This window comes from Streptomyces sp. NPDC002698 (assembly GCF_042888945.1).
Taxonomy (GTDB): domain Bacteria; phylum Actinomycetota; class Actinomycetes; order Streptomycetales; family Streptomycetaceae; genus Streptomyces.
The window spans coordinates 56,394-171,042 of record NZ_JBIAQM010000014.1; the positions used below are offsets into that span (position 1 = coordinate 56,394).

Consider the following 114,649-nt stretch of genomic DNA (forward strand, 5'->3'; position numbering starts at 1 on the left):
GTCGTTGGTGATCTGGATGGACTTCCAGGCCGGGTCGAGGACGTCGGCCGGCAGCGCCTTGCCGGAGTCGGCCTCGAGCTGCTTGTTCGCCGAGGCCTTCGCCTCGTCCGGGTTGGCGTTGATCCACTTGTTGGTCTCGACGGAGCCCTTGAGGACCGCCTCGACGACCTTCGGGTGCTCCTTGAGGAACTTCTGCGACACGATGATGTTCGTGATCACGAACTTCTTGTCGGGCCACAGGTCCGACTCGTCGAGCAGCACCTTGCCGCCCTCGGCGACCAGCTTGGACGCGGTCGGCTCCGGCACCCAGGCGCCGTCGATGGAGCCGGACTTGTAGGCGTCCGGGGTGATCTTGTTGTCGGTGCGGACGACCGAGACGTCACCCTTGCCGCTCTGCGCGTCGACCTTCCAGCCCTGCTCCGCGGCCCAGTTGAGGAACGCGACGTCCTGCGTGTTGCCGAGCTGCGGCGTCGCGATCTTCTTGCCCTTGACGTCCTTCAGGGACTTGACCTTCTCGGGGTTCACCACGAGCTTGACACCGCCCGAGGCCGAACCGCCGATGATCCTGAGGTTCTTGCCCTCGGACTTGGTGAAGCCGTTGATGGACGGCGACGGGCCGATCCAGCCGATGTCGATGGAGCCCGAGTTGAGCGCCTCGATCTCGGAGGGCCCGGCGTTGAAGATCTGGTACTTCGCCTGGGTGGCGCCGAGCTCCTTCTGGAAGATGCCCTTCTGGTTGCCGACCAGCGCGGTGGCGTGCGTCAGGTTGCCGAAGTAGCCGATCTTCACGGAGTCGAGTCCGTCGATCTTCTTCGAACCGGCGGCGACCTTCGCCTTGGTGTCGTCCTTCGCGTCCGAGCCGTAGCTGCAGGCGGCGAGCGTGAGCAGGGGGAGAGCGGTGGCGAGGGCTATGCCGCGGGTCAGCAGCTTGGAACGCGTGGAACGGATGGCAGGCACGGGAGGTTTTCCTCTCGGTGGCCCGGCGGTCACGTCTTCAATCGTGGCCGGGAAGGTCGGCAGGTCTTCGTCGCATCCGGGACGTCGGGTGGGGGGACGGGGCGCGCAGGCAGTGCGCGTACGTCATCGCGCACATCGCGCCACTCCGCCCTGCCCGCTGCCGAGGGCGCCGCTGCCGACGCGGCCGCCCTCCTTCGCGAACGTGGAGTAGATGTCGACGGGGTTCATGTCAGAAGTCCCAGCCGTCGTCGTCGGACTCGTCCTTGACCGGCTGCGGAGCCGCGAAGGACTCGCCGACCATGCCCGCGGTGAGGGTGGTGCCGTCGGCGGGGTCGATGAGGATGAAGGCGCCGGTGCGGCGGGAGTCGGCGTAGGAGTCCAGCGGGAGGGGTTCGGCGGTGCGGATCTTGACGCGGCCGATGTCGTTGGCGGCCAGTCGGCCCGGGTGCGGGTGCAGCGAGAGGTCGTCCAGGGTGAGGCGGGAGGGGATGTCCTTGACGATGGCCTTGACGGTGCGGGTGCCGTGCTTGAGCAGCACCCGGTGGCCGACGGTGAGCGGTTCGTCGGCGACGTGGCAGACGGTCGCCTCGACGTCCTGGGTGGTCGGCGGCGCGTCCTTGCTGGGCACCAGCAGGTCACCGCGGGAGACGTCGATGTCGTCGGCCAGCAGCACGGTCACCGACTGGGTGGTCCAGGCCGCGTCGACCGGCTTGCCGAGCAGGTCGATGCCGGAGATGGTGGTGGTGCGTCCGGAGGGCAGGACGGTCACCCGCTCGCCGACGCGGAAGGTTCCGGCGGCGATCTGCCCGGCGTAGCCGCGGTAGTCGGGGTGCTCGGCGCTCTGCGGGCGGATCACGTACTGCACCGGCAGCCGGGCGTGGCAGTGTGCCAGGTCGTGGCTGACCGGGACGCTCTCCAGGTGTTCCAGGACGGTGGGGCCGCCGTACCAGTCCATGTTGGCCGAGGGTTCCACCACGTTGTCGCCGGCGAGTGCGGAGATCGGGATCGCGGTGATCTCGGGGACGCCCAGCTCGGAGGCGTAGGCGGTGAACTCCTCGGCGATCGCGGCGAAGACGGACTCCTCGTACGCGACGAGGTCCATCTTGTTGACGGCGAGGACCACGTGCGGGACGCGCAGCAGGGCGGCGACGGCGGCGTGCCGGCGGGTCTGCTCGATGACGCCGTTGCGGGCGTCGACCAGGACGACGGCCAGGTCGGCGGTGGAGGCGCCGGTGACCATGTTGCGGGTGTACTGCACGTGGCCGGGGGTGTCGGCCAGGATGAAGCGGCGCCGGGCGGTGGCGAAGTAGCGGTAGGCGACGTCGATGGTGATGCCCTGCTCGCGTTCGGCGCGCAGGCCGTCGGTGAGCAGGGCCAGGTCGGGGGTGTCCTGGCCGCGGTTGCGGGAGGCGTGCTCGACCGCCTCCAGCTGGTCGGTGAGGATCGACTTGGAGTCGTGCAGCAGGCGTCCCACCAGGGTGGACTTGCCGTCGTCGACGGAGCCGGCGGTCGCGAAGCGCAGCAGGGTGGTGGCCGTCAGCTGTTCGGCCGACAAAGGCTCGGCGGGTTCGGTGGTGCTGGTCATGTCTAGAAGTACCCCTCGCGCTTGCGGTCTTCCATCGCGGCCTCGGACATCTTGTCGTCGGCGCGGGTCGCGCCCCGCTCGGTGAGCCGGGACGCGGCGATCTCGGTGATCACCTGCTCCAGCGTGGTCGCCTCGGAGTCGACGGCGCCGGTGCAGGACATGTCACCCACCGTGCGGTAGCGGACGAGGCGCTTCTCGACCGTCTCGCCGTCCTTCGGGCCGCCCCACTCGCCGGCGGTCAGCCACATGCCCGAGCGCTGGAAGACCTCGCGCTCGTGCGCGAAGTAGATGTCGGGCAGTTCGATGCCCTCGCGGGCGATGTACTGCCACACGTCCAGCTCGGTCCAGTTCGACAGCGGGAACACCCGCACGTGCTCGCCGGGCGCGTGGCGGCCGTTGTACAGGTTCCACAGCTCCGGGCGCTGGCGGCGCGGGTCCCACTGCGAGAACTCGTCCCGCAGCGAGAACACCCGCTCCTTGGCCCGGGCCTTCTCCTCGTCCCGCCGGCCCCCGCCGAACACCGCGTCGAACCGCTCCGAGGAGATCTTCTCCGTCAGCGGCAGCGTCTGCAGCGGGTTGCGCGTCCCGTCCGGACGCTCGCGCAGTACACCGCGGTCGATGTAGTCCTGCACCGAGGCCACGTGCAGCCGCAGCCCGTGCCGCTCCACCGTCCGGTCCCGGTAGTCGAGGACCTCGGGGAAGTTGTGCCCGGTGTCCACGTGCAGCAGCGTGAAGGGCACCGCCGCCGGAGCGAACGCCTTCAGCGCCAGATGCAGCATCACGATCGAGTCCTTGCCACCGGAGAACAGGATCACCGGCCGCTCGAACTCCCCCGCCACCTCACGGAAGATGTGCACGGCCTCCGACTCCAACGCGTCCAGGTGCGACAGCGCGTACGGGCTGCTCTCGGTCTCCTCGGAGACGCTGGCGACGGTCGTCATGCGAGACCCTTCTCGGTGAGCAGCGCGTGCAGCGCGGCGGCGGACTCCTGCACGGTCTGGGTGTGCGACTCGATGCGCAGGTCGGGCGACTTCGGCGCCTCGTAGGGGTCGTCGACCCCGGTGAGCCCCGTCAGTTCCCCCGCGGCCTGCTTGGCGTACAGACCCTTCACATCCCGTACGGAGCACACCTCGACCGGAGTCGCCACGTGCACCTCCAGGTACGTCGTCCCGTTCTCCTGATGACGCCCGCGCACCGCCTCACGGCTGTCGGCGTAGGGCGCGATGACGGGGACGAGCGCCGTGACGCCGTTGCGGGCGAGCAGTTCGGCGAGGAAGCCGATGCGCTGCACGTTGGTGTGCCGGTCCGCGCGGCTGAAGCCGAGGCCCGCCGAGATGAACTCGCGGATCTCGTCGCCGTCGAGCACCTCGACGCGGCGGCCCTCCTCGCGCAGCCGGCCGGCCAGCTCGTAGGCGATGGTGGTCTTGCCGGCACTCGGCAGACCCGTGAGCCAGACGGTGGCTCCGCTCGTCACTTCCCGCTCCTGAGAAATCGTGGGACCCGCGCCGGGCGCGGTGTTCGTCGTGGTCGTCGTCATCCGTGCAGCCCGCACTCGGTCTTCGCGCGGCCCGCCCAGCGGCCGGCGCGCGCGTCCTCGCCCTCCAGCACCCGGCGGGTGCACGGCGCGCAGCCGACGGAGGCGTAGCCGTCCATCAGCAACGGGTTGGTCAGGACGCCGTGTTCGGCGACGTACGCGTCCACGTCGTCCTGCGTCCAGCGGGCGATCGGCGAGACCTTCACCTTGCGGCGCTTCTCGTCCCAGCCGACGACCGGGGTGTTCGCCCGGGTCGGGGACTCGTCACGGCGCAGCCCGGTCGCCCAGGCGCGGTAGCCGGTCAGGCCCTCCTCCAGCGGCTGGACCTTGCGGAGCTTGCAGCACAGGTCCGGGTCGCGGTCGTGGAGCCGCGGTCCGTGCTCGGCGTCCTGCTCGGCGACACTCCGACGCGGGGTCAGGGTGATGACGTTGACGTCCATCACGGCCTCGACCGCGTCCCGGGTGCCGATCGTCTCCGGGAAGTGATAGCCCGTGTCGAGGAACACCACGTCCACACCCGGCCGGGCGCGCGACGCGAGATGGGCGACCACCGCGTCCTCCATCGAGGAGGTCACACAGAACCCGTCGCCGAACGTGTCCGCGGCCCAGCGCAGGATCTCCAGGGCGGACGCGTCCTCCAGGTCGCGCCCGGCCTGCTCGGCCAGGACCTTCAAGTCGTCGTCCGTGCGATCTTGCTGAATGGCCGTCATATCTCCGCCCCTCCACGCTCTTCCCGCTGGACGCCCCGGGACAGCAGTCCCAGGAACTTCAGCTGGAAGGCTCGGTTGCACGCCGCGCATTCCCACGCGCCGTGGCCCTCTTCGCTGGGTCGCAGGTCTTCGTCTCCGCAGTAGGGGCAGTAGAAAGGTGCCGCGCGCTCGCTCACGACAGCGCCTCCTCGGAGGCGCGCGCGGCCCAGGCGGCGAAGCGCTCGTCGTCCTCGCGCTCCGCCTGGAAACGCTTCAGGACACGCTCGATGTAGTCGGGCAGCTCGTCCGAAGTGACCTTCAGGCCGCGGACCTTGCGGCCGAATCCGGCCTCCAGGCCGAGCGCGCCGCCCAGGTGCACCTGGTAACCCTCGACCTGCTCACCGTTCTCGGCGAGGACCAGCTGGCCCTTGAGACCGATGTCCGCGACCTGGATGCGGGCGCAGGCGTTGGGGCAGCCGTTGATGTTGATGGTGATGGGCTCGTCGAACTCGGGGATGCGGCGCTCGAGTTCGTCGATCAGGGAGGCGCCGCGCGCCTTGGTCTCGACGATCGCGAGCTTGCAGTACTCGATGCCGGTGCAGGCCATCGTGCCGCGCCGGAAGGTGGAGGGGCGGGCGGTCAGGTCGAGAGCCTCCAGGCCCTCGACCAGCGAGTCGATCTGCGCCTCCTCCACGTCGAGCACGATCATCTTCTGCTCGACGGTGGTGCGCAGCCGGCCCGAGCCGTGCGCCTCGGCCAGCTCGGCGATCTTCGTCAGGGTGGCGCCGTCGACGCGGCCGACGCGCGGGGCGAAGCCGACGTAGTACCGGCCGTCCTGCTGCCGGTGCACTCCGACGTGGTCGCGCCAGCGGGCGACGGGCTGGTCGGGGGCGGGGCCGTCGACCAGCTTGCGCTTCAGGTACTCGTCCTCCAGGACCTGGCGGAACTTCTCCACGCCCCAGTCGGCGACCAGGAACTTCAGGCGGGCGCGGTTGCGCAGTCGCCGGTATCCGTAGTCACGGAAGATCGACAGGACGCCGATGTGGACGTCCGCCACCTCGTCGAGCGGCACCCAGGCGCCCAGGCGCTGTCCGATCTTCGGGTTGGTGGAGAGGCCGCCGCCGACCCAGAGGTCGAAGCCGGGGCCGTGCTCCGGGTGGTTCACGCCGACGAAGGCGACGTCGTTGATCTCGTGCGCCACGTCGAGCAGCGGCGAGCCGGAGATCGCGGTCTTGAACTTGCGGGGCAGGTTGGAGAAGTCCTTGTTGCCGATGACCCGGCGGTGGATCTCCTCGATGGCCGGGGTGCCGTCGATGATCTCGTCCTCGGCGATGCCGGCGACGGGCGAGCCGAGGATGACGCGGGGCGTGTCACCGCAGGCCTCGGTCGTGGACAGGCCGACGGCCTCCAGGCGGTCCCAGATCTCCGGGACGTCCTCGATGCGGATCCAGTGGTACTGGACGTTCTGACGGTCGGTGAGGTCGGCGGTGCCGCGCGCGAACTCCTGCGAGATCTCGCCGATGACACGGAGCTGCTCGGTGGTCAGCCGACCACCGTCGATCCGTACCCGCAGCATGAAGAACTTGTCGTCCAGCTCCTCCGGCTCCAGGATCGCGGTCTTGCCGCCGTCGATCCCGGGCTTGCGCTGGGTGTACAGACCCCACCAACGCATCCGGCCGCGCAGGTCGTTGGGGTCGATCGAGTCGAATCCCCGCTTCGAGTAGATCGTCTCAATGCGTGTCCGCACATTGAGACCGTCGTCGTCCTTCTTGAACTGCTCGTTGCCGTTGAGCGGGGTGAAGTGACCTACGGCCCACTGGCCCTCGCCGCGGTGACGGCTCACCTTGCGGCGGGGCGCGACGACGGGATCCTGAGGGGTGGCGGCCATGGCTGTTACGTCCTTCGAGACTGCGGGGCAGGTCTGACTGCGGCTCTGACCTGCGCATACGGGTGCATACGGAAGAATGGGCGCAGCACTGCGCAAGGGTCGCAAAAAAAGAGGGGGCTCGGCGCTGCTGGTCTGATCAGCTCGCCGGACAGATGGCGCTGGACATGCGGCCGAGGTCGACGTGCCGCCGACTCACCAAGGCAATTCCAGTTCCAGACATGACGGAAGCGTGTCACGGGGATCTCGGGGCAGTCCACCGTCGTCCATCATGTGGACATCCATGTCCCGAGCCTTGAGACGTGGGTGTTGTCGATCACATGACCGGCCCTCCCGCGGTGCCGCGGGGAGGGCCGGGAGCCGTGGTCACCACGGTACAAAGCGGGTCAGACGGTGTGCGCGCCCGGCCAGGGCCCCGGTGTGGCGGCCTCTTCCTCCTGCTCGACCTTGGTGTCGAAGAGCCGGAAGCCGCGGCGCTGGTAGTTGTCCATCGCGTGCTCGCCGTCCTTGCTGCACGTGTGCAGCCAGACGCGCTTCGTACCGGCCCGCCCCGGCCAGCGTTCGGCCAGGTCCCAGGCGCGCGCGGTCCCGAAAGAGAGGAGGTGGCCCCCGATCCGGCGGCCGCGGAACGCGGGGAGGAGTCCGAAGTAGGCGATCTCCACGACCCCGTCGTCCTGGGCGTCGAGTTCGACGTAGCCCGCGGGGGTCCCCCGGTCGTAGGCGACCCAGGTCTCCGTGCCCGGCCGGTCGAGGACCTCCTGCCACCGCGCGTACGTCCACGCGAGCCGGTCCGTCCAGAGGATGTCCCCGCCGACCGAGGCGTACAGGAAGCGGCTGAACTCGGGCGAGGGGACCTCGGCGCGGACGATCCGCAGGTCCCCGTCGGGCGCGCTCGCGGGGAGCAGGTCGGCCGGGGCCGTCTGCTCCAGGGACCAGGTGGTCACATTGATGCTGCTCATGACCGCCAGGGAATCACGCGACCGGGCGCCTCTCCAAAGCCGTCCACGGACCGGCGTCCCCGGGCGCGGGCCCCGCTATTCGAGCGAGCCGTCGACCGACGACAGCGGCACCGCGTAGAGCACCCTGTGGCCCGCCGTGCCGGTGAGACTCCACAGCTCGCCGGTCTGCTGCCAGTAGGAGAGCGACCCGGTGCCGAGGTCCCAGCAGGCGTGCGACTGGTCGGCGGTGCACGTGGCCGCCTCGGCGCCGTCCGCGCTCTGACGCCACAGGGACCCGTGCCCGGAGCGGCTGTCGGACGGCCGCCCGATGTACCACTTGGCCTCGCGGTCGCCCGCGGACCGGTGCGAGAGGGCGCCGGAGATCCCGGATCCCTTGGTCGTGTGGGCCTCGACCGCGTTCACATGGCCCTGGGCGTCGGCGAGCAGTCCGGTGCGGTACGCGGCGGTGCTGAACGCGTACCGCCACAGACGGGTGCGCTCCGGACGGTCGTCCGCGGCCTCCGTGGCGACCAGGCTGTCGGGTGCGGTCGTGCGGTCCAGGGAGAGCGAGCCGATACAGGGGACCGCGTGGTCACGGTCGCGGGTGCACGAGCCGCCCTCCAGGTCGTACGAGCCGATGGCGGGGAGCACGTACCGGTAGCCGGCGGCCGAGTAGCCGTGGCCCACCCGGCCCACGGCGCCGCTGTCCACGTCGGTCCGCAGCAGCCGGTGCAGGTCGAAGACGAGCAGGCCGTCGCCGTGGGCCGCGGTGACGATCAGCTTGTCCTGGTACCAGACCATGCCGCCGAGGCCGGTGCGCACCGCCGTGAAGTCCTTGCCGCCGGCCCGTGGGGCGACCAGCAGGACCCAGCGGTAGCGGAGGGCGTCCGGATCCGTCGCGTCGACGACGGCGATCCGGGCCAGTCCCTCGTCCCGGTCCGGCGCGGCCGCCCGGCCGTCGCGGTGTGTCCAGCCGGCGAGGATCACCCGGTGCGTGCCCCAGGCGCCGTCGTCGTCGGCGTCACCGGACGTCGTCACGGAACGCGGCCGCCACCCCGGTGTCCGCGCGTCGTCGTCGCCCCAGCAGTAGGCGCGGGTGGCCGTGGGCTCGACGGGGAGCGCGGCCCGCTCGTCCGCCGTGCAGTCGGTGGTGTTCCGCATCGAGCGGTCGGCGTCGCGCAGGACCCCGTCGACGCCCACGTTGCCGCCCATGTTCCCGCTGAGCGTGTCGAGCGCGTCCCGGGAGGCGAGGTTCTCGTGCAGGCGCAGCTGCGAGGAGGCGCCGGTGCGGAGCGGGGTGAGGCCGCCCGGACTGTTGGCGCCGGTGGCCTGCGAGGTGCTGATCAGGGTGGCGGCCGCGGTGAGGGCGAGCGCGGTTCCGGTCAGCGTGGCGCGCAGCGCCTGTCCTCTTCGTCGACGACGGTGTCTGCCGCGCTGCTTCATGCGTCCTCCCGGATAGGCCAACTGCCTCCCCCGCCGTGGGCGTTGACGGAGAGACGGGTGGGGTGGCCTGTGGAGTGGATGCTACGGCAGAGACCCCCCGGCCAGGTCGAAGACCGCGGAAGACGCCCACGAAATACGCCCGCTTCACCCCTCCTCGCCTTCACGAGGGGTCCGGTCCGGCCGTCGCCCGTGCTCCGAGCACCGCGGGCGCGGTCGAGTGCGGCAGCAGGTCCCGGGGGTCGTCCGGCAGCAGGACCTCGACCTCCACCTCCTCACGGAAGCGGTACGGACGGTGGTCGAGGAGCCCGATGAGCCGGCGGCGTACGCGGGAGAGTTCGGCCCGGACCGTGACCGTGCGGGTGGGGTCGCCGAAGAGGTCGACCGCGAGCTGCGCGGCGCTGCGTCCCTGCCGGTGCACGGCGAGGACGTAGAGCAGCTCGGCGTGGCGCGGGCTCAGGTCCTGGTCCCAACTGCCCGCCGTGCCCGAGACGGTGATGTGCGGGCGCCGGGGTTCGCCGAGGTCGAGGACCACCCGCCCGGCGCTTCCCAGGTCGCCGGCGCCGGTGACGCGCAGCAGCCAGCCGCCGGGCATCGGCTCGGCGGCACACGTGCCGAGGGAGGGCAGCCAGACGTGGCCCGCGCCGAAGGAGTCGGGCAGCGGGACCCGGTCCACGGGCGGCATTCCGGTGACGGCGGCGAGCCAGCCGTGGGAGTCCACCACGAGCGCCGGACCGTCCAGCCGGCACAGCAGGGGCGCGGCCACCGCGCGCAGCCGCTCGATGGCCGTCAGATGCGCGGTGCGCAGTTCGCTTTCGGCCAGTCTGGACACCGTGTCGACCAGAGCGAGGGTGGCGGGATGGAAAGTGCTGTCCGGGCCGCTCACGTCGATGATCCCGAGCAGCCGTCCGTCGCGCGGGTCGTGGACGGGCGCGGCGGCGCACGTCCAGTCGTGCAGGGTGCGCACGAAGTGCTCGGCGGAGTGCACCTGGACGGGGGTGTCCGCCGACAGGGCGGTTCCGATGGCGTTGGTGCCGGTGGTGTCCTCGCTCCAGGCGGCGCCTTCCTCCAGGCAGATGGTGTCGGCCCGGCGCAGCACGCCCGCGTTCCCCTCGCGCCACAGCACCCGGCCCTCGGGGTCGGTGACCACCATGATCTGCTGGGAGGCGTCGGCGACCGTCCCGAGACCGCCGTGAAGGATCGGCATCACATCGGCGAGCGCGGTGGAGGTCCGCCGGTGTTCGAGTTCGTCGGAATGGAGAAGGGTGCTGTCCGTTCCTTGTTCGGGATTGATGCCGAAACGTTTCGCTCTTTGCCAGGACCGGCCGATCACCGGACGCGGGGCGAACACGCCCTGCTCGCCCTTGACCGACGCGGCCCACGTCTGCCGGCGGTGCTCCGCGGCGTCGGACGGTGCGAACCGGGCTGGGTTGAACGATGTGGTCTTCACAGGGCACTCCCGAAACCAGGACCTCGTACGGGCCGCGTCGCCGCCGTCATCCCACATCGTGCCTGCTCTCGGCCGCGTTCGCCGGGCCTTCGCGCAAGGTGCACAAAGGAATGCAACGGTCTGCAACTCTCGCCAACGGTCACAAGGTTCCTCGAAACTGACAGTGATGCCGCCCGTGCGGTGTCCGAGCTCCTGAACGGGGCGAGCGGCGGGGGTGGTGCCGTGTCGGCGCAGCACCACCCCCGCGTCAGCGCTCTCCTCAGGCCGCCGGCCGGGCCCGCTCCACCACCGTGGCCAGATCCAGACTGTGCGGCAGCGTGCCGAACCCCGTGCCCCAGTCACCGCCCAGCCGCGAGGCGCAGAACGCGTCGGCGACCTCCGGGGGCGCGTACCGGACGAGCAGCGACCCCTGGAGCACCAGTGCGATCCGCTCGACCAGCCGGCGGGCACGGGCCTCGATGCCGTCCAGGTCGGCGAGTTCCGTCAGCAGGTTCTTGATGGCCCCGTCCAGCCGGTGGTCGGCGCCGCGGGCCCGGCCCACCTCCCGCAGATACGCGTCCAGAGCCCCCGGCTCCCGCCGCAGGGCGCGCAGGACGTCCAGCGCCTGCACATTGCCCGCGCCCTCCCAGACGGAGTTGAGCGGCGACTCCCGCAACAGCCGCGGCATTCCGGACTCCTCGACGTACCCGTTCCCGCCCAGGCACTCCAGCGCCTCCACCGCGACCGGCGTACACCGTTTGGTCACCCAGTACTTGGCGGCGGGCACCGCGAGCCGCAGGAACGCCCGCTCCTGCTCGCTCCCGTCGTCGTACGCCGCCGCGAGCCGCATCGCCAGAGTCGTCGCCGCCTCCGACTCCAGCGCCAGATCGGCGAGGACGTTGCGCATCAGCGGTTTGTCGACGAGCCGGCCGCCGAACGCCTCGCGGTACGTGCAGTGATGGATCGCCTGCGCGACCGCCTGCCGCATCAGCGAGGCCGAGCCGAGCACGCAGTCCACCCGGGTCGCCGCGACCATCCCGATGATGGTGCGGACCCCGCGCCCCTCCTCGCCCACCCGGCGCGCCCACGTCCCGTCGAACTCGACCTCGCTCGACGCGTTGGACCGGTTGCCGAGCTTGTCCTTGAGCCGCTGGATACGGAAGACGTTCCGGGTGCCGTCCTCCAGGACGCGCGGCACCAGGAAGCAGGTCAGCCCGCCCGGAGCCTGCGCCAGCACCAGGAAGCCGTCCGACATCGGCGCCGAGCAGAACCACTTGTGCCCGGTCAGCGCGTACGTCCCGTCCTCGGCGAGCGGCCGCGCCTCGGTCGTGTTGGCGCGTACGTCGCTGCCGCCCTGCTTCTCGGTCATGCCCATGCCGAAGAGCACGCCGGCCTTCTGAGCGGCGGGCCGCAGCTCCTGGTCGTAGACGGTGGCCGTCAGCCGTGGCTCCCACTCGGCGGCGAGCGCCGGGTCGGTGCGCAGCGCGGGCACCGCCGCGTGGGTCATCGACAGCGGACAGCCGTTGCCCGCCTCGGCCTGCGTCCAGACCACGAAGGCCGCCGCGCGCCTGACGTGTCCGCCGGGGCGGGTCCAGGCCGACGTCAGCCCCGCCGACACGCCCTTGCCGAGGAGGCGGTGCCAGGACGGGTGGAAGTCGACCTCGTCGATCCGGTTGCCGTAGCGGTCGTGGGTGCGCAGCCTCGGCGGATTCTCGTTGGCCAGCGCACCCCACTCCTGGACCTGGGCGGAACCCGTCGTCCGGCCGAGTGCCGACAGTTCCTCGCGCGCCCCCTCGAGGAGCTCCGGGTCGAGGTGCCGGACGACCGCCTCGCCGAGGGCCCGGTCGGCGGCGAATACGTCATATCCCACCAGGGGCGGAGCCTGGTTGGTCACGGTGTGGGTGCTGGCTGCCATACCGCTACCGTAAGGACGTGCACCAGGCAAAAGAAACCTCCGAACGGCCACGCTCCGGCCGCTTTCACCGCGCTCGCGCGCTCTATCGGAACGTCTCCAAGCGCAGGACCGCCTGGCTGCTGATCAAGGACACCGTCAACTCGTGCGTGGAGTACCGGATCCTGGGGCTGGCGGCCGAGGCCGCCTTCTTCACGCTCCTGTCCGTGCCGCCGCTGCTGCTGAGCATGATCGGGCTGCTCGGGTACGTGGACGCCTGGACCGGCGCCGACACCATCGCCAGCCTGGAGTCCAACATCCTGGACGCGTCCCGCACGGTGCTGACGCAGAAGGGCGTGCACCAGATCGCGGAGCCGATCCTGCACGACGTGATGAAGGGCGGCCGGCCCGACATCATCTCCCTCGGCTTCCTGTTCGCCCTGTGGTCGGGCTCGCGCGCGGTCAACGTCTTCGTCGACACCATCACCGTGATGTACGGGCTCGACGGCACCCGGGGCATCGTCAAGACCCGGGTGATGTCCTTCCTGCTGTTCATCGTGGCCCTGCTGATCGGCTCCGTCCTGCTCCCGCTGATGGTGGCGGGCCCGGACGCCGTGGTGAACGTCGTGCCGTGGTCGACGACCGTCGTCCAGGTCCTGTACTGGCCGGTCGTCATCGTCCTGTCGGTCGCCTTCCTGACGACCCTCTACCACGTGTCCGTCCCCGTCCGGTCCCCCTGGGTCGAGGACGTGCCGGGCGCCCTGGTCGCCCTCGCCATGTGGGTCCTGGGCAGCTTCCTGCTGCGCATCTACCTGACCAACACCATCGAGGGCCCCACCATCTACGGCTCGCTCGCCGCCCCGGTGGCCGTCCTGCTGTGGATCGGCGTCGCCGCCTTCGCCGTCCTGGTCGGCGCGGCCGTCAACGCCGCCATCGACCGGGTCTGGCCGGCCGCCGCCACCGCCGCGGCCCGCGCCGCCAACGAACGGCTGCGCGAGGCCCAGGCCGCCGAGTACGTCGCCCGCGTCGCCGCGCACCGCTCGTACGACGCCGACCCGGACGACCCCGACATGCCCTCCGAGTTCCCGGAACGCTGGTCGCGCTTCCTGCCCCCGGAGGACGTGACGTCCCGCCTGCGCACCCACGCCAAGAACACCCACCACACCCACCGCGCCCCGAAGAACGGCACGGAGCACCCTCCGGGGGAGTGAGCCCCGGCGGGGACCGTCAGGCCTTCCACACCCCGTCCGCCGCGGCCTCCCGCGCGAAGTCGGTGAAGTCCCGCGGCGCACGGCCGAGGATCTTCCCGACGCCGTCCGAGAGGTGGGAGTTGCGGCCGTCGAGGAGGCTCTCGAAGAGCTCGACGAGGAACCCGGCCTCCTCGGCCGGCACTCCGAAACCGGTCAGCGTGTCGCCGTACCGCCGCGCCGTCACGGGTGTGTACGTCAGCTCCTCGCCCGTGGCCCGCGAGATCTCCGCGACCGCCTCCCGGAAGGTCAGCAGCCGGGGCCCCGTGATCTCGAGCTCCTGGCCGGTGTACCGGTCGCCCCCGGTCAGCGCGGCCACCACGACGTCGGCGATGTCCCGGACGTCGATGAACGGCTCCCGCACCTCGCCCGCCGGGAAGACCAGCTCCCCATGGCGCAGCCCCTCGACCAGCGGGCCCTCGCTGAAGTTCTGCGAGAACCACGACGCTCGTACGATCGTCCAGTCCGCGCCGGACGTCCTGAGCGCCTCCTCGGTCGGCGCGGCCCGGTCCTCGCCCCGCGACGACAGGAGCACCAGCCGCCGCACGCCGAGCCCCACCGCCTCCCGGGCCAGGGCCCCGACCGCCTTCGTGGCCGCCGGCGAGCCGACGTCCGTGGGATGCGCCAGGTAGGCCGCGTCGGCGCCGCTCAGCGCCCCGGCCCACGTCGAGGCGTCCTCCCAGTCGAAGCCCGTGGCGCGCGAGGCGGCCCGGACCGTCAGGCCCGCCGCCCGCGCGGCCCGCGCCACCCGGCTCCCGGTCCGCCCCGTGGCCCCTGTCACCAGCACCGTCATGTCCCGCGTGTTCTCTGTCATGCGCCCCAGTCAACTGCCGTCCCCGGCGCGGAACCATCGGCGAACGGCTCATTCCCATAAGCGGTCGTCCACGGTCGTCCACGGCTGTCGGAGCCGCCGTCTACGCTGGCCGCATGGACGCTCCGCCACGTTCGGACATGCTCATGCGGGGGGACCCGCTCGCCGGTCTGCTGGAGGGTCCCCGCGCGCGGGGCGCCTTCATGATCCGCGCGTGCTTCGACCCGCCGTGGTGCGTACGCGTCGAGGACCGCGCCCCGCTGTCGATCATGCTGGTGGTCCGCGGCGACGCCTGGGTCGTACCGGACGAGGGCGAGGCATTGCGGCTGCGGGCCGGTGACCTCGCCATCGCGCGCGGCCCCGACCCGTACCGCTGCGCCGACGAGCCCGGCACCCCGCCCCAGGCCGTGATCCTGCCGGGCGGCGAGTGCTCCTACCCGGACGGACGCTCGCTGAAGGGCCACTGGGACCTCGGCGTCCGGAGCTGGGGCGACCGGCTCGACGGCTCCACGGTGCTGCTGATCGGGACGTACATGATGCGGGGCGAGGTCAACCGCCGGCTGCTCGACGCCCTGCCGCCGCTGCTCGCGCTCCCCTCCGACGTGTGGGAATGTCCGCTGACGCCGATCCTCGCCGCCGAGATGGTGCGCGACGAACCCGGCCAGGAGGTCGTCCTCGACCGGCTCCTCGACCTGCTGATGATCACCGCCCTGCGGGCCTGGTTCTCCCGCCCCGAGGCCGCCGCGCCCGCCTGGTACCAGGCCCTCGCGGACCCGGTCGTGGGCCGTGCGCTCCGGCTCCTCCAGGACGACCCCGCCCGGCCCTGGACGGTCGCCGCGCTCGCCGCCGAGACCGGCGTCTCCCGTGCCGCGCTGGCCAGACGCTTCGGCGAACTCGTCGGGGAACCCCCGATGACGTACCTGACCGGCTGGCGTCTCGCCGCCGCCGCCGACCGGCTCCGCGAGAGCGACGACACCCTGGAGACGATCGCCCGCCACGTCGGCTACGGCAGCGCCTTCGCGCTCTCCAGCGCTTTCAAGCGGGTCTACGGCGTCAGCCCGCAGGAGCACCGGGCCCGCCCGGCGTAGCCTGGCGGACATGTACGCGGAACGGGCGTCCCGGCTGTCGGGCGCGGTGCTCTGGAGCCGCCTCCTGAACGGTCCCGCGCCCGACGGCGGGGCCGAGGCGGCGCCCGCGCGCCTGACGCCGGGCACGGAGGCGGGGGCCGCCCGCCTCGGCGAGCCGGCGTTCGCGCGGGGTGCGCAGGCGGGGCGCGCGGGCCCGGCGGAGCGTGCGTCCGCGCCCGGCGCGGAGGCGATGGCCGCGTTCGTCCGCGGGACCGAGGGCGAGGGCCCGGCCCGGGACGATCCCGCGGCCGCCCGGCACGCTTCCGTCACCGCCCGGGACGCCGTGCTCCCCGACGGCTGCATGGACCTGCTGTGGACCCGGGGGCGGTTGCTCGTCGCCGGTCCCGACACACGGCCCCACATCCCGGACGGCGTGCCCGGCGGCTGGGCGGGCGTCCGCTTCTACCCCGGCACGGCACCCGCCTACCTGGGCGTGCCCGCCGACGAACTCCGGGACCGGCGCGTGGAGCTGACCGAACTGTGGCCCGCCGCCGAGGTGCGCCGCCTCACCGCGCGGATCGACGCGGCGGCCGACCCCGTGCAGGCGCTCGAAGAGCTCGCGCTGCACCGGGCGGCCGAGGCCGGGCCCCCCGATCCGCTGCTCAGGGAAGTGGTGGCCGCCCTGGACGCGGGACGCCCGGTCGCCGAGACGGCCGACCGACTGGGCCTGGGGGCGCGGCGGTTGCACCGCCGCTCGCTCGCCGCCTTCGGGTACGGACCCAAGACCCTGGCCCGGGTCCTGCGACTTCAGCGGGCCCTCGCCCTCGCCCGTGACGGCGTGCCCTTCGCGGAGACCGCGCTGCGCGCCGGGTTCGCCGACCAGGCTCATCTGGCGCGAGACGTACGGGAGTTGGCGGGAGCGCCGCTCGGCGAGCTGGTCGGTCACCGGTGACCGGGGCTGGTCAGACAAGCCCTGGCCCGGCTACTGCGCGGGCGGCGGCCCTCCCGGCAGCCGGGCGAACAGGTCGACGCCGTTGCCGTCCGGGTCGTGCACGACGGCGTACCGCATGCCCCAGAAGGCGTCCCACGGCTTGAGTTCGCCGTGGTGGCCCGCGCCGACAAGGCCCTCGTACACGGAGTCGACCTCGGCGGGGTCCTCGCAGCGGAAGGCGAGCGACACCCTGCCGCCGCCGCTCGGAGGCCGCCACCCGGCGTGGAACGACCTGATGGTGTCCTCCGTGTCCAGCGCGAGGCGCAGCCCGCCGGGCAGCTCGGCCTCGACGTGCGGCTCGTTCTCCGAGCCCGCGGGGAACACGAGCCCGAGACGGCTGTAGAAGGCGAGGGAGGCGGCCATGTCGGAGACGGCCAGCCCGATCACATCGAATCGTGGAGTCATACGGCCACCGTAGGAGGATCCCCGGCGGCCGGTCTTGAACGAAACGGACAGCGCCCGGCGAACGCGCGCCCTTAGGCTCCGGGCATGGTCTTCCGCGTTCTCGTGTACACCCGTACGACCGGCTACCGGCACGACTCGATCCCGGCCGCCGTGGGCGCCGTGCGGGCCCTCGGCCACGCGCACGGCTTCGAGGCCGACGCCACCGAGGACCCCGAGGTCTTCGAGGCCCCCCTCGACCCGTACGCGGCCGTCGTCTTCCTGTCGACGAGCGGCGAGGTGCTGACGCCGCGGGGCCGTGACCGGCTGGCGGCCCACGTCGAGGGCGGTGGCGGCTTCGTCGGGGTGCACGCCGCCGCCTGCACCGAGTACGGCTGGCCCCACTACGGAGAACTGCTCGGCGCCCGCTTCGCGAGGCACCCGGACCTCCAGCCGGGCAGGGTCGTCGTCGAGGACCACGGACATCCCGCGACCCGGCTCCTGCCACCGGTCTGGGATGTCACGGATGAATGGTACGACTTTCGGACCAACCCGCGCGAAGCGGACGGCGTGCGCGTGCTCGCCTCCGCCGACGAAGCGTCCTACGAGGGCGGGGGAATGGGCGGCGACCACCCCCTGGTGTGGTGCCGGGAACAGGGCGCGGGCCGGGTGTTCTACACCGCGCTCGGCCACGCCGCGGAGGCGTACCGGGATCCGGACTTCCTCGGACACCTGCTCGGCGGCATCCTCTGGGCGGCACGCCGGCCCGCCGCGGCCGCTTCGGACCAGGGGGCCTGAAACCCGGCGCCGGACCCCGCCGCGGGGCCGCTCGCGGGCCGGCGGACCGACCCGCTTCGTACCGCGGTACCGGCCGGACAGGCGGCCTCCGCAGGAATACCGGGACGCGATGTGGTGCTCTGATCTCTACAGCGCGCGACGGTGAGGAGCTGGTCCCGGATGGCGGCGGACTCGGTTGATCCGGTGGCGGAGACGAAGGACCCGGTGGTCTCCACCCCTTTTGGCGCGGTGCGCGGCCGCTACGAGAAGGGGATCGCGGTCTTCCGGGGCATCCCCTACGCGGCCCCGCCCTTCGGCGCCCGCCGCTTTCGCCCGCCCGAGCCGCCCGAGCCCTGGGACGGGGTCCGGGACGCCGGCGCCTTCGGACCGACCCCGCCGAAGCCGCCGTACTCCGAAGCGTTCGCCCGGCTCCTCGCCGACCCCGTCGTCCCCGGCGACGACTGCCTCAATCTCAACGTGTGGACTCCGGCGCCGGACCCCGCCGCCCGCCTCCCCGTCATGGTGTGGATCCACGGCGGCGCGCTGACCCGCGGGTCCTCGGCCATACCGGTGTACGACGGGCACGCCTTCGCCCGCGACGGCGTGGTCCTCGTGTCCGTCAACTACCGCTTGGGCGTGGAGGGCTTCGGCCTCTTCCCGGACGCGCCCGCGAACCCCGGGCTGCGTGACCAGCTCGCCGCGCTGGAATGGGTGCGGGAGTCGGTCGCCCGGTTCGGCGGAGACCCCGGCCGGGTGACCGTCTTCGGCGAGTCCGCCGGGGCCATCAGCATCGGCGCGCTGCTCGCGAGCCCGCGCGCCCGGGGCCTGTTCCACCGGGCGGTCCTCCAGAGCGGTCCCCCCGAGGCGAGCGAACGCGACAAGGTGCGCCGCATGGTGCGCAGGATGGCCACGAGGCTGAAGGTCCCCGCGACGGCGGAGGCGTTCGCCGCCGTCGACCGCGACCTGCTCCTGCGCACCCAGGCCGACGTGGGCAGGCTCAGCAGCCCGGTGCTCGGCGGACCCGCCTTCGGCATCGTCGTGGACGGCGACCTCGTGCCCCGGGACCCGCTTCAGGCCCTCGTCGAGGGCGCCGCCGCGGACGTCGGCCTCCTGCTCGGGTGGACCCGTGACGAGTACCGGCTGTGGCTCGTGCCCGGCGGGCTCGTGGAGCGTGTCGACCGGCTCGGCCCGGTCGCCCTGGCCGGTGCGATGGCCCGCTGCCGCTGCGGCCACGAGGTGCCCCGCGGCTACCGCGCCCTCCGCCCCGAGGCGGGCACCGCCGATCTCGTCGGCCAGATGATCACCGACCATCTCCTGCGGGTACCGCTGCACCGCCTCGCCGACGCGCGGAGCGGCACGCCGACCGCGTCCCTCGACGCGGACGTCCCCGGCGGCCGGGCCCCGGCGCACGTCTACGAGTTCGCCTGGCCGTCCAACGTGCCCGGCCTCGGTGCCTGTCACGCCCTGGAACTGGGCTTCGTCTTCGACACCGCCGGCGTACCGGAGGCGGCGAAACTCGCGGGTGAGGGTGCTCCGCAGGAGCTGGCGGACGCCATGCACGGCGCGTGGGTGCGGTTCGCGGCCGACGGCGACCCGGGGTGGGCCGCCTGGGACCCCTCGCATCCGGTCCGGGTCTTCGGCGCCGGTGACCCGCACACCGCGCACGGCCCGCGCGACCGCGAACTCGCCCTGTGGGAGGCCGAGTCGGCCAGAGCCGCGGCCGGGCCCGCGAGCGGCCCCACCCGCAGGCAGACCGGCAGATCCACGGTCGGGGCCGTCGGCGCGTCCCTGCTCGGAACCGCCGGACAGCCCACCGTCGGCGCGGACCCCGGTCCCGCCGCCCGTACCGTCGCCGGGGCCGGCGACGGACTCCCGGGCGGTCCCGCCGCCGGGACCGCCGACGGGCCCTCGGGCAGTCCCGCCGCCAGGACCGCCGACAAGATCGCCGACAAGAGCGCGGACAGCCCGCCCGGGGTGGTGGACGGGGCGTCCGCGTCCGCCGCTCCCGGCATCGACGAGCCCGTGCGCATGACGACACCGCTGTCGGCCGTACGGCGCTTCCGCCGCTCGGGCGGCCCGGGACGGCGCTGACCCCGGCCGGTACGGGTACGCCGGGGCGGCTCCGAGCCGGGCCGCCCGAGCGGCCCGCGGCCCGAAGCCGTTCCGGGGCGGCGCCCGGGCGGCGCCCGGGCTCAGGCGGCTCGCAGCGCCGACGCGATCCCCGTGATCGCTTCCGGACCCACCCGGCAGCAGCCGCCGATCAGCCGGGCCCCGGCCCGCTCCCACCCGCCGACCTGGGCGGCCGTGAACGTGGAGCTCCCGGTCCAGGCGCGGGCCGCCGCGTCCCAGGTCTCGCCGCTGTTCGGGTAGACCACGACCGGCTTTCCGGTCACGCGCGCGGCCGTGGCGACGGCCGCGTCGACGTCCGCGGGAGCACAGCAGTTGACCCCGACCGCGATGACCTCGTCCGCCTCGGCGGCCAGGGCGAAGGCCTCCTCCAGCGGCTGTCCGGCCCGGGTACGGTCACCGGCCACGCTGTACGACAGCCACGCCGGCACGCCGAGCCCGCGCACCGCCCGGAGCAGCGCCCGCGCCTCGTCCGTGTCCGGGACCGTCTCCAGCGCCAGCACGTCGGGCCCGGCGGCGGCGAGCACCTCCAGGCGCGGCAGGTGGAACCGCTCCAGTTCCGCGACGCTCAGCCCGTACCGCCCCCGGTACTCCGAACCGTCCGCGAGCATCGCCCCGTACGGACCGACCGACGCGGCGACCCACAGGGGCCGCGCGACGCCCTTCGCGTGCGCGAGCCGAGCGGCCTCGCGCGCCGACTCGACGCTCAGGCCGAGCAGTTCGGCACCCCGCTCGCGCGGGACGCCACGCCGGGCGAAGCCCTCGAACGTCGCCTGGTAGCTGGAGGTGATCGCCACGTCCGCGCCCGCCTCGTAGTAGGCGAGGTGCGCCTCGACGACCGCCTCGGGCCGGTCCGCGAGCAGCCGCGCCGACCACAGGGCGTCGCCGAGATCGTGTCCGGCCGCTTCGAGCTGGTTGGACATGCCTCCGTCGAGCACGACCGTGCCCGAGGAGAGCGCGTCGGCGAAGGCGGGGGTGGAGTCGCTGTTCATGTCACGACGCTAGTCGATGCGACGGGAAGCCGTTCAGGTCCAGGCGTGCGCCCGAGCGTGCCGTCTGGCCGCGGGGCGCCGGTCCGGCCGGCCCAGGAGCCCCGGCTCTGAGGACCGGCCCCGTCCGTCCCGTTGACCTCTTCGCAGTACGCGCTTACTTTCTCCGACGGCGATGTTCGTCATCGCAGATGATGTTCGGCATACCGGACGGACGGTCACCGCATGAGCCGCATGAGCCGCACCACGCCCGCCCCATGCTCCAGGCCCGCCCCACACTCCACATCCGCCCGACGCGCGACCCGCGCCGATCGGCACCCGCCGAGACGCCTGTACGCCCTCCTCGCCGCCCTCTGCCTCGCCCTCGCCGGGGGACTCCTCGCCGCCGCTCCCGCCCTGGCGGCCGTCCAGACCATCACCAACGGCACGCAGTTCACCGACACTTCGGGTGCCCCGGTGCACGCGCACGGCGGCGGGGTCCTCAAAGTGGGCGGCTACTACTACTGGTTCGGCGAGAACCGCAACGCCGACAACACCTTCCGGTACGTCGACGCCTACCGCTCCACCGACCTGAAGAACTGGGAGTTCCGCAACCATGTCCTGACCCGGTCCAGCGCCGCCGAACTGGGCACGGCCTACATCGAGCGGCCCAAGGTCGTGTACAACGCGTCCAACGGCACGTTCGTCATGTGGATGCACAAGGAGAACGGCGTCGACTACAGCGAGGCGCGTGCCGCCGTCGCCGTCTCGGACACCGTGGACGGCGCCTACGCCTATCGGGGCAGCTTCCAGCCGCTCGGCCAGTACATGTCCCGTGACATCACGACCTTCGTCGACACCGACGGAACCGGCTACATGGTCTCCGCCGCCCGCGAGAACTACGACCTCCAGATCTACCGGCTCACCGCCGACTACACCGGCATCGCGGCCCTGGTCGCCGACCCCTGGCACGGCGGACACCGTGAGGCGCCCGCGCTGTTCAAGCGGGGCGGGGTCTACTTCATGCTGACCTCGGCCGCCACCGGCTGGAGTCCCAACCAGCAGCAGTACGCCACCGCCACCTCGCTCGCCGGTCCCTGGAGCGCGATGACGAACGTCGGCGACTCCACGGCGTACGGCTCGCAGACCGCGTACGTCCTTCCCGTCCAGGGGACTTCGGGTACCTCCTACCTCTACATGGGCGACCGCTGGGGCAACGCGTTCGGCGGCACCGTCGACGACTCCCGGTACGTCTGGCTGCCGCTCGCCTTCCCGACGGCCACCACGATGTCCCTGTCCTGGTCGCCGGAGATCGGCGTCGACGCGGCCACCGGGACGATCAGCACGACGGGCGCCGCCTACGAGACCCTGACGGCCCGTCACTCCGGCAAGTGCGCGGACGTCCCGAACCAGTCGCTGTGGCAGGGGACCGCGCTCGCCCAGTACACCTGCAACGGCGGAGGGAACCAGAAGTTCTGGTTCAAGCCCCTGGGCAGCGGCTACTACGAGCTGATGGGCCGGGGCAGTTCCCTGTGCCTGACCGAGAACGGCACCGGCGTCAGCCAGGAGGACTGCTCCGGCACCACCGCCCAGCAGTGGTCGGTGACGGCATCGGGCGGCTATGTGCTCCTCAGGGCCAGGGCGTCCGGCGAGTGCCTGGACGTGTCCGGCGCCTCCACCGCCAACTCCGCCCCGCTCATCACGTACACCTGCAACGGGGGGACCAACCAGCAGTGGACGCGCGGGACTTGAGTCCATGACCGCGTAACGGTCAGGACCCGGCCCCCGGCTGGTCCCCCAGGGGTACTTCGGCCAGCGCCATTCGGGGGTCGGATTCCTGCGCCTGGGCGTGGGCGGCGCTGCGCCGGTCCAGCAGCACGGACACTTCCTTGCCGGTGCCGAGGTCCTTGGCCGTGACATGAGCGACGTTGCTGGTGTCGATGTCGAAGGTCACCTCGATCTGCGGGACACCGCGCGGGGCCTTCCGCAGCGGCAGTTCGAGCACGCCGAGCTTCGTGTTGTAGTCGGCGGTCTCCCTGCCGCCCTGGTAGACGTTGATCTGGGCGTGGGACTGCCCGTCCTCGACGGTGGTGAAGAGGTCGCTGCGTTTCGTCGGGATCGTGGTGTCCCCATGGACGAGCTCGGTCATGACGCCGCCCTTCGTCTCGACGCCGAGCGGCAGCGAGGTCACGTCCAGGAGCAGTGCGTCGCGCAACTGGCCCGTCAGCACGGCGCTCTGCAGGGTGGCGCCGATGACCACCCCCTCGGGAATGATGGCCCGGACCGGTTCCCGGCCGCCCGTAAGCTCCTTGACGAGCGTGGTGATCGCCGGCATCCGGCTGGCTCCGCCCACCAGGATGAAGTGGTCGATGTCTTCGATCCCGTCGATCCCGAGGGCGGACTTCATCGACTGGCGCATCGCCTGGTGCATCGGTTGGGCGCAGCGCTCCAGCAGATCCTTCGTCAGCCCCTCCAGTTGTGCGCGCGTCAGCGTGACGTCCAGGTGTACCGGCCCGGACGGGGAGGTCGCGAGGTACGGCAGGGTGATGGTGGTGGCCGTGGCCTGGGACAGCTCGATCTTCGCGGCTTCCGCGGCCTCGGCCACCCGCTGGAGCGCGGCCCGGTCGGTGAGCCGGACGCCCTGGCGGAGGGCGAGGTCACGCACGAGATGATCGACGATACGACGGTCCCAGTCACTTCCTCCCAAGCCGCTGTCGCCGCTGGTGGCGAGGGTCTCGACCACTGGGGCGGTGATTCCCAGCAGGGACACGTCCAAGGTGCCCCCGCCCAGATCGAACACCATGAAGTTCTCTTCGTCCCGGCCGAAACCGTACGAGAGCGCCGCGGCCGTCGGCTCGTTCAGCATCCTGACCGCTTCGATGCCCGCGAGGGCCGCCGCGTCCGCCAGGGCCGCGCGCTGCACGTAGGTGAAGTGGGCGGGCACGGTGAGGATCGCCCGGGTCACCGTCTCGCCCAGATGGGCTTCCGCGCTCGCCCGCAGGTCGGCGAGGATCCAGGAGGCGACCTCCTCGGCGGAGAAGCGGCGGACCCCGTGCCGGTAGGTCCACCCTGTGCCCAGTTCCAGTTTGACCCGGTGGATGCCGCCGCCGGGAACGCGGGAGGCCCGCTCCTTGGCGGCCTTCCCCACCAGCAGCGTCCCGTCCTCGGCGAACGCCACGACGCTCGGAGTGGTGACCTCTCCGTGGCGGTTCGGGATGACCCGCACCTCACCGTCCAGGAACACGGCCACCGCGGAGTTGGTCGTCCCGAAATCGATGCCGAGGATCTTCGACCCGTCCGCGATCGGCCGGGTGACCCGGGAGGCGGAGTCCGGTGTCCCCGAAGGCAGCTCGCCCAGACCACGGCTGTGCCAGAGTCTCTCGGCCTGGGCGCCGACCTGCGGGTCACGGTCGTGCACCAGCGTGGTCAGGGCTTCCAGCGCGGCCTCGCGGACCGGGCCCCGCCAGCTGCCGAGCAGCCGTTCCACCTCGTGCAGGGCGCCCAGCCGCTGCCAGGTGGCCCCGGTGAGGATCGCGGCGCGGAGCGTGTCGGGAAGCGCCGGGCCCTCGGGCGCGGTCGGGTAGAGGCTGCCGGGGCTGCGCGTCAGATAGAGGGTGCCCTCGGAGTTGTTGACGCTCCGGGTCGGCGTCTGGCTGGGAATCCGGCTGCGCACGCGGTCGTGCACGAAGGCGTACAGCTCCTCGACCGACACGTATCCGTCCCCGTCCAGGTCGGCCGTGCCGTCCCGCAGTCCTTCGACCACGGCGGCGGTGAAGATGGACGGTTCGGCCCGCTCCCTGCTGCTCCTCTCGCTCTCGTGGCTGTACTGCAGGGCGGTCGAGGAGGTGATCACGACCCGGCCCGGCCCGGAGAAGGGCTCGTTCACATCGACCGTCGGCGCGGCTCCGCGGGTCCTCAGCCCTTTGGTGAACGCCCCGCTGAAGCAGCAGTCCAGCAGGACGACGGCCCGTCGGCAGAGACTCTCCTCCAGCTGGTCCGCGACGAATTGGGAGGGGACCGCGGTCGCGTCCAGCAAGTCCCAGTCGGTGTCCGAGGCGACGAAGTGCAGCCGGCCCCGGGAGTCCTTCCGGCCGTGGCAGGAGAGGTGGAGCAGGAGCAGGTCCTGGCTCTGCGCGAGGGCGAAGAAGGACTGGATCGCCTTGCGGATCTCCAGCGCCGTGCCGTTCTCGACGACGGTGACCTCGAACTCGCCGATGGCCGGGTCGCCGAGCACGGCGGCGAGGTGCTCGGCGTCCGCGGCGGCACCCGGCAGCTCGGTGAAACGTCCGTCCGCGTAGTGCTGGTTGACGACGAGGAGTGCGGCTTTACGCATCGGGCGTATCGGTCTCTCGGGGAGCGTGCCGGGCCACGAACAGCTCGACGGCGCGCCGCTGATCCGCGCGGGACACCGACGTCAGACGCAGTTCGTCACCGTCGATCGTCAGGTCGATCGAGCCCGAGTTGCGGCGCGCGAGCCAGTCCTGGGCCAGTGCGACGAGCGCCCGCAGCGTCGCCGCGCTCGTCGCGCTGACGAGGAGCGTCGTCCAGACCACCGTGTCCCCGGCCCGGGTGCCGTCGGGAGCCGGACCGTCCGTGGCGTGCCGCACGGAGGCCAGGTCCAGCAGGGACAGTTCCTCGGCCAGGAGGAGCACGGCGTCGGCCGCGCCCTCGGGGTCCGCCTCGTCGGTGAACTCCAGCGTGGCGTCGCATCGCGGACTGCTCAAGGTGTCCTCCCCGTCGGCCACCCGGGCCCCCACCCGGGAGAGGCCAGTGTGACACCTCGGAGTCGCTCTTCGGCGGCTCTGGGGGAAATGTGAGTACTCACCCGACCCGGTGTGTAGGGTGCCGTCCCGCGCCTCCGGGAAGGGGTCTGCGTTCCCGGCGTCAGGCCAGCAGATCCAGCGCGTCGATCGACGTCCCGGCGCTGAGGTACGACGTCGTCCCCGATCCGCTCACCACGTCGATCTTCAGCACGTTGTACTGGCTGGTGTCGCCGAGCCAGGCGCCGGCCGGCACGCTGTAGGTGAACGTGGTGTTGTTGCCGCGGTACGAACCGACCGTCAGCGAACGGGTGCTCGGCTGGGCGGGCGGCGAAGGGATCGACGACACCCAGCTGTTGACAGTGACCTGTGGCCGGCCGTTCGCGTAGGCGGTGGTCACCCCGATCCGCAGGGTGTGCGCGGCGGCGGCCTGAGCGGCCGTCAGCTTGAAGTAGACGAGCAGACCGCTGTTGACGCCCTTCCAGATGTACGCCGGGAAGGACGCGGTCTCGCTGCCGCTGCCGATGACCACGTTGCCGGTCCACGCGGCGGCCCGGACGTCGGAGGGATGCGCGTACGTCATCAGCTCGGCGTTCTTGAACCCGGCGGGCGTGCCGTCCCAGGTGCCGATCCGCCAGATCGCCGTCGCGTTGGCCGGGTCGTTCGAGGACGCGACGGCGATGGTGTTCAGGGTGGTCGTGCCACCGGCCGTGACCGTCACCGAGGTGGTGTGGACGGCGAGTTCGCCCTTGAAGGCCGTGAGCGTGTACGTACCCGGCAGAACGCCCCCGATCGAGAAGTAGCCGTCCGAGGATCGCGCCGAACCCCAGTACTGGGCGGCCGGGTTGGCGAGCCCGACGGTGTACGCGTACGCGGTGTCGCGGCCCGAGATGCCGACGCCGGCGACCTTGCCCCGGCCGCTCGCCGCGACGTACCCGGAGATGCCGAGCGAGTCCGCCCACGCGGTGGTCAGCGTGCCCGGGTACAGCGCGGAGGAGGGGGCGCCGCCGTCCGTGAAGGCGATGACGTACGGGCCCTGGAGCCCGAAGCGTTCGGCCTCGGTCTGGTTCTCGCCGTAGTACAGGATCTCGTACAGGCCGCCGCCGTCCGTGCTCTGGTGGCGCAGCAGGGAACGGTAGAACGGGCCGCCCGAGGCCTTCTCGTGGTTGGAGCGGACGACGTACAGCCCGACGCTTCCGGTGGTCCAGCCGATCGCGGAGTAGTCGATGACACGGCGCTTCGCGTAGTGCTTCGAGCGGGTCTGCCCGTCCGGCTTCACGAACACGTCCGCGGCCTCGATGACGGTCGGCGCGTAAGTGGAGGAATCGGGCTCGTCGTTGAGGAACAGACCGGCCTTGACCCGCACGATGTAGCGCGTCGCGCTGACGGAGGTGTCGGCCTTGTTCGTCCACAGGTAGATGTTGTTCTCACCGCTGCGGGCCGCGTAGTAGTGCTTGAGCGTGCCGTAGGCCACGGAGATCAGGATCGTCGTGCCGGACTGTCTGATCGTCACGGTGGAGCCGCCGAGGCCGGATTCGACGTGCGAGTTCTTGCCGCCGTAGCCCTGGTACTCGGTGCCCCGGTAGACCAGCGAGGTCAGGTCTCCGTTCGTCCTGCTCACCTTGAACACGAGGTTCGCGCCGGTGTCGACGACGTAGTTCGAGCCGTCGTCGCTCCAGCCGAAGGAGGCTGCGGACGCGGCGGTGGCGAGCGGCCCGGAGAGGGCCGCGGTGCCGGCGGCGGCAGCGCCGCCGAGCACGAAGGCGCGGCGGCGGACAGGCCTGTTCAGGGATCCGGACATGGGGGTGCCTCCTTCGGGAGCGGGGAGGTGCGGGTGTTTCGCAGAGTGACAGTTGAAGCGTCATCGCGAAAGAGCTTTCGTCGAGGGGAAGTTGGCAGTCGTATGAAATTCGGCCGCACTCTAGAAAGCGCTTGCCCGTGAGCGGTACCGTCCTGCCGCACCGTCCTGTCGCTTTCTTGCTTTCTCGCCTTGTCGCTCCGCGTTCCATCGCCCGTCGCCCTGCTGTCCCGCTGTTCCGCTGTCCCGATGTCCTGCCGGAGGAGCCGCCCATGAGACGCCTCACCATCGCCGTGCCGCTGCTGGCGCTGGCCGCCGCCGGTGCCCTGTCGGCCGGTCCGGCCCGGGCCCAGGCGGGGCGCCCCGGCCCGGGCACGGAGAACTGCACGGCGACCGCCTGCCACTTCGACGTCCCGCCCGGCACGTACGACGTCAGCGTGCTGCTCGGCGGACCCGCCGCGGCCAGTACGTCCATCGGCGGCGAGACCCGCCGCTCCCTGCTCCCCGAGACCACCACCGAGGCGGGCCGGCCGGTGACGCGCGCCTTCACCGTCGACGTCCGCACCCCCGAGGGCGAGCCGACCGGCCCCGCGGGCACCCCCGGCCTGGACCTGGTCATCGGCGGTTCGGCGCCCGCGCTCTCCGGCATCCGGGTGACCCCCGCCCTCCCCGGCGGACACGGTCCCGGCCGGCGGGAGGACGGTCGCACGCGCACCCGGCAGATCTTCCTGGTCGGCGACTCGACCGTCTGCGACCAGCCCGGCGACCCGTACTCCGGCTGGGGCCAGCAACTGCCGCAGTACTTCAGGAAGGGCCTCTCGGTCGCCAACCACGCCGATTCCGGGGAGAGTACGGTCACCTACCTCGCCGACCCGGCGCTCTTCCCGACGGTCCGGACGCTGATCCGCGAACGCGACCTGGTGCTCATCCAGCTCGCCCACAACGACAAGACGACCGACGAGGCGACCTACCGCGCGAACCTCGAGACGCTGGTCGCGGGGGTCCGCGCGCGGGGCGGCGACCCCGTCCTCGTCACACCGGTCGTCCGCCGCTGGTTCAACGCGGACGGCACCCTGGACAACGGCACCGCGCTGCTGGTGAACGGCCTGGGCGTGGACCACCCGGCCGTCGTGCGCTCGGTCGCCGCCGCCGAGAACGTGCCGCTCGTCGACCTCACGGCGAAGACCAAGGCCCTCGTCGAGTCGCTGGGCGTCGAGGGCTCCAAGGCGATCTACCTCTACGACGAGAAGCGGGACAACACCCACACCTCGGTGCACGGCGCCACGGTGTACGCGGCCCTGGTCCGCGACGAACTCCTCGCCCTGCGTCTGGTGCCGAGGGCCCTGGTGAGGGTGGGATGAGCCCCTGGGGCGTCCCGACCGGAACCGGGGCGCCCCAGGTATCCACCCCGGCCACCCGCCGGACACCCGGCGCGCGAGACGCCCGGCCCGGCCCGGACAGGGAGCCCCTGAGATGCCCGTCGAACCCGCCGAGGACCGCTCCCTCAGCCCGTACACCGGCCGCACCCGCGCCCATTGGGAGGCGACCGCCGATGCCCTGCTCGCCGCGGTCGCCCCGTACGCCACCGACGACCAGGCCCTCTACCACTTCCCCCGGGACCGCACGAGCAGCGCGGGCAGACTCTCCGACGGCCTGGAGGGCTACGCCCGTACGCTGCTGCTGGCGGGCTTCCGCCGTGACGAGAAGGTCCTGGAGCGGTACGCGCGGGGACTGGCCGCCGGAACGGCGGGCGTCTGGCCCCGGGTGGAGGACCGCAGCCAGCCACTCGTCGAGGCCGCCTCGATCGCGCTCGCGCTGCGGCTGACCCGGCCCCTGCTGTGGGACCGGCTGGACGACGGCGTGCGGCAACGGGCCGCCACATGGCTCGGTGACGCGCTGACGGCCGAACCCTGGTCCTGCAACTGGGAGTTGTTCCCGGTGACGGTCGGCGGTTTCCTCCAGGAGGTCGGCTACGAGCCCGAGGCGTCGCGCGCCGCGATCGACCGCGGCCTGGAGCGCATCGAGCAGTGGTATCTCGGGGACGGGTGGTACACCGACGGCCACGGGCGCAAGTTCGACCACTACAACGGCTGGGCGATGCACCTCTATCCGGTGCTGCACGCCTGGCTGGCGGACGACGCCCGGCTGCTCGACCTGTACGCCGGCCGCCTGGAGGCCCATCTCGGCTACTACGCCCGCCTGTTCGGCGGTGACGGCGCGCCGATGCTCCAAGGCCGCTCGCTCACCTACCGCTTCGCGGCCACCGCCCCCCTGTGGCTCGGCGCGCTCACCGGCCGCACGCCCCTGTCCCCGGGCGAGACCCGGCGCCTCGCCTCCGGCGCCCTCGGCTACTTCCTCGACCGGGGCGCGGTGGACGGCGCCGGACTGCTCACCCTCGGCTGGCACGGGCCCGACGAGGCGATCCTCCAGCACTACTCCGGCCCCGCCTCGCCGTACTGGGCGAGCAAGGCCTTCGTCGCCCTGCTGCTGCCCCCGGAGCACGAGGTCTGGACGGCCACGGAGGAACCGGGCCCGGCGGAACGCGCCGACGCCGTCACCCCGGTCGGACCGCCCAACTGGCTGCTCCAGTCGACACGTTCGGACGGACTGGTCCGCCTCCACAACCACGGCAGCGAGGACGTCCGCTACGACCCCTACTACACGCGGCTCGCCTACTCGACGGTGACGGCGCCCTCACCGTCGTACGACAACAGCGTGATCGTCGGTGCCGGCGCGGGCCGGACGCGGATCGTGCCGCTCGGCGTCGGTGAGGGCTGGGCGGCGTCCCGGCACACCGTCTCGGAGGGCGTCGAGGCCTGCTGCCTCGTGGTCGCGCGGGGGGCCGTGGAGGTCCGGGCCCACCTGGTGTCGGGCGCGGACCCCGGGACGGCGGTACGGATCACGGGCTGGGCCGCGCGGGACGGCGCGCGTTCCGAACTCCTGCCCGTGCACGGCCTGTCGGGAGCGGGGGAGGGCGTCACCGGGGACGGCCCGTCCCTCTTCGTCGCGCTCGTCCGCCTCACGGCCGACCGGGACCCGCTCCCGCTCACGGACCTGGTGTCCGTGCGGGTGACGACGCCCGAGGACACGGGGTCCGGAGCGTACGACGTGACGGTGATCTGGGCCGCGGGAGGAACGGCGTGCTTCCGGTTCGACGGCAGCGGCGGAATCGTCCCCCTGAACGGCGGCGACGGCACCGGCATTCCCTAGAGTTCGGAGTGAGGCGGAAACGGATCCGCCGGTGCAGGGGGGTGTGTCATGGGTGGTCCGGACGAGGGCCGGGGCGGCGGAGCGGACAGCGGCCCGGTGAACGCGGAGCAGATGATCGCGGAGGCGCGGAAGGCGTTCTTCGTGATGTTCGGTCTCCTGGCGATCGTCTGGCTGGTGCAACTGGCCAACTACGCCGACGATTACGCGTTCTCGCGGGACTACGGTCTGGTGTCGGGCGACATCGGCACACTGCCCGACATACTCAGCGCGCCCTTCCTGCACTGGAGCTGGGCGCACATCGAGAGCAACTCCGGCCCGCTGTTCGTCTTCGGATTCCTGGCCGCCTACCGCGGTGTGGTCCGCTTTCTCGGACTGAGCCTGCTGGTGGCGACGACCAGCGGGCTCGTGGTGTGGTTCTTCGAACGAGGCCATGTGGAGACGGTGGGCGCGAGCGGCCTGATCTTCGGCTACTTCGGTTACGTCGTGGTCCGCGGGATCTTCGACCGGCACCTGATCGACACCCTGATCGGTGTCGTCATGGCGGCGTCCTTCGCCTACATGCTCACCGTCGCGGTACCCGGGACACCCGGGGTGAGCTGGCTCGGCCACCTCGGCGGTCTGATCGGCGGCCTGGCCGGCGCCTGGCTCTTCCGCGACCGTCGCCCCCGCCCCCTGCCGCCCACCCGCTCCGACGGCGGAGGATCTCCCGCCCGCCGCGCCCCGAACCCGGACCCCGCCAACCCGCGCGCGGACCTGCACAAGGAACTGGGCGATCTGGGGCTGCTCTAGGACCTGCCCGACGCGGGGACCCGGCGCGCCACGCCGTGAGCGCCGAGGGGGTCAGCCGTGCTGCCCGTCCTCGGCGCGCGGCCAGTTCTCCAGGGTCACGTGCAGTGCGTCCAGCGCGTGTCTCCAGGACGTCTCCACGGAGCGCGGGGCGCCGAATCCGCCGATGGCCTCAAGAGCGCAGTAACCGTGGAACGTGCTGCGCAACAGCCGCACGGCGTCGGTCAGATCGGGCTCGGACAGACCGTAGGCGCGGAGCATTCCATAGGTGACCTCGGCGGTGACCTCCGCCGTGCGGCGGTACTCCGGCCGCTCCGCGACCAGGGCCGGGCCGGGCTGCGTGTGGGTGGCCCGGTAGCGGCCGGGCCGCTCCAGCGCGTAGGCGCGATAGGCGTCGGCGAAGGCGACGAGGGCGTCCTTTCCGGCCCGTCCGGCCACCGCGGTGGCGATCCTGTCGATCATCTCGCCGGACGCGAGCAGCGCCATGCGCTCGCGCAGCTCCCGGACGTTCCTCACATGCGCGTACATGCTCGCGTCCTTCACCCCGAACCGCCGGGCCAGCGCGGCCACCGTGACGTTCTCGAAGCCGATCTCGTCCGCGAGATCGGCCGCCGCCAGCACGACCCGCTCGGTCGTGAGTCCGGCACGAGCCATGAGGACCACCTTTCAGCCACGGAACTTTTCCTGGGAAACCCAGGCAGAAGCCTAGTCCCGCATGGTCGCCGACTCCGCGGAATTCGTGACGCAACGGACAGGGTGTGGAGCAACAGGCCTATAGATAAAGCCAGTTGACCGTTCCAGGTCGCCCCACGAACACGAGGGGGCCGCCCGCCGTTCATGCTCCGCCCCGAACCTCCTCATGACGCGTCCGCAGGGGCGGGGCGGGATTCAGGAGGCGGTCATGGGCCACACGCACGGACACGAGCACGGGCATCACCATCACCACCCGCACGGCCACGAGGGCACGGGCACCACGCTGCCCGCCGCCTTCGACACCGCCGTGCCCGACGAGGCCCTCACCCCCGAGCAGCGGTCGCGCCGCTCCCTGCTGCGCCGCGCGGGACTGCTCGGCGCCGGCCTCGCCGCCGCCGGCGTCCTCGCGCAGGGGGCCGCCACCCCCGCGTACGCCTCCACGGGCGGCCGGAGAAAGAACGGCTTCCTGTGGCTCGCCGGAGACCACCACATCCACACCCAGTACAGCAGCGACGGCAAGTACCGCGTCCGTGACCAGGTCCGGCAGGGCGCCGCGCACGGCCTGGACTGGATGGTCATCACCGACCACGGCAGCGAGACCCACGCCAGGATCGGTGTGGACAAGGTCAACCCGGACATCCGGGCGGCCCGGGAGGCCTACGGGGACACCCTCGTCTTCCAGGGCCTCGAATGGAACATCCCGGCCGCCGAGCACGGCACCGTCTTCGTCCACCCCGGCCGCAACGAGGTCGCGGTCCTCAAGCAGTTCGAGACCGACTACGACGGCAGCGTCAAGGGCGCCTCCGACTCGACGCCCGCCAACGAGGCGCTCGCCATCGCGGGCCTCAACTTCCTCGCGCAGCAGGTCGAACGGCGCAAGGTGAAGGACGCCCTGATGCTCGCCAACCACCCGGCGCGGCGCGGTGTCGACTCGCCGCACGAGATCCGCGGCTGGCGCGACGCCACCGCCCCGGGCCGCCAGATCGCCGTCGGCTTCGAAGGCGCCCCGGGCCACCAGGCCGCCGGTCTCGCCACGCCGCTCGGCATGGGCCGGGCCCGTGGCATCTACGACAACAGCCCGAGCGCCGCCTCCTTCGCCGGCTACCCGCTGGAGAGCTACCGCACCTGGGGCGGCTTCGACTGGATGACGGCCACCGTCGGCGGTCTGTGGGACAGCCTCCTCGCCGAGGGCAAGCCCTGGTGGATCACCGCCAACTCCGACTCCCACCAGGTCTACACGGACACCGCCGTACGCGGCGGACCGGACAGCGACTTCACCGCCAACGGCAGGCACACCGACCCGGTCTACGGCGGAAAGATCGACACCACCCAGGGCGACTACTGGCCCGGCCAGTACAGCCGTACGCACGTGGGCTCCGACGGTTTCTCCTACGCGGCCGTGATGGACGGCATCCGCGCCGGCCGGGTCTGGGTCGACCACGGGCAGCTCATCAGCGGTCTCGACGCGCGGGTCTCCGGCGGCGGACGCTGGGCCACCCTCGGCGGCGCCCTGCACGTGCGCAAGGGCACCCGGGTCACGCTGACCGTGGACATCGGACTGGCCGGCGGCCCCAACTGGGCGGGCTTCGTGCCCAAGCTGGCTCGCGTCGACGTCGTCCAGGGCGATGTCACGGGCGCGGCCTCCGACCGGGACACGCTCACCGCCCCCACCGCGCGGGTCGCCAAGTCCTACGAGGTGAACAAGTCGGCCGGCACGGTCCGGCTCACCTACGACCTCGGCGCCGTCGACCGCCCGGTGTACGTCCGGCTGCGCGGCACCGACGGCAACCGCTCCGCCGTCGGTCTGCGGGGCGCCTCGGTCGACCCGGCGGGCCCGGCCGTGGACGTCCTCGGTGACGCCGACCCGTGGAAGGACCTGTGGTTCTACTCCAACCCGGTGTGGGTCCTCCCGTCGTGAGCGAGCCGTACGTCGTCGGAGTCGACACCGGTCATACGGGTGCCCTGCGGGAGGCCGACCATCTGCTGCGCTCGCTCGCCGCGGAACTCGGCCTGCCCGCGGACGCGCTGGGCTGCACGCACCACGTACGGGACGGGCGGCGGCCGCACACGGCGCTGTCCTTCGCCGTGCCGTCGGAGCGGGCCGCCCGTGCGGCCTGGCGGTGGCTCACGGAGAACGGCTCCGGCGGGCCCGGCACCCTCCTGGGTGCCGCCTTCGGCGGAGACCGGCACGGGGCCGAGGAACTCGCGGCCGGAGCCGCCCACGCGGCCGCCGAACACAGGGCGCGCACGGGCGGCCGTGCCGTCCTGTACCCGGGAGTCGACGCCCTGACCGGTGCCCTGACCGTCACACGGCTGCTGGAGGTCTCCGCGGTGGACCAGGTCGCCGTGCTCGGCTCGCCCGAAGGGGCCGCCATGGAGGCGCGGCTGGTCACCCGCGACCACGTCCGCCCCGAGTGGCGCGAGGGCCGGCTCGTCCTCGTGGCGATGCCGGCCGCCGGCGGCACCCTGGTGCCCTTCGAGGTCCCGGACCCGACACCCTGCTGCGCCGACCACTGACGGGTGCGGCCGGACGGCTGGGGAGAGCCGTCCGGCCACGCCCGGCCCGCGGGCCTCAGCCCCGGATCACGGAGAACACGAACGAGAACTCCGCCGGGGCGGCCCACAGCTGGTACTGCGGAAGGGCACCGGGACCGCACGACTGGGAACCGATGCCCTGCTGGCCGTGATCGAGGTTGACCCAGACCGTGCCACCGGGGCGCAGATCCGTCAGATGGCCGGCCGCGTCCAGTTCCTCGGTCGTCCAGCGGCGCGCGGTGAACCAGAAGGCCGGGTCGCCCTCGATCCGCAGTCCGCCGATCTCGGCCCGGCGGACGTCCGGACGGGCGCCGTTCTCCTGCGGGCGCACGTAGGGCGTCTGCATCGCGTCGACCGTCGACTCCCAACGCCCGTTCATCGAGGCCGTCCTGGTGTCCGGGTATCCCTCTCCGGGGCCACCGCCGAGCCAGGTCACCCGGTCCGCGGAGCCCGGGAGACCGAGCCGGACGCCGAGTCGGGGCAGCGGCAGTTCCCACCGGCCCTCCGGCGCCACGGACACGGTCAGCCGCAGCCGTGTGCCGTCGGAGGTCCAGCGGTACACCGTGCGCAGGCCCACGTCCCGGGCCGCGGGCGCCACCCGGGTGCGTACGGTCAGGGAGTCGTCGCCCGCCTCCACCGTGTCCAGGCGGTGCCGCATCCGGTGCAGGCCCAGCGCGCGCCAGAGCGGGCCGTGCCGGGCGTCCGGCTGCCAGTGCGCGCCGTTGTCGTTGTCGGTGGGGGCGCGCCACACGTCGAGCCGGGGGCCGGTGACCTCGATCCCGCCGAGGGCCAGCAGCGCCCCGGTGCGGCTGTCGAAGCTGCCCGGTCCGAGGACGGTCACCCGTTCGCCGCGGACCGGAACCGCGGACGGCGCGACGGCCGGCGACGTGGGCTCCGCCACGGGCAGTTGGGCCCAGGCGACGACATGGCCGCGCGGTCCCCACGCCGTCTCCCCGGCCAGTACGGCCCGGACCGTCCACTGTGCCCCGGCGCCGCGCGGATCCACGGGCGGTGCCGGGAGTTTGACGTCGGCCGACCGGCCCGGTGCCAGCGCGGGCACCGTGAGCGGGCCCGACTCGACGGTCTCGCCGTCGACCTGGTACGACCACTCGAAGGCCAGGCCGGAGAGGTCCGCGAAGTCGTACCCGTTGGTGACGCGCACGGTGCCGTCCCAGCCCGCGACGGCTTCCCGGCGCTCACCGGGCGGGGAGAAGGAGTCCCCGCCGTCGATGCGGACGGGCTCGATCACCTTCTTGTACTCGACGAGCCCGGGGGACGGTGTCCGGTCCGGGAAGACGAGTCCGTCGCACACGAAGTTCCCGTCGTGCAGCTCCTCGCCGAAGTCCCCTCCGTAGGCGAACCCGTGACGCCCGTCCCGGATGCCGTGGTCGATCCACTCCCAGACGAAGCCGCCCTGAAGACGCTCGTACGAGGTGAACAGGCGCTGGTAGTCGGCGATGCCGCCGGGGCCGTTGCCCATCGCGTGTCCGTACTCGCAGAGGACGAAGGGAAGCTGACGCCGTTTCAGTCCGCCGTCGTCCTGGTGCCGGCCGATCCGTTCGACCTCGGCGTGATCGGCGTACATGCGTGAGTAGACGTCCGTGTCACGGCAGTCGTGGTCGCCCTCGTAGTGGATGAGCCGTGAACCGTCGCGGCCGCGGATCCACTCGGCCATCGCGGTGAGGCCGCGCCCGGTACCGGCCTCGTTGCCGAGGGACCAGAGGACGACCGACGGATGGTTCTTGTCGCGTTCGACCATGCGTGCGGCCCGGTCGAGCAGCGCGGGTGTCCAGCGGGGGTCGTCGACGGGGTTGTCGCGCCAGGCCTGTTCGGTGAAACCGTGGGTCTCCAGGTCGCACTCGTCGATGACCCACAGGCCGTAGGTGTCGCACAGGTCGAGGAAGGCGGGGTGCGGCGGGTAGTGCGAGGTGCGCACGGCGTTGATGTTGTGCCGTTTCATCAGCAGCACGTCGGCGAGCATGGTCTCCGGGTCGAGGGCGCGGCCCTTCTCCGGATGCCATTCGTGCCGGTTGACGCCCTTGAACAGCACGGCCGTGCCGTTCACCTTGATCAGACCGTCCGCGAGTTCGACCGTGCGGAAGCCGACGCGCAGCGGGACGCGCTCGCCCTCGGTGACCAGTTCGCCGTCGTACAGCCGGGGTGTCTCGGCGGTCCAGGGCAGCACCGGGACGGTGACCGGTGTCCCGGTCGCGACATCGACGTCCAGGGCGGGCACGAGGACCCGGCCGTCGACGTCGGAGTCGACGCGCAGGGTCCCCAGGCCCTGGTGGTGGTCGTAGGAGGCGTGCACGAAGAAGTCGAGCACGCCGCCCGGCGGGCGGTGCAGCAGCGTGACATCGCGGAAGACGCCCGGCAGCCACCACTGGTCCTGGTCCTCCAGGTAGGAGCCCGCCGACCACTGGTGCACCCGGACCGCGAGCACGTTGCCGCCCGGCTTCAGCAGATGGCCCACGGCGAACTCGTGCGGCAGCCGCGAGCCCTTGAACACGCCGAGGTCCGTGCCGTTCAGCCAGACCCGGGCACAGGACTCGACCCCGTCGAAGCGCAGGACCGTACCGCCGTCCGCGGGCCAGTCCGAGGGCAGGTCGAAGCGGCGCAGGTGGTCGCCGGTCGGGTTCTCGGTCGGTACCCGCGGCGGGTCGACGGGGAACGGGTAGAGGTGGTTGGTGTAGATCGGCGATCCGTGACCTTGCAGCACCCAGTGGCCGGGGACCTCCACCCGGGCCCAGCCCGCGGGCTCGTACCCCTCGGCCGCGAACGAGTCGTCCTCGGCGTCGACGGTGGGCGAGAGGCGGAAGTCCCAGTCCCCGTTCAGGGAGAGGGAGCGGGCGTCCGAGGCCGCGTACCAGGCGCGGGGCGGAAGGACGCCGTCGCCGGGGGAGACGTCCTCGACGTGATCGGTGGGTGACGGGGGAGAGGCGGGTGCTCCTTCGGCGGTGCGGAAAGACATGCGTCTCCTAGCTCAGCCCTTGATGCCGGTCTGCGCGATTCCCTGGACCAGCCAGCGCTGGAGGAAGAGGAACACGAACACCAGGGGCAGGATGGAAATGGCCGTGGCCATGAAGATCAGATGGAAGTTGACGGTCTGGTTCGTCATGTACGAGGACAGCGCGACCTGGACGGTCCAGGCGTCGGGGTCCTGGCCGATGACCAGCGGCCACAGGAAGGCGTTCCAGCCGCTGATGAACGTGATGGTCGCGATCGCGGCGAAGAAGTTGAGGGAGTTGGGCACGACGACGCGCCAGTACGCGCCCCAGTAGCCGAGTCCGTCCATGCGCGCCGCCTCCTCCAGCTCCTTCGGGAACCCCAAGAAGTACTGCCGGAAGAGGAAGCACGTGAAACCGCTGAAAAGCCCCGGAATGATGAGGCCGCGAAGACTGTCCACCCAGCCGAGCGACGACACGAGCACGAAGCTCGGCACGAAGGTCACGGCGGAGGGCACCATCAGGGTGACCAGCACCGCGTAGAAGACCTTGTCGGCGTGCCGGTACGGGATCCGCGCGAGGCCGTAGCCGGCGAGCGAGCAGACCAGCAGGGTGCCGAGGGTGTGCAGCACTCCGACGACGGCGGAGTTCCACAGGGAGCGGGCGAAGGGGACGGTGGGGTCGTCGAACAGCTCGCCGATGTTGCCCCATTCGAGGTCAGTGGGGAAGAACTGCCAGTTCTCGCCGGTGATGGCGGCGTCGGTGGACAGGGCGTTGCGCACGAGCAGATAGAAGGGGACCAGGAAGAGCAGGCCGGCGACCCCGGTGGCGATGTACAGGCCGGTGCTGCCGAGGGCCCCGCCCCGGCCGGTCCGCCGGCGCCTCCCGGGCGCTGCGGCCTGGGTTCCGCGGTTCGGTGTGACGGCGGTCATTCGGCCCTCTCCCCGCGTCCGAATCCCATGAACGTGCCCTGGAGCAGGGTCACCACGCAGATCAGCAGGGTGAGGATGACCGCGCCCGCGCTGCCCGCTCCGTAGTCCTGCGCCTGGCCCAGCGCCGTGTAGTACAGCTCGACGAGCGGCGGCCGGCCCCAGGTGGTCTTCGACAGCAGGTTGAAGAACTCGTCGAAGGCCTGGTAGGCGGCCACGAGGAGCAGCAGGATCACGGCCGTCGAGGTGGCCCGCAGCTGCGGCAGGGTGATGTGGCGGAAGGTCTGCCAGCCGGGACCGGCACCGTCGATCGCGGCGGCCTCGTAGAGCTCCGGCGGGATGTTCTGCAGGGCGGCCAGGAAGAGGATCATGTAGAAGCCGGCCTGGAGCCAGAGCCGCGCGCTCACGATGACCAGCCAGTACCAGGGCGGATCGGGGTCGGCCAGCCAGGCGATGTTCTCGACCCCGAACCAGCCGAGCACGGTGTTCATCAGACCGAAGCGGACCCCGCTGAAGATGGACATCTTCCAGATCAGCGAGGCGGCGACGTAGCTGCACGCGGTCGGCAGGAAGAACACCGACCGGAAGAACGCCCGCATGAACCGCAGCCGGTTCACCATCAGCGCCAGGGTCAGGGAGAGCGCCCAGGTCAGCGGCACGATGAAGGCGGCGAAGACGGTGAACGTCACCAGCGAGCCGGTGAAGTCGCCGTTCTCCAGCATCTGCCGGTAGTTGTCGAAGCCGACGAACGTGTCGGGGGTGACGGTGAAGCGTGCCTCGAAGAAGCTCAGCCACAGGCTCCAGCCGATCGGCACGTACACGAAGACGATCAGGCCGATGAGGAAGGGGCCGGTGAAGAGCCAGAAGTTGACGGTGCCGCCGTCCCGCCGGAACCGCCGGGGCCGGGCCGCTGTGGCGCCAGCCGGGGCGGAGCGCGGGACTTCGTGCGACGTGGTGGTCGACATGTCGGGGTCCGTCCGCCGGTCTATCCGAAGAGCTTCTTCAGCTCGCGGTCGACGGTCACGTCCGCCTTGTCGAGCGCGGCCTCCGGATCGCCGTCCTTGCGGACAGAGTCGGCGAAGACGTCCTCAAGCGCGGTGATCATGGACTGGGTCCAGCCGATGTTGTCGAAGTGCCCGTACCGGCCGAAGAGTTCGACTCCCTCGGCGGGCAGGCCGGACTTGAGCTTGGTGGCGGAGGCGGCGAGCGAGGAACGCGGCGGGATGTGGAAGCCGTACGACAGCGACCAGTCCTCCTGGTACTTCTTCTGGTCGATCCAGAGCCACTTCACGTACTCCTTGGCCAGGTCGACGTGTCCGCTCTTGGCGTTGACGAACATCGACCAGCCGCCGTTGTAGACGGACGGCTTGCCCGCGTCGGTGACCTTCGGGAAGGGGAAGACCCCGATGTCGTCGCCGAGCGCCTTCTGTATCTGCGGCATCGCCCACATCCCGCAGAACTGCATCGCGCACAGGCCCTGGTTGATCGCCGACGGGTCCCAGTAGTCGGCGGGGGCGTCGAGGAGCAGGTGGCCGCTGGTGAAGAGCTTCCGCATCGCCGTCAGTCCCTCCTTGACCCCCTCGGTGTGGTAGGCGATCTGGTTCTTGTCGTCGAGGGTGTCGGCGCCCGCGGACCAGATCATCGGGTTGATGACCGCGTGCAGGTCGTTGCCGATGAACAGGCCCTTGACCTTGCCGGTCGTCAACTTCGCTGCCGCTTCGATGAGTTCGTCGAGCGTGGTGGGTACCTTGACGCCGGCCTTCTCCAGCAGGGAGGGCCGGTAGAAGAAGAACTGGGGGTCGTCGATCATGCGGACGCCGTAGATCTTCCCGTCGACCGTGTGCGAGGCGATGTCGGCCGGGTTGAAGTCGTCCTTGACCGGACCCACGATGTCGCTCAGGTCCGCCACCTGGCCGCTCTTGACCAGTTGGATCTGCGGGTGGAACTCGAAGACGTCGGGCGCGTTCTCGGTGAGCAGCGAGGCGAACAGCTTGCTCTCGAAGTCGCTGCCCGTGATCCACTGCGTGGTCACCTGCGCCTTGTCGTAGGCCTTCGCGTACTTCTTGACGGCCTGCTCGGTGCCCGCCTCCCCGTAGGCATGGAAGTACTGGACCAGCTCCTGCGAACCCCCGCCCCCGGAACGCCCGTTGTTGCCGCCGCAGGCGGCCAGCGGCCCGAGGGCGGCGAGGCCGGCGGCGGCCCGCAGTACGGATCGACGGTCCCAGTTGCTGCTCAATGCCGACATGGTGACGTCCTTGTCTTGTGGGCGGTTTGAGTGCGCTGTGCGTGCCGGCCGCGGGCGACCGCGGCTCGAACGGGCCGTGCGGTGCGGGACGTTAACCTTCCGCTAAGGCTTCGGCAAGGGGTTGGACGAAGTCGGCGTGAAGCGTTGCCGGAGGTTCGGGATACCGGACGCCACGGGTCCTGTGACACCGGGGCGGCGGATCGTGACCGGTCAACTCGCCGCGATATCGCGGTACTTGGATCAGGTCGTACCGTTGGGGGCGCCTCCGGCGCTCACGCCGGAGGCGCTGTACGGCTCCTGGCGGGGGCGGTCCGCCTGGCCGGCCGCTGGCCGACCGACTGGAGCGCGCCTTCGAGGGCGAACGTGGCGGCGCCCAGGCAGACCGGGTCCGTCGGGATGGGGGAGAGGACGATCTCCGTGGCCGCGAGCGGACGCCGCAGCGCGTGCCGGGCGACGGCCTCGCGCACGTCGCGCAGCAGCGGTTCCCCGAGCGCGGCCGCGACCCAACTGCTCAGCACGACCACTTCGGGGTTGAGCAGATTGACCAGGTCGGAGATCCCGGCGCCGAGATAACGGGCGGTGGCGCGCACGACCTCGAGGGCGACCGGGTCCTGCGCGGCGACACCCGACGCGAGGGCGTCGATCGTGGCGGTCTGGTCCTCCGGGTGCAGCAGGGCGCTCCCGGGGCTCAGCTCCCGCAGGTTCAGCATGATCCCGGGAGCCCCGACGTACGTCTCCACGCAGCCGTGGTTGCCGCAGTGGCACGGCCGGCCGTCCAGCACGAGGGTGGTGTGGCCCCACTCGCCGGCGCTGTTGCTGACCCCCCGGTGCAGCCCGCCGCCGAGCGCGAGACCGGCGCCCACGCCCGTACCCAGATTGACCACGACGGCGTCACCGCGTCCACGGGCCGCGCCGAACCACAGCTCGGCGACGGCACACGCGCGCAGCGGGTTGTCGAGGTACAGCGGATAGGCGATGTGCTCCGCGAGCAGTTCGAGCAACGGCACGTCGTGCCAGTCCCAGTTGGGCGCGTACTCCGCGATCCCGGTGTCGCGGTCGACCTGCCCCGGGACGCTGACGCCCACGCCCAGGACCCGGGCACCCTCCACCCCGGCCTGCGCGACCACCGAGCCGACGGCGGCCGCGACATGCCCGACGACCTGCTCCGGGCGGCTCTCGCCGGGGCGCATGTCCTCGTCGGCGCGGGCCAGCACGTTCAGGGCCAGGTCGAACAGCTCGACACGGACGTACGTCTCCGCGATGTCGACACCGATGAGGGCGCCCCCGGCCGCGTTGACCGCCACCAGCCCCCGGGGACGGCCGCCCGCCGAGTCCTCGAACCCGACCTCGGTCAGCATCCCGAGGTCGAGCAGCTCACCGACGAGCGTGGCGACCGTGGCCAGACTGAGCCCGGTCGCCGCCGCCAGCTCCTGCCGCGAGGTCGGGGATTCGGCGATGATCTGGCGCAGCACCTCGTACCGGTTCGCGGTGCGGATGTCGCGTGATGTGCCGCGCTTCATGGGGCTCCCCTCGCTCCCGCGCACCGGTTGCCCGGCCCCGGCGCCGCGCCAGGCTACGGCCCGTCGGGGACTTTCGACAAGGGGTTAGGAAATGGGGTGGAGGAAGGGGGAGGAAGGTCAGACGGCCGGGTGGAGGAAGTCCCGCACGAAGGCGTTGGTGAACGTGCCCGCCGGGTCGAGCTCGCCGGCCAGCGCCCTGAACCCGTCCAGCCGCGGCGACCGTTCGCGCAGCACCGCCGACGGCACCGTGAAGACCTTGCCCCAGTGCGGCCGCGGCCCGAACGGCTCCAGCGCCCGCTCGACCAGGCGTACCACCGGCAGGACGGCCGCGGTGTCCTCGATCCAGGTGAAGTGCACCGCCACGGTGTCCCGGCCGTAGGCCGGACTCAGCCACTGGTCGTCGGCGGCCACGGTCCGCACCTCGCAGATCTGGAGCAAGGGCGCGATCGTCCCGCGGATCGCGTCCAGCGCGTGCAGCGCCGCCGTCGCGTCCGAGCGGGCCAGCAGATACTCCGACTGGAGCTCGGCCCCGCTGCTCGGGGTGAACTCGGCCCGGAAGTGCGGCAGCCGCTCGTGCCAGGGCCCCGGGACCCCCAGCTGCTCGGTGCAGTTGCGGGCGGGCATGCCCGGCACCGGATGCATGGCCTCGGTCGCCGGAGCCGCCCACGGGAAGTCCGGCGACGGCCGGTCCGTGCGCCGTTTGAGCCACACCTGCCGGAAACCGGGGCGGCCCCAGTCGGTGAACAGGCTCACGCTGTAGGCGGAGGCCGCGACCGCCTCGAAGTCCAGTCCTTCCAGCGGCAGTTCGGTGAACACGTGCTGGCTCACCTCGAAGTCCGGTTCCAGGTCGAGGGTGAGCGCGGTGACCACACCGAGCGCGCCCAGCGAGGTGACGGCGCCGCCGAACCGCTCCTCGCCACGGCCGATCACCAGGGAGGAGCCGTCCGCCGTGATCAGCTCGACCTCGCGTACGGCGGCGGCGAGCGATCCGTTCGTGACCCCGGACCCGTGGGTGCCGGTGGCGACGGATCCCGCCACCGAGATGTGCGGCAGCGAGGCCATGTTGTGCAGCGCGAGTCCGTGCTCGTGCACCCGGCGGGCGAGTTCGGCGTACCGGACACCGCCGGAGACCCGTACCGTACGGGCCGTCGTGTCGACGTCCACCGTGGGCGGCAGCGCGGTCAGCGACAGGAGGACACCGCCGGCGCCCGGCTCGGCGATCTCGTTGAACGAGTGCCCGCTGCCCAGCACCCGGACGCGGGAGCTGTCCGCGACCAGCGCGCGCAGCGCGTCGAGCGAGGGGGGCCGGTGCAGCTCCTCGGCCGCGTACGTGATGTTGCCGGCCCAGTTGGTCAGGGTCATCCCTGTCGTCCCTCCCCAGGAAGTCGCTGTACGTGGCCCGTGCATGGGTCACCCGGCGAAACGTACCCCGCCGGTCCGCCCGGCCGTCACACCGGTCCGTTGACCCGCCCGCGTGGCGCGATCTACGGTAGAGAGCGCTTGCTGTCCTCGGCGTCGCCGAACCGGAAGGCCACCTCCTTGCCCGAACGTCCAGTGGAGTCGCCCTCCGCGCGTCCCGTGGCGATGTTCGCCATGACCCCCGAGAACGTGCCGCGGATCTTCCCTCCGGACACCCTCGCCCGGCTGCGCGAGCGGGTGGACGTCGATCCCTCGCTCGTGGCGGGCGACTTCACCGATCCGCGCGTACGGGCCCGGCTCGCGGACACCGAGATCCTGATCACCGGCTGGGGGTGCCCCGTGCTCGACGCGGACACGCTCGACGCGGCCCCGAAGCTCAGGGCCGTACTGCACGCGGCCGGTTCCGTGAAGAGCTTCGCGACACCGGAGGTGTGGGAGCGCGGCATCGTCGTCTCCTCGGCCGCCGCCGCGAACGCGCTGCCCGTCGCCGAGTACACGCTCGCCATGATCCTGCTCACGGGCAAGGACGTCTTCGCCCACCGGGAACGCCTGCGCGCCGAACGCGCCTTCCCCTACGGCGGGATCCTCCCCGGCATCGGAAACTTCGGCCGCCGCGTCGGCATCGTGGGCGCCTCCCGCATCGGCAGACGCCTCATCGAACTGCTCCGCCCCTTCGACCTGTCGGTGAGCCTCGCCGACCCTTACGTCGACGAGGCCGGGGCGGCCGCGCTCGGTGTCCCCCTGCTGCCGCTCGACGAACTGCTCGCCGGCAGCGACATCGTCACGGTCCACGCCCCGCAGACCCCGGAGACACGGCATCTGATCGGCCGCCGCGAACTCGCCCTGATGCCCGCCGGGTCGGTTCTCGTCAACACCGCGCGCGGCTCCCTGGTCGACCACGACGCCCTGATCGAGGCGCTGCGCGCCGAGCACGTCAGCGCGATCCTCGACGTCACGGATCCCGAGCCGCTGCCCGCCGACTCCCCGCTGCACGACCTCCCGAACGCGTTCATCACGCCCCACCTGGCCGGTTCGCAGGGCAACGAGGTCGCCCGCCTCGGCCTGACCGTGCTGGAGGAGGCCGCACGCCTGCTGTCCGGGAAGGCGCCGGAATTCCGGGTCGACCGGGAGGATCTGGACCGGACCGCCTGACGGCGGCCTTCCCCTGCCGTCGGGGCCCGGCTGCCGGCGGGTGGCCGGGCCTCGGCGGGCGGGTCGGACGGTCAGCGGGCGGGGCCGGCCAGGAAGGTCTCCGCCGCCGCCACGAACCGCTGCGGATCGTCGAGCCACGGGAAGTGTCCGGCGCCGGCCTGGACGACCAGCTCGGCGTGCGGGAACAGGGCGGCGACCTCGGCCATCGCGGGCGCCGGGGAGTTCAGGTCGACCTCCCCGGCGAGCACCAGCACCGGGGACGGCAGGCGGGCGAGTGCCGCCCGGGTGGCGTCCGGGGTGAAGGCGCCGTCGGAATAGCGGGCCGCGGCCTCGTGGTTCCTGTGCTCGTCCTCCGCGTCCCGGTGCGCCCGCGCGGCCGCGTCCCAACGGCCGTACCAGAAGGGGGCGATGGCGCGGAACGTGTCGGCGTCCCCGTGTCCGGCGACGATCCTCTCCAGCGCCGCGAACGCCTCGGGGAACCACGGCTCGTCCCGGCGCAGCAGCGCCGTCGCCCGTCGGACCTCGGGAGTGATCTCGACCCCGACGGCGTGGACGCTCGGGGTGATCAGCGCGAGGCGCGCTACGCGCTCCGGGTGGCGCTGTGCGTAGAGCACCGCCAGATTCGTCCCGCCGGAGTGCGCGAGCAGGTCCATCCGGTCGAGGCCGAGATGCCCGCGCAGGGCCTCGACGTCGTCGACCAGCCGGTCGCAGCGGTACGACGAGGGGTCCGCCGGGATCGCCGACCCGCCGGTCCCGCGCGGATCCATCATGATCAGCCGCCGGTGCGCGGACAGTCCGCCCAGGTTCCCGAGATACGCGCAGTCCTGCATCGGTCCGCCGGGCAGACACACCAGCGGCGGGCCGTCCCCAAGGGTCTCGAAGGCCAGCTCGGTCCCGTCGTACGTGGTGAAGGAAGGCATGGCGAGGACTCTCGCAGCGGCGCCCGGACGGAGCAAACGAGATCCGGCGCCGTCGCGGCCCGGGGCGGCGCGGGGGACCCGGCACGGCCGATGTCCGGGCGGGGGCATACCGTGAGGAGTCGAACACGACAGACGAAGCAGGTCGGGAGCGAGGAGAACGGGATGGGCAGCCGCACCGCGCTGGTCGAGGATCTGATGGAGCGGTTCCCGCACGTACCGCGGGAAGCCGTCATCAAGGAGGACCTGCTCCGCGGGGGCGTGGCCTTCGACGCGTCCGCCCTCAGCGACAACGAGGGCGGCGAGGTCAAGCCGAAGTCGTACTTCATCTTCTCCTTCGACCACGGCACCCTGCCCGAGCTCGGCGAGGCCGCGCTCAGGCGCCCGCCCGAGGAGATCATCCTCACCGGCGGCCCGTACGGCCTGCGGCGCACCGTGGTGTCCGTGCGCGTCAATCCCGCCTCGCCGTACCGCGTCGCCGCCGACGACGAGGGCGTCCTCGGGCTGTACCTGGACGGGAAGCGGATCTCCGACGTCGGGGTGCCGCCGATGCCCGAGTACTACCGGCACACCCTCTCCAACGGGAAGTCCGTGATGGAGGTGGCCCCGACGATCCAGTGGGGCTACCTGATCTACCTCACCGTCTTCCGGGTCTGCCAGTACTTCGGCGCCAAGGAGGAGTGCCAGTACTGCGACATCAACCACAACTGGCGCCAGCACAAGGCCGCCGGCCGTCCGTACACCGGGGTGAAGGACGTCGAGGAGGTCCTCGAAGCGCTGGAGATCATCGACCGTTACGACACCGCCAAGGCGTCGACGGCCTACACCCTCACCGGCGGCGCGATCACCAAGACGGTCGCCGGGCGCGACGAGGCCGACTTCTACGGGCACTACGCCAAGGCCATCGAGGAACGGTTCCCCGGACGGTGGATCGGCAAGGTGGTGGCCCAGGCCCTGCCGCGCGACGACGTGCAGCGGTTCAAGGACTACGGCGTGCAGATCTACCACCCCAACTACGAGGTGTGGGACCGCCGCCTGTTCGAGCTGTACTGCCCCGGCAAGGAGCGCTACGTCGGCCGGGACGAGTGGCACAGGCGCATCCTCGACTCCGCCGAGGTCTTCGGCGCGCGCAACGTGATCCCGAACTTCGTCGCGGGCGTGGAGATGGCCGAGCCGTTCGGCTTCACGACCGTCGACGAGGCCATCGCCTCGACGACCGAGGGCCTGCGCTTCTTCATGTCGCACGGCATCACGCCCCGCTTCACCACCTGGTGCCCGGAGCCGACCACGCCGCTGGGCAAGGCCAACCCGCAGGGCGCGCCGCTGGAGTACCACATCCGTCTGCTGGAGGCCTACCGCGCCACGATGGACGACTTCGGGCTGCAGTCGCCGCCCGGATACGGCGAGCCCGGTCCCGGCCGCGCGGTCTTCTCCGTCAGCTCCTTCATGGACAGCCTGCCCGCCCAGGAGCCGGCCGCCCGGGCGTGACCCGCGCCCCGAGCGCAGCCTGGGCGTGACCTGCGCCCGTACGCGCAGCCCGGGCGTCACCACGCCCCCGAACACGGCCCGCACGGTCCGTACCCGCCCGGCCCGGACGTCGTCCCGACGTCCGGGCCGCCGCACGCCCGGTGCGGGGGAGCGGTGGGTCAGGGGACCGCGCGGCGGTCGAGTCGGGGGCGGTGAAGTGGGGCGGTGAAGTGAGGCGGTGGAGTGGGGCGGTGGAGTGGCGGGTCCTGTGAAAGTTGAAGTGTTCGGTCCCGCCAGGTCCCCGTTCCGTACGACACTCGGGGCGACCGGAGCCCCAGGGTCCCTCTGTGATCGCGCGACCGCACGATGTGACTACGTCGCTTGTCAGTTGTGTCGAACCCGTGAAAGGCTCTGGCCCGTTGTCGAAACGGCCACCAACTCCCCCTGAAAACAGGCGAGTTGGGCGTTGTGTGCCGTTGCACTCAAAAGCAGTGGACGCAGGAGCCCCCATGCCAGACCTGCCTACCCCCCAGGACGCCGCCGAGGCCGCGCTGTTCTCGGAGTGCTGGGACGCGGTCCTGTCGTACGCCGATCTGTGCACGTCCGGCTCCGCCGCGGCCGGCCAGTTGGCCACCGAGGCGTTCACCCATGGCATCCATGAGGCGCGTTCGGCCACGGCCCGCACGAAGACCACCGGTCGCAGAAACCCCGGGCTGCCCCGGATTCCCCTGCTGCTGAACGCGGTTCGGACCACCGCCGCCGCCTGGGAGGCGCACGGCCAGGGACACCGGCTGGACCCGGACCTCAGGCTGTGGCTCAACTCCGAGAAGGCAGCCCGCTACACCGGGCCTCCGCTGCACCGCCCGATCGCCCTGCGCGGCCTGAAAGACCTTCAGGAACCCGACGCGGCCCTGCTGTGGCTGGTCGAGGTGGAGGCCCTCCCGCTGCCCGCGGTGGCCCGGCGGCTCGGTCTCGACCCGGTGGCGGCCGCCGAGGAACTCGGCCAGGTGCGGGCGCTGTTCAGGGACCGGTGCCATCGCAACCACCTCGACACACCGATGGACGCCAACTGCCGCAGCTACGCCCGGCTTCTCGACGCGGTCACCCGTTCGCCGGGCGCCGAGACGCCCGAGGACCTCTCGCAGCACCTCTCCCGGTGCATGGAGTGCGCCGAGGCCGCGGCCTGTCTGCGGCTGCACGGCGGTGGACTGCCCGCGGCTCTCGCGGGCGGGGTGATCGGCTGGGGCGGCCTCGCCTATCTGGAACGCAGGCGCCGCGCCGCCGAAGCGGGGCTGGCCGGCGGTCGTACGGACGCGGCCGCGGACACCGGTATCGCCGAGATCAGGGAGGCCGCGCCCCGGATCGGCCGCACCGGACTGCTGGTCGCCGCCGTCATCGTCTCCGGCCTCGCGCTCACCGTCTCCCTGATGCCCTTCGGCGCCGGGGACGGTGGCGCCGCCGCCGCGCACGGCGGCTCGGCCGAAGGCCGCCCGGTGGCCGACTCGGGCGTTTCGTCCCCGTCGGCGACCACCCGCGGCGAGGGCACACTCGTCTCGCCCGAACCCGTGGACTCCAGCGCCGAAGCGAGCTCGAAGCCCGACCCCGAACCCCAGGGCACGTCCTCGTCCCCGGCCCACGCCACCAAGGGAACCCCGGGCTCCAAGGGCTCCACGACACCCCCGGACCCCACGAAGGGTCCCGCGTCCTGCCAGGTGAAGTACGTCGTCGTCGACCAGTGGACGGACGGCTTCCAGGCCAGTGTCACCGTCACGTCCGTCGAAGCCCTCGACTCCTGGGAGATCGGCTGGACCTTCGACGACGGGCAGCGGGTCACGCAGATGTGGGACGGCACGGTCGCCCAGGACGGCTCCCGGGTGACGGCGACCGCCGCCGACTACAACAAGTCGGTCGCCGCGGGCGGATCCTTCGCCGTCGGCTTCCTCGGCACCTGGCACGACGGGAACACGGCCCCGGACGCGTTCACGCTCAACGGGGGACGCTGCACGACGGCTCACTGAGCCGCCGGTCACCCCGGACCCGTCCTCCGGCCGGACCCTCGGATCCGCCGGCGCGTCCCCTCGGCCGAGGGCCCGGCCGGCCGGGGTCTTAATTCGATTGACGGGCCCGAGGGGGCCCCGGATACAGTTCACACGTCGGCGCAGAGGCGTTGGCTTCGAGAGAGTTCCAGGAGGTGTGACCGATGGCTGTCGTTGCGATGGGCGCTGCCCGCATCCAGAAGTTCATCAAGTCCACCTCCGTGGCCGCCGGCTGACCTTCCTTCTTCTTCGCGCCGCAGTGCGCGTCGCCGGGGCCGCCCTTGTGAAGGGTCTCCCTTGACTTCCAGCTCCGCCTTCCCGACCCCGTCCGCCTCCCTGGACCTCTCCCCGCTCGTTCCGTACGGCTGGGACGACGCCTGGGCGGACGAGTTCGCTCCCTACGACTCCGAAGGGCTCGTCGCCGGACGGGTGATCCGGGTCGACCGCGGCCAGTGCGACGTCGCCACCGCCGACGGCGTCATCCGCGCCGACACCGCCTTCGTGACACCGCACGATCCGATGCGCGTCGTGTGCACCGGCGACTGGGTGGCCGTCGAACCGACCGGCAACCCGCGCTACGTACGGGCGTATCTGCCCCGCCGTACGGCCTTCGTGCGCTCCACCTCCTCCAAGCGGTCCGAGGGGCAGATCCTCGCGGCCAACGTCGACCACGCCGTCGTGGCCGTCTCGCTCGCCGTCGAGCTCGACCTGGGACGCGTCGAACGCTTCCTCGCGCTGGCCTGGGAGTCCGGAGCGCAGCCCGTGGTCGTCCTCACCAAGGCGGACCTGGTTCCGGAGGCGGCGACCCTCGCGCACCTCGTCCAGGACGTGGAGACCACCGCGCCCGGGGTCCCCGTGCTCGCCGTCAGCTCCTCGACGGGGGCCGGGCTCGACATCCTGGAAGCCGTCCTCGCCGGCGGTACGGCGGTGCTGCTCGGGCAGTCCGGCGCGGGCAAGTCGACCCTGGCCAACGCGTTGCTGGGCGAGGACGTCATGGACGTGCAGGCCACCCGCGACATGGACGGAAAGGGACGGCACACCACGACGACCCGCAACCTCCTCGTGCTGCCGGGCGGCGGTGTCCTCATCGATACCCCGGGGCTGCGCGGCGTCGGGCTCTGGGACGCCGGGACCGGGGTCGGGCAGGTGTTCGCCGAGATCGAGGAGTTCGCCGCCGACTGCCGGTTCCAGGACTGCGCCCATGTCGCCGAGCCCGGGTGCGCGGTGCTGGCGGCCGTCGACTCCGGCGCGCTGCCGGAGCGACGACTGGAGAGCTACCGCAAGCTGCTCCGCGAGAACCAGCGGATCGTCGCCAAGACGGACGCACGGGTGCGTGCCGAGATCCGCCGTGACTGGAAGCGCAAGGGGGCCGAGGGCCGCGCCGCGATGGAGGCCAAGCGCGGACGCTGGTAGCGGGGCCGAGGCTGCCGCCGGGCCCGGTTCGCCGCCGGGTCCGGGGCGTCGCCCGGCTGGGGGTGCCGTGTCCGATTTCCGCCAGCTCTGTCGTCCGGGCCGGGCCACACTGGAAGGGTGAACGACGAGGACACCAGGTACGAGGACACCAGGTACGAGGACACCAGGTACGAGGCCGTGCGGAGCCGGGACGCCCGGTTCGACGGGGAGTTCTTCTTCGCCGTGCGGACCACGGGGATCTACTGCCGGCCGAGCTGCCCCGCGGTGACGCCGAAGCGGCGCAACGTGCGGTTCTACCCGACGGCCGCCGCCGCGCAGGGTTCGGGTTTCCGGGCCTGCCGCCGTTGCCGCCCGGACGCGGTGCCGGGCTCCGCGGCCTGGAACGTACGGGCCGATGTCGTCGGCCGCGCCATGCGCCTGATCGGCGACGGTGTGGTGGACCGCGAGGGCGTGGCCGGTCTCGCCGTACGGCTCGGCTACAGCACCCGCCAGGTCCAGCGGCAGCTCACGGCCGAGGTCGGCGCCGGTCCGGTCGCGCTGGCCAGGGCCCAGCGGGCGCACACCGCGCGGATCCTCCTCCAGACCACCGAACTCCCCGTCACACACGTCGCTTTCGCGGCGGGGTTCGCCAGCGTCCGTCAGTTCAACGACACGATCCGCACCGTCTACGCGTCGACGCCGAGCCAGTTGCGTGCGGCGGCGCCGCGCACGGGTCCCGCCGCCCGGAGCACGGCCACCCCCGCCGGGGGCGTCCCGCTCCGGCTCGCCCACCGGGGCCCCTACCGGTCCACCGCCGTCTTCGACCTGCTGGCCGCCGAGGCCGTACCGGGTGTCGAGGCCGTCGACGGCGGCCGGGGCCGCCGTACGTACCGCCGGACGCTGCGGCTGCCGTACGGCACGGGAATCGTGGCCGTCGAGGAGCGGCCGGGCGCCGCCGCGGGCCGCCCCCGTACCGGCGGGGCGGGCCGGACCGCGGGAACCCACGGCCCCGGCGCCGCCGCCCACCCCGGCGGCTGGCTCGACGCCCGGCTGCACCTCACCGATCTCCGGGACCTCACCACCGCCGTACAGCGGCTGCGGCGGCTGTTCGACCTCGACGCCGATCCCTACGCCGTCGACGAGAGGCTGGGAGCGGACGCGCGGCTGGGTCCGCTGGTCGCGGCGCGGCCGGGCCTGCGGTCGCCGGGCGCCGCCGATCCGGACGAGCTGGCGGTACGCGCGCTGGTCGGGAAGGCGGAGGCCGGGCGACTGGTGCTGCGGTACGGCAAGGCGCTGGACGCTCCTTGCGACACGCTCACCCATCTCTTCCCCGAGGCCGCCGTCCTCGCGGAGGCGGAGCCCGGCGGCCCGCTCGGCGCGCTGACCACGGCCCTCGCCGACGGTACTCTGCGGCTCGACCCGGGCGCGGACCGGGAAGAGGCACGGGCGGCGCTGCTCGCGCTGCCCGGAATGGGCGAGGGCGCCGCCGCCGTCATCCGCACCCGGGCCCTCGGCGACCCGGACGTGGCACCGCCCGGCGTGGACGCCCCGGACACGTGGCGGCCCTGGCGCTCGTACGCCGTCGGACATCTGCGGGCGGCGGGCGAGTACCCGGCGGGCGCCGGGCCGAACCGGTAGACGGTCCGCCGACCCGGCACGTCCGTGTGGACGTTCAGTCGTCGAGGCCCCAGCTGTGGATCCGCCGCGGATGGATCCGGATCAGTTCCTCGCTGAAATGGGGCCCCAAGTCATGCGCGCCGGTGAGGAGTTCCGCCTCTCCGCGGATGTCGATGCCTCGCACCTTCCACGGCTTGAGGCTGACGATGTCGTCGACGACGAGGGCGACCTTCGGGTTCTTCCGGAGGTTGCGCCACTTCTTCGTGGTGCCCATCGAGTAGCCGCCGATCAGGATCGTCCCGTCCTCCTGGGGGAAGAAGCCGACGGGGTTGGCCTGGGGCTGCCCGAGAGGGTCGACGGTGGCCAGCCGTCCCAGCCGCTGCGACCTCAGATACGCGCGCTCGGCCTCACTGAATTCGGTCATGACAGCAGCCAAACACGCCCTGGCCTGCCCGCGCATCGGGTTCCGGTCCTAGGGCTCAAGGAGGAGGGCCGGTGAGGGGAGCCGGTGGGGAGATCCGGTTCCGGCCGGTCTCGGCCGGTCCCGTTCGGGTGCGTCCGCGATCGGCCGATCCCGTTCGGGTGCGTCCGACAGTGTGATGATGTGATGCGGGGGTGCGTGGGTGGGGAATCGATCGCCGCATGTCCCGCGCGATCATGTTCCGGCGTCTCCTCGTCCCTCTGGCGACCGCCCTGGTCCTCACCTCGACGGGGGTGATCACCGAAGCGCGGTCCGCGCCCGGCCGGAGCGCCCCGAAACCGGCCCGGACCTGGACGGGGACCTGGGAGGCGGCGGCCTCCGGTACGGTGCCCGCGCTGCCCGGTGCCTCGATCCGCAATGTCGTCCACACCAGCGTCGGCGGTCGGGCCGCGCGCGTCCGGCTGTCCAACCGGCTGGGCACCGAACCGCTCCAACTCGGTTCTGTGACCGTGGCGTTGCAGCGACCGGGCGAGCCTAGGAGCCCCCGGGCCGTCGCGGGCTCCGTGCGCGCGGTCACCTTCGCCGGGGCCGGGTCGGTCACCGTCCCCGCCGGCCGGGACCTGGTCAGTGATCCCGTCGCCCTGGCCGTCCCCGCCGACGCCAACCTGCTGGTCTCGGTGCACACCCCGGCCGATTCCGGCCCGGCGACCTACCACCGCTCCGCGCTCCAGGCCAACTTCGTCGCGCCCGGCGCCGATCGGACCGCGCAGGAGAGCGGCACGGCCTACACCACCACCGTCTCCAGCTGGTACTACGTGACCGGTGTCGATGTGCTCGGCGCCTCGGCCGCCGGCAGCGTCGTCACGCTCGGCGACTCGATCACCGACGGCACCGGCTCCTCGTTCGACGCCAACCACCGCTGGCCCGACCGGCTCGCCGCCCGGCTGCGCGGACTTCCCGCGCACCGCAGACCCGGCGTCCTCAACGCGGGGATCTCCGGGAACCGCCTCCTGCTCGACGGCCGGGGCCCGAGTGCGCTGACCCGCCTGGACACCGACGTCTTCTCCCGCACGGGCGTCCGCACGATGATCGTGCTGGAGGGCGTCAACGACATCAAGGGAACCCCGGAGCAGAGGGACCCACGCGTCCTGGAGGACGCCTACCGGCTCATCGTGCGCCGCGCCCACGCCCGCGGCATCAGGGTCGTCGGCGGCACGATCACCCCGTACGCCGGTCACGGCGCGTACACCCCGGCCCGGGAAGCCGTGCGGCAGGCGGTCAACGCCGCCATCCGCACCCACCGGATCTTCGACGTCGTCGCGGACTTCGACGCCGCCGTGCGCGACCCGGCCCGCCCGAGCCGGATCCTCCCCGCCTACGACCCCGGGGACCACCTGCACTTCAACGACGCCGGAATGCGCGCGCTGGCCGACACGATCGACCCGCGGACCCTGACGCCGAAGCCGTCCGGGCCCCCGCCCCGGGCGAGGGCCACGGGAAACCGCATTGCTCACGGGTAGCCGTGCGTACCGTCCGTCCCAGGACGGCATCCCAGGGCCTCCCTGTTTCCCCAGGTCAACGGGGGTGGGATGGTCCCACCGTCCCAAGTGTGTGGCGGCTGTTGTCGGGGGTCCCCGGCGTCCTGGAAGCTGTGGGTGTCGCACCGGCCGAGGCGGCACGACCGCCCCGCAGACGCCGCGACACCCTCCACCTTCCGCCTGTGCACCGGGACTTCCCTGTGCCCGGGCGGCGTTCGGCACCCACAGCACCCGCCGTCCCGCGACGCGGAGAACACCCGCGTTCGGACCGGAGAAGGAAGCCACCCCATGAGCAGGAACACCCCCGCACGCCGTCGTCCGGGCCGCCGCACGGCCGTCGCCGCCGGCCTCGTCCTGGCCCTCGGGCTCGGTACGGCGGCGCAGGCGTACGCCGCCGAATCACCGGCAGCCGGCGCCAAGCCCGACCGCACGGCCGCGTCCACCACGTTCTCCGGCTCGGAAGGGGAGATACCCGCCCGCCGGATGGCCAGGGTGCTGAAGTCCCTGCTGCCCAAGGGCGGGAAGATCTCCGACGAGTTCAGCCAGGACGGCTACGCCCAGCTGGTCTGGGACGACGGTCGCGGCAAGAGCATGATCGGAGTGAACGTTCAGCCCTACAAGGGCGGCCACCCCATGGACTGCGAGGGCGAGTACCTCGAGTGCCAGGCGTCGACCCTGGCCGACGGCACCCTGGTGAAGCGGGCCAAGCGGGCGTCCGAGAAGGGCGGCTCGGCCGTGGTGTGGCTGGTCGACACCCTCCACCCCGACGGCCGCCGGGTCGTCATCCAGGAGGTGAACGCCTCCATCGAGGGCGGACCGGTGACGCGGCCGCAGCCCCCGCTCACACTCGACCAGTTGCAGACCATCGTGCTCAGCCCCCGGTGGGCGGGCTGAACCGAAAGCGGTGAAGCCGGGGCACCGTCCCGGGGCCGAAGACCAACGCCCTTTGTCTGCAACCGAGTTCCTGTTGAGTCACCTGGGAGTGAATGTGAGAAAGAGTCTTGCCGTAGCGGCAGTCCTGGCCGCGTCCGCGCTGAACCTGGCGCTCCTGTCCGCGCCTGCTTCGGCCGGCACCTGCGACACCTCGGGATGCGGTGGTGAGGTGAGCAACAACACCGACTACTCCGTGTCGATCTCGAACTGTTGGGCCGACAGCTACGGCACGTACGAGAACGGGGACAACCTCCCCTGCCACGGCAACCCGGTCCGGGTGGCCAACGTGCCCAACGCTCGGATCTGGCTGGATCCACACGGATGGTCGGGTTCGAGCAGGTACTCGAAGTTCTATGACACCGACGCCGTGAAGTTTCCCGCGAACTGCGTCACCAAGTGGCACTGGTGGGGTGGCGGCACCCAGACGACGAACCGCAACGGCAAGGCCAGTATGTGGATGAAGATCAACAGTGCTCAGCACATCTACATCGAGTCCCTCTCCTGCTGACGGCCTGTCACGGATCGAATCGCCGTACCGGCGCACAAGGTCCCACTGCGGCCGGACGCCGAGGATCTTCGTCGGCTTGCGTCCCACCGCTGCTGCTCCGAGGACACTCCGGAGGAAGATCGTGAGCGGTGTGGACGCGTCCGCTTCGGGGCGTCGTCCGGGCTCCGCAGGCACCGTCTGAGCCGCTGACCGCTACCGACGGACAGTCCGGAAAACCGTCGTGGCAGCGATGTCATCGTGGGTTCGCATCCCACACCCACCGCACGAGAACGACCCCTGACCGGGTGAATCGGTCAGGGGTCGTTCTCGTGGGCATGGTCTTGTCCGCCGGCGACCGTGATTCCCCGCCGCTTCCCGGCCGAACGGGCACGGGAGGGGCGCGTCGTCCGGCGGTCACTGGACGGCGAGCAGCCCCGCGAGCAGCACGGCCGCCACTGCCGAGAAGACCCGCGGCCTCCTCCAGCCCGGTCCCGAAGCCTGGCGGTTCAGCTCCCACACGAACACCAGACCGCCGCCCAGGCCCAGCACGCTCCGCAGCAGGAAAACGAGGGTGTTCACCAGGCGCCTCCAGGAGCCTTCGAACGGCGGACGTTCGTTTCAGTCCGCCGAGATCGCATGGCCGGGGATCGTATACGCCCAGGTGAGGGCGCTCGTCACCGGCACCAGCCGGCCTGCGGTCCCCGGCCCGGACGGTTGCCGCGTCGGGGCCGGTGGCCGGTGGGCGGCCGGTGGCCCTGGCCGCGGCGGGAAGGGCCGGGAGCCGCAATGGAGGGGATCGCGGTTCTGTGCTGTCCAGGGGCGGCCGAGAGGGCGTCCGGTCGTCCCCGCGTCCCAGGACGGCATCCCAGGCAGTGCTTGTTCGCGCAGCTCAGGGCGGGTGGGATGGTTGCGTCGTTGCGGGTTGGGCGGTGGTGGTTGTGGTGAGTTCCCGGTGTCTTCGAAGCTGTGGGTGTCGCACCGGCCGGGGCGGATCGAGGGCCCCGGCAGCAGCCTGGTGACGACTCCCGCCTTGTGCCTGTGTACCGGGCATCTGTGTGCCCGGGTGCCCGACGTACGCCGTTCGGCGTCCCGAGGCTCCCGCCGCCCCGCGACCCGTGGGGCGGGGAGACGTCAGCGGGCGCGTTCGGCGGGAGAGCCGGCGCGGGCCGGGAGCGACCCCTACGGACCACTGATCAAGAAGGAAGACACGACATGAGCAGGAACACCCACGCACGTCGTCGTCCGGGCCGCCGTGCGGCTGTCGCCGCCGGTCTCGTCCTGGCCGTCGGGCTCGGTGTGTCGACGCAGGTGGCGGCACAGGCCGCCGTACCCGCCCCGGTCAAGGCCTCCGCGAAGGCGTCCGCCGCGCTGCGGACGGTCAGCGGCTTCAACGGTGACCCGGTGACCCAGGTCGCCGACTTCTACGGCGCGTACATCGACGCGAAGGACGACGCCGCGGGCCCGGACGCCGCGCTGGCCAAGGCGCTGCGCGCGCACTACCTGACGCCCGCCTTCGCCAAGAAGCTGGAGGCATGGGAGAAGAAGAACCAGGCGGACGGCCTCCTGCGGGCCCAGAACGTCCCGGTGCGGTGGACGGTGAGCGAGGGCGCCAACGGCCTCGAGGTCGTCGTCACCCTGACCTTCGGCGGCGGGGAGTCGCCGACGGTGACGACCGACCTCGTCGTGAAGCAGGAGCCCACCGGCCGCGTCACCGACATCCGCACCACGAGCACCGCCCCCGCGAAGGCATCCGCGAAGGCCCCAGCGAAGGCCTCCGCGAAGGCGTCCGCCGCGCTGCGGACGGTCAGCGGCTTCAACGGTGACCCGGTGACCCGGGTCGCCGACTTCTACGGCGCGTACGTCGACGCGAAGGACGCCCCCACCGGCCCGGACGCCGCGCTGGCCAAGGCGCTGCGCGCGCACTACCTGACGCCCGTCTTCGCCGAGCGGCTGAAGGCATGGGAGAAGAAGAACCAGGCGGACGGTGTCCTGCGGGCCCAGAACGTCCCGGTGCAGTGGACGGTGAGCGAGGGTGCCGACAGCCGTGAGATCGCCGTCACCCACAGCTTCGGCGGCGGGGAGTCGCCGACGGTGACGACCGACCTCGTCGTGGAGCTGGAGCCGGTGTTCGGCGACGTCACCGACATCCGCACCACGAGCGCCCGCTGACGCAGCAGCCGCTCCGCCCGGTCCGCTCCCGGCTTCGGCCGGGGGCGGGACCGGCCGGGCGGGTCACCGGACCGCCGACCACGTGGACGGCCGGATCGAGAGGGTGAAGCGGACCCCGCGCGGTCCGTCCGGCGCGTGAGTGGCACGACGGCCCCGAGCGGCCGAGGAAGAACAAAGCCCAGGTCTCCAGCCCCGCACCGGTCGACCTGGGTCTTGGTCATGTCCTGAGGCTGGTGGGCGCGGACCGTATCGACCGAACCGCCGGCGTCCGCCTCGTGACGCCCTCAGCCCCAGATGACCGCTCCCAGCCACGCCCCCAGGATCAGCTCGCAGGCGAGGAGCTCCGTCAGTACGCTCCAGCCGCCCGCCCGCATCGCGGTCCGCAGTGAGGCCTTCGCCGGGCCGTGCCCGCCCAGGCGCAGCCGCTCGCCGAGGTAGATCCCGCCGACGAAACCGGCCACGCCGCCGATCACCGGGACCAGGAAGAATCCGAGGAAGGACCCGCCCCCCGCGTACACCGCCATTCGGGTGGTGGCGCCGCTCTCGCGCAGCCGTCGCGGTGGCAGCATCCAGCGGATGGCCTGGGCGAGCAGCAGGACGCCGGTCGAGGCCACCAGGACGGCCCAGGACAGGGTCTGCGGGTAGCTCAGCGCCCACCACAGGACCGCGGCCCAGACGAGCCACGACCCCGGCAGACCGGGCACCAGTACTCCGGCCAGGCCGAGCAGAATCACCACGCCGACCAGCAGGAGTTCCCACACTCCCATCTGCCCAGCCTGCCCGAGCGGACGCGGGAGCGCAGGTCAGTCCCGGGCCACCCAGCCGCGCTCGTACGCGTGCCAGCCCAGTTGCAGCCGGGTCGTCACGCCGGTCAGCTCCATCAGGCGCTTCACCCGGCGCTGTACCGTCCTGAGGCCCAGGTCGAGCTGTTTGGCCACGCTCGCGTCGGTCAGGCCCGCGAGGAGCAGGGAGAGGATCTCCAGGTCCGTGGTGTCGGGGCCGTCCGGTTCCTGTTCCAGTACGCCCCGGCTGCCCAGCCGCAGCGGCAGCGCGTCCCGCCACACCGACTGGAACAGCCCCGACAGCAGCTCCAGGAGTCCGCTCGCGTGCACGACCAGCGCGGCCGGCTCCGCGGTGTGCGAGGTGAGCGGCACCATCGCGAGCGTCCGGTCGGCGATCACCAGCTTGGTCGGAACCCGGTCCACGACCCGCACCTGCTCGTCGCGGCCGAGCGCGGCGGACAGCTCGGTGATCCCGCCGGGCTGGTCGAGGACGGACCGCTCGACGACCACGCGATAGCCGACGCCCCGGCCCGCGGCCTGTTCCTCGGCGTCGTTGTCCGTGCCGGAGACCACCATCGGGGTGCCGGTGACCAGCGCGCACACCTCCTCGCAGGCGCCCAGCTGGAGCTGGAGGAAGCGCTGCGAGACCGCCGCGGCGCCGATCACCACCTCGACCAGGTCGTGCACGGCCGGTTCGCCCGCCGCGCCCCGGTACTCCTCGGCCAGCAGCGCGGCCGCCAGCTCCGCCTTCTCCAGTTCGTGGCGCTGCTGGGTGAGCAGCGCGCCGAGGGCGACTCCGGGCGGCGCGGCGACCCAGCGGCCCGGCCGTGCCGAGGACTGCGCGGCCAGGCCGCGCAGCTCCAGCCGGCGCAGCGCGCGCTCCGTCTCGTACTCACCGAGCGTGAGCCGGCGCGCGAGATCGGGTACCTCGGCCGCGCCCACGGACACCAGCGCGCGGTACGCCGATTCGTGGGTCTCGTCCAGACCTATCGCTCCCAGCATGCGGCGATGCCCTTCCCGTGGATGCGTTCCGGTCGGCCGGCAGTGCCGTGGCGGATATCGGCCACGGCGTAAACCCGCCCCGGCACATCATCGCCGCACCCCCCGCCCCTCTGACAAGCTCACGTCACCGAGGTGCCAACCGGCGTCCGTGATCCTCCGGTTGGGTCCGGCCTGCGGGAAGCGGCCGTGCGGGCTCGCGGACCGAGGGCTGTCCCGGCTCGCGTTCGTACGCGAACCGGCCCTGGAGGAGCGGGGGTTGAGGAGCCCGTCCGTGTCCGGTGCCGGACCCGGTGCCGAACCGGGCGTCGTCGGCGGGCGGGTGGCCCGGGCCGGTCCACGGCGTGCGTGGGCCCCGGTCACCCGGGCGCCGCCGGGCGGTCCCCTCGTGGGGGGTGGGGCCGCTCGGCGGTCGGGTGTTCGCACGTTCCGGTGCGGATTCCTGTTCGAGTGTTCACTCGTGCGGGCCGTTCGGCGGGCTGCACCTTGGCCGGTTTTTCCGGATGCCCCGTTTTCAACCGGCCGTCTCGGTGGACAATCGGGGGCATGAGCCAGCAGGGGGAGAAGCCCACCGGTCACGAGGACGACTGGTGGCGGCAGTTGTACGACGACTCCACCGAGGACACGGGGCCCGCCGCCGTGGCCGATTCCCTCGACGACCGGTTCGCGTCGGCGTCGGGGACGCTCGGGGACGGACCGGACGCAGGCCCGGAAACAGGGCCGGACGCCCGGCCCGCGCCGGAACGGAAGCCCCTCTCCGACGTCCGGCCCACCTCGACGCGGAGGCCCGTCTCGGAGGTGTCGCCCGCGCCGGAACGGAAGCCCGCCTCGGAGGTCCCGCCCAGGCCGGAACGGTGGCCGACGTCGGAGGTGCCGCCGGCTCCGGCACGGAGGCCCACCTCGGACGTGCCGCCCGCCCCGGAACGGAGGCCCGCGCCGGCGGACGCGAGGTCCGCCTCGGATCCGAGGTCGGCTTCGGACGCGGCGTCCGTCCCGGGGCCCGGGTCCGACCGCCGGCCCGGCGCACGCGGGTTCGACGGTCCGCCGCGTCCCGAAAGGCCTCCCACCGTGCCGGAGCCCTCGACCCCCGAGCAGGGGACGCAGCCGCCCCCGCCGCCGCAGTGGCCTCCCGCCGGACCGGGGCGACGTCACGGCGCCCCGGCCTCCGCCGACCGGCCGGACGGCGCGAACCCGTCCGACGAGACGCCCTCCGACGAGCCGGCGTCCCGGCCGGGCCGCTGGGAGCGGGGCCCGGTGACGGGGCCCGGCGCGGACACGGGCGCGCCCGGCCGCCAGGCGCCCCCGTCGGAACCCGCCTCCTGGGAGCCCACCCCCTGGGAGCCCTCCGTCTGGGAACCCCCGTCCTGGGAGCTCCCGCCCTCCGGCCCGGCCGCGCCCTCCGCCCTGCCGTCCTCCGGTCCGGCACCGGCCGCTCCCTCCGCTCTGCCGCCCGGCCCGAAACCGCCGGGATTCACCGCGCAGGAACCCGGCCCCGACGCCTCGCGGGACACCCGGAGCGACCCGTCCGCGGGGCCTCCCGCCGGGCGGGTGCCCGCGTCGAGGGCGCCGTCGGACGTGCCGCCGAAACCCGGGTCGGCTCCCGCCGTACCCCCGGGTGCGGCGGCCCCCGGACCCGGAGCGGACGCGCTGCCCAGCACCACCGGGGGCTTTAGGACCCCACCGCCCCCGCCGGGGGACACGGCGGACGAGCCCCGGGAGACGGTCCTGTCCGTCGTCGAACCACCGCCCCCCGCCGGTCACGTCGGCTCCGGCCCGCCCACCTACGACCCCGAACCGACCGCGCTGCCGTCCGCCGAGCCCGACGAACTCGGTGACCTGGTCGCCGACACCGTGCTGGACGGCGCACGGTACGGAACGAGCACGCTGCGGGCCGTGTCCGTACGCGGGGACTCCGCCCGCTTCCGGGGCGAGCCGCGCCGGGACGCGCTGCTCACCGCCCGGTTCGGAACGGGCGAGCAGGCGCTCGTCCTGGTGGCGATGGCGACCGGCGCGCGCGCCACCTCGGGCGCGCACCGGGCCGCGGCGGAGGCGTGCCGGTGGATCGGGCAGGCCGTCGGGCGCAGCCACGAACGCCTCTCCGACGACATCAGGGCCGCCCGGCGAGGCGAGCTGAAGTCGGGACTGCACCGGCTCGTCGACCGCAGCCTCGGCCGGCTGCGGGCGAGCGCGGCGGAGCAGGGCGTCGAACCCGAGGAGTACACCGCGGGCCTGCGCTGTCTGCTGCTGCCGGCCGATCCGGAGTGCCGTACGCGGGTCTTCTTCGGTGTCGGCGCGGGCGGTCTGTTCCGGCTGCGGGACGGCGAGTGGCAGGACATCGAACCGCGGGTCGCCGACACGACCGGGGAGGCCGTCGTCGGCTTCGGATCGCCGCCCCACGAGACTCCCGAGGGCGACCGGCTCACCATGGACCTCGGCATCACGACGCCACCGAGCCCGTACGAACCCGCCCCCCGGCCCCCGCACGCCCCCTTCCGGTTCCGGGCCTCCGTCGCCCGTCCGGGTGACACGCTGCTGCTGTGCACCGGCGGCCTCGCGGAGCCGCTGCGCGGCGAACCCGAACTGGCCGAGTACCTGACGACACGGTGGGCGCGGGCAGAGGCACCCGGCCTCGCCGCGTTCCTCGCGGACGCGTCGGCGAGGGTCAAGGGGTACGCCGACGACCGGACGGCCGCCGCCGTGTGGGAGGCGTAACCGCGCACGGTGTGAATTCATGGAACCGAGGGTCGATCCGGGGAACGAGGGGAACCCGGGGTGCCCGAGGCTTCGAGGATCACGAAGAGGTGGGTGCGGCATGGCCAAGCAGAACGTCGCCGAGCAGTTCGTCGACATCCTCGTCCGCGCGGGCGTCGAGCGGCTGTACGGAGTCGTGGGTGACAGCCTCAACCCGGTCGTGGACGCGATCCGGCGCAACGCGGCCATCGACTGGATCCAGGTCCGCCACGAGGAGACCGCCGCCTTCGCCGCGGGCGCCGAGGCCCAGATCACCGGCAGGCTCGCGGCCTGCGCCGGCTCCTGCGGACCAGGCAACCTGCACCTCATCAACGGCCTGTACGACGCGCACCGCTCGATGGCCCCCGTTCTGGCCCTGGCCTCGCAGATCCCCTCCAGCGAGATCGGCCTCGGCTACTTCCAGGAGACCCATCCGGACCAGCTCTTCCGCGAGTGCAGTCACTACAGCGAACTCATCTCCAGCCCGAAGCAGATGCCGCGGCTCCTCCAGACCGCCATCCAGCACGCGGTGGGCCGCTCCGGGGTCAGCGTGGTCTCGCTGCCCGGTGACATCGCGTCCGAGCCCGCCCCGGACAAACCCGTCGAGACCGCCCTGGTGACCTCCCGGCCCACGGTCCGGCCGGGCGACGCCGAGATCGACAAGCTCGTCGCGATGATCGACGAGGCGGAGAAGGTCACCCTGTTCTGCGGCAGCGGCACGGCGGGCGCGCACGCCGAGGTCATGGAGTTCGCCGAGAAGATCAAGTCGCCGGTCGGACACGCGCTGCGCGGCAAGGAATGGATTCAGTACGACAATCCGTTCGACGTCGGGATGAGCGGGCTCCTCGGCTACGGCGCGGCCTACGAGGCGACCCACGAGTGCGACCTCCTCGTCCTGCTGGGCACCGACTTCCCGTACAACGCCTTCCTCCCTGACGACGTCAAGATCGTCCAGGTCGACGTGCGGCCGGAGCACCTGGGGCGCCGGTCGAAGCTGGATCTGGCGGTATGGGGGGATGTGCGGGAGACGCTGCGCTGTCTGATCCCGCGGGTGCGACCCAAGGGCAATAGGCGCTTTCTCGACAAAATGCTGAAGAAACACGCGGACGCCCTTGAGGGGGTCGTCAAGGCGTACACCCGCAAGGTCGACCGGCACGTCCCGATCCACCCCGAGTACGTCGCCTCGGTGCTGGACGAACTCGCCGACGAGAACGCGGTGTTCACGGTCGACACCGGAATGTGCAATGTCTGGGCGGCCCGTTACATCTCGCCCAACGGGAGCCGCCGGGTGATCGGTTCGTTCTCGCACGGGTCGATGGCGAACGCGCTGCCGATGGCGATCGGCGCCCAGTTCACCGACCGGCGGCGCCAGGTCGTGTCGATGTCCGGCGACGGCGGATTCTCCATGCTGATGGGCGACTTCCTCACCCTCGTGCAGTACGACCTGCCGGTGAAGGTCGTGCTCTTCAACAACTCCTCCCTCAGCATGGTCGAGTTGGAGATGCTGGTCGCCGGACTGCCCTCCTACGGCACCACCAACAAGAACCCCGACTTCGCCGCGGTGGCCCGCGCCTGCGGTGCGTTCGGCATCAGGGTGGAGAAGCCCAAGCACCTCGCCGGCGCCCTCAAGGACGCGTTCCGCCACAAGGGTCCGGCCCTGGTCGACATCGTCACGGACCCGAACGCGCTGTCCATCCCGCCGAAGATCAGCGCGGACATGGTGACGGGCTTCGCCCTCTCGGCGTCGAAGATCGTGCTGGACGGCGGTGTCGGCCGGATGGTGCAGCTGGCCCGCTCCAACCTGCGCAACGTGCCCCGCCCGTAGCGCCGGCCGGGTGTGCCGTCAGTGCGTCGGCACAGTACCGGCCGGGTGTGCCGCGGATCGCGCTCAGTCGGTGACCAGGGCCCAGCCGTTCTCCCTGTACCAGTACTGCGGCAGGCCCTTGATGCCGCTGGTGCGGAACGGGACACCTTCGTCGTCGATCCGGACCGTACCGGTGCGCCCCCGGGAGGACCAGTCGAGTTCCATGTACCAGCGGCAGTCGCAGGCCTCGGTCTGGGCGTCGACCATCAGCACCTGGGGGTCCTTCACGGACACCCGGAAGGGCATGCTCAGAGTCCGGGAATCCGCTCCTTCGCCATCGCCCGGGACCGGGCGGGCGATGGGCCGGTCCATGTCCAGATCGACGTCGAACGAGCCGGGACCCATGAGGCCGCCGCAACCCCCGCCCGTGAAGTAGGACGGGCTCTTCAGCGGGGCCGAGCGTCCGACGACCCGGACCCGCAGCGCCTCCAGGACGACGGCCGCGTCCGACCGCCCCTGCACGGTGATGTCCACGAGCGTCTGGCCGCCGTGCACCCCGTTCTGTGTCTGCACCCACGGGGAGGCGTCCTGCGGGGCCGGTGGAGGCGGCACCTGGTCGGGTGTCTTGTCGATGACGTAGTTGTGACCGCAGCCGACCGCCCAGCGATGGGAGTACACGGTCCAGGTGAGGGGGATGCCGGCGGAGACGGCCTTGGGGGAGGGGCTGGTGGAGGGGCCCGGCGAGGTGCCGCCGCTGCCGGACGGGCTCGGGGAGGGGGAGCCGGACGGCCGGCCGTGCGTCTTCGAGGGGGACGGGGACGGTGTCGCGGACCCGTGCCGCGCGCCGCCTGCCGCCTTCGCCGTCGGCGCGCCGGACACCCGGTCGCCGGCGTCCGGCGCGGCGTGCCCGGAGGGCAGGGCGGACAGACTGCCCAGGGTGGCGAACAGCGCCGTCACCACCGCCGCCGCGACCGCCACGCGGCGCCTGTACCAGGGCCTTCGTGGTTCTCCGGCGTGCTCGGGTCCCGTCTCCGTGGCCGTCCGGGTGGTCTCGGTGGTGACCGGCGAGGAGCCGGGCGACACCGTTTCCGGCACGGGAAGTGATGGATGCGCGGACGGGGACATCGCAGCCGACGGGCTCGACGACGCCGACGGGCTCGATGAAGTCGACGGGCTCGATGAAGTCGACGGGCTCGACGCCGCCGCCTCCGCGGCGGGCGGAGTGGACGGAGCGGGTGGGGCGGACTCGGCCCCCGGAGTCGTCCGGGACCGCTGCCGGGCCGCCACCGCGAGAACCCACAGCCGGTGGAGTTCGACCCGTTGGGCCGGAGCGGCCCCGCACAGCGCGGCGAACCGCTCCACGGGTGCGAACCCCTGCGGCACCGCCTCCCCCGCGCAGTACCGGTGCAGTGTCGAGGCGTTCATGTTCAGGTGACGGGCCAGCGCGGCGTAACTGCGGTCGGAGCGGGCCTTCAACTGCCGCAGCATCGACGCGAATTCCTCGACATCGTCCCGGGATGACACCGTTTCCTCCGCTTCTCGTCCCAGGACGGCATCCCAGGCACTCCCATGATGAGAGGTCAGAAGGCCTGGGATGGTTCCCACTTCACAGGGGCTGTCCTGCCCGGGCCTGTGAAGTGGTACCAGCGGACACGCCCTAGCGGGCGGGACGCAGTCGCAGGGTGAGGATCTGGAACGGCCGCAGCTCGGTCTCCGGCGGGGCCTCGCGCAGCGGGCGTTCCAGCAGGTCGGTCACCTCGGCCCGGGAGACCGGGAAACCGGCGGTCACCTTCGCGCGGGCCCGCCCGCCCCGTGACTCGTACAGCCGCACCACCACGTCGCCGCTGCGGTCCTCCGCGAGCTTGACCGACTCGACGGTGACGGCCGGGTCGGCGACACGCACCAGCGGTTCGGGCGCCGGCGCCGCGGCCTGGCGCAGCGGCAGGTTGAGCGCGAGTCCCTCCGCCACGGCGTCGCCGACGCCGGCCCCCGGCAACAGCGCGTACGTGAACCGGTGCGTGCCGAGATCGGTCCGGGGGTCCGGGCTGTGCGGGGCGCGCAGCAGGGTCAGCCGTACGGTGGTGCCGAGGCCCCCGGCATGCGGGGTACGGGTCACGTCGTGGCCGTACGTCGAGTCGTTGAGCACCGCGACGCCGTACGACTCCTCCGCGACCCGCAGCCAGCGGTGGGCACAGATCTCGAAACGGGCCGCGTCCCAGCCGGTGTTGGCGTGGGTGGGACGGTGCACGTGCCCGAACTGGATCTCGGCGGCGGACCGTTCGGCCTGGACGTCGAGCGGGAAAGCGGCCTTGAGAACCTTCTCCGACTCCTGCCAGTCGACGTCGGTCACGATGTCCAGCCGGCGGCTCGCGGCCGTCAGCCGGATCTCCTGGGTGATCCGGGAGGAGCCGAAGACCCGGGTGACGCGCACGGCCGCCCGCAGCGGCCCGCTCTCCACCAGCTCCACCGACTCGGCGGACGTCAGGTCCGTGTGGGTGCGCCGGTAGTGCCGGTCGATGTCCCAGGCGTCCCAGGCGTTGGGATGGTCGGGGTGGAGCTGGAGCAGATTGCCCCGGCCGCACAGCACCTCCCGGCCGTGCGCGAGGTCCCGTACGGAGGTCAGCAGCCCGTCGGCGTCGATCCGTACCCGCAGCCGGTCGTTCTCCAGCACGATGACGCCGTCGTCGTGCTCGGCCCGGACGGTGGGTCCCGGCCCGGTGGACACGGCGGCGCCGCCCAGCCCCGGCACCGTGACCAGCGCGTCCCCGACCACCTCGGTCCGCTCGTAGGGCGAGGCGTTCAGTACCGCCGGCGAGCCGGACCCCAGCGCCCGTACCGCCTCCGCGGTGATCTCCTCCAGTTCCGCGAGCACCCGCGCGTACGTCTCGCGTGCCTCCCGGTGCACCCAGGCGATCGAGGAGCCGGGCAGGATGTCGTGGAACTGGTGGAGCAGCACGGTCTTCCAGAGCCGGTCCAGCGCGTCGTACGGGTAGCTGTACGAGGGATCGCGCACGGCGGCCGTCGCGCACCACAACTCGGCTTCGCGCAGGGCGTGTTCGGAGCGTCGGTTGCCCTGCTTGGTCTTGGACTGCGTGGTGTAGGTGGCCCGGTGCAGCTCCAGGTACAGCTCGCCCGACCACACCGGCGCGTGGGCCCCGTACTCCTCCTCGGCGGCGGCGAAGAACGCCTCCGGCTTCTCGATCCGGACCGTGGGCGAGCCCTCCAGGGACCGCAACCGGCGGGCCTTCTCCAGCATTTCGCGGGTCGGGCCGCCCCCGCCGTCGCCCCAGCCGAACGGGACGAGCGAGCGGGTGGCCAGGCCCTTCTCCGCGAAGTTGCGTTCCGCGTGGGCGAGTTCGCTGCCGTGGAACTGCGAGTTGTAGGTGTCCACGGGCGGGAAGTGGGTGAAGACCCGGGTGCCGTCGATGCCCTCCCACCAGAAGGTGTGATGGGGCATCTTGTTGGTCTGGTTCCAGCTCAGCTTCTGGGTGAGGAACCAGCGGACGCCGGCGAGCTTCGCCAGTTGCGGGAAGGCCGCCGTGTAGCCGAAGGAGTCCGGCAGCCAGATCTCCTCGGTCTCGACGCCCAGTTCCTCCCGGAAGAAGCGCTTGCCGTGCACGATCTGCCGGGCCAGCGCCTCACCACCGGGCATGTTGGCGTCGGACTCCACCCACATCGATCCCACGGGAGCCCAATTACCTTCCCGCACGGCCTTCTTGATGCGCTCCCAGATGTGCGGCTGGTGCTCCTTGACCCAGGCGTACTGCTGTGCCTGGGAGCAGGAGAAGACCAGCTCCGGGTAGTCGAGGGCCAGCGCGGTGACGTTGGCGAAGGTCCGGGAGGCCTTGCGGACCGTCTCGCGCAGCGGCCACAGCCACGCCGAGTCGATGTGCGCGTGTCCGGTCGCCGAGACACGGTGCGCGCTGGCGGACGCGGGCCGCGACAGCACCTCCGTCAGCTCGGCCCGTGCCGCCGCGGCCGTGCCGGACACATCGTGCAGATCGAGGGCGTCCAGCATGTTCTCCAGGGCGCGCAGGATCTCGTGCCGTCGAGGCCGCTGCGGATCCAGTTCGTACATCAGCTCCGAGAGGACCTCGGCGTCGAGGACCAGATGCCACACGTCCTCGTCCAGTACGGCGAGGTCGGCAGCCGCGAATCGGTAGATCGGCCCATCCCCGGCGGTCCGCACGTCTCCCAGCGGGGTGGGCTCGAAGCCGTGCAGGACGGCGGGGTTCGCCGCCGCCTCCAGCAGCAGGCGCACCGCCTCGCCTCCCCTCGCCGGTGCCCCGACCGTCAGGTGGCGGTTGCGCGGGTGGATGCCCTTGAGGGGGACGCCGGCGGTGTCGTACAGCAGTCCCTCCGCCTGGAAACCGGGCCCGTCCCCGGTGAACCCGGGGTCGACCACCACCTCCACGAGGCGGCCCGCCCATTCCTCGGGCACCCGGCCCTCGATGCGGAACCAGCTCGTCGACCAGGGTTTTCCCCAGACCGTGCCGGTCGTGAAGGGCTCGTAGGAGGCATGGAGCGCCTGCCCGACGGGCACCGGTTCGCCCGGCGCGTGCCACGCGGAAAGCGTGAGCGGCACCCGGTCCCCGTACTGCGCGGGGCGCAGGAACTGCCGCAGCGCGCGCTCCAGACGGGCCTCCACCAGCGAACGGTCGTCGTGCACGGCGGCTCCTCGGTGCTCGGACGGCTCTGTCGACCCCTTCACTTCCCCGCGCGCGGCTCGCGCACCCGCGCCCGTACGGGGGCTGGTTGATGATTCGACATGACTGTCACGTTCGCGAAGAGGGCATGGATCCCGTGAACGTGTTCGAGCAGAGGGGAACCGACATCGGCACGCAGGCGGGGGTCATGAAGCGGCAGGCACCGGGAGGTGGTCCCATGACCAAGGGGGCCTACTCCACCGATCCAGTGGAGGAAGCATCCGACGGGGCGATGGACGAACCGGACGGCGCGCAGTTCCGGCGCCGGCTGGGCAAGGCGGATCTGCGGGCGGTGCCCGAGGCGCGCAAGGCGCTGAGGGAGCACTTACGGCACTGGGGGAAACCGGGCAGGGCCGAGACGGCTGAGCTCCTGACCAGTGAGCTCGTCACCAACGCGCTGGTCCACACGGACGACGACGCCGTCCTGACCGCGACGATCGGACCGCGCGGACTGCGCGTGGAGGTCCGGGACTTCGTGGGACGCAGGCCCCGACTGCGCGTACCGGACGCCGACGACGGTACGCACGGCAGGGGTCTCGTCCTGGTCCAGTCCCTGGCGGACGCGTGGGGCGTGCGGTCGCACGGGGTGGGCAAGGCGGTGTGGTTCGAACTGAACGGCGACGCGGTGTAGGAACACCGCGTCGCCGTTGTCGTGTCCGGGCCCGTCCGGAGCGCCGGCCAGGCTGCCCGGGTCCTTGTCGGGCTCAGCCGAACTGCTGTTCAAGGTCCTTGAGCTTGCGCTCCAGGGAGTCGAGCCGGGGCAGGGCCATCGTGTCGTCCTCCGTGGTGAGGTCGACGGTGATCGGCTCAGTGCTCTTGCGGACGGGGGTGAGGGAGGGCCGCGATCGTACGGGCAGCTGCTCCGCGGTGGATATGGCGGGCTCCGTGGAGCTCCCGGCGGGTGCCCGCTCCACGGTGGTCTCCAGCTCCCGGGCGGCGCCGCGGCCGGGGAAGCCGCGGCTGAGCGCCTTGAGATGCGCTCGCTCGACCCGCTCCTCGTTGCGGCGGCGCAGTCGGGTCTGCTCCTTCTGGCGCCGGTCCTCGCGCACCTCGTCCACGGCCTCGTCCAGGGACCGGACGTTCTCCAGGAGCATCAGCGACCACGCGCTGTACGTCTCACGGGGGGCACGCAGCCAGCGGACTATACGGATCTGCGGCAGTGGACGCGGCACCAGGCCCTGCTCGCGCAGGGCGGCCCGGCGGGTCTGCTTCAGGGCCCGGTCGAACAGGACGGCGGCCGACAGGGACATCCCCGCGAAGAACTGCGGAGCGCCGGCGTGGTCCACGCCCCGGGGCGCGTGCACCCAGTTGAACCAGGCCGCGGCACCGGCGAAGGTCCACACGAGTATGCGGGAGCCGAGCGCCGCGTCACCGTGGCTGGCCTCGCGCACCGCGAGGACGGAACAGAACATCGCCGCCCCGTCCAGGCCGAACGGGACGAGGTACTCCCAGCCGTCGGAGAGGCCGAGGTTCTGCTGGCCGAAGCCGACCAGGCCGTGGAAGGAGAGTGCCGCCGCGACGGCGGCACAGCAGAACAGCAGGACATAGGAGGCCGTGCCGTAGACGGCCTCCTTACGCCTGCGGCGCTCCTCGGTGCGCTCCCACGAGTCGTCGCTGCTCGCGCTGTCCCCGGACCGCTTGCCGCGTGCGAGCACCGCCACCGCCGCCAGCAGGCCCAGGAGCAGAACGGCGCCTGGAAGCAGCCAGTTCAGCGATATGTCGGTCAGTCTCATCGGGGGTCCCTTGCATTGGGATAGGGCGTAACGCCCGCCATAGTGGCCCAATCACATCGGCCCTCAGGGGGTTTCGGGGCAAGAGGCCGCCAAGGAAGTGCAAGAAGGTGCGCAGGGCGACTTTCTGCTCGAACTGCCGCGCGAGGGACGGGAGTTGAGTACGAATAAGACTACCCATACGGATGGTTCCGCGGAAAGTTCCCGGGACGAGTGAGGAATGTGTGAAGTACCTGTGATCCGAGGCCGGACCGCGGACGGACCGCGTACGCCGCTCGGGTGCTGAGGTGCTGAGGTGCTGAGGTGCTGAGGTGCTGAGGTGCTGAGGTGCTGAGGTGCTGAGGTGCGCCGAGACCCGGTTCCGGGGGCGGGGCGGCGCACGGTCGCGCCCGCCCCGGTCGTCTCAACTCGCGTCGGCGGTGGTCAGCTTGGCGACCCGGGCCGTGTCGCAGGTGCGCGGACAGGTGCCGCAGGTGTCCTCGGGGCGCACGGTGTAGAAGAGGCAGCAGCTCACCCGGTCGCGGGTGGGCAGGGACTCCCCGTCGGGACCCGTCAGTTCGCGGAAGGCCGCCGAGCCGACGTACGGCCGGGTCGAGTCCGGCAGCAGCAGCTCCAGCTCGCGCATCGCGCGCCGCTCCTCGCCGAGCAGACCGGCGACGTACCAGAGGCCCTCGACGATCTCGTCCGTGGCCATGCCCCACAGTGCCCGGCCGCGCCGTCGCATGCGCGGCCCGAAGCCGCCGAGGACGGGCTCCAGGTGCTCGGCCACCGCGGCGCGCACCTCCGCGCGCAGCGCCTCCTCGTCCGGCACGACCCGGGCACCCGGCAGGGCGGCGGCCGGGTCGTCCGGCAGGCAGGCGAACGTGGTGATCCGGACGGCCATCCGGCCTTGCTCGCGCTGGAATGTGACGTCCTCCACAGGCAGGCGGGGCACCCGGCGCCGGAGGAACCACGGAACGGTGATCAGAAGGCAGGCCGGCCACGCGTACCGGTGCAGTCCGAAACCGGCCACCACGTCGGGCCGTGCCCGCGTGCCGTAGTCCCGGAGCACCTGGGCCTCGTCCCAGGCGAGGAACGCGTCGAGGTCCGGCCCGCCCTCGGCGAGCCGGGCGGCGACGGCCCAACCCGGGCCCCGCGGGGCCGCTTCACCCGTTCCCAGCTCGGTGACGCCCAGGTCGGGGAAGGCCTCGCTCAGCCGTGCGTAGGCGTCGGCGAAGGGCGACACGGCGGCGGCCGGCGTGCCGAGGCCGGCCGGAACGGTCGTGGCCGCCGGGGCGGTCGTGACGGTCTCGGCCGACAGCGTGGGAGTGGACATGCGAAACCATCGCTTCACGATCGTCAGCAGGTAAGCCTTACCTTACCCTGTCGGTCGGGTGTTTGAACTGGGGCCGTGTGCGCCTATCGTGCTTGACGGGCCAGTGACGATCGACACCTCGACCCCAGTACCGACGACCCGGAGGAGGAACCGTGGAGCAGACCGGTCCGCGCGGCGCGCACGGCTCCACCGGGGCGTGGGTCCCGGACATCCACGGGGGCGCCTTCCTGGTCCCGCGGCAGCCGGGGCCCGCGGACGTGGGACGGGTCAGGGGAGTGCCCGCGGGCGACGGTCCCGGTGCCGGGCCGGCCGGTGCTCACCCCGTGGTCCTGGCCTCGGCCCGCGGTGAGCACACGCACAGCGAGGAGCCGATCCCGCACCCGCGCACGGAGGACACCCGCGCAGCCGTACGTACGGACGACACCCGTCCCGCCGCGAACCCCGGGAACGTCGGGCCCGCACCCGCCGGCGGGGCGCGCCCCGCCGGACGGCCGGAGAACGCCGGCCCCGCGCGCGCGGACCGGGCCCGGCCGGGAGCGGATGCCGGGGGCACGCGGCCCGCGCACGCCGAGGAGACCCGTCCGGCCGTGCGCGAGCCGAACGCCCGCCCCGCGCACGCCGAGGAGGCCCGCCCCGCTGTCCGTTCGGAGGCCGCCCGCCCCGTCGTCCAGCGCGCCTCCGTCCGGGGGCAGATCGTCGACGCCCTGCGTACCGCGCTCGTCTCGGGCGAACTCGCTCCCGGCGAGGTGTACTCGGCGCCCGCGCTCGGCGAGCGCTTCGGGGTGTCGGCGACGCCCGTCCGGGAGGCGATGCAGCAACTCGCCCTCGAAGGCGCCGTCGAGGTCGTCCCCAACCGGGGCTTCCGCGTCATCGAGCGCGGCACCCGGGAACTGGCCGAACTCGCCGAGATCCGGGGCCTGATCGAGGTCCCGGTGATGCTCCGGCTCGCGCGTACCGTGCCCGCCGCCCGCTGGACCGAGCTGCGTCCGCTCGCCGAGGCCACCGTGCGGGCCGCCTCCTCGGGCTGCCGCGTGACCTACGCGGAGTCCGACCGGTCCTTCCACCGTGCGGTCCTCGCCCTCGCGGGCAACGCGCAGTTGGTGCGCATCGCCGACGATCTGCACCGCCGTGCCCAGTGGCCGCTCGTCGGCGGTCCCGTCTCCCGGGGCCGCGCCGACCTGGTGGCCGACGCGGCCGAACACACCGCGCTGCTGGACGCGTTGATCGCCGAGGACCTGACGGTCGTCCAGACGCTGGTACGGGAGCACTTCACCGGCGCGTCCTGACCGGCCGCGGGGACGGCACCTCGCCGACTCCGGCGCCTCCTGGCAGGCCGAGGGGACGGTACCCGGCCGACCCCGGCGCGTCCTGACCGGCCGAGGGCGCGGCACCCCGCCGCCCCCACCGCTTCCGCCGCCCCCGCCGACCCTGGCGCTTTCACCGACCCCGTCCGTCGCTTCGCCCGCCGGCTCCGTTCCGGCTTCAGCGGCCCGAGCGCACCGGTCCCGGAGCTCGGAGCCCGGGTGTGCGTCCCGTCGGGTGTCGTCACGTCGAAGGGCGCTCGCCGGGAGTCCGGCGGGCGCCCTTCGGACGGGGTCACTTGCTCGGGTGGGTCCGGACGGTCAGGCCGTAGCGGCGGGTGGCGCCGGGGTCAACTGGTCCGCCAGCCACAGGGGGACGCCCCCGAGCAGCCGGAACAGCCGTCCCGCCTCCGCCCGCAGCCGCGAGGCCTCCGGCTCGGCCTCGGTGTCGGCGAGCGACGCCAGCGCCGGCGCCGTACCGACCAGGTATCCGAGTTCCTCCCGGATCCGCAGGGATTCGGCGAAGCCGTGCCGGGCCTCCGCCAACTCCCCTTCGCGCAAGGCGAGTCCGGCGAGATGCCGCCAGGTGAAGGACAGCAGCAGCGCGTCGTTCTGGGCGGTCGCGCCCGCGTGCGCCCGCCGGTACGCGGCGCGGGCCGCCTGCGGCGCGTGCGCGAGGTTCTCGGCGAGCAGTCCGCGCCGGAAGTCCAGCAGCGCCCGGCCGGGCACGCCCGGCGCGAGCAGCGCCGCGGCCCGGCCGAGCGCCGCCCGCGCCTCGTCGGCCCGGTCGCGCACGCCCAGCAGGGTGGCCGCGTAGGCGAGCTGGCCCCGCTCGCAGGCGGCCGCGCCCCGCTCGTCGTCGCTCTGTGCCAGTGCCTCGGCCGTGCGCAGCGCGTCCTCCGCCTCGGCCCAGCCCTGCTCGGTGTAGAGACAGCGCTCGACCAGGAGCGACGCTCTCTGGAGCGCCGGCCCCGCAGCGCGCGGCTGGATCAGCGCGGCCGCGTCGGCCCAGCAGGCGCGCGAGCGCAGCCGCCATACCGCGGTCTGGAGTGGATCGTCCCCTGCAGTGGTTCCGGTACCAGACATGGCGGTATGCGCCACGTTGCCCTCCCCGAGCACGCCATTGAGCTGTTGAGTGGTGGCATCTCAGCACGGATCACCGGGCCCGGCCAAGAGGGTAGGTGAAGGATTTCACAAAGTCATCGGTCCCGTGCCGGGTCGCCCGGGGCTCCTGGGGTCAGCTCATCCGCAGTGCCAGGAAGAAGTCCAACTTGTCTTCCAGGCGCGACAGATCACGACTCGTCAACTGCTCGATACGGCCGACGCGGTAGCGCAGCGTGTTGACGTGGAGGTGCAGACGGGCCGCGCAGCGCGTCCAGGAGCCGTCGCAGTCGAGGAACGCCTCCAGGGTCGGGATCAGCTCCGCGCGGTGCCGGCCGTCGTACTCGCGCAGCGGGTCCAGCAGACGGGCGGTGAAGGCGCGGCGCACGTCGTCCGGGACGAACGGCAGCAGCAGGACGTGCGAGGCCAGCTCCTGGTGCCCGGCGGCGCAGACCCGTCCGGGGCGGGCCGCGGCGACCCGGCGGGCGTGCCGTGCCTCCTCCAGGGCGCCGCGCAGCCCCTCGGCGGAGTGCACGGCCGCGCTGACGCCGATGGTGAGCCGGCCGTCGTTGTCCAGACCGGCCGACAACGGCTCCCGTACGGCCGTCAGCAGCGTGTCGGCGTGCAGACCGGGCTCGGAGCCCTCCTCGTCGGAGGAGACCGCCGGAAGGGGGACGAGCGCGACCGCCTCGGCACCCGTATGGGCGACGGCGATCCGGTCGGAGAGCTCCGGCCCCGGCGACAGCGGGTCGACGAGGATCTCCTCCAGCAGCGCCTGGGCGACCGGGCCGCCCTCGACCTCGCCGCCGTCCCACTCGACGCGCGCCACCACGACCTGCCAGTGCGGAGCCGCGCCGAGGCCCGGCAGCAGCACCGGCGCCGCGACCCGCAGCCGGGCCGCGATCTCGGCGGGCGCGGCCCCCGTCTGGACGAGTTCCAGGACTTCCTGCGCCAGCCGTCGGCGCACCGTGCGCGCCGCGTCCCGCCGGTCCCGCTCCACCGCGATGAGCTGGGTGACGCCCTGGAGCAGGTCGAGCCGCTCGTCGGGCCAGTCCCCGGCGTCCGCCTCGACGGCGAGCAGCCAGTCGGAGAGCACCGTCTCGCGGACGTCCCGGAGGGCGCCCGGGGCGCGCCCGGCGGAGCGGACCGGGAAGAGCGAGTACATCGCCGGGCCCACCGTCACCCGGTGCGGTCCCCGGCGCCCGCTGCGGACCGCCGTGAGATGCGCCGCGGCCAGCTCGGCGCGGGTACCCGCGGGCAGCGCGCCGCCCGCGAGCTTCGAGCCCGCGATGGGCCGTCCGGCGGGCGAGAGGACCCAGGCGCGCAGGTCGAGGTCGGTGCCGAGGAGGTCGAGGACCACGTCGGGGCCGCCGCCCGCCGGGCCCGAGGTCATCATCCGCCGGTGCCGCTCGACCACGGCGGCCAGATCCCCGGCGCGCTCGCCGGAGACCTGGCGCACGACGTGCTCGGTGATCGTGGCGAAGGCGACCGACTCGTTCACGGCGAACAGCGGCAGCCGGTGCCGGGCGCAGGCCACGACCAGGTCGTCGGGGATGTCGCCGAGCTCCGCCTCGCCCGCGGCCAGGGCCGCGACCCCGGCGCTCGCGAGGATGCGGACGAACGGCTCGGAGTCCTCGGCGTCGTGCCGCCAGGCGAGGCCGGTCAGGACCACTTCGCCGCCCGACAGATAGCGGCTCGGGTCCTTGAGGTCGGTGGTCATCACACCGCGTACGGTGCGGTCCAGCTCGTCCTCGCCGCCGAGCAGCCGCAGGCCCAGCGCGTCCGTGTCCAGCAGTGCGCGCAGCCGCATTCTCGTCGCCGCCGTTCTTTGTCTCGAAATCTACGATGGATCGATGGAGGGGCCGTCGGCCTCCCGGGCTCCGCGGAGCTGTCCGTGGGTTCCGGGAAACCCGCGGCACCGCCCCTGGCTCCTCGGTTCCGGAGGGCCGTGCCCCGTTTCCGTGGGGCGTGTCCCTGTTTCCGGAGGGCCGGGCCGTCCGTTTCCGGAGGACCGACCGATTGTTTCCAGAGGACCGGCCGACTGTTTCCGGAGGAAAACGAAGAGGTTGCCGATGGTCTCGGTTCATACGAATCTACAAGATGCGCGCGCTGGCCAGCGAACTCCTTCATGGTTTCGGTGACTGACCCCGGTGCCGGACACCGCTGTGTACTGACCCCACTCCGCTGTTGAGACCTCATGACCGAGCCGAGGACGCCGCACCCGATCTGGCTTGATCACAACACCCACGACACGAATGAAGAGAGCCACTCATGGACTTCCTTCGCCCCGCCAGTTGGGAGGAGGCGCTCGCCGCCAAGGCCGAGCACCCGACCGCTGTGCCGATTGCGGGTGGCACCGATGTGATGGTCGAGATCAACTTCGATCACCGCAGGCCCGAGTACCTCCTCGACCTGAACCGCATCGGCGAGCTGAGCGAGTGGGAGGCCGGCGAGAACAGCGTGCGCCTGGGCGCCTCCGTTCCGTACACCCGGATCATGGAGAACCTGCGCCGTGAGCTTCCCGGGCTGGCTCTCGCCTCCCACACGGTGGCCTCCCCGCAGATCCGCAACCGCGGCGGCGTCGGCGGCAACCTCGGCACCGCCTCCCCGGCCGGCGACGCCCACCCCGCCCTCCTCGCGGCGGGTGCCGAGGTCGAGGCCCAGTCGGTGCGCGGTTCGCGGCTGATCCCGATCGACGACTTCTACACCGGCGTGAAGCGCAACGCGCTCGCGCCCGACGAGCTGATCCGCGCCGTGCACGTCAAGAAGGCGGACGGACCGCAGCAGTTCTCCAAGGTCGGCACCCGCAACGCCATGGTGATCGCGGTGTGCGCCTTCGGTCTGGCCCTGCACCCCGAGACCCGTACGGTCCGCACCGGCATCGGTTCGGCCGCGCCGACCCCGGTCCGCGCGAGGACCGCCGAGGAGTTCCTGAACGCGGCGCTCGACGAGGGCGGCTTCTGGGACAACGGCAAGATCATCACCCCTTCGGTGGCCAAGCAGTTCGCCGCGCTGTGCTCCGCCGCCTGCAACCCGATCGACGACGTCCGCGGCACGGCGAGCTACCGCCGCCACGCGGTCGGTGTCATGGCCCGTCGCACGCTGACCTGGACCTGGGAGTCCTACCGCGGCGCCGCCGCCCGCACGGAGGGAGTCGCGTAATGCGTGTCAACTTCACGGTCAACGGCCGCAGGCAGGAGGCCGACGACGTCTGGGAGGGCGAGAGCCTCCTGTACGTCCTGCGCGAGCGTCTCGGCCTGCCCGGTTCCAAGAACGCCTGCGAGCAGGGCGAGTGCGGCTCCTGCACGGTCCGTCTGGACGGTGTGCCCGTGTGTTCCTGCCTGGTCGCCGCCGGCCAGGTGGAGGGCCGCGAGGTCGTCACCGTCGAGGGGCTGGCCGACTTCGCCAAGCAGCGGTCGGAGCGCGCCGGTTGCGCGACGGGTGCCTGCGACACGGCCGAGGCGAAGGGTATCTCGCTCGACGAGGCCCAGAGCTGGGCCGCCAGGGGGCACGACTCTCAGACCGGCGAGGGCGACGAACTCTCGCCCGTCCAGCAGGCGTTCATCGACGCCGGAGCCGTCCAGTGCGGCTTCTGCACCCCGGGCCTGCTGATCGCGGCGGACGAGATGCTGGAGCGCACCCCGAACCCGACCGACGCGGACATCCGCGAGGCGCTCTCGGGCAACCTGTGCCGCTGCACCGGCTACGAGAAGATCATGGACGCGGTCCGCCTCGCGGCCGCCCGGCAGTCCGAGGCGGTCTGATCATGGGAACGACCGGAACACCCACGAACATCACGCAGGGCTCCCGGACCAAGGGCGGCATCGGCGAGTCCACGCTCCGCCCGGACGGCACCCTCAAGGTCACCGGCGAGTTCGCGTACTCCTCCGACATGTGGCACGAGGACATGCTGTGGGGCCAGATCCTGCGCTCCACGGTCGCCCACGCCGAGATCGTGTCCATCGACACCTCCGAGGCCGTCGCACAGCCCGGCGTGTACGCCGTCATGACGTACGACGACCTGCCCACCGACGTGAAGAACTACGGCCTGGAGATCCAGGACACCCCGGTCCTCGCGCACGGCAAGGTACGCCACCACGGCGAGCCGGTCGCCATCGTCGCCGCCGACCACCCGGAGACCGCGCGCCGCGCCGCCGCCAAGATCAAGGTGGAGTACCGCGAGCTGCCGGTGATCACGGACGAGGCGTCCGCGACCGCGCCCGGCGCGGTCCTCGTCCACGAGGGCCGCGACGACCACCACATCGGCCACGTCCCGCACCCGAACATCGTGCACCGCCAGCCGATCGTCCGCGGCGACGCCGAAGAGGCCGCGAAGAAGGCCGACTTCGTCGTCAGGGGCGAGTACACCTTCGGCATGCAGGACCAGGCCTTCCTCGGCCCCGAGTCCGGCCTCGCCGTGCCCTGTGAGGACGGCGGCGTCGAGCTCTACATCGCCACCCAGTGGCTGCACTCCGACCTGCGCCAGATCGCCCCGGTGCTCGGCCTGCCCGAGGACAAGGTCCGGATGACCCTCTCCGGGGTCGGCGGCGCGTTCGGCGGCCGCGAGGACCTGTCGATGCAGATCCACGCCTGCCTGCTGGCCCTGCGCACCGGCAAGCCCGTCAAGATCGTCTACAACCGTTTCGAGTCCTTCTTCGGACACGTCCACCGCCACCCCGCCAAGCTCACCTACGAGCACGGGGCGACCAAGGACGGCAGGCTCACGCACATCAAGGCGCGGATCGTGCTCGACGGCGGCGCGTACGCGTCGGCCTCCCCGGCGGTCGTCGGCAACGCCTCCTCGCTCGGCGTCGGCCCGTACGTGGTCGACGACGTCGACATCGAGGCCATCGCGCTCTACACCAACAACCCGCCCTGCGGAGCCATGCGCGGCTTCGGCGCGGTCCAGGCGTGCTTCGCGTACGAGGCCCAGATGGACAAGCTCGCCGACGAGGTGGGCATGGACCGGGTCGCGTTCCGTCAGCTCAACGCGATGGAACAGGGCTCGCTCCTGCCGACCGGGCAGCGCGTCGACTCGCCGGCCCCGGTCGCCGAACTCCTGCGCCGCGTCAAGGCGATGCCGCTGCCGCCGGAGCGGCAGTGGCTCTCCGCGGGCGAGGAGGCCGACGTACGGCAACTGCCCGGCGGCCTGTCCAACACCACGCACGGCGAGGGCGTCGTCCGCGGGATCGGGTACGCCGTCGGCATCAAGAACGTCGGCTTCTCCGAGGGCTTCGACGACTACTCGACCGCCCGGGTCCGCATGGAGGTCGTCGGCGGTGTGCCGGTCGCCACCGTGCACACCGCGATGGCGGAGGTCGGCCAGGGCGGCGTCACCGTCCACGCGCAGATCGCCCGCACGGAACTGGGCGTCGCCCAGGTGACCATCCAGCCGGCCGACACCCGGGTGGGCAGCGCCGGTTCGACGTCCGCCTCGCGTCAGACGTACGTCACCGGTGGCGCCGTCAAGAACTCCTGCGAGCTGGTCCGCGAGAAGGTCCTGGAGATCGGCCGCCGCAAGTTCGGTACGTACCACCCCGCGTGGGCCACGGCCGAACTCCTCCTGGAGGGAGGCAAGGTCGTCACCGACGGCGGCGAGGTCCTCGCCGATCTCGCCGACGTGCTCGAATCGGAGGCCGTCGAGGTCGAGGCCGAGTGGCGGCACCGGCCGACCGAGGCCTTCGACCTGCGTACCGGGCAGGGCAACGGCCATGTCCAGTACTCCTTCGCCGCGCACCGCGCCGTCGTCGAGGTGGACACCGAACTCGGGCTGGTCAAGGTCATCGAACTGGCCTGCGCCCAGGACGTCGGCAAGGCGCTCAACCCGCTGTCCGTCATCGGCCAGATCCAGGGTGGTACCACCCAGGGCCTGGGCGTCGCGGTCATGGAGGAGATCATCGTCGACCCGAAGACCGCGAAGGTGCGCAACCCCTCCTTCACGGACTATCTGATCCCCACCATCCTCGACACGCCGACCATCCCCGTCGATGTGCTCGAACTCGCCGACGACCACGCCCCCTACGGGCTCCGTGGCATCGGCGAGGCCCCGACCCTGTCGTCCACCCCGGCCGTCCTCGCGGCGATCCGGGACGCGACGGGTCTGGCGCTCGACCGGACGCCGGTACGCCCCGAACACCTCACGGGAACCGCGTAGGCGCCGGACGCATCTCTCCGGGCGGCGCCGGGAACGTCACACTTCGCCGCGCCGCCCGGAGCACCCGGTCACCGCACCGCTCGCGGGACCGGGAGCCGCAGGGAAAGCAGCAAGCAACAGACACGTACAGCAACAGAGTTCCTCTCGTTCCTCTCGTTTCCCACGTTCGTCTCGGGCCGTCCCCCGGGTCGTGCGGCCGAAGCACCTTCCCAAATCCCGCAACCGCAGGCGCGGTTGACCAGCCGTCAGGACGGCTGTCCGGGTGCCCCTTTGAACCTTGGGAGCAGGCCCACATGACCCAGCAGTCACTGGAGCCGAAGACCACCGCGCAGGACGCGGGCGCGGGCGGCCGCGTCCCGGCCGGACGGTCTCGGCTCGACCGGTACTTCCACATCTCCCGGCGGGAGAGCTCGATCGCGCGTGAGGTGCGCGGCGGCGTCACCACCTTCATGGCGATGGCGTACATCCTGCTGCTCAACCCCCTCATCCTGTCCGGCAAGGACGTGGCGGGGGACGCGCTCGGCCAGAAGGCGCTGATCACCGCGACCGCGTTCGCGGCGGCCTTCACCACCCTTCTCATGGGCTTCGTCGGCAAGGTGCCGCTCGCCCTCGCCGCCGGGCTCTCGGTGTCCGGGGTGCTCTCCTCGCAGGTCGTCCCGCAGATGACCTGGCCGCAGGCCATGGGCATGTGCGTGATGTACGGCGCGGTCATCATGCTCCTGGTCGTCACCGGGCTGCGCGAGATGATCATGAACGCGATCCCGCCGGCGCTCAAGCACGCCCTCACCATGGGGATCGGCCTGTTCATCGCGCTGATCGGCCTGGTCAAGGCCGGCTTCGTGCACCAGGGCAAGGCGACCCCGCTCACCCTCGGCCCCACCGGCGAACTCGCCGGCTGGCCGGTGCTGCTCTTCGCCGCGACCCTGCTGCTGATCTTCGCGCTCCAGGCGCGCGGTGTCCCCGGCGCGATCCTCATCGGCATCGTCTTTGGCACGGCCGTCTCCGTCGTCCTCGACGCCACCGGTGTCATCGACCCCGGTCAGTGGGCCGGCGGCGCCCCCGAACTGCACGGCAGCGCCGTCTCGATGCCGGACTTCTCGCTCTTCGGCCAGGTCGAGTTCGGCGGCTGGAGCCACGTCGGCGCCATGACGGTCGGCATGATCGTCTTCACTCTGGTGCTCGCCGGGTTCTTCGACGCGATGGCCACGATCATCGGCGTCGGCACCGAGGCCGGGCTGGCCGACGACCGGGGCCGGATGCCCGGTCTGTCGAAGGCGCTGTTCATCGACGGCGCGGGCGGAGCGGTCGGCGGAGTGGCCGGAGCGTCCGGTCAGACGGTCTTCGTCGAGTCCGCGACCGGCGTCGGCGAGGGTGCCCGTACCGGCCTCTCCTCCGTCGTCACCGGCCTCCTCTTCGCGGCCTGCCTGTTCTTCACCCCGCTCACGGCGATCGTCCCGGGCGAGATCGCGGCGGCGGCCCTGGTGGTCATCGGCGCCATGATGATGACGAACGCGCGCCACGTCGACTGGGCCGACCGCGCCACCGCCGTCCCGGTCTTCCTGACGGTCGTGATCATGCCGTTCACCTATTCGATCACCGCGGGCGTGGCGGCCGGTGTGATCAGTCACGTCGCCGTCAAGACCGCCCAGGGCCGGGCCCGGGACATCGGGGCCTTCATGTGGGGTCTGACGGCGGTCTTCTTCGTGTACTTCGCGCTCCACCCCATCGAGGGCTGGCTGGGCGTCCGCTGACGCCGAGCCCTTCCACGCAACCGCTGCCGAGGAGACCGAGACATGCTGGACATCGCCGAAGAACTGCACCGGTGGGTCGAGCAGGGCCGCGACTTCGCCGTCGCCACCGTGGTGGCGGTCGGCGGCAGCGCGCCCCGCCGGCCCGGCGCCGCGCTCGCCGTCGACTCCGACGGCACGGCGATCGGCTCCGTCTCGGGCGGTTGCGTGGAAGGGGCGGTCTACGACCTGTGCGCACAGGCGCTGGAGGACGGCGAGACCGTCCTCGAACGCTTCGGCTACAGCGACGACGACGCCTTCGCGGTCGGCCTGACCTGCGGCGGCGTCATCGACATCCTGGTCACCCCGGTCCGCTCGCACGACACCGCCCGCCGGACGGTGCTCGCGACGGCCCTGGCCCGAGCGGCGCGCGGCGAGGCGGCGGCGCTCGCCCGCGTCGTGAGCGGGCCCGCCGAGCTGATGGGCCGCGCCCTCGTCGTGCGTCCCGACGGTTCCCACGAGGGCGGTTTCGGGGCCCACCCCGAACTCGACCGTACGGTGGTGGGCGAGGCGGCGGCCCTGCTGGACGCCGGCCGCACCGCCACCGTGGAGATCGGAGAGCAGGGCTCTCGTTGCGGAGCGCCGCTCACGGTCCTGGTGGAGTCCTCGGTCCCGCCCCCGCGCATGATCGTCTTCGGTGCCATCGACTTCGCCTCGGCACTGGTCCGCGTGGGCAAGTTCCTCGGCTACCGGGTGACGGTGTGCGACGCCCGCCCGGTCTTCACGACGGCGGCCCGCTTCCCCGAGGCGGACGAGGTCGTCGTGGAGTGGCCCCACCGCTATCTGGAGCGCACGGAGGTCGACTCCCGTACCGTCCTGTGCGTCCTCACCCACGACGCCAAGTTCGACGTCCCGCTGCTCCGGCTCGCGCTGCGGCTCCCGGTGGCGTACGTCGGCGCCATGGGCTCGCGCCGCACCCACCTGGACCGCAACGAGAGGCTGCGCGAGGTCGGCGTCACCGAGATCGAGCTGGCCCGCCTCAGGTCGCCGATCGGCCTGGACCTGGGGGCGCGGACCCCCGAGGAGACGGCCCTGTCGATCGCGGCGGAGATCGTGGCCGACCGGCGCGGTGGAAGCGGGGTCTCCCTCACCGGGGCGCACACCCCCATCCACCACGACACACCCTCGGTTCCGGTGCGGGAGATCGGGTCGGTGGCCTGAGGGCCCGCGACCGACATCCCTCGGCTCTCCGGCCCGTTGGCCCGCCTGTCAGGGTGGGCACAACGGGCCGGAGCCGCCCTGGGCGAATGGTTCATCCGCTTCTTGGGCAGTTACCGCCGACGCGTCGCGCCTTCCGGGCGGATCCCTGCGGGAAAGCGGAGCCGCGGTGGACATCCCCGCGGATCCGCAGACTCAGCCCGTCAGGGCGCGGTCACGGACCGAGGCCGCGCCGCTGGGCGCGAAGCCGTTCGTGCGGGCGTGGCCGTGTGTGCCGCCTGTCCCCCCACTCCCCCCACTGAGGGCCGCGGCTTGGTGGAGGCAGTGCCGGGCCTCCCTGTCACGGCCGAGGGCCCGCAGGGCGTTTCCGCAGGTGGTGAGCAGCAGGGCCCGGCGCTCGTCGGACTGCTGGTGCGGGGCGAGGGCCAGGGCCTGCCGGCACTGGCTCAGGGCCTCGTGCGGGCGGCCGACGGTCAGAAGGTGGGTCGCCAGGTGATACAGGGCCAGCGTCTCGGTGTGGGGGTGGGCCAGGGAGCGGGCCATCCCGGCCGCCTCCTCGCGCCGGATGCCGGCGTCGGTCAGTTCCCCGGTGCGCTCCAGGGCGACCGCCCAGTTGATCAGGGCGATCACCTGCCCGCGCCGGTCTCCGACCTTGAGGGCCAGGTCGGGTGCGCGGCTGAGATGCGTCAGCGCCGCGGTGTGCCGGCCGTTCTCGGTGAGGACCCAGCCCAGCAGGGCGCACAGCCGCGACTCGGCGTCGGTGTCGCCCAGCGCGACAGCGGCGGCGAGGCCGTGTTCGAGCGTCGGTTCCCAGCCGTCGTGGACCTGCCGCACGATCAGCGGCCAGAGCTGGACGGCGAGGCGCCAGGCCAGTTCCGGATGCCCGGCTTTGGCTGCCGCGGCCACCGCGGCGGTGAGGTTCGCGCGCTCGGTGACGTACCACGCCATCGCCGTGGCACGGTCGGCGAAGGCCGGCGGCGGGCTGGGCGGGGACGCCCGCGGGGGCAGGGAGCAGCAGGGCTGGCTGCCCGGTTCGGCCGCCGCGGCGGCGGCTTGGGCGGCGGCCAGGTAGTGCACCAGGAGGCGTTCGAGTCCCGTCGCGTCGGCCTGCGCCGGCAGGGAGCGTGCGTAGAGCCGGACGAGGTCGTGCATCAGATAGCGGCCGCCGGCCCGTTCCTCGACGAGGTGGGCCGCGGCGAGTTCCTCCAGGGCCGCGCGCGCGGCGGCGGGCGGCACGCCACTGAGCGCCGCCGCGGCACCGCCGTCGAGTTCGGAGCCGACGTGCAGGGCCAGTTGGCGAAAGAGCAGAGCCCCGGCCGCAGGCAGTTGCTGGACGCTCAGACGCAGGGTCGCCGCGACGCCGAGGTCCTCGGTGGCGAGCAGGGACAGGCGCTGGTGTTCGTCGGCCAGGTCGTCGGCCATCGCGCGCAGGGTGAGCCGGGGTCGTGCCACGAGCCGGGCGGCGGCCAGCCGCAGCGCCAGGGGCAGGCCGTCGCACAGGGCGGACAGCTCCTCGGCGGCAGCGGGTTCGGCGGCCACGCGCAGCTCGCCGATGACGCCGCGCAGGATGTGTACGCCGTCCGTGGGCACCAGGCGCTGAAGCGGCAGCAGCCGGGCGCAGTCGGTGGCCACCAGCCCTTCGAGCCGGTTGCGGCTGGTGACCAGCACCGTGCACCGGGGCGTGCCGGGCAGGAGCGGACGGACCTGCGCCGAGTCGCGGGCGTTGTCGAGAAGGATCAGCGCGCGGCGGTCGGCGAGCAGGGAGCGGTAGAGGGTTTCGGCGGCGCGGCCATGACGTGGCAGGCGTTCCTCCTCGACGGCGAGGGCCGACAGGAAGTCGTGCAGGACGCCGATATGCGGCTTGCCGGTGCCGTCCGGTTCCAGGGCGTGCAGGTCGGCGTAGAGGATGCCGTCGGGGAAGTCGTCGGCGTGCGCGTGCGCCCAGTGCAGCGCCAGCGAGGTCTTGCCGACGCCGGCCGGGCCGGTCACCACGCTCAGGGTGGCGGTGCCGGCCGATGCGATGGCGGTCAGGCGGGCGAGGTCGGCGGTGCGGCCGGTGAAGCCGGCCGGGGCGCGCGGCAGGAGGCAGGGGACCGGTGGGGAGGGACGCGGGGCGGCGGCCGGGTTCGCCGCTCTCCGCGGCCCGGGCGCGGCCGGTGGGGGTGTCTCGGCGACGGGTGGGTGGGGTGGCCGGGAGTGCAGAACGTCGAGATACGCCTTCGACAGTGCGGGGCCCGGATCGACGCCCAGTTCCTCGGCGAGGAGTCGCTGCGTGCGGCGGAAGAGGGCGAGGGCGTCGCCTTGGCGGTCGGCGGCATGCAGGGAACGGACCGTGGCCGCGATCAGGGATTCGCGCAGCGGATGGTTTTCGGCTGCGGGCCGCAGCAGGGCGAGGGCGTCCGCCCCTTTGCCGCACGCGTGCAGGGCGTTGGCGTACCGCTCCAGCGCGACGAGGCGTTCCTCCAACAACTGGCCGGCGGCCGCCGTCAGCGAAGGGGTGTCACCGATCCCGCCGAGCGCCTGGCCCCGCCACAGGCCCAGGGCTTCGGCCAGGAGCGCGGCCCGCCGCTCGGCGGAGACCGCCGCGGCACGGCGCGCCAGGTCGTGAAAGCGCCACACGTCCACCGAGCCCGGTGCGGCGCGCAGGGCGTAGCCCCCGCTCCCGGTGACGAGTTCGGCCGCGGGCGTCGTACGCGTCAGTCCGCGCAGTGCGGAGACGTGACCGTAGACGATGGTGCGGGCGTGGGTGGGTGGCCGGGTGTCCCACAGCGCGTCGATGATCCGCTCGGCGCTGACGGGCGTGCCGTCGGCGAGCAGGAGCAGCGCCAGCACGGCTCGGCGCTTGGGAGGGCCGAGTGGCACCTCTTTGTCACCCGTGAAAGCCGAAACCGGCCCGAGAAGCCGGAATTCCATCAGCATTGTTCCCTTGGCCATGTCGTCCGGGCGGACATTCACGAGGAGTCAGACAAGCATGCTCACCCTCGAAATGGGGTGCATGGATCGGGAATTGGACAATCGGCGCTTCAAGTCCGTCCAGAACTTGTCGTGTTGCGTGAGTTCCAGTGATCTCTGCCACCGGACCCGAGTGCGCGGGGTAACACGAAAAGCGTGAAAGGTGTTCAGCGAGAGGCCGCGGGGCCGGAATGGGTCGTACCGAATTCAATTGCCGAGTGCGACGCAATCCGTCGTCCGTCGTTCGCCGTGCAGCGCCGTGGACGGGGGTCCGCACCTCGGGCGGGGTGGTGGCCAAGGCTTTACGGCGACCTAACGGCCGGGTGCTTCTGCCGCTCCTGTTCGGCGTTACACCACCGTTAGGCCTCCTCGGCAAGCTCTTTTCCGGAAGCCCGGAACACGGATCAGGAGGCGCGATGTCACACAGCACACGAATTCGCAGGGGCCCAGGCGCGGTGCGCAGGGCGGTGACGGCGAGCGGCACCATTGCCGCCACCGCCATGGCCGCCGTGGCCGTGTTCGCCTCGGCCGGCAGTTCTGCCGCCGCGGCAGAGCACGACACGGCGCACGCGTCCACGGTGTCGGCGCAGTCGGCCCGCAGTACCCGGGTGCACGTCGTCAACGGCACCACCACGACCCTGTATCGCAACTACTCGTCGCTGTCGCACGGGGTCTGGGACGACGGGACGCCGCCCGAGGCCATCGACGGCGGGAGCCAGGTCGTCTGGGGCTCCCATTCCTCCGGGGTGATGACGGGGACGGAAGGCAGCGCCCGCTACTCCCTCGGCAACGCCGGTGAGGTCTCCCTCCACTGGGACAACCCTTACGTGGGCAGCAACAGCTACAGCTGTACGGCGCCCGCCGGCTACAGCTGTGCGCGCTCCGGTGGCAGCGGTGACAACGCGGAGGTGTGGTTCACCATCAGCGGCGGCGGCCGGACCGCCGCCGCCTCCCGCGGCCCGCGGTCGGCGTCCGCGGCGCGCAGCACGCACGTCACGCTGCAGAACCGTACGCCCAACGAGATGCTGCGCACCTCGTCGAGCCTGGTGCACGGCACCTGGAGCGAGAACCTGATCCCTCCGGACCACGTGTACCCGATGTCCAACGCGATCTGGCAGTCGGAGTCGAACGGCTTCATGACGGGGACGGAAGGAACGGCCGTCTACAACATGCTCAACGTCGGCACCGTCAGCGTCTCCTGGAACAACCCCTACGCGGGCGGCAACGGATACTCCTGCTCGCCTCCCTCCGGATACACCTGCCGGAAGGACGGCGGCGGCGGTGACAACGCCGCCGTCACCTTCACCGTGCTGAAGCGCTGACGGCGCGCTCCTCCTTTCCCGACCGTCTCCATCCACTGCATTCCCCCTCCTTCGCAGCTTCTCCTGCCGTGCAGGAGAGAAGGGACCACGATGTCTCGCTACACCGCAGCACTGTCATGCGCCGCCGCCCTGACCGTCCTCATGGCCGGCTCGGCCGCGGCGCTCCCCGCCGACGCCGCGCCGGCCGGCCCCGCGCACGCGGCCGTCGCCGCGCAGGCGAACACCTACGTGCTGGCCCCGCAGGACAAACCCGATCTGTGGCTCGGGGACCTCGACTACCACGGCATGGTCGTCTGCAAGGCCAGCCAGCTCTGGTACAGAGAAGGGCGCGACAACGCCGTCTGGCAGATGACCAACAACAACGACGGCTCCGTATCGCTGGTGAACATGGACTCCCAGGGGAACCGGGAGCGTCTGCTCAGCACGCGCGGGGAAGTGCTCATCTCGGAGGGTACCGGCGACGCCTTCAACTGGTTCAGGGCCGCCGGCCCGTCCGGGACCTTCGCGCTGAAGAACAAGGCGACGGGCCGCTACCTGGCGTTCACCGCCGCCGGCGGGGTTCTGGGGGCCGTCAACGCCTACTGGTGGTACATGGTCAACACGCTGCCATAGCCTGCGAGTTCGGCCTGCATCGGCGTCCCCCGGATCGTGCCGGGACGCGAAAGTGCCTTCCCGGGCGGGGCGGCGAGGCTGGACTCGGGCCTCTCGCCACCACGGCGGGAAGGCGCTTGCCGCGTGTGCTCGAAGGTTTGAGGGCCAGGGCTAGGGCCTGTCGTTCGGATCAGGTTGCAGGGCATCGACGGGACTGCTCTGCGCCGGTGAGCGGGGTCTGGTGCGTGCAGCTGCAAGGCGGAGGAGGGAGGCGACGCGGTGGGGGCACCTCCCGGCCGAAGGCTGGGGGACGTCGGCGACCGACGACAACGCCGCTGGGGGTCCCCCCTGCTCGCAGAGCTTGGAGGAGTGCGTGCCAGACCCCGCGTCTGCGAACTGATCCAAACGACAGGTCCTAGGCCCGCCGCGGAGTGCGGCGGGCCTTTCTTCTGTGCCTTGTATTGACGCAGGCACGTCGCTCGGCGAACCTCCTGTGGGAGCGCTCCCGCAAGTCCCTCGTGACCGTTGCGACCCCGGAGTGAACCCGTATGAGACGACGCACCCCCACCTGGCTCGCCGCTCTGTCCGTCGGACTGGCAGCCCTGTTCGCCGTACCACCGGCGCACGCCGCCGAGGCCGCCGACCGCGCACCGTCGCTGTACGTCCCCGATGCCAACCCGGCGGCGTACCAGCAGGCCCTCGGCCTCGCCCGGGCCGGCCGGCTGCGCGACGCGGCGGGCATCGTGGCGATGGTGAACACCCCGCAGGCCGTGTGGTTCGGTGACCAGACGCCGGCCGAGGTGGAGAAGGAGGTCCGCGCGGTGGTGCGCGACGCGGGCCGTGACGGCGCGATTCCCGCGCTGGCGCTGTACGACATTCCCGGCCGGGACTGCTCCAACTACTCGGCGGGCGGCGCCGCGGACACCGCCGAGTACCAGGCGTGGATCGACGCGGTGGCCCGCGGGATCGGCCGCGGCGACGCGATCGTCACCCTCGAACCCGACGCCCTCGCCCTGCTGCCCTCCGACTGCGGCCAGGACGACGCGCAGGGCACGAGGACGACCGCGCGCTACGCGGAGGTCAACTACGCGGTCGACGCCCTGGAACCACTGCGCGGGACGAAGGTCTATCTCGACACCGGGCACCCGGGCTGGCACTCCGTCAACTCCATCGTGCCGCGCCTGATCGAGGGCGGAGTGGCGCGGGCCTCCGGCTTCTACACCAACGCCTCGAACTACCACACCGACGACGCCGACTCCTGGTACGGCAAGCTCATCTCGTCCTGCCTGGCCTACGCCGACGGCGGTGGTGACACCGCCCAGTGCCCCAACCAGTGGTGGCCGCGCGCCGACGCGCAGGCCTGGCTCGACGAGCATGTGTCGACCCCGCCGTCCCGGATGAAGCACTTCGTCACGGACTCCAGCCGCAACGGCCGCGGCCCCTGGACCCCGCCGGCGGGCACCTACACGGACGCGCAGGACTGGTGCAACCCGCCGGACCGCGGCCTCGGCGCCCGCCCCACGCTGCGCACCGGCGACCCGCTCCAGGACGCCCGGCTGTGGATCAAGACACCCGGTGAGTCGGACGGCCTCTGCCTGCGCGGAACCGCGGGGCCCGAGGACCCCGAGCGCGGCACGGTCGATCCGAAGGCGGGCGACTGGTTCCCGCAACAGGCTCTGGAACTGGTCCGGTGGGCCGAGCCTCCGCTTCTTCCGGGAGGCTGAACCACTCCCGTTCTTCCGGGAGGCTGAACTACTCCGGCCCCAGCAACCCGTCCACCGCCCGCCCGAACATCCACCGCGCCGACCACCCCAGCGGGCGGTCGGCGAGGGCGGGCAGGACGCGCACGCTCAGGTCCTCCCGCCAGACCACCCGTGAACCGCCGCCGTCCGCCGGGCGCACCTCGAACTCGGCCCAGCCCGTGACGAACGTGCCGCGCTTGACCAGCCGGCACGTTCCCGGGACCCCGTCGCCCGGCGGGCTCCACGCGACGACCTCCATCGGGTCGTCGAACGCGAGCCGCCCGAGCCCCGACCGTGCCACGAAGACCGTGCCCTCCCGCGTCGGCGCCGGGGTGCGCACGCTGACCCGGGTCAGCGGGACGACGTCCGCGTGCCGGGGCCAGTCGGTCAGCCGCCGCCAGCTCTCGGCGACGGAGTGCCGGGACACGCGTTCCAGGACGAAGAGGACCACGGCATGATCGTAGGTGCCGGAAGGCCGGGACCGGAGACGAACCCACCGCGGGACGTGCTGCCGAGGATCCGTGGAGCAGGCCGCGACGGCGGTCCGGGAACGTGCTTCCGCCGGTTCGCGGGACGCCCTCGCCCGGTGCTCACGGTTTGTCGGACGGTTCCTCCGGCCGTCGTTCCCGCCCCGGTCCGTGGCCGGGGCGGTGCACACCGGCCGTGCGGCTCACGAGCAGGGCCATGGCCATCAGCCGGCGCCAGTCCAGGGCGGGCTGGACCGTGGGCACGCCCGGACGCTTCCTCGGGACGCGTACGCGCAGCACGCCCGGTTCGACGCGGCAGCGCACCGGGGTGGGCAGGATCATGGCCTCGCCGTCGACACCGGCTTCCAGTTCTGCGCTGTCGGCCGTCACGACCACCTCGCGCGCCGTGAGGACGGACAGGCCCTGCGGGGCGGGGGAGAGCAGCAGGGCGGCGGCCTCGACCGCGCTGTCCACCTTGACGCCGAGAACGCCGAGCAGCCCCGAGTCCAGCCGCTCGCGCCGTCCCAGACCCGCCGGATCGTTGGTGCGGTAGGGGTTGTTGCTCACCAGCACCGCCTGCGGTGCTACGAGGGTCGTGCCGGCGGCGTGGGCGGTCAGCTCGGGTCCGCGCTGGCGGGTGAGCAGATCCGGAAGGAGTTCCAGGATCGTGCCGATCTTGTCGTCCCGGTAGGCGGGATCCTGGACGACCGCCGCGTACGCGCCGAACGAGGCGTTGTTGACGAACGGGTGGGTCCCGGCGAAGCCGAGGTCCACCCGCAGTTCGACCCCGTTCGTCAGCGCGTCCAGGCAGGTGGCGGGGTCGTCGCGGTCGAGGCCGAGGTCCAGGGCGAAGTGGTTGCGGGTGCCGGCCGAGACGACGAGGAACGGCAGCCCGTGTTCGGCGGCCACGGCCGCGACGAGCGCCTGCGTCCCGTCGCCGCCCGCGACGCCCAGCAGATCCGCTCCGTCGGCGACCGCCTGCCGGGCCAGTTCGGTGACGTCCTGGTGCTGTTCCGGGTCGAGGAGCACGACGCGGGCGCCGAGCCGCTCGGCCTTCTCCACGAGTCCGAACCGCTCCACCTTGCCGCCGCCGGAGCGGGGGTTCATCAGGACGAACGGCTTCCGCGGCGGCGGGGTGCGGTACTCCTTCATGGGCCGGACCCGGCCGCGGGCGCTGCGCAGCGCGTGACGGCCGCACCACACGGCGATGATCCACAGCACGGGGGACAGCAGCAGGGTCCACAGCAGGGTCAGCGCGAGTACCACGACGGCGGCGAGCGGGAGGACGATGGCGAGCAGCCCGGCGATCCAGCGCAGCGGGCCCCGCCGGGTCAGCATCCACCACAGTGCCGCCGCCGCGACGGCCATGGCGGCGGCAGCGGCGAGCAGGAGCAGGAAGCCGCGTACGCCCCCGAAGGCGAGCGGCAGCGCCACGGCGAGCGCCGCCGCCGCCAGCGAAGCTCGCGCCGCCCATCGTTCTCTGGCCGGCGGCCCCGTCTCCGTGCTCATCGTTCCTCCACCGGTCGGTCCGTCCTGCACCGCGGTCGCCGTCGGAGAGGGCACCGCCGCGCCGTTCACGCGGACCGGATGCCCGTGCGGCGGACGTCCATGTCCGACCCGCGGGGAGAGCCCTCACAGGGTCACGCTGTCACGAGCCGGGCTCCGGGGCCACGAGGCGGCCTGTGTCCCGGTCCGTTTCCTGGCTCGTGTCCCCTCCCGTTCCCCGCCCGGAGGCCGGGAGGGCGGCGGGATCGGCCCGCCGCGCCGACGGGCCGGGGCGGGTACGCGCCTCCGGCGGGATCAGCTCGCCGTGCCCGGCTCCGCACACGACCGCCGCGCGCACCTGCTCGCCGCAGTCCGCGTGCAGGACCTCCAGCGGCGGCCCCTCGGGGTCGGCCGTATGGCGGTCGCCCCACTGCTTGAGGGCGATCATGGCGGGCCACAGCTCCCAGCCCTTGCGGGTGAGCCGGTACTCGTGCCGGGTGCGGCTGCCGGGCTCGCTGTACGGCACGGTGTCCAGGATCCCGGCCGCGACCAGCTTCCGCAGCCGGTCCGCCAGCACGCTCTCGGAGAGCCCGACGTGGCGCCGGAAGTCGTCGAAGCGCCGTACGCCGTTCATCGCGTCCCGCAGGACCAGCATCGACCACTTCTCGCCGATCAGGTCGAGGGTCCGCTGGACGGTGCAGTTCTCGGTACTGGTGTCGAGCCACGTCATGCGCCCCATCGTAGGCTGACTGTGAGATTGACAGCCAGGTGTGGTGCTGACTAGCTTCTGTCGTACCGGCTGGCTTCGGAAAGCAGAGCCAGAGGGCCGAAGCGGGAGAGTGGGAGAACCATGGGCAGGTCTCGTACGTACGACTGGGAGGACCCGGCCGTCTGCGCGGCGGCCGTCGCGGAGTACAGCGGCCTCGAATTCCTCCGCGAGATGCAGGCCGGACGGCTCCCCGCGCCGCCGATCTCCGCGACCGTGGGCATGACCCTCGACGAGGTCGAGCACGGCCGGGTGGTCTTCTCCCTGGTCGCGGGGGAGGAGCACTACAACCCCATCGGAAGCGTCCACGGAGGCGTCTACGCCACCCTGCTGGACTCCGCCGCGGGCTGCGCGGTGCAGTCCGTGCTGCCCCGGGGCACCGGCTACACCTCGCTCGACCTGAACGTGAAGTTCCTGCGGCCGGTCACCGTGGACACCGGCCGGATCCGCGCGGTCGGCACCGTCCTCAGCAGCGGCCGCCGTACGGCCCTCGCCCAGGCGGAGCTCCTCGACGCGGGCGGCCGGCTGCTCGCCCACACCACCAGCAGCTGTCTGCTGTTCCCCGTCTGACCCCTGCCGGTGTTCCCCGTCGTGACGCCGCCCGCCGCGGTTCCGCCGGGCCGACGGGCGCCGCCGGGGATACCGTGGCGGCGTATGAGGACCAGCCTGCCCAGACTGCCCCTGGACGCCGTGCCGCGCCTGATCGGCGCGGTGATCCTCGGTGCCGTCGTCGGCGTGGTCGTCGGGCTCTCGAACGACGTCTTCCTGGGCTCGCTCGTCGGGATCGCGGCGACGGAACTGTCCTTCGTCCTGGCGGGCTGGGCGGTGCTGTGGCCGATGACGGCCACGGCCACCCGCGACATCGCGCGCCGCGAGGACTTCCGCCCCCTGGCCGACGAACTCGTGGTGGTCGCGGTCGCCCTGTGCGGGCTGTGCGCCATCGTGCTGCTGCTCCTGCGCGGCAGCCGGTCCGACCAGGGCCACGCGGGGGCCGTGACCGCCCTGTGCGGAGTGTTCCTGGCCTGGGCCGCGCTGCACCTGATGTACGCCACCCGTTACGCCTACGTGTACTACGAGGCGAACGGCGGCATCGACTTCAACACGGACGACCCACCGGCGTACCGCGACTTCTTCTACTTCAGCTACAACCTCGGGATGACCTACCAGGTGTCCGACACCAGCGTCTCCAGCCCGGGGATCCGCTCGATCGTGCTGAGGCACTGCCTCCTGTCGTACGTGTTCGGCACCAGCATTCTCGCCACGGCCATCAATGTCGTCGTCGGACTCGTGAGCGGCTGACACCGCCGCGGGCGCGATCCGTTCTGGTGCGGTTTGTCCCGCGACGAAGCAGGATGGGGGAAGTACCTACCGGTCCGTGCGCGACGGGACACCTGCGCGTCCCGTCGCGACGGGCACCTCCGCGTCCCCCGAGGAGGCCGACCCTTGGCCGAGCCACAGGCTGTGATCTCCCGACCGGCCAGGGCCACCGTGTTCCTCGTGGTCACCGTCACGCCGGGACACGAGGACACGGTCCGCGGTCTGCTGGAGGACGTCTCCGGACTGCGCCGCTCCGTCTCCTTCCGGGCACCGGACGGCGGACTCGGCTGCGTCGTCGGCGTCGGATCGGCGGCCTGGGACCGGCTGTTCAGCGGGCCCCGCCCCCAAGAGCTGCACCCGTTCGTGGAGTTGACGGGCAGACGCCACCGGGCCCCGGCCACGCGGGGAGACCTCCTGTTCCACCTGCGGGCCCGCCGTCAGGACCTCTGCTTCGAACTGGCCCGGCTGATCATGGAACGGCTGGACGGCGCGGTCACGGTGGTCGACGAGATCCATGGATTCAAGTACTTCGACGACCGCGACCTGCTCGGCTTCGTCGACGGCAGCGAGAACCCCGAAGGGCCGACGGCCGCCGACGCCGTGCTCATCGGTGACGAGGACCCCGATTTCGCCGGCGGCAGTTACGTGATCGTCCAGAAGTACCTGCACGACCTGCGGACATGGAACGCGCTGCCGTCGGACGAGCAGGAGAGGGTCATCGGGCGCGCGAAGCTCGCCAACACCGAACTCCCCGACGACGTCAAACCGGCCGACTCCCATGTCGCGCTCAACACCATCACCGGCGAGGACGGCCGCGAACGCAAGATCGTGCGGGAGAACATGCCGTTCGGCACCCTGGGCGAGGGCGAGTTCGGCACCTTCTTCATCGGCTACGCCCGCACCCCCGAGGTGACCGAGCGGATGCTGCGCAACATGTTCCTCGGAGACGGCCGGGCCTCGCACGACCGCATCCTCGACTTCTCGACCGCGATCACCGGATGCCTGTTCCACGTGCCGCCCGCCGGCTTCCTCGACGACCTCCCCGCCGCCCCCGGCGAGCGGGAGGAGGACGAGCCCGCGGCGGACCCGGCCGCCGCCGGCGAGCGCGCGGTGGCGGCCGGCTCACTGGGGATCGGCAGCCTCAAAGGAGTCCGAACATGACGACCGCACCCGACACCACCGCCACGGACACGGCCACCGCCGCCGGGACCGGCAACCTGCACCGGGAACTCGCGCCCATCACGCCCGCCGCGTGGAACGAGATCGAGGACGAGGCGCGCCGCACGTTCCGGCGCAATCTCGCCGGCCGCCGTGTCGTGGACGTCACGGGCCCCGAGGGCCCCGCGCTCGCCGCCGTGGGGACCGGCCACCTGTCCCGCATCGACGGGCCGTCACCCGGTGTCGCGGCCCGGCTGCGCCGGGTTCAGCCCCTGGTCGAGCTGACGGTGCCGTTCCGGGTGAGCCGTGACGCCGTCGACGACGTGGACCGGGGCGCCAAGGACTCCGACTGGCAGCCGGTCAAGGACGCGGCCCGCACCATGGCGTTCGCCGAGGACCAGACCGTGTTCAACGGCTACACGGCGGCCGGTGTCGACGGTCTTCGCGCCCGTACCTCCAACCCCGTGCTCCGCCTTCCCGCGGAGCCCCGGGACTTCCCCGACGCCGTCAGCCACGCGCTGAGCACCCTGCGGCTGGCCGGTGTGCAGGGCCCGTACGCGCTGCTGCTGGGCGCCGAGGCGTACACGGCGGTCAGCGAGACCTCCGACCACGGCTACCCCGTCGCCGCCCATCTCGGCCGGCTGCTCGACGGCCGGCTGATCTGGGCCCCGGCCGTGGAGGGGGCCTTCCTGCTCACGACCCGGGGCGGCGACTACGAACTGCGCCTCGGCGACGATCTCGCCATCGGCTACACCGCCCACGACGCCACCGGCATCGACCTGTACTTCCGGCAGACCCTGACGTTCCTCGTCCACACGGACGAGGCCGTCGTGGCACTCGACCCGTGGACCGACACGAACACCGACACGAACCTGGACCTGGACATGGACACGAACATGGACATGGGCGCGGACACGGACGGAGACGCGGGCAGGGGCGGGGGCTGATCCCGCCGGGGCGCGGGTGTTCCCCGGGCGGGGCGGCCTTCCGCGCGGGTCCCGCGGGCCGGGCCCTGTCCGTTTTCCGGCGTTCGCCAACACCCCCTTCCCCTCCGGGAGTTCCCCCTTCTTCGGGGAAAAGTCGCAGGCCATCCCGTTCGTGGTGCCGATGCCCGCTCCGGTTGCGGAGCAATAGGTGCCGCGAAATGGTGGAAGAACTCGTTGCCGCACCGGGAGCTGACCATGTCGATGTCGTCCTACGGTTTCGGCTCGTCCGACCCCTTCGGTGAACTGCTGAACCGCTTCTTCGGGATGTCACCCGCGTCGTCTCCTCCGGCGGTGCAGCGCGTGCCCATCGGACGGCTGCTGACGGAGTCCTCGCAGGAACTCCTGAACCTGGCCGCACAGCGGGCCCAGCAGGACGGGACGTCGGATCTCGACACGGAGCACCTGCTGTGGGCCGCCACGAAGGTGGAACCCGCCCGCTCCCTGCTGGCCCGCGCGGAGCTGGACCCCGACGCGCTCGCGGCGCAGCTGGCCGAGGTCCTCCCCCGGGAGAGCAGCGAACCGTCCTCGGAGCCGGGGCTGACCCCGGCGGCCAAGCGCACCCTCGCCGCCGCGTACGCCCGCTCGCAGGCGGCCGGGGTGTCCTACATCGGCCCCGAGCACATCCTCGCCGCCCTGCTGGGGGACGCCGACACCGGTGCCGCCCAGTTGCTGCGGGCCGACGGACAGGACGCGCAGAAGCTGGCCGGTCTCACCGAACGGACGGCCCGTCCCGAAGGCCGTCCCGCCGAGCCGGACAAGCCCGCCACGACCCTCGACGAGTTCGGACGGGACCTGACGGAAGAGGCGAAGGCCGGGCGGCTCGACCCGGTCGTCGGACGCGCCGAGCAGATCGAGCAGACCATCGAGATCCTCTCGCGGCGGTCCAAGAACAACCCCGTGCTCATCGGCGAGCCGGGCGTCGGCAAGACCGCGATCGTCGAAGGACTCGCCCAGCGCATCGTCTCCGGTGACGTCCCGGACACCCTCAAGGGCAAGCGCGTCGTCTCCCTCGACCTGTCCGGCATGGTGGCGGGCGCCCAGTACCGCGGGCAGTTCGAGGAGCGGCTGAAGAAGGTCATCGAGGACGTCCAGGCGTCGGAGGGAGAGATCGTCCTCTTCATCGACGAACTGCACACGGTCGTCGGCGCGGGCGCGACGGGCGAGGGCTCGATGGACGCGGGCAACATGCTCAAACCCGCTCTGGCCCGCGGGGAACTGCACGTGGTGGGCGCGACGACCATCGACGAGTACCGCAAGTACGTCGAGAAGGACGCCGCGCTCGAACGGCGCTTCCAGCCGGTGACGGTGCCGGAGCCGTCGGTCGAGGAGACCGTGCAGATCCTGGAGGGGCTGCGCGACGCGTACGAGGCGCACCACCAGGTCCGCTTCGCCGACGGCGCCCTGGCCGCGGCGGCGGAACTGTCCGACCGCTACATCAGCGACCGGTTCCTGCCCGACAAGGCGATCGACGTGATGGACCAGGCGGGCGCCCGGGTGCGGCTGCGCGGCGCCGTCCGCTCGACCGAGGTCGCCGAACGCGAGGACCGCATCGCGAAGCTGCGCCGTGAACGCGATCAGGCCGTGGCCGCCGAGGACTTCGAGCGCGCGGGGCAGCTCAAGGGACGGATCGCCGAGGCGGAGGGCGAGCTCGCCGGCATCGAGGAGCGGCGCGCCGGTGTCGTCTCCGTGACCGCCCGTGACATCGCGGACGTCGTCTCCCGCCGCACCGGCATCCCGGTGTCCCAACTCACCGCCAGCGAGAAGGAGAAGCTCCTGAAGCTGGAGGAGGAGATGCACTCCCGGATCGTCGGCCAGGACGAGGCGGTCACCGCCGTCTCGCAGGCGGTACGCCGCAACCGGGCCGGCATGGGCGATCCGAACCGCCCCGTGGGCTCCTTCCTCTTCCTCGGCCCCACCGGCGTGGGCAAGACGGAGCTGGCCAAGACCCTCGCCGAGCAGCTCTTCGGCGACGAGAGCCGCATGGTCCGCTTCGACATGAGCGAGTTCCAGGAGAAGCACACGGTCGCCCGTCTCGTCGGGGCGCCTCCGGGATACGTCGGTTACGACGAGGCGGGGCAGCTCACCGAGAAGGTCCGCAGACAGCCGTACAGCGTCGTCCTGTTCGACGAGGTGGAGAAGGCGCACCCCGATGTCTTCAACACGCTGCTCCAGATCCTCGACGACGGCCGCCTGACGGACGGTCAGGGCCGCACCGTCGACTTCCGGCACTGCGTCGTGATCATGACGTCCAACATCGGCGCGCACCGCATCCTGGATCACCAGGGCGATGTGTCCGATCTCAAGGACGTGCTGATGGACGAACTGCGGACCCGGTTCCTGCCCGAGTTCCTCAACCGCATCGACGACATCATCATCTTCCACGGCCTGAAGGAGGACGATCTGGCGCAGATCGTCGAGCATCTCCTCGGCCGGAGCGAACGCCGGGTGCACGCGCAGGGCATGAAGCTGGAGGTGACCGAGGCGGCCAAGAAGCTGCTGGTCGCCCACGGCCATCAACCGGAGTTCGGTGCCCGCCCGCTCCGGCGCACGATCCAGACGGAGCTGGACAACGGCATCGCGGAGCTGCTGCTCGGCGGCGAGGCCGAACCCGGTGACACGATCGTCGCCGACGACCGGGACGGCTCCGTGCACTGCACCGTGCGCAAGGGCGCCGGGGGCGACAGCGCCCCGGACGAGGGACCTTCGGGCGGCGGCGCGGAGGCGGAGCGGGGGAGCGCGGTGCCCGCCGGCGACACGGGCCACGACTGACCGACGCACGACGAAGGACGGGACGGAGGACTCCTGAGACCGAGGGACGCACCCGGGCGCGCGAGACGCCGGGTAGTCGTTTGAGGAGGCTGCGCATGACGCACCACAAGTCCAACCGGGCTGTCGAAGGCGATCCGGAGCACGCCCACAACAGGGGAATGCCCCTGCGGAGCGACGACGACGAACTCCACGCACGTACGGTCCGTGAGCGGCGCGAAGCCGGTCTGCTCGGCGGGCCCATGGAGGATCCCGAAGCCGAATACCGGCGCGAGCGCGTGGAGATCGACCTGGAGGTGGGCTCCGGCCGGATCCCCACGGGCCATGTCACCCGGCGGACCAGGGCCCCCTATCCGCCCTCCAGTTACGGGGACTGAACTCACCGATTCACCGCGGGAACGCGCCGGGGACCCCGGGGCGCGGGTCGGGCCGGTGGCCGCCGTGGCGCTACCGGCCGAGGGAGACCACGACCACGCTCCGGGGCCCTTCGGGGGCCTGGAAGTCCACGGTGTCTCCCGCCCGGTGGCCGAGGAGGGCGCGTCCGAGCGGGCTGTCGGCCGTGACGAGCGTCCGGTCCAGCACCGCGGCGGTCTCGCCGATCTGAACGGTGTCCGTCGTGCCGTCCGCGAAGCGGACGGTGACCGTGCTGCCCACGCCGACCTCGTCCGTGGGCGGTGGACCCGCCGTGTCCGCCTGGGCGAGCCGCGTGGTGAGCCGCGAGATCCGGTCGTCCAGGTGCCGCAGATCGTTCGCGCGCTGCAACTCGTCCGCGGCGTCGGCGTGGTCGCCCACCTCCGCGTCCGAGTCCCGCAGGGTCGCCGCGACCGTTCCGCGTTCGGTGCGGAGGTCGGCGAGTTCCCGCTCCAGTGCCTGCCGGGCGGCCTCGCTGATCGGTGCCGGTTCGCTGGGCATGCCTACTCCCTCGGGGTGCGCGATCTGAGTCGATAGGGATGTTTTCAGGATATCTGCGCACCTCTGTGTGCCGCTGGGTCGGATCGCGGCGCTATGTGATGTGTGGAATCGTGGAGCACCGGAGTTCAGGACGCTTCGTGCTGTCCTGCGAGCGAGTGAGGGAGGTCCCCATGTCCTCGAAGCGACGCCGGAAGAAGAAGAGCCGCCGCAAGCACGCCGCGAACCACGGAAGACGACCCCAGTGCTGACTCGGTGAGACTCTTGAACGCATCCCAGAACGGACAGGACGGCCGGGTACCCCATGTGGGGCCCGACCCGCGGGGCGAACCGGAATTCCATCCGTACCATCACCCGGCCGCCGGCTGGGGTGCGGCCAAGAGCGTGAGCCGGTTCCTCGTGCGCGAACGCGCCCTCGTGGACGGCCCCCGCGCGATCATGCGCATGAACCACGAGAACACGGGCTTCGACTGTCCCGGGTGCGCGTGGCCCGACGACACCAAGGGCCTGCACCTGGACATCTGCGAGAACGGCATCAAGCACGTCACCTGGGAGATGACCGGCAAGCGGGTCGGCCCCGAGTTCTTCGCCGCGCACTCGGTGACCGAGCTGTCCGGCTGGAGCGACTACGACCTGGAGGACCAGGGCCGGCTGACCGAACCGATGGCCTACGACCCGGAGTCGGACCACTACGTGCCGGTGAGCTGGCGCGAGGCGTTCGAACTCGCCGGCCGCACCCTGCGCGAACTCGACGATCCCGGCCAGGCCTCCTTCTACACCTCGGGACGCCTGGGCAACGAGGCCACGTTCCTCTACCAGCTCCTGGCCCGCGAACTGGGCACGAACAACCTGCCCGACTGCTCGAACATGTGCCACGAGGCCAGCGGCCGGGCGCTGACGGCATCGCTCGGCACCGGCAAGGGGACCGCCGACCTCAAGGACTGGGAGACCACCGACGCCCTGTTCATCATGGGCGTCAACGCCGCCTCCAACGCGCCCAGGATGCTCACCGCCCTCGCCGAGGCCTACCACCGCGGCGCCCAGATCGTGCACATCAACCCCCTGGTCGAGGCCGCCGCCACCCGGACCATCGTCCCGCACGACTTCACGGACATGGCCGTCCTCAAGACCACCCGGACCAGCACCCTGAACCTCCAGCCGCGCATCGGCGGGGACATGGCGCTCCTGCGGGGGATGGCCAAGGCGATCCTGGAGCAGTCCGGAACGGATCCGAAGGCCCTGGACCAGGAGTTCATCGACCGTCATACGGCCTACTTCGACAAGTACCGCGCGGTGTGCGAGGCCACCTCCTGGGAGGCCATCGAGCGGCAGTCCGGGGTCAGCCGGGACGGCATCCTCAAGGCGGCGCGCGTGTACCGCGACGCCGACCGCTCCATCATCAGCTGGTGCCTCGGTGTCAGCCAGCACGAACACGGCGTCGACACCGTGCGGGAGATCGTCAACCTCCTTCTGCTGCGCGGCAATCTGGGCCGCGAGGGCGCAGGCCCCTCACCCGTGCGCGGGCACAGCAACGTCCAGGGCAACCGGACGTGCGGCATCGACCACCGGCCGGCCGGGGAGTTCCTGGACCGGCTCGCCGAGGTCTGCGGGATCGACCCGCCCCGCGAGCACGGCATGGACACCGTGGCCACCATCCGGGCCATGCACCGCAGCGACGTGAAGGTGTTCGTCGGCATGGGCGGCAACTTCGCCCTCGCCGCGCCCGACACCCCGTACACCTACGCGGCCCTGCGCAACTGCGACCTCACCGTCCAGGTGAGCACCAAGCTCAACCGCAGCCACCTCGTGCACGGCCGCCGGGCGCTCATCCTCCCGTGCCTGGGCCGGACCGAGAAGGACCACCAGCGCGGTGGCGTCCAGAGCACCTCGGTCGAGGACTCGATGAGCATGGTGCACCTGTCCGTCGGCATGAAGCGCCCCGCCTCGAAGCACCTGCTGTCCGAGCCCGCCATCATCGCCGGCATCGCGCGCGCCGCCCTCCCGGACAGCGCCACCCCGTGGGAGTGGTACATCGAGGACTACGACCGCATCCGCGACACGATGGCCCGGGTCCTGGACGGGTTCGAGGACTGCAACCGCCGCGTGCGCCTGCCGCTGGGGTTCCGGATCAAACAGCCCGCCCGCGAACTGGTCTTCCTCACCCCGTCCGGACTGGCCGAGTTCTCCGCGGCCCCCCTGCCCGACGTGATCCCCGAGCCCGGCACCCTGGCGCTCGGCACGATGCGGTCCCACGACCAGTGGAACACCACGATCTACTCGGACAACGACCGCTACCGGGGCATCAAGAACCTGCGCACGCTGGTCTTCATGAACGAGGACGACATGCGCGAACGCGGCATCTCCGAGTTCACCCCGGTCGAGATCGTCAGCACCGCCAAGGACGGAAGCCACCGCAGCCTCGACGGCTATCTGGCCGTCCCGTACGACATCCCCCGCGGCTGCGCGGCCGGCTACATGCCGGAGATGAACGTGCTCTGCGCGATCGGCGACTACAGCGTCCAGAGCGACCAGCCGTTGATGAAGCACGTCAAGGTCACCATCGAGCCGTCCGGTCGGGACGTTTGAGACATCGCCAAGTGTTGACCCGCTCCTTACCCGGCGCCGGTGCGCCGCGCCCGCGTCGTTGGTTAGGGTGACAAAGGCTCGCGTTCGGGCCGAGTCGGACACAACGGGGGTTCGTCGGTGGGGAGTTGGCGTCGGGCGGAAGCCGCCGTGGTGCCCCCGGCACTCCGATTACAGCTCGGGCTGACCGCGGTCCTCGCCGCGTCGACGGTCCTCGCGCTCGGGGTCCTGTACGCCGGTGACAGCGAGCCCGGCCCGGTGGACGCGCGGATCGGGACAGCGGCCTACGACGTGGGCTCGCCGTGGCGGCACGTCGCCCTGGCCGTGGACTTCCTGGGGGAGCCCGTGGGGGCGACGGCGCTGGTCGTGACCCTCATGGCGGGTTGCCTGCTCGTTCGGCGCCCCCGCGCGGCGGCGCTCGTCGCCGCCGGCGCCGCCGCGGCCGTGGTCACGGCGACACTGCTCAAGTCCCTGGTGGGACGCACCATTCACGGCGGCGGGAACCTGTCCTACCCGAGCGGGCACACCGCCTTCGCCACCGCGCTCGCCCTCGCGGTGGCGCTGACAGCGGCCGGCCGGACCGGCCTCGGCAGGACGGCCGGCCTGTCACTCGTGCTCGCCGCGGCGCTGGCGGCCGGCACCGCCATGGGCTGGGCGCAGGTCGCCCTCGGCGCGCACTACCCGACCGACGCCCTCGGCGGCTGGTGCACCGCGCTGGCGGTGGTACCGGCGGCCGCGTGGCTGGTCGACCGGACGGCCGACCGGATGACCGGCCGGGCGGCCGCCCGGAAGGCGGACCCCCGGCCCCACGGGACGACGGAACGGCCGGGCGACCGGCCGACGGAACGGCCGGACGGCCGGACCGAAGACCGGAGAGCCGGCCGGTCAGCGGACCGGCGGACCGACCGGATGGCGGGCCGGACGGCCGGCCCGACCGCCGGCACAGGCCGCCGGGAGGTGCGCTGACGCCATGTCACCCCACCTCAGGTCACGCCAGACGGCGGAACACGGGCTTCACCGGCCGCCCGGAGAGCCAGGGGGTGGGATCGCCGGCGTCCAGTGCCTTGCGGTACACCGCGCACGCCTGGGCCACCACGTCGACGGTCCGGTCGATGTCGGCTTCGTCGAGCGCGCTGCTCACCACGAACGACGGGGCCAGCACCCCGCCCGCGAGAAGCCGGCGCAGGAACAGGGTGCGGTACTCCTGCGACGGCTGCCCCTTCTCGTCGAGGGTGGCGAAGACCAGGTTGCTGGCCCGGCCCCGGACGACGACGTGGTCGCCGACGCCCATGGTGGCCGCGGCCTCCCGGACCCCGGCGGCGAGCCGCTCCCCGAGGGCGTGCAGCCGCGCGGTGATGCCCTCTTCGACATAGGTGGCGAGCACGGCCATCGAGGCCGCCAGGGAGTGTGTCTCGGCGCCGTGCGTGGTGGACAGCAGGAACACCCGCTCGCCGGAGTGACGCAGCCCGCCCATCTCCATCAGCTCGCGGCGCCCGGCCAGCGCGGAGACGGCGAACCCGTTGCCCAGCGCCTTTCCGAACGTGGAGAGGTCGGGGACGACGCCGTACAGGCCCTGGGCGCCCGCCTCGGACCAGCGCAGGCCGGTGATCATCTCGTCGAAGACCAGGACGCAGCCGTACCGGTCGGCCAGCTCGCGCAGACCGGCGAGGTACCCGGGCGGCGGCTCGGTCTGGGCGGCGGGTTCGAGGATCAGGCAGGCGACCTCGCCCTCGTACCGGTTGAGCAGTTCCTCCGTGGCGGCCAGGTCCCCGTAGGGGAACGTCACGGTGAGCTCGTTGGTCTCCGCCGGAATGCCCGCGGACATCGGTGTGGTGCCGATGAACCAGTCGTCGACGGAGAAGAACGGATGGTCGGCGCAGATCGCCACCCGCGTGCGCCCGGTGGCGGCCCGGGCCAGGCGCACCGCGGCGGTGGTGGCGTCGGAGCCGTTCTTCGCGAACTTCACCATCTCGGCGGTCGGCACCGTGGCCAGGAAGCGTTCCGCGGCCTCGACCTCCAGGATGGACGGCCGGACGAAGTTGGAGCCGCGGTCGAGCTCCCGCCGGGCCGCCTCGGTCACGCGCGGGTGCGCGTGACCGAGGCTGACCGAGCGCAGGCCGGAGCCGTACTCGATGTAGCGGTTCCCGTCGACGTCCCACACGTGGGCACCGCTGCCGTGACTGATGACCGGGGCCAGGTTGTCGGGGTACTGGTCGTCGCCCTTGGCGTAGGTGTGCGCGCCCCCGGGGATCATGGCGTGCAGCCGCTCGTTGGCTGTCCGCGACAGGGGCAGGTGGAGTTCTTCGGTGTCCACGGGGACCTCAACTCTCTTCGTGCTTCAGGACCTCGGCGAGGCTCGGTGCCTCCCGGTCCCGTTGGGACATCGATGTGACCGGCAGCGGCCACGGAATGGCGAGCTCCGGGTCGTCGAAGGCGATCGTCACGTCCTCGGCCGGATCGTGCGGGCGGTCGATCCGGTAGGAGGTGTCGGCGGTCTCGGTCAGCGACTGGAAGCCGTGCGCGCACCCCGCCGGGATGTACAGGGAGACCTGCGTCTCGCCGGACAGCTCGAAGGTGGCCACGTTGCGGTACGTCGGCGAGTCCGTCCGCAGATCCACGACGACGTCGAAGATCCTTCCGTACGAGCACCGCACCAGCTTGGCCTCGCCCGCGCCGGAGCGCAGGTGCAGACCGCGCAGCACGCCCCGGACCGAACGGGACAGGCTGTCCTGGATGAAGGCGTCCGGGTCGAGGCCCACCGAGCGGACCACGTCGGCGTCGAAGGTGCGGCTGAAGAAGCCGCGCTCGTCGGCGAACGGCGTCGGCTCGAACAGGTACGCGCCGGCGATCGCCGGGACGTGGGTCGCTTTCATCGGATCTCCCGCTGGGCGTGGGCGTGGTCGGTCGCCGGGAACAGGGTCGCGGTCAACTCGTCGAACTGGTCTTCCAGTTGCCGGGTGGCGGCCTGGTTGCGCTCGGCGAGGGTCCGCCGCAGTTCCGCCGACCGCTTCTCCAGCGCCCGGAACTGTTCGAGCAGTCGGTCGGCGTCCACCTCACGCGCCGGGTGGCAGTACGCGCCGAGACCCATCCCGTCCATGAGCGCGTCGCTCTTCGCCGCGTAGCTGAGCGCGAGCACCGGTGTGCCGGTCTTCAGCGCGCAGATCAGGTTGTGGTACCGGACCGCCACCACCGTGTCGGCGGCGGCCATCTCGTTCATCAGGTCGGCCAGCGAGGCCGGTTCGGCGGCGGTGACCAGCGGTGAGTCCACCGCGTCGAGGATCGCGGCGACCACCGACGCGTCGCAGGTGTCGCCGGTGAGGAGCCGCACCGGCCTGCCCTCCCCGGCCAGCGTGCGCACGAACCGGGTCGTCCCGTCGAGATAGCGCCGGTATATCTCCTCGGCCCGGGCGCGGTCGTCGTTGCCGCCGTGGAAGTCCATGACCCCGACGCAGACCGGGCCCGGCGCGCCCGAGGGCCCGCTCGCCCGCGGCGCGGGCAGGGAGAACGCGAGGTCCGGGTAGACCTTGTCGCGCGCGGTGTCCACGCCCATCGTCCGCATCGCGTCACGGGACTGGGCGTCCCGGTAGGACCGGTACGCGGCCAGCCGCCCCGACCAGCGCACCAGGGCCCTGGTCGGCCGGTCGCGGATCTCGGCGGCCCCGACGCTGACGAGCGCGACCCGGGTGCGCAGCAGCCGGCCGCTCGCGCAGAGCAGGAACAGCGAGTACGGGAAGCCCCACGGCCGCAGCGGCAGCGTGGCCTCCAGGACGCCCATGCCCGGGACGATCACCACGTCGTGCCGGCGCACCCAGGCGGCGGTGCGGAAGACGTCGACGAGTTTGCCCAGGCCCTTGCCCACGACCGCGCCGGCCCGTGACGCGGTCCGGTACTCCCCGCGGTACCAGTGCAGCCGCGTGGCGGGGATCCCGAACCGGGCCGTGACGGCCTCGGGCCCCCCGCAGAGCGCGTCCACGGCCGCCTCCGGGTGCCTGTCCCGCAGGTACCCGAGCACGGCCTCCAGCGACCCGTCGTTGCCGAGGTTGCCGGAGCCGAGCAGGCCGAACACCCCGACGCGCACCGGAGTGCCCTTCGCGGGCGTCACGGCCGCCTCCCCTCACGGCCGGCGACCAGGGCGTCGACGGAGACGGCGAGCCGGTCCGGGCCGACCGGGGCGCGGTCCTCGACCCGCTCGCCCGCGCCCGGCCGGACCCGGCTGGTCATCCACGCGGCCAGGTGGCGGTAGCAGGCACGCCGGTCGGCCGGGGACAGCGGCGCCCGCCGGATCGCCGAGACGAAGCCCCAGACGTACTCGGCGAGCAGCCGGGGCGTCGGGTGCAGCGGGCCCGCCCGGCGCGGGTCCAGGTTGACGCACCGCGAGCGCTTGGACGGGTTCGCCCGCTCGGCGCGGGTGGGGTGGTCGCGGCGGAAGTACAGCAGCTCCGGCACCTGGTGGAAGGGCCCGTGCAGGGTGATCTCGGCGACGTAGGTGCGGTCCGCGTGGTGGTAGCTGTCCATCGGCTTCACCCGGCGCAGCCTGTCGGCCCGGAACACCCCGTAGAAGTCGTCGCCGCCGGGCTCGAAGAGCAGGCTGCGGAAGCGCTCCGGCGCGTGCGGGGAGTCGGTCGCGAGCGTGTACTCGTAGGGGACCTTCACCTTGCCGTCGCCGTCGATGACCGCCTGGCCGGTGTGCGCGAGGATCATCTCCGGCCGCTCGTCCAGCGCCTCCACGCAGACCCGCAGCAGGTCCCGGCCGTACAGGTCGTCGTGCGAGGCCCACTTGAACAGCTCGCCGCGGGACTCGGCGAGCACGTGGTTGTGGTTCGGCGTGGCGCCGATGTTCCGGGGCAGCCGGAGGTACCGGACGCGCGAGTCCTTCGCCGCGTACCTGCGGCAGATGTCCTCGGTCCCGTCGGTCGAGGCGTTGTCGGAGACGACCAGCTCGAAGTCCTCGTAGGTCTGGCCGAGCAGGGCGTCGAACGACTCGGCCAGGTACTCCTCGCCGTTGTACACGGGCAGGCCGATGCTCAGCCTGGGTTGCGCGGTCATGACGTCCTCACTTCGGGGATCGGTTCTTGAGCGTGCTCGCGCAGGGCGGACCGCAGTTGCAGCCACCACACGGCCGAGCCGCTGACGGTCGCGGCGGCGACGCCCCAGGCCGAGCCGACGGCGCCGCCGGCGGCCGCGCCGCCGAGCCCGCCGCCGACGTAACAGACGGAGGCGAACAACTGGCAGCGCAGGCTGCGCCGGGCCGCGCCGAGCGCGCGCAGCCCGGCCGCCGCGCCGGTGCCGAGGCCCGCGCCGGCGACGCCGAGGCTGATCGGCACGATGAGTGGGGAGGCGGAGTGCCAGACGTCGCCGAGCACCGTCTCGCCGAGCCGGCCGGGCACCAGCAGCAGCGCCGAGCCCCAGAGCAGCGCGCCGACGGCCTGACCCCCGCCGAGGAACAGGCAGAACCTGCCCAGTCGGTGCGGGGCCTGCCGCAGGACCCGTGCCGCCTCCGGGACGGTGACCAGCGAAAGCCCCATGAGCACGGCCAGGAACGGGCCGAGCAGGAGCTCGGCGCCCCGCACCGCGCCGACCGCGCCGACCCCGACGATCACGCCGAGCCCGTACGCCCGCAACTGGCTCGCGCCACTGAGGCTGACGTTCTCGACCAGGTACCGGTAGCCGAGATCGCGCTGTTCGCGCAGCCACCCGCGCGCCTCGGCCATCCGGGGCCGGATGCCGGACTGGACGCAGCCGTAGCCCGCGGCCACCGTGGCGGACGCGCCCCAGGCGAACACGAAGGCGGCCACGGTGCCGACGTGGGCGGCCACCACCATGGCGGGGACGAGCGCGACACCCCACACGACGTCGTTGAGGAACGCCTTGCGCCCGGTGCCCGCGGCGAAGAACGAGTACCGCCAGGCGTCCTGGAGCAGCAGCCCCGGCAGCATGACCCCGAGGGCGGCGAACGCGGGCCCGACCCGGCCGCCGAGTCCGAGCCCGGCCACCAGGCACACCACGCCGAGGGCGCCGCCGACGCCGAGCGCGGTGCCCGTCGAGCGGCCCACCGCCCCGCGCCAGGCGGCGCCGGGCGGGCCGCTGAAGCGCACCGTGAGCGGATCGGTGGCCAGCCCGCGGGAGACGTTGAGCACCACGCCGTACGTCACCCAGGCGAGGCTGAACACGCCGAACGCGCTCACCCCCAGCGAACGGGCCACGTAGATGCCCACCGCGAAGTTGCTCACGCTGGAGGCCGCCTGGTCGGCCAGCCCCCAGGACAGCCGACCGACGAGGGCCCGCTTGGCGGACCCGGCCGGTGCCCTCGTCTTCTCCCCCTCGGTGGTCATCGGCGTCACACCTTGATCAGTTCGGCGCCGTGCAGGGCGTCGGCCGCGGCGGCGACGGTGTCGAACGGCAGCCCGGAGCGCTCGGCGACGTCCAGCAGGGTGTGCTCGCCGTCGGAGAGGCTGAGCACCCAGAGCATCGCCATCTGGGCCTGCTTGGCGTCGCTGCGGCCGCCGAGCGAGTCGTACAGCCCGCGCCGGCCGAGCTGCGGCTCGCCGTAGGGGCTGAGGTTGACGTAGCTCCGGTTGCGGTCCAGGACGCCGAAGGCCTCGCGGCACACGGCGAGCGTGTCCGCCATCGCCTCCGGGGAGACGAAGTCCAGGTCGTCCGCCGAGGTGTGGTACTCGGGGTAGCCGGCGTACGGGGTCCGGCTGAGCGAGCCCACGCCGAGATCGAACCCGGGCGAGCAGTACTGCCGCTCGTCGTACCCGTACGGGGTGAACTCCTTGACCTGGTGCGGACGTTCGGAGGACGCCAGCACGTGCCGCATCACCCGGTCGATCTCCGCGTCCCCGCGCCTGCTCTGCTTGTACGTCAGCCGGCCCGAGTCGCCCGCGCAGGCCAGCACCAGCCCGTGCTTGACCCGGTCCACCCGCTCCGCGTTGCGGGCCAGCCAGGTGATCGCCCCGACGGTGCCGGGCGCGAAGATGAACCGGTAGGTGTAGTACGGGCTTTGCTCCGCCAGCGCGCGCGCCAGGTACGTCGCCACGGCGATGCCGGCCAGGTTGTCGTTGGCCAGCGACGGGTGGCAGACGTGGCAGGAGACGATCACCTCGTCGGTCACCTGGCCGGGGACCACGTGCTCGGCGTAGGTGAGGTGCCCGTCGGCGAGCGTGGAGTCGACGCGTACCTCGTACTCGCCGTCCGGCATCGCGTCCAGGGTCTCCTGGGCCAGGCAGAACCCCCATTCCGGCTTGTAGTAGCTGGTGCGGTACGGCACCAGCGCCGGCTGGTCCGGCAGGGTGTGCAGATGCCCGCGCAGCTCGGAGAGCGGCATGGTCGCCGACACGGGCACGCTGTAGCCGAGCACGTGCAGGCTGGACGCGGCGAAGTCGACGACCCGCCTGCCCGTGCCGTCGGCGATGTAGGCGTCCCGGATGTTCCACTCCTGCGGCACCGTCCAGTCGAGCACCTGGGTCCCGGTCGGCACCTCGTGCACCTGGAGCGGTATGTGCTCGCCGATGATGTCCAGGGTGGCGCGCACCCCGTCGCCGGTGATGCTCCGGCACAGCGGGTACATCCGCTCCACCAGCGCGTGCATCTCCTCGCCGAGCCCGGTCACCGGCGCCACCGCAGGGTGTCGTCGACGGTGCCGGCGTCGGACGCGGCGCGCAGCACGGCGAGCCGGGTGAAGCGCTGCTCGAAGCTCTCCCGGGTCAGCCCGTGTTCCCGGTAGGCGTCGGCGAGTTCGAGTGCTCCCCGCTTCACCGTCCACTCGCAGTCGAAGCCGGGGACCGCCGCGCGGAAGCGGGAGAAGTCCACCCGGTACGACCGCGGATCGGCACCGTTCTCCCCGGTGATCACCACCTTCGCGCCGGACACCGCCTCGGCGACCTGGCCGGCGATCTCGGCGACCGTGACGTTGTTGAACTCGCTGCCGATGTTGAAGGCCCGGTCGTGCACCGCTTCCCTGGGCGCGGTCAGCGCGGCCGCGAAGGCCCGTGCGATGTCGGCGGCGTGCACCAGCGGACGCCAGGGGGTGCCGTCGGAGAGCACGAGGACCTCGCCGGACAGGAGGGCGTGCCCCACCAGGTTGTTCAGCACGATGTCGGCGCGCAGCCGGGGCGAGAAGCCGAAGGCGGTGGCGTTGCGCATGTACACCGGGGTGAAGTCGCCGTCGGCCAGCTCGTGCAGGTCGTCCTCCACCCGCACCTTGGACTCCGCGTACGGCGTCACCGGCCGCAGCGGGGCGTCCTCGGCCACCAGGTCGTCGCCGCCGGCGGCGCCGTAGACCGAGCACGTCGACGCGTACAGGAAGCGCCGCACCCCGGCCTCGCGGGCCAGCCGGGCCAGGCGTACGGACGCGTGGTGGTTGATGTCGTAGGTGAGTTCCGGCGCCAGCGACCCCAGCGGGTCGTTGGACAGCGCGGCCAGGTGGATCACGGCGTCCACCCCGGCCACGTGGTCGGCCGTGACGTCGCGCAGGTCCACCCGCGGTCCCGGCGGGTCGGCGGGCGCCGGGCCCAGCACGCAGTCGGCGAACAGGCCGGAGTCAAGGCCGACGACCTCGTGCCCGGCGGCCGTGAGGACAGGGGCCATGACGGTGCCCAGGTAGCCCTGGTGCCCGGTCAGCAGTACGCGCAAGGTTCATTCCCCCAGGTCGAGAGTGAGTTTGGTGACGGCGAACGCCTCGGCGTAGCGCGCGTTGCTTTCGATACCGCGGATCCGGGCCAGCCCGAGGAAGGCCTCCCGGTCGTACCAGGGCCGGTGCCGCTGCGAGGGGTAGTGCTCCTGGAGCAGTCGCACCTTCTCCTCGGCGGTCTCCGGCGACAGCGGCTGGTACGCCGAGGGGCGGCCGAGATCGCCGTCCCACTTGACGATCTCGTAGCCGAGCACCAGGTGGTCGCGGAACGCCGTGGTCATCAGCTTCGCCAGACCGCGGTGGTCCTGGTGCGCGTCGTCGGTGCGCGGGGCGAGGACGAGATCCGGCTCCGTGCCCGCGCGCAGCTCCTCGACCGCCCCCTTGGCCTCGTCCCAGTGCGCGGGCAGCCGTCCGTCCGGCAGCTTGTGCACGGTCAGCCGCAGGTCGGCGCCGGGGCAGAAGGCGGCGAGCGCGGCCCGTTCCTCCTGCTCCCGTTCGCCGCCACCGCCGGTGAGCACCAGCGCGTCGACGCGGATGCCCGGCCGCGCGTGGCACAGCGTCAGCAGCGTGCCACCGGCGCCGATGGCGATGTCGTCGCAGTGCGCGCCCACGGCGACGATCCGTTCCAGGCGCCCGGTCCCGAGCCGGATCACGCGGTGCCCGCCGTGACGCCGGTCCGGCTCGCGGGCACCCGCGCCGTCGTGCCGCCGTGTTCCCACACGGCCCAGGGGCGCTCGCCCCGGGTGTAGGCGTCGTCGAGCGCGGCCCGCTCCTTCACCGTGTCGGTCGGCTTCCAGAAGCCGCGGTGCTGGTGCGCCACCAGCCTTCCCTGCTTGGCCAGTTGGGCGCAGCCGTCGGCGACCAGGTCCCCGTTCTCCGGGATGTGGTCGAAGACCTCCTGGCGGAGCACGAAGTAGCCGCCGTTCTCCCACAGCGGCATGTCGCTCACCGCGGTGATGCCCCCCACCAGGCCGTCCTCGCCCAGCTCGACGCAGTGGAACGAGGACTGCGGCGGCACGACCATCATCGACGCCCCGGCGTCGCGCCGGGTGAAGTTGTCGATCATCTCCGGCAGCGGGGCGTCGGTGAGCACGTCGGCGTAGTTGGCGAGGAACATCTCGTCGCCGTCCAGATGGTCGCGCACCCGGCGCAGCCGCTCCCCGATGGGCGACTCGATGCCGGTCTGCGCGAACGTGATCGTCCAGTCGGCTATGTCGGTGGACAGCAGCTCCGTCTGCCCGCCCCGCAGCACGAAGTCGTTGGACGTCGTCTCCTCGTAGTTGAGGAAGAAGTTCTTGATGTGGTGGGCCCCGTAGCCGAGGCACAGGATGAACTCCTTGTGCCCGAAGTGCGCGTAGTAGCGCATGACGTGCCAGATCAGCGGTCGCGGGCCGACCATCGCCATCGGCTTGGGCACGTCGTCGGAGGTTCCGTTGCGCATCCGCATCCCGTAACCGCCGCAGAACAGGACGACCTTCATGCCTTGACCTCGACAATGCTCAGTTCCGGAATGGGGAAGACCAGCCGGCCGCCCCAGTCGTGGACGAAGGACAGCTGCTCGACGAGCTCGTCCCGCAGGTTCCACGGGAGGACGAGCACGTAGTCCGGTTTGTCGGCGGCGATGCGCTCGGGCGGCAGGATCGGGATGCGGGTGCCCGGGGTGAACCTGCCGTGCTTGTAGGGGTTGCGGTCGACCGTGTAGGCGAGCAGGTCGGGCCGGATGCCGCAGTGGTTGAGCAGGGTGTTGCCCTTGCCCGGGGCGCCGTAGCCGACGACCGTCTCGCCGCGCTCGGCCGCCTCGATGAGGAACCGCAGCAGATCCCGGCGCACCTTGGCCACCCGGCCGGAGAACTCGGTGTAGCCGGACAGGTCCTGGAGCCCGGCGGCCTTCTCCCGGTCAAGGACCTCGGCCACCTTCCCGCTCGGCTCGCCGGCCACCTCGGCCGGCCGGGCCCACAGCCGGATGGAGCCGCCGTGCGTGGGCAGCAACTCGACGTCCACGAGCGCGAGTCCGCCGCTCGCAAGGGCTCGGATCGCGGAAGCAACGGTGTAGTACTGGAAGTGCTCGTGGTAGATCGTGTCGTACTGGTTCTCCTCGATCAGGGTCAGCAGGTGCTGCACCTCGATGGAGACCCAGCCGTCGTCGGCGACCAGGGCGCGCAGCCCCCGGGTGAACCCGACCACGTCGGGGATGTGCGCGTACACGTTGTTGGCCACGACCAGGTCCGCCGGGCCGTGCTCGGCGCGGACGGCCGCGCCGGTGTCCGGGTCCAGGAACGCCGTGAGCGTGGGCACACCCGCCTCCCGGGCCGCGGCGCCGACGTTCACCGAGGGCTCGACGCCGAGGCAGCGGATCCCGCGGTCCACCACGTGCTTCAGCAGGTACCCGTCGTTGCTCGCGACCTCGACCACGAAGGCGTCGGGGCCGAGACCCACCCGCTGGGCGGCGTCGGCGACGAACGCGCGCGCGTGCTCCACCCAGGACGTCGAGTAGGAGGAGAAGTACGCGTACTCCGTGAACGTCTCCTCCGGCTCGATCAGCGGAGGTATCTGCGCGAGCCAGCAGTCGGTGCACACCCGCAGGTGCAGCGGGTACGCGGGCTCCGGCCGGTCGAGCTGGTCCGCGGCGAGAAAGCTCTCGCACGGCGGGGTCGCCCCCAGGTCGACGACGCTCGCCGTCGCTTGCGAGCCGCAGAGTCGGCATCGTGTCATCAGCTGTCCCCATCCCCCCTGTTCGCGCGGGTGTCCCCGCCGCGAGCATGTGCTGACCGTCCCGCGATCGCGGTGCGGTACCCCTCCAGCAGGCGCTCCAGCCCGACGGCCGGGCTGAAGTCCTGTTCGTAACGGCGCCGGGCCGCCCGGCCCATCTCCCGGTTGCCGGCCGCCCCCGCGGTGATCCCGCGCAGGCAGGACGCGAGCGAGGCGGCCTCGCCCGGCGTGTGCAGCAGCCCGGTCACCCCGTCCTCGACGAGTTCGACGAAGGCGCCGTGACCGGCGGCGACGGCCGGGACCCCCGCCGCCATCGCCTCCACGACCACCAGGCCGAACGCCTCCAGCCAGGTGGACGGAGCCACCACGGCGACCGACCGCGCGATGGCCTTCCGGCACTCCGCCTGGTCCAGCAGGCCGACGTACCGCACGTCGTCCCGGCTCGCCGCCCAGGCGGCCACCTCCCGCTCCAGCGGCCCCGTACCGGCGACCACGAGCGGCACGCCCACCCCGCCGGCGGCGCCGATCTCGTCCCACGCGGCCATGAGCAGCCGTACGCCCTTGGCCTCCGCGAGCCGGCCGAGATAGAGCAGATGTTCTCCGTCGCCCTCCCGGCGGACACCCGGTTCGGGAACGAAGTTGTGCTTCACCGCCAGCCGCCCGGCCGGCATGCCCGCCCCCGCCAGGACGTCGCGCTGGGCCGCGGAGATGCAGAAGAACCGCTCCACGCCGGTCCACCACCGCCGCCGGTTGACCGACATGCTGACCGCGAGCGGCACCGTCGCCAGCCGGGAGCCCCGGTAGCAGCCGTGCCGGACGGCGGGCAGCGGCGAGGACCCGACGCACTCGGTGCAGGGCAGGCCGTCCCGTTGCAGCGTGCCCGGCGGGCAGACCTGGGTGTAGTTGTGCAGCGTGGCGACGGCGGGCACGCCCGCGTCGGCGCAGGCGGCCAGTACCGCGGGCGACAGGAGCGGGAAGACGTTGTGGACGTGCACCACGTCCGGCCGGTCG

Annotated in this window: 89 protein-coding genes and 4 pseudogenes (2 of these 93 only partly in view); 40 read left to right on the forward strand and 53 right to left on the reverse strand. The window is 72.3% G+C overall.

The annotated features are described in order from the left end of the window. The 12 genes from ACFYW9_RS21040 to ACFYW9_RS21095 form a co-directional block, all read right to left on the reverse strand. A protein-coding gene (locus ACFYW9_RS21040; RefSeq protein ID WP_389152323.1) for an aliphatic sulfonate ABC transporter substrate-binding protein crosses the window boundary here: on the reverse strand, positions 1–957 show its 5' portion. 162 nt of this gene lie to the left of the window's left edge; only the first 957 of its 1,119 coding nucleotides appear in the window; the start codon lies at positions 955–957; the stop codon falls past the left edge of the window. A gap of 229 nt (positions 958–1,186) precedes the next feature. Next, positions 1,187–2,542, reverse strand: coding sequence for a sulfate adenylyltransferase subunit 1 (locus tag ACFYW9_RS21045; protein ID WP_389152326.1), 1,356 nt, complete (start codon positions 2,540–2,542; stop codon positions 1,187–1,189). Positions 2,543–2,544: 2 nt separating this feature from the next. Next, positions 2,545–3,483, reverse strand: a complete 939-nt coding sequence (gene cysD, locus ACFYW9_RS21050; RefSeq protein ID WP_389152328.1) for a sulfate adenylyltransferase subunit CysD — start codon at positions 3,481–3,483, stop codon at positions 2,545–2,547. Then, positions 3,480–4,079, reverse strand: a complete 600-nt coding sequence (gene cysC / locus ACFYW9_RS21055) for an adenylyl-sulfate kinase (protein WP_389152331.1) — start codon at positions 4,077–4,079, stop codon at positions 3,480–3,482. Before cysC ends, cysD begins: the two co-directional genes overlap by 4 nt. Then, positions 4,076–4,786, reverse strand: a complete 711-nt coding sequence (locus ACFYW9_RS21060; RefSeq protein ID WP_389152334.1) for a phosphoadenylyl-sulfate reductase — start codon at positions 4,784–4,786, stop codon at positions 4,076–4,078. Before ACFYW9_RS21060 ends, cysC begins: the two co-directional genes overlap by 4 nt. Beyond that, on the reverse strand, positions 4,783–4,962 hold the full coding sequence (locus ACFYW9_RS21065) for a hypothetical protein (RefSeq protein WP_261704338.1): 180 nt from the start codon (positions 4,960–4,962) through the stop codon (positions 4,783–4,785). Before ACFYW9_RS21065 ends, ACFYW9_RS21060 begins: the two co-directional genes overlap by 4 nt. After that, positions 4,959–6,653, reverse strand: a complete 1,695-nt coding sequence (locus ACFYW9_RS21070; RefSeq protein WP_326784887.1) for a nitrite/sulfite reductase — start codon at positions 6,651–6,653, stop codon at positions 4,959–4,961. Before ACFYW9_RS21070 ends, ACFYW9_RS21065 begins: the two co-directional genes overlap by 4 nt. A 136-nt stretch (positions 6,654–6,789) precedes the next feature. After that, positions 6,790–6,873 (reverse strand): putative leader peptide, encoded by an 84-nt coding sequence (locus ACFYW9_RS21075; protein WP_309486338.1) that lies wholly within the window; start codon positions 6,871–6,873, stop codon positions 6,790–6,792. 163 nt (positions 6,874–7,036) lie between these two features. After that, a complete protein-coding gene (locus ACFYW9_RS21080; RefSeq protein WP_389152339.1) occupies positions 7,037–7,609 on the reverse strand; it encodes a GNAT family N-acetyltransferase in 573 nt (190 codons plus the stop codon). A 75-nt stretch (positions 7,610–7,684) separates the two neighbouring features. After that, the gene (locus ACFYW9_RS21085; RefSeq protein WP_389152342.1) at positions 7,685–9,031 is read right to left on the reverse strand and encodes a hypothetical protein; all 1,347 of its coding nucleotides are present in this window, start codon (positions 9,029–9,031) and stop codon (positions 7,685–7,687) included. Positions 9,032–9,191: 160 nt separating this feature from the next. Further along, entirely contained in the window at positions 9,192–10,478 is a 1,287-nt protein-coding gene (locus ACFYW9_RS21090; protein ID WP_389152345.1) for a GAF domain-containing protein, read from the reverse strand. A gap of 259 nt (positions 10,479–10,737) precedes the next feature. Further along, the gene (locus ACFYW9_RS21095; RefSeq protein WP_389152348.1) at positions 10,738–12,372 is read right to left on the reverse strand and encodes an acyl-CoA dehydrogenase family protein; all 1,635 of its coding nucleotides are present in this window, start codon (positions 12,370–12,372) and stop codon (positions 10,738–10,740) included. A 17-nt stretch (positions 12,373–12,389) separates the two neighbouring features. Here ACFYW9_RS21095 and ACFYW9_RS21100 point away from each other — a divergent pair, with 17 nt between their 5' ends. Then, positions 12,390–13,559: a YihY/virulence factor BrkB family protein gene (locus ACFYW9_RS21100; RefSeq protein ID WP_389152351.1), complete on the forward strand. Its 1,170-nt coding sequence runs from the start codon at positions 12,390–12,392 to the stop codon at positions 13,557–13,559. A 16-nt stretch (positions 13,560–13,575) separates the two neighbouring features. Here ACFYW9_RS21100 and ACFYW9_RS21105 read toward each other — a convergent pair whose 3' ends face one another. Further along, positions 13,576–14,409, reverse strand: coding sequence for an NAD(P)H-binding protein (locus tag ACFYW9_RS21105; RefSeq protein WP_389152354.1), 834 nt, complete (start codon positions 14,407–14,409; stop codon positions 13,576–13,578). 113 nt (positions 14,410–14,522) lie between these two features. On the opposite strand from ACFYW9_RS21105, the gene ACFYW9_RS21110 reads away from it, so the two are divergent. Together ACFYW9_RS21110 and ACFYW9_RS21115 are read left to right on the forward strand one after the other, a co-directional pair. Next, positions 14,523–15,494: a cupin domain-containing protein gene (locus ACFYW9_RS21110; RefSeq protein ID WP_389152357.1), complete on the forward strand. Its 972-nt coding sequence runs from the start codon at positions 14,523–14,525 to the stop codon at positions 15,492–15,494. Positions 15,495–15,723: 229 nt separating this feature from the next. Next, positions 15,724–16,425 (forward strand): helix-turn-helix domain-containing protein, encoded by a 702-nt coding sequence (locus ACFYW9_RS21115; RefSeq protein WP_389152652.1) that lies wholly within the window; start codon positions 15,724–15,726, stop codon positions 16,423–16,425. A gap of 30 nt (positions 16,426–16,455) precedes the next feature. On the opposite strand, the gene ACFYW9_RS21120 is transcribed toward ACFYW9_RS21115, so the two are convergent. Beyond that, positions 16,456–16,869: a VOC family protein gene (locus ACFYW9_RS21120; RefSeq protein WP_389152360.1), complete on the reverse strand. Its 414-nt coding sequence runs from the start codon at positions 16,867–16,869 to the stop codon at positions 16,456–16,458. A gap of 84 nt (positions 16,870–16,953) precedes the next feature. On the opposite strand from ACFYW9_RS21120, the gene ACFYW9_RS21125 reads away from it, so the two are divergent. After that, positions 16,954–17,643, forward strand: a complete 690-nt coding sequence (locus ACFYW9_RS21125) for a ThuA domain-containing protein (protein WP_389152363.1) — start codon at positions 16,954–16,956, stop codon at positions 17,641–17,643. A gap of 159 nt (positions 17,644–17,802) precedes the next feature. Next, a pseudogene (locus ACFYW9_RS21130) lies at positions 17,803–19,371 on the forward strand (carboxylesterase/lipase family protein); the annotation flags it as partial. A 443-nt stretch (positions 19,372–19,814) separates the two neighbouring features. On the opposite strand, the gene mmuM reads toward ACFYW9_RS21130, so the two are convergent. Further along, positions 19,815–20,741, reverse strand: coding sequence for a homocysteine S-methyltransferase (mmuM, locus tag ACFYW9_RS21135; protein ID WP_389152366.1), 927 nt, complete (start codon positions 20,739–20,741; stop codon positions 19,815–19,817). Between the two features lie 222 nt (positions 20,742–20,963). Here mmuM and ACFYW9_RS21140 point away from each other — a divergent pair, with 222 nt between their 5' ends. Beyond that, the gene (locus tag ACFYW9_RS21140) at positions 20,964–22,469 is read left to right on the forward strand and encodes an RICIN domain-containing protein (RefSeq protein WP_389152369.1); all 1,506 of its coding nucleotides are present in this window, start codon (positions 20,964–20,966) and stop codon (positions 22,467–22,469) included. Positions 22,470–22,488: 19 nt separating this feature from the next. On the opposite strand, the gene ACFYW9_RS21145 is transcribed toward ACFYW9_RS21140, so the two are convergent. The 3 genes from ACFYW9_RS21145 to ACFYW9_RS21155 all read right to left on the reverse strand — a co-directional run bounded on the left by ACFYW9_RS21145 (position 22,489) and on the right by ACFYW9_RS21155 (position 27,278). Beyond that, complete coding sequence (locus ACFYW9_RS21145) at positions 22,489–25,050, reverse strand: Hsp70 family protein (RefSeq protein WP_389152372.1); 2,562 nt, start codon at positions 25,048–25,050, stop codon at positions 22,489–22,491. Then, positions 25,043–25,441, reverse strand: coding sequence for a hypothetical protein (locus ACFYW9_RS21150; protein ID WP_389152375.1), 399 nt, complete (start codon positions 25,439–25,441; stop codon positions 25,043–25,045). The genes ACFYW9_RS21145 and ACFYW9_RS21150 overlap by 8 nt, the downstream gene beginning before the upstream one ends. 160 nt (positions 25,442–25,601) lie before the next feature. Continuing rightward, on the reverse strand, positions 25,602–27,278 hold the full coding sequence (locus tag ACFYW9_RS21155; protein WP_389152378.1) for a rhamnogalacturonan lyase B N-terminal domain-containing protein: 1,677 nt from the start codon (positions 27,276–27,278) through the stop codon (positions 25,602–25,604). A gap of 269 nt (positions 27,279–27,547) precedes the next feature. On the opposite strand from ACFYW9_RS21155, the gene ACFYW9_RS21160 reads away from it, so the two are divergent. The 3 genes from ACFYW9_RS21160 to ACFYW9_RS21170 all read left to right on the forward strand — a co-directional run bounded on the left by ACFYW9_RS21160 (position 27,548) and on the right by ACFYW9_RS21170 (position 31,274). Beyond that, positions 27,548–28,636 carry a rhamnogalacturonan acetylesterase gene (locus tag ACFYW9_RS21160; RefSeq protein WP_389152381.1) on the forward strand — a complete coding sequence of 363 codons (1,089 nt, stop codon included), beginning with the start codon at positions 27,548–27,550 and terminating at the stop codon, positions 28,634–28,636. Between the two features lie 112 nt (positions 28,637–28,748). Continuing rightward, the gene (locus tag ACFYW9_RS21165) at positions 28,749–30,485 is read left to right on the forward strand and encodes a DUF2264 domain-containing protein (RefSeq protein WP_389152384.1); all 1,737 of its coding nucleotides are present in this window, start codon (positions 28,749–28,751) and stop codon (positions 30,483–30,485) included. 48 nt (positions 30,486–30,533) lie between these two features. Then, complete coding sequence (locus ACFYW9_RS21170; protein ID WP_389152387.1) at positions 30,534–31,274, forward strand: rhomboid family intramembrane serine protease; 741 nt, start codon at positions 30,534–30,536, stop codon at positions 31,272–31,274. Positions 31,275–31,325: 51 nt separating this feature from the next. Here ACFYW9_RS21170 and ACFYW9_RS21175 read toward each other — a convergent pair whose 3' ends face one another. After that, positions 31,326–31,925: a TetR/AcrR family transcriptional regulator gene (locus ACFYW9_RS21175; protein ID WP_389152390.1), complete on the reverse strand. Its 600-nt coding sequence runs from the start codon at positions 31,923–31,925 to the stop codon at positions 31,326–31,328. A 247-nt stretch (positions 31,926–32,172) separates the two neighbouring features. Here ACFYW9_RS21175 and ACFYW9_RS21180 point away from each other — a divergent pair, with 247 nt between their 5' ends. Together ACFYW9_RS21180 and ACFYW9_RS21185 are read left to right on the forward strand one after the other, a co-directional pair. Beyond that, positions 32,173–33,882 (forward strand): PHP domain-containing protein, encoded by a 1,710-nt coding sequence (locus ACFYW9_RS21180; RefSeq protein WP_389152393.1) that lies wholly within the window; start codon positions 32,173–32,175, stop codon positions 33,880–33,882. Next, on the forward strand, positions 33,879–34,481 hold the full coding sequence (locus ACFYW9_RS21185) for a hypothetical protein (RefSeq protein WP_389152396.1): 603 nt from the start codon (positions 33,879–33,881) through the stop codon (positions 34,479–34,481). Before ACFYW9_RS21180 ends, ACFYW9_RS21185 begins: the two co-directional genes overlap by 4 nt. A 55-nt stretch (positions 34,482–34,536) precedes the next feature. Here the strand turns inward: ACFYW9_RS21185 and ACFYW9_RS21190 are convergent, their stop codons facing one another. The 6 genes from ACFYW9_RS21190 to ACFYW9_RS21215 all read right to left on the reverse strand — a co-directional run bounded on the left by ACFYW9_RS21190 (position 34,537) and on the right by ACFYW9_RS21215 (position 43,500). Continuing rightward, entirely contained in the window at positions 34,537–37,470 is a 2,934-nt protein-coding gene (locus ACFYW9_RS21190) for a glycoside hydrolase family 2 TIM barrel-domain containing protein (protein ID WP_389152399.1), read from the reverse strand. 12 nt (positions 37,471–37,482) lie between these two features. After that, a complete protein-coding gene (locus ACFYW9_RS21195; RefSeq protein ID WP_389152402.1) occupies positions 37,483–38,376 on the reverse strand; it encodes a carbohydrate ABC transporter permease in 894 nt (297 codons plus the stop codon). Beyond that, on the reverse strand, positions 38,373–39,338 hold the full coding sequence (locus tag ACFYW9_RS21200) for a carbohydrate ABC transporter permease (RefSeq protein ID WP_389152405.1): 966 nt from the start codon (positions 39,336–39,338) through the stop codon (positions 38,373–38,375). Before ACFYW9_RS21200 ends, ACFYW9_RS21195 begins: the two co-directional genes overlap by 4 nt. A 20-nt stretch (positions 39,339–39,358) precedes the next feature. Beyond that, positions 39,359–40,618: an ABC transporter substrate-binding protein gene (locus ACFYW9_RS21205; RefSeq protein ID WP_389152408.1), complete on the reverse strand. Its 1,260-nt coding sequence runs from the start codon at positions 40,616–40,618 to the stop codon at positions 39,359–39,361. Between the two features lie 272 nt (positions 40,619–40,890). Beyond that, the gene (locus tag ACFYW9_RS21210; RefSeq protein ID WP_389152411.1) at positions 40,891–42,138 is read right to left on the reverse strand and encodes an ROK family transcriptional regulator; all 1,248 of its coding nucleotides are present in this window, start codon (positions 42,136–42,138) and stop codon (positions 40,891–40,893) included. A gap of 117 nt (positions 42,139–42,255) precedes the next feature. Continuing rightward, complete coding sequence (locus ACFYW9_RS21215; RefSeq protein WP_389152414.1) at positions 42,256–43,500, reverse strand: FAD-binding protein; 1,245 nt, start codon at positions 43,498–43,500, stop codon at positions 42,256–42,258. Between the two features lie 231 nt (positions 43,501–43,731). Here ACFYW9_RS21215 and ACFYW9_RS21220 point away from each other — a divergent pair, with 231 nt between their 5' ends. After that, positions 43,732–44,709, forward strand: a complete 978-nt coding sequence (locus ACFYW9_RS21220; RefSeq protein ID WP_389152417.1) for a hydroxyacid dehydrogenase — start codon at positions 43,732–43,734, stop codon at positions 44,707–44,709. A gap of 71 nt (positions 44,710–44,780) precedes the next feature. Here the strand turns inward: ACFYW9_RS21220 and ACFYW9_RS21225 are convergent, their stop codons facing one another. Further along, positions 44,781–45,629, reverse strand: coding sequence for an alpha/beta fold hydrolase (locus tag ACFYW9_RS21225; RefSeq protein ID WP_389152420.1), 849 nt, complete (start codon positions 45,627–45,629; stop codon positions 44,781–44,783). 162 nt (positions 45,630–45,791) lie between these two features. Between ACFYW9_RS21225 and ACFYW9_RS21230 the strand changes: the two genes are divergently transcribed. The 4 genes from ACFYW9_RS21230 (at position 45,792) to ACFYW9_RS21245 (ending at position 52,159) form a co-directional block, all read left to right on the forward strand. Next, complete coding sequence (locus tag ACFYW9_RS21230) at positions 45,792–47,114, forward strand: radical SAM protein (RefSeq protein ID WP_389152423.1); 1,323 nt, start codon at positions 45,792–45,794, stop codon at positions 47,112–47,114. A 488-nt stretch (positions 47,115–47,602) separates the two neighbouring features. Next, entirely contained in the window at positions 47,603–49,111 is a 1,509-nt protein-coding gene (locus tag ACFYW9_RS21235; protein WP_389152426.1) for a cellulose binding domain-containing protein, read from the forward strand. 315 nt (positions 49,112–49,426) lie between these two features. Next, entirely contained in the window at positions 49,427–50,542 is a 1,116-nt protein-coding gene (rsgA, locus tag ACFYW9_RS21240) for a ribosome small subunit-dependent GTPase A (RefSeq protein WP_389152429.1), read from the forward strand. Positions 50,543–50,659: 117 nt separating this feature from the next. Continuing rightward, positions 50,660–52,159 (forward strand): DNA-3-methyladenine glycosylase 2 family protein, encoded by a 1,500-nt coding sequence (locus ACFYW9_RS21245; RefSeq protein WP_389152432.1) that lies wholly within the window; start codon positions 50,660–50,662, stop codon positions 52,157–52,159. Positions 52,160–52,193: 34 nt separating this feature from the next. Here ACFYW9_RS21245 and ACFYW9_RS21250 read toward each other — a convergent pair whose 3' ends face one another. Then, positions 52,194–52,562 carry a PPOX class F420-dependent oxidoreductase gene (locus ACFYW9_RS21250; protein ID WP_389152435.1) on the reverse strand — a complete coding sequence of 123 codons (369 nt, stop codon included), beginning with the start codon at positions 52,560–52,562 and terminating at the stop codon, positions 52,194–52,196. 218 nt (positions 52,563–52,780) lie between these two features. Between ACFYW9_RS21250 and ACFYW9_RS21255 the strand changes: the two genes are divergently transcribed. The 3 genes from ACFYW9_RS21255 to ACFYW9_RS21265 all read left to right on the forward strand — a co-directional run bounded on the left by ACFYW9_RS21255 (position 52,781) and on the right by ACFYW9_RS21265 (position 55,538). Next, the gene (locus ACFYW9_RS21255; protein WP_389152438.1) at positions 52,781–54,079 is read left to right on the forward strand and encodes an SGNH/GDSL hydrolase family protein; all 1,299 of its coding nucleotides are present in this window, start codon (positions 52,781–52,783) and stop codon (positions 54,077–54,079) included. Between the two features lie 306 nt (positions 54,080–54,385). Next, positions 54,386–54,991 carry a hypothetical protein gene (locus ACFYW9_RS21260; RefSeq protein ID WP_389152441.1) on the forward strand — a complete coding sequence of 202 codons (606 nt, stop codon included), beginning with the start codon at positions 54,386–54,388 and terminating at the stop codon, positions 54,989–54,991. 94 nt (positions 54,992–55,085) lie between these two features. Continuing rightward, positions 55,086–55,538, forward strand: coding sequence for a hypothetical protein (locus ACFYW9_RS21265; protein WP_351861237.1), 453 nt, complete (start codon positions 55,086–55,088; stop codon positions 55,536–55,538). 393 nt (positions 55,539–55,931) lie between these two features. Here ACFYW9_RS21265 and ACFYW9_RS21270 read toward each other — a convergent pair whose 3' ends face one another. Next, the gene (locus ACFYW9_RS21270; RefSeq protein ID WP_351861235.1) at positions 55,932–56,096 is read right to left on the reverse strand and encodes a hypothetical protein; all 165 of its coding nucleotides are present in this window, start codon (positions 56,094–56,096) and stop codon (positions 55,932–55,934) included. Positions 56,097–56,729: 633 nt separating this feature from the next. Between ACFYW9_RS21270 and ACFYW9_RS21275 the strand changes: the two genes are divergently transcribed. Continuing rightward, positions 56,730–57,686 (forward strand): hypothetical protein, encoded by a 957-nt coding sequence (locus ACFYW9_RS21275; RefSeq protein ID WP_389152445.1) that lies wholly within the window; start codon positions 56,730–56,732, stop codon positions 57,684–57,686. A 284-nt stretch (positions 57,687–57,970) separates the two neighbouring features. On the opposite strand, the gene ACFYW9_RS21280 is transcribed toward ACFYW9_RS21275, so the two are convergent. After that, positions 57,971–58,453 carry a DUF456 domain-containing protein gene (locus ACFYW9_RS21280; protein WP_389152448.1) on the reverse strand — a complete coding sequence of 161 codons (483 nt, stop codon included), beginning with the start codon at positions 58,451–58,453 and terminating at the stop codon, positions 57,971–57,973. A 36-nt stretch (positions 58,454–58,489) separates the two neighbouring features. After that, entirely contained in the window at positions 58,490–59,470 is a 981-nt protein-coding gene (locus tag ACFYW9_RS21285) for a helix-turn-helix transcriptional regulator (protein WP_351861229.1), read from the reverse strand. A 543-nt stretch (positions 59,471–60,013) separates the two neighbouring features. On the opposite strand from ACFYW9_RS21285, the gene ACFYW9_RS21290 reads away from it, so the two are divergent. Together ACFYW9_RS21290 and ACFYW9_RS21295 are read left to right on the forward strand one after the other, a co-directional pair. Then, complete coding sequence (locus ACFYW9_RS21290) at positions 60,014–62,179, forward strand: protein phosphatase 2C domain-containing protein (protein ID WP_389152452.1); 2,166 nt, start codon at positions 60,014–60,016, stop codon at positions 62,177–62,179. Between the two features lie 100 nt (positions 62,180–62,279). Beyond that, positions 62,280–64,022, forward strand: coding sequence for a pyruvate dehydrogenase (locus tag ACFYW9_RS21295; RefSeq protein ID WP_389152455.1), 1,743 nt, complete (start codon positions 62,280–62,282; stop codon positions 64,020–64,022). Positions 64,023–64,085: 63 nt separating this feature from the next. On the opposite strand, the gene ACFYW9_RS21300 is transcribed toward ACFYW9_RS21295, so the two are convergent. The 3 genes and pseudogenes from ACFYW9_RS21300 to ACFYW9_RS21310 all read right to left on the reverse strand — a co-directional run bounded on the left by ACFYW9_RS21300 (position 64,086) and on the right by ACFYW9_RS21310 (position 68,670). Then, positions 64,086–64,979, reverse strand: a complete 894-nt coding sequence (locus ACFYW9_RS21300) for a hypothetical protein (protein ID WP_389152668.1) — start codon at positions 64,977–64,979, stop codon at positions 64,086–64,088. Between the two features lie 390 nt (positions 64,980–65,369). Continuing rightward, positions 65,370–65,489 (reverse strand): annotated as a pseudogene (locus ACFYW9_RS21305) (helix-turn-helix domain-containing protein); the annotation flags it as partial. A gap of 169 nt (positions 65,490–65,658) precedes the next feature. Then, the gene (locus ACFYW9_RS21310) at positions 65,659–68,670 is read right to left on the reverse strand and encodes an alpha-mannosidase (protein WP_389152458.1); all 3,012 of its coding nucleotides are present in this window, start codon (positions 68,668–68,670) and stop codon (positions 65,659–65,661) included. 269 nt (positions 68,671–68,939) lie between these two features. On the opposite strand from ACFYW9_RS21310, the gene ACFYW9_RS21315 reads away from it, so the two are divergent. Beyond that, the gene (locus tag ACFYW9_RS21315; protein WP_351861582.1) at positions 68,940–69,338 is read left to right on the forward strand and encodes an ATP-binding protein; all 399 of its coding nucleotides are present in this window, start codon (positions 68,940–68,942) and stop codon (positions 69,336–69,338) included. A gap of 73 nt (positions 69,339–69,411) precedes the next feature. Here the strand turns inward: ACFYW9_RS21315 and ACFYW9_RS21320 are convergent, their stop codons facing one another. Continuing rightward, positions 69,412–70,440, reverse strand: a complete 1,029-nt coding sequence (locus ACFYW9_RS21320; protein WP_351861219.1) for a DUF2637 domain-containing protein — start codon at positions 70,438–70,440, stop codon at positions 69,412–69,414. A gap of 400 nt (positions 70,441–70,840) precedes the next feature. Further along, positions 70,841–71,752, reverse strand: coding sequence for a (2Fe-2S)-binding protein (locus ACFYW9_RS21325; protein ID WP_389152462.1), 912 nt, complete (start codon positions 71,750–71,752; stop codon positions 70,841–70,843). 371 nt (positions 71,753–72,123) lie between these two features. On the opposite strand from ACFYW9_RS21325, the gene ACFYW9_RS21330 reads away from it, so the two are divergent. Beyond that, entirely contained in the window at positions 72,124–73,038 is a 915-nt protein-coding gene (locus ACFYW9_RS21330) for an FCD domain-containing protein (protein WP_389152656.1), read from the forward strand. A gap of 336 nt (positions 73,039–73,374) precedes the next feature. Here the strand turns inward: ACFYW9_RS21330 and ACFYW9_RS21335 are convergent, their stop codons facing one another. Together ACFYW9_RS21335 and ACFYW9_RS21340 are read right to left on the reverse strand one after the other, a co-directional pair. Beyond that, positions 73,375–74,154: a hypothetical protein gene (locus ACFYW9_RS21335; protein ID WP_389152465.1), complete on the reverse strand. Its 780-nt coding sequence runs from the start codon at positions 74,152–74,154 to the stop codon at positions 73,375–73,377. A 136-nt stretch (positions 74,155–74,290) separates the two neighbouring features. Further along, positions 74,291–75,964 (reverse strand): PucR family transcriptional regulator, encoded by a 1,674-nt coding sequence (locus ACFYW9_RS21340; RefSeq protein WP_389152468.1) that lies wholly within the window; start codon positions 75,962–75,964, stop codon positions 74,291–74,293. 461 nt (positions 75,965–76,425) lie between these two features. On the opposite strand from ACFYW9_RS21340, the gene ACFYW9_RS21345 reads away from it, so the two are divergent. From ACFYW9_RS21345 to ACFYW9_RS21365, 5 genes are all read left to right on the forward strand, one after another. Continuing rightward, complete coding sequence (locus ACFYW9_RS21345; protein WP_389152471.1) at positions 76,426–77,316, forward strand: FAD binding domain-containing protein; 891 nt, start codon at positions 76,426–76,428, stop codon at positions 77,314–77,316. Next, positions 77,316–77,918 (forward strand): (2Fe-2S)-binding protein, encoded by a 603-nt coding sequence (locus ACFYW9_RS21350; protein WP_389152474.1) that lies wholly within the window; start codon positions 77,316–77,318, stop codon positions 77,916–77,918. Before ACFYW9_RS21345 ends, ACFYW9_RS21350 begins: the two co-directional genes overlap by 1 nt. A 2-nt stretch (positions 77,919–77,920) precedes the next feature. Beyond that, a complete protein-coding gene (locus ACFYW9_RS21355; RefSeq protein ID WP_389152478.1) occupies positions 77,921–80,308 on the forward strand; it encodes a xanthine dehydrogenase family protein molybdopterin-binding subunit in 2,388 nt (795 codons plus the stop codon). Between the two features lie 293 nt (positions 80,309–80,601). After that, entirely contained in the window at positions 80,602–82,059 is a 1,458-nt protein-coding gene (locus ACFYW9_RS21360) for an NCS2 family permease (RefSeq protein WP_389152481.1), read from the forward strand. 42 nt (positions 82,060–82,101) lie between these two features. Continuing rightward, positions 82,102–83,256, forward strand: coding sequence for an XdhC family protein (locus tag ACFYW9_RS21365; RefSeq protein WP_389152484.1), 1,155 nt, complete (start codon positions 82,102–82,104; stop codon positions 83,254–83,256). Positions 83,257–83,448: 192 nt separating this feature from the next. Here the strand turns inward: ACFYW9_RS21365 and ACFYW9_RS21370 are convergent, their stop codons facing one another. Beyond that, a complete protein-coding gene (locus ACFYW9_RS21370) occupies positions 83,449–86,115 on the reverse strand; it encodes a BTAD domain-containing putative transcriptional regulator (RefSeq protein WP_389152487.1) in 2,667 nt (888 codons plus the stop codon). Positions 86,116–86,660: 545 nt separating this feature from the next. On the opposite strand from ACFYW9_RS21370, the gene ACFYW9_RS21375 reads away from it, so the two are divergent. The 3 genes from ACFYW9_RS21375 to ACFYW9_RS21385 all read left to right on the forward strand — a co-directional run bounded on the left by ACFYW9_RS21375 (position 86,661) and on the right by ACFYW9_RS21385 (position 89,842). Then, positions 86,661–87,527: an aegerolysin family protein gene (locus ACFYW9_RS21375; RefSeq protein ID WP_389152490.1), complete on the forward strand. Its 867-nt coding sequence runs from the start codon at positions 86,661–86,663 to the stop codon at positions 87,525–87,527. Positions 87,528–87,617: 90 nt separating this feature from the next. Next, complete coding sequence (locus ACFYW9_RS21380; RefSeq protein WP_389152494.1) at positions 87,618–88,139, forward strand: hypothetical protein; 522 nt, start codon at positions 87,618–87,620, stop codon at positions 88,137–88,139. Positions 88,140–88,666: 527 nt separating this feature from the next. After that, positions 88,667–89,842, forward strand: coding sequence for a glycoside hydrolase family 6 protein (locus ACFYW9_RS21385; protein ID WP_389152497.1), 1,176 nt, complete (start codon positions 88,667–88,669; stop codon positions 89,840–89,842). 28 nt (positions 89,843–89,870) lie between these two features. Here the strand turns inward: ACFYW9_RS21385 and ACFYW9_RS21390 are convergent, their stop codons facing one another. From ACFYW9_RS21390 to ACFYW9_RS21400, 3 genes and pseudogenes are all read right to left on the reverse strand, one after another. Beyond that, positions 89,871–90,311, reverse strand: a complete 441-nt coding sequence (locus ACFYW9_RS21390; protein WP_389152500.1) for an SRPBCC family protein — start codon at positions 90,309–90,311, stop codon at positions 89,871–89,873. Positions 90,312–90,450: 139 nt separating this feature from the next. Further along, the gene (locus tag ACFYW9_RS21395; RefSeq protein WP_389152503.1) at positions 90,451–91,836 is read right to left on the reverse strand and encodes a diacylglycerol/lipid kinase family protein; all 1,386 of its coding nucleotides are present in this window, start codon (positions 91,834–91,836) and stop codon (positions 90,451–90,453) included. Between the two features lie 250 nt (positions 91,837–92,086). Further along, positions 92,087–92,542: pseudogene (locus ACFYW9_RS21400) on the reverse strand (winged helix-turn-helix transcriptional regulator); the annotation flags it as partial. A gap of 120 nt (positions 92,543–92,662) precedes the next feature. Here ACFYW9_RS21400 and ACFYW9_RS21405 point away from each other — a divergent pair. The 6 genes from ACFYW9_RS21405 (at position 92,663) to ACFYW9_RS21430 (ending at position 99,182) form a co-directional block, all read left to right on the forward strand. Further along, positions 92,663–93,148 (forward strand): PaaI family thioesterase, encoded by a 486-nt coding sequence (locus tag ACFYW9_RS21405; RefSeq protein ID WP_389152506.1) that lies wholly within the window; start codon positions 92,663–92,665, stop codon positions 93,146–93,148. 84 nt (positions 93,149–93,232) lie between these two features. Further along, positions 93,233–93,877 carry a DUF1345 domain-containing protein gene (locus tag ACFYW9_RS21410; protein ID WP_389152509.1) on the forward strand — a complete coding sequence of 215 codons (645 nt, stop codon included), beginning with the start codon at positions 93,233–93,235 and terminating at the stop codon, positions 93,875–93,877. 144 nt (positions 93,878–94,021) lie between these two features. After that, positions 94,022–95,056, forward strand: a complete 1,035-nt coding sequence (locus ACFYW9_RS21415; RefSeq protein ID WP_389152512.1) for a Dyp-type peroxidase — start codon at positions 94,022–94,024, stop codon at positions 95,054–95,056. Next, on the forward strand, positions 95,053–96,000 hold the full coding sequence (locus ACFYW9_RS21420) for a family 1 encapsulin nanocompartment shell protein (RefSeq protein ID WP_389152515.1): 948 nt from the start codon (positions 95,053–95,055) through the stop codon (positions 95,998–96,000). Before ACFYW9_RS21415 ends, ACFYW9_RS21420 begins: the two co-directional genes overlap by 4 nt. 234 nt (positions 96,001–96,234) lie before the next feature. After that, entirely contained in the window at positions 96,235–98,808 is a 2,574-nt protein-coding gene (locus ACFYW9_RS21425; RefSeq protein ID WP_389152519.1) for an ATP-dependent Clp protease ATP-binding subunit, read from the forward strand. Between the two features lie 95 nt (positions 98,809–98,903). Continuing rightward, the gene (locus tag ACFYW9_RS21430; protein ID WP_389152522.1) at positions 98,904–99,182 is read left to right on the forward strand and encodes a hypothetical protein; all 279 of its coding nucleotides are present in this window, start codon (positions 98,904–98,906) and stop codon (positions 99,180–99,182) included. 70 nt (positions 99,183–99,252) lie between these two features. Here ACFYW9_RS21430 and ACFYW9_RS21435 read toward each other — a convergent pair whose 3' ends face one another. After that, positions 99,253–99,717, reverse strand: coding sequence for a GreA/GreB family elongation factor (locus ACFYW9_RS21435; protein ID WP_351861174.1), 465 nt, complete (start codon positions 99,715–99,717; stop codon positions 99,253–99,255). 261 nt (positions 99,718–99,978) lie between these two features. Here ACFYW9_RS21435 and ACFYW9_RS21440 point away from each other — a divergent pair, with 261 nt between their 5' ends. Continuing rightward, positions 99,979–102,300: an FdhF/YdeP family oxidoreductase gene (locus ACFYW9_RS21440; RefSeq protein WP_389152526.1), complete on the forward strand. Its 2,322-nt coding sequence runs from the start codon at positions 99,979–99,981 to the stop codon at positions 102,298–102,300. Positions 102,301–102,417: 117 nt separating this feature from the next. After that, positions 102,418–103,080 (forward strand): annotated as a pseudogene (locus ACFYW9_RS21445) (phosphatase PAP2 family protein); the annotation flags it as partial. 205 nt (positions 103,081–103,285) lie between these two features. Here ACFYW9_RS21445 and ACFYW9_RS21450 read toward each other — a convergent pair. The 11 genes in view from ACFYW9_RS21450 to ACFYW9_RS21500 are tightly spaced (at most 7 nt apart) and all read right to left on the reverse strand, a layout consistent with a single transcriptional unit that may run on beyond the window. Next, the gene (locus tag ACFYW9_RS21450; protein ID WP_389152529.1) at positions 103,286–104,611 is read right to left on the reverse strand and encodes a glutamate-1-semialdehyde 2,1-aminomutase; all 1,326 of its coding nucleotides are present in this window, start codon (positions 104,609–104,611) and stop codon (positions 103,286–103,288) included. 7 nt (positions 104,612–104,618) lie between these two features. Then, positions 104,619–105,170 carry a dTDP-4-dehydrorhamnose 3,5-epimerase gene (rfbC, locus tag ACFYW9_RS21455; protein WP_351861170.1) on the reverse strand — a complete coding sequence of 184 codons (552 nt, stop codon included), beginning with the start codon at positions 105,168–105,170 and terminating at the stop codon, positions 104,619–104,621. After that, a complete protein-coding gene (locus tag ACFYW9_RS21460; protein WP_389152534.1) occupies positions 105,167–106,399 on the reverse strand; it encodes a polysaccharide pyruvyl transferase family protein in 1,233 nt (410 codons plus the stop codon). The genes rfbC and ACFYW9_RS21460 overlap by 4 nt, the downstream gene beginning before the upstream one ends. Next, the gene (locus tag ACFYW9_RS21465) at positions 106,396–107,343 is read right to left on the reverse strand and encodes a glycosyltransferase family 2 protein (RefSeq protein WP_351861166.1); all 948 of its coding nucleotides are present in this window, start codon (positions 107,341–107,343) and stop codon (positions 106,396–106,398) included. Before ACFYW9_RS21465 ends, ACFYW9_RS21460 begins: the two co-directional genes overlap by 4 nt. Further along, positions 107,340–108,629, reverse strand: coding sequence for a hypothetical protein (locus tag ACFYW9_RS21470; RefSeq protein ID WP_389152538.1), 1,290 nt, complete (start codon positions 108,627–108,629; stop codon positions 107,340–107,342). The genes ACFYW9_RS21465 and ACFYW9_RS21470 overlap by 4 nt, the downstream gene beginning before the upstream one ends. 5 nt (positions 108,630–108,634) lie before the next feature. After that, a complete protein-coding gene (locus ACFYW9_RS21475) occupies positions 108,635–109,918 on the reverse strand; it encodes a DUF4910 domain-containing protein (RefSeq protein WP_389152541.1) in 1,284 nt (427 codons plus the stop codon). Next, the gene (locus ACFYW9_RS21480; RefSeq protein WP_389152544.1) at positions 109,906–110,931 is read right to left on the reverse strand and encodes an NAD-dependent epimerase/dehydratase family protein; all 1,026 of its coding nucleotides are present in this window, start codon (positions 110,929–110,931) and stop codon (positions 109,906–109,908) included. Before ACFYW9_RS21480 ends, ACFYW9_RS21475 begins: the two co-directional genes overlap by 13 nt. A gap of 3 nt (positions 110,932–110,934) precedes the next feature. Beyond that, on the reverse strand, positions 110,935–111,582 hold the full coding sequence (locus ACFYW9_RS21485; protein WP_389152548.1) for a PIG-L deacetylase family protein: 648 nt from the start codon (positions 111,580–111,582) through the stop codon (positions 110,935–110,937). Continuing rightward, on the reverse strand, positions 111,579–112,409 hold the full coding sequence (locus ACFYW9_RS21490; protein WP_389152551.1) for a sugar phosphate nucleotidyltransferase: 831 nt from the start codon (positions 112,407–112,409) through the stop codon (positions 111,579–111,581). The genes ACFYW9_RS21485 and ACFYW9_RS21490 overlap by 4 nt, the downstream gene beginning before the upstream one ends. Then, positions 112,406–113,641 (reverse strand): methyltransferase domain-containing protein, encoded by a 1,236-nt coding sequence (locus tag ACFYW9_RS21495; protein ID WP_389152554.1) that lies wholly within the window; start codon positions 113,639–113,641, stop codon positions 112,406–112,408. The genes ACFYW9_RS21490 and ACFYW9_RS21495 overlap by 4 nt, the downstream gene beginning before the upstream one ends. Beyond that, positions 113,641–114,649: the 3' portion of a glycosyltransferase gene (locus ACFYW9_RS21500; protein ID WP_389152557.1), read on the reverse strand. It continues 230 nt past the right edge of the window; only the last 1,009 of its 1,239 coding nucleotides appear in the window; its start codon lies beyond the right edge, outside the window — the gene reads right to left on this strand; the stop codon is at positions 113,641–113,643. Before ACFYW9_RS21500 ends, ACFYW9_RS21495 begins: the two co-directional genes overlap by 1 nt.

What these genes read in the sequence shown, in the direction of transcription:
- ACFYW9_RS21210 (WP_389152411.1), bottom strand. Translation starts at nt 42,138, where the DNA reads ATGAAGCGCGGCACATCACGCGACATCCGCACCGCGAACCGGTACGAG.
- ACFYW9_RS21275 (WP_389152445.1), top strand. Translation starts at nt 56,730, where the DNA reads ATGAGCAGGAACACCCACGCACGTCGTCGTCCGGGCCGCCGTGCGGCT.
- ACFYW9_RS21285 (WP_351861229.1), bottom strand. Translation starts at nt 59,470, where the DNA reads ATGCTGGGAGCGATAGGTCTGGACGAGACCCACGAATCGGCGTACCGC.
- ACFYW9_RS21360 (WP_389152481.1), top strand. Translation starts at nt 80,602, where the DNA reads ATGACCCAGCAGTCACTGGAGCCGAAGACCACCGCGCAGGACGCGGGC.
- ACFYW9_RS21105 (WP_389152354.1), bottom strand. Translation starts at nt 14,409, where the DNA reads ATGACAGAGAACACGCGGGACATGACGGTGCTGGTGACAGGGGCCACG.
- ACFYW9_RS21170 (WP_389152387.1), top strand. Translation starts at nt 30,534, where the DNA reads ATGGGTGGTCCGGACGAGGGCCGGGGCGGCGGAGCGGACAGCGGCCCG.
- ACFYW9_RS21175 (WP_389152390.1), bottom strand. Translation starts at nt 31,925, where the DNA reads ATGGCTCGTGCCGGACTCACGACCGAGCGGGTCGTGCTGGCGGCGGCC.
- ACFYW9_RS21195 (WP_389152402.1), bottom strand. Translation starts at nt 38,376, where the DNA reads ATGACCGCCGTCACACCGAACCGCGGAACCCAGGCCGCAGCGCCCGGG.
- ACFYW9_RS21395 (WP_389152503.1), bottom strand. Translation starts at nt 91,836, where the DNA reads ATGAGCACGGAGACGGGGCCGCCGGCCAGAGAACGATGGGCGGCGCGA.
- ACFYW9_RS21220 (WP_389152417.1), top strand. Translation starts at nt 43,732, where the DNA reads ATGACCCCCGAGAACGTGCCGCGGATCTTCCCTCCGGACACCCTCGCC.
- ACFYW9_RS21235 (WP_389152426.1), top strand. Translation starts at nt 47,603, where the DNA reads ATGCCAGACCTGCCTACCCCCCAGGACGCCGCCGAGGCCGCGCTGTTC.
- ACFYW9_RS21365 (WP_389152484.1), top strand. Translation starts at nt 82,102, where the DNA reads ATGCTGGACATCGCCGAAGAACTGCACCGGTGGGTCGAGCAGGGCCGC.
- ACFYW9_RS21230 (WP_389152423.1), top strand. Translation starts at nt 45,792, where the DNA reads ATGGGCAGCCGCACCGCGCTGGTCGAGGATCTGATGGAGCGGTTCCCG.
- ACFYW9_RS21125 (WP_389152363.1), top strand. Translation starts at nt 16,954, where the DNA reads ATGGTCTTCCGCGTTCTCGTGTACACCCGTACGACCGGCTACCGGCAC.
- ACFYW9_RS21085 (WP_389152342.1), bottom strand. Translation starts at nt 9,031, where the DNA reads ATGAAGCAGCGCGGCAGACACCGTCGTCGACGAAGAGGACAGGCGCTG.
- ACFYW9_RS21250 (WP_389152435.1), bottom strand. Translation starts at nt 52,562, where the DNA reads ATGACCGAATTCAGTGAGGCCGAGCGCGCGTATCTGAGGTCGCAGCGG.
- ACFYW9_RS21355 (WP_389152478.1), top strand. Translation starts at nt 77,921, where the DNA reads ATGGGAACGACCGGAACACCCACGAACATCACGCAGGGCTCCCGGACC.
- ACFYW9_RS21110 (WP_389152357.1), top strand. Translation starts at nt 14,523, where the DNA reads ATGGACGCTCCGCCACGTTCGGACATGCTCATGCGGGGGGACCCGCTC.
- cysD (WP_389152328.1), bottom strand. Translation starts at nt 3,483, where the DNA reads ATGACGACCGTCGCCAGCGTCTCCGAGGAGACCGAGAGCAGCCCGTAC.
- ACFYW9_RS21465 (WP_351861166.1), bottom strand. Translation starts at nt 107,343, where the DNA reads ATGACCGCGCAACCCAGGCTGAGCATCGGCCTGCCCGTGTACAACGGC.
- ACFYW9_RS21145 (WP_389152372.1), bottom strand. Translation starts at nt 25,050, where the DNA reads ATGCGTAAAGCCGCACTCCTCGTCGTCAACCAGCACTACGCGGACGGA.
- rfbC (WP_351861170.1), bottom strand. Translation starts at nt 105,170, where the DNA reads ATGAAAGCGACCCACGTCCCGGCGATCGCCGGCGCGTACCTGTTCGAG.
- ACFYW9_RS21115 (WP_389152652.1), top strand. Translation starts at nt 15,724, where the DNA reads ATGGCCGCGTTCGTCCGCGGGACCGAGGGCGAGGGCCCGGCCCGGGAC.
- ACFYW9_RS21495 (WP_389152554.1), bottom strand. Translation starts at nt 113,641, where the DNA reads ATGACACGATGCCGACTCTGCGGCTCGCAAGCGACGGCGAGCGTCGTC.
- ACFYW9_RS21075 (WP_309486338.1), bottom strand. Translation starts at nt 6,873, where the DNA reads ATGTCTGGAACTGGAATTGCCTTGGTGAGTCGGCGGCACGTCGACCTC.
- ACFYW9_RS21470 (WP_389152538.1), bottom strand. Translation starts at nt 108,629, where the DNA reads ATGACCACCGAGGGGGAGAAGACGAGGGCACCGGCCGGGTCCGCCAAG.
- ACFYW9_RS21345 (WP_389152471.1), top strand. Translation starts at nt 76,426, where the DNA reads ATGGACTTCCTTCGCCCCGCCAGTTGGGAGGAGGCGCTCGCCGCCAAG.
- ACFYW9_RS21160 (WP_389152381.1), top strand. Translation starts at nt 27,548, where the DNA reads ATGAGACGCCTCACCATCGCCGTGCCGCTGCTGGCGCTGGCCGCCGCC.
- ACFYW9_RS21315 (WP_351861582.1), top strand. Translation starts at nt 68,940, where the DNA reads ATGGACGAACCGGACGGCGCGCAGTTCCGGCGCCGGCTGGGCAAGGCG.
- ACFYW9_RS21280 (WP_389152448.1), bottom strand. Translation starts at nt 58,453, where the DNA reads ATGGGAGTGTGGGAACTCCTGCTGGTCGGCGTGGTGATTCTGCTCGGC.
- ACFYW9_RS21380 (WP_389152494.1), top strand. Translation starts at nt 87,618, where the DNA reads ATGTCTCGCTACACCGCAGCACTGTCATGCGCCGCCGCCCTGACCGTC.
- ACFYW9_RS21180 (WP_389152393.1), top strand. Translation starts at nt 32,173, where the DNA reads ATGGGCCACACGCACGGACACGAGCACGGGCATCACCATCACCACCCG.
- ACFYW9_RS21430 (WP_389152522.1), top strand. Translation starts at nt 98,904, where the DNA reads ATGACGCACCACAAGTCCAACCGGGCTGTCGAAGGCGATCCGGAGCAC.
- ACFYW9_RS21225 (WP_389152420.1), bottom strand. Translation starts at nt 45,629, where the DNA reads ATGCCTTCCTTCACCACGTACGACGGGACCGAGCTGGCCTTCGAGACC.
- ACFYW9_RS21255 (WP_389152438.1), top strand. Translation starts at nt 52,781, where the DNA reads ATGTCCCGCGCGATCATGTTCCGGCGTCTCCTCGTCCCTCTGGCGACC.
- cysC (WP_389152331.1), bottom strand. Translation starts at nt 4,079, where the DNA reads ATGACGACGACCACGACGAACACCGCGCCCGGCGCGGGTCCCACGATT.
- ACFYW9_RS21350 (WP_389152474.1), top strand. Translation starts at nt 77,316, where the DNA reads ATGCGTGTCAACTTCACGGTCAACGGCCGCAGGCAGGAGGCCGACGAC.
- ACFYW9_RS21070 (WP_326784887.1), bottom strand. Translation starts at nt 6,653, where the DNA reads ATGGCCGCCACCCCTCAGGATCCCGTCGTCGCGCCCCGCCGCAAGGTG.
- ACFYW9_RS21080 (WP_389152339.1), bottom strand. Translation starts at nt 7,609, where the DNA reads ATGAGCAGCATCAATGTGACCACCTGGTCCCTGGAGCAGACGGCCCCG.
- ACFYW9_RS21045 (WP_389152326.1), bottom strand. Translation starts at nt 2,542, where the DNA reads ATGACCAGCACCACCGAACCCGCCGAGCCTTTGTCGGCCGAACAGCTG.
- ACFYW9_RS21200 (WP_389152405.1), bottom strand. Translation starts at nt 39,338, where the DNA reads ATGTCGACCACCACGTCGCACGAAGTCCCGCGCTCCGCCCCGGCTGGC.
- ACFYW9_RS21260 (WP_389152441.1), top strand. Translation starts at nt 54,386, where the DNA reads ATGAGCAGGAACACCCCCGCACGCCGTCGTCCGGGCCGCCGCACGGCC.
- ACFYW9_RS21405 (WP_389152506.1), top strand. Translation starts at nt 92,663, where the DNA reads ATGGGCAGGTCTCGTACGTACGACTGGGAGGACCCGGCCGTCTGCGCG.
- ACFYW9_RS21190 (WP_389152399.1), bottom strand. Translation starts at nt 37,470, where the DNA reads ATGTCTTTCCGCACCGCCGAAGGAGCACCCGCCTCTCCCCCGTCACCC.
- ACFYW9_RS21060 (WP_389152334.1), bottom strand. Translation starts at nt 4,786, where the DNA reads ATGACGGCCATTCAGCAAGATCGCACGGACGACGACTTGAAGGTCCTG.
- mmuM (WP_389152366.1), bottom strand. Translation starts at nt 20,741, where the DNA reads ATGAACAGCGACTCCACCCCCGCCTTCGCCGACGCGCTCTCCTCGGGC.
- ACFYW9_RS21295 (WP_389152455.1), top strand. Translation starts at nt 62,280, where the DNA reads ATGGCCAAGCAGAACGTCGCCGAGCAGTTCGTCGACATCCTCGTCCGC.
- ACFYW9_RS21410 (WP_389152509.1), top strand. Translation starts at nt 93,233, where the DNA reads ATGAGGACCAGCCTGCCCAGACTGCCCCTGGACGCCGTGCCGCGCCTG.
- ACFYW9_RS21140 (WP_389152369.1), top strand. Translation starts at nt 20,964, where the DNA reads ATGAGCCGCATGAGCCGCACCACGCCCGCCCCATGCTCCAGGCCCGCC.
- ACFYW9_RS21215 (WP_389152414.1), bottom strand. Translation starts at nt 43,500, where the DNA reads ATGACCCTGACCAACTGGGCCGGCAACATCACGTACGCGGCCGAGGAG.
- ACFYW9_RS21385 (WP_389152497.1), top strand. Translation starts at nt 88,667, where the DNA reads ATGAGACGACGCACCCCCACCTGGCTCGCCGCTCTGTCCGTCGGACTG.
- ACFYW9_RS21340 (WP_389152468.1), bottom strand. Translation starts at nt 75,964, where the DNA reads ATGCGGCTGCGCGCACTGCTGGACACGGACGCGCTGGGCCTGCGGCTG.
- ACFYW9_RS21095 (WP_389152348.1), bottom strand. Translation starts at nt 12,372, where the DNA reads ATGGCAGCCAGCACCCACACCGTGACCAACCAGGCTCCGCCCCTGGTG.
- ACFYW9_RS21490 (WP_389152551.1), bottom strand. Translation starts at nt 112,409, where the DNA reads ATGAAGGTCGTCCTGTTCTGCGGCGGTTACGGGATGCGGATGCGCAAC.
- ACFYW9_RS21290 (WP_389152452.1), top strand. Translation starts at nt 60,014, where the DNA reads ATGAGCCAGCAGGGGGAGAAGCCCACCGGTCACGAGGACGACTGGTGG.
- ACFYW9_RS21320 (WP_351861219.1), bottom strand. Translation starts at nt 70,440, where the DNA reads ATGAGACTGACCGACATATCGCTGAACTGGCTGCTTCCAGGCGCCGTT.
- ACFYW9_RS21420 (WP_389152515.1), top strand. Translation starts at nt 95,053, where the DNA reads ATGACGACCGCACCCGACACCACCGCCACGGACACGGCCACCGCCGCC.
- ACFYW9_RS21205 (WP_389152408.1), bottom strand. Translation starts at nt 40,618, where the DNA reads ATGTCGGCATTGAGCAGCAACTGGGACCGTCGATCCGTACTGCGGGCC.
- ACFYW9_RS21435 (WP_351861174.1), bottom strand. Translation starts at nt 99,717, where the DNA reads ATGCCCAGCGAACCGGCACCGATCAGCGAGGCCGCCCGGCAGGCACTG.
- ACFYW9_RS21425 (WP_389152519.1), top strand. Translation starts at nt 96,235, where the DNA reads ATGTCGATGTCGTCCTACGGTTTCGGCTCGTCCGACCCCTTCGGTGAA.
- ACFYW9_RS21165 (WP_389152384.1), top strand. Translation starts at nt 28,749, where the DNA reads ATGCCCGTCGAACCCGCCGAGGACCGCTCCCTCAGCCCGTACACCGGC.
- ACFYW9_RS21325 (WP_389152462.1), bottom strand. Translation starts at nt 71,752, where the DNA reads ATGTCCACTCCCACGCTGTCGGCCGAGACCGTCACGACCGCCCCGGCG.
- ACFYW9_RS21155 (WP_389152378.1), bottom strand. Translation starts at nt 27,278, where the DNA reads ATGTCCGGATCCCTGAACAGGCCTGTCCGCCGCCGCGCCTTCGTGCTC.
- ACFYW9_RS21120 (WP_389152360.1), bottom strand. Translation starts at nt 16,869, where the DNA reads ATGACTCCACGATTCGATGTGATCGGGCTGGCCGTCTCCGACATGGCC.